The organism is Parafrigoribacterium soli (assembly GCF_040227235.1).
Lineage (GTDB): Bacteria > Actinomycetota > Actinomycetes > Actinomycetales > Microbacteriaceae > Parafrigoribacterium_A > Parafrigoribacterium_A soli.
Genome location: NZ_JBELNZ010000002.1, coordinates 1 through 115,343, shown reverse-complemented (window position 1 = coordinate 115,343; position 115,343 = coordinate 1). Strand labels below are relative to the sequence as shown.

The window sequence follows — 115,343 nt, the reverse complement described above, 5'->3', positions numbered from 1 at the left end:
CGACACGGAGCTTGGCGCGAGGCTCGCGGGCCTTCCGCGGGTCGGCCTCGGCACCGTTGTCGAGGAGCTGCTCGGAATCCACCTCGCCAAGGAGCACTCGGCGGCCGACTGGTCGACCAGACCGCTGCCGCAGACGTGGCTCGTCTACGCGGCGCTCGACGTGGAACTGCTCGTTGACCTCAGGGATGCCGTGCACGGCCTCCTGGAGGACTCGGGCAAGTCTGAGATCGCGAGACAGGAGTTTTCGGCCGAGCTCAGCCGGGGCACGAGGCCGCCCAAGGTCGAGGGCTGGCGCAGACTCTCCGGCGTGCACTCGATCAGGGGTGCGCGCAACCTCGCGGTCGCGCGCGAACTCTGGGAGGCCCGCGATCGCTACGCGAGGGAGATCGACACCGCTCCCGGTCGTCTCGTGCCGGACTCTTCGCTCGTCGCGGCCGCCAAGGCGCTCCCGGCGAGTAAGCGCGAGCTGTCGGCCCTCCGCGAGTTCAACGGTCGCGCCAGCCGTTCCGAACTCGATCGCTGGTGGACGGCGATCGAGGTGGGCAAGGCCGCCGAAGACGTGCCGGTACTCCGGATGCCCGGGGACGTCATTCCTCCCCCGAGGGCCTGGAGCGAGCGCAACCCCGAGGCCGATCGCCGCCTGAAGCTCGCTCGCGCAGCCGTGACGGAGCTCGCAAGCGAGAGGAACATCCCGGTCGAGAACCTGCTGACACCCGACACCCTGCGGCGCGTTGCCTGGGCTCCACCCCAGCCGTTCGACCTGCACGCCCTGCGTGAGGCCCTCGCCGATCAGGGAGCCCGCCCGTGGCAGCTCGACGAGACGGCCGAGACGATATTCCGCGCCTTTGTCGAAGCCGACCAACCCTCGGAGGACACGGCCGACGCCGCTTCGTAGGAAGCATCAACGGATTAATTGCGCCCAGACTGGCCACCTAGGATCGAACCGATTGGTGCAACCTAGGAGGCAGCGTGGTCGACAGGCATGAAGTCGTTTTCGTGGACGGGGTCAGGACCCCGTTCGGACGAGCAGGCGAAAAGGGGATGTTCTGGGGCACCAGGGCAGATGATCTGGCCGTCAAGGCGATGATCGGTCTCCTTGAGCGCAACCCCTCGGTTCCCAAGGAGCGCATCGACGACGTCGCCATCGCCGCAACAACGCAGCAGGGCGATCAGGGACTCACGCTCGGCCGAACGACGGCACTGCTCGCCGGTCTGCCGCGCTCGGTTCCCGGCTTCGCGATCGACCGGATGTGCGCAGGCGCGATGACCTCGGTCACCACGCTCTCGGGAGGCATCGCGTTCGGCGCGTACGACCTCGTCATCGCCGGCGGTGTCGAGCACATGGGGCGGCATCCGATGGGTTCAGGAGTCGACCCCAACCCGCGCTTTGTCGCGGAGAAGCTCGTCGGCGAGGACGCCCTCAACATGGGCTCGACGGCGGAGCGCATCCACGACCGCTTCCCGCACCTGACCAAGGAGCGCGCGGATCACTTCGCCATGCGCAGCCAGCAGAAGCTTGCCGCGGCGTACGAGGCGGGCAAGATCCAGCCGGACCTTATTCCGGTCGCCGTGCGCAGCGAGAACGGATGGGGACTCGCCACTCGCGACGAGGCGCCCCGCCCCGAGACCACCATGGAGGGCCTCGCCACTCTCAAGACGCCGTTCCGCCCGCACGGTCGCGTGACCGCCGGCAACTCCTCCGGCCTCAACGACGGAGCCACGGTCAGCCTGCTGGCGAGCGAAGCCGCCGCGAAAGAACTCGGTCTGCAGCCCAAGATGAAGCTCGTGAGCTTCGCCTTCGCCGGCGTCGAGCCCGAGATCATGGGCATCGGCCCCGTTCCCTCCACAGAGAAGGCCCTCAAGAAGGCCGGACTCACGATCGACGACATCGGCCTGTTCGAACTGAACGAGGCCTTCGCCATCCAGGTGCTGTCGCTGCTCGACCACTTCGGCATCGACGACGACGACCCCCGGGTCAATCTCTGGGGTGGCGCGATCGCGGTCGGACATCCGCTCGCCTCATCGGGCGTGCGCCTCATGATCCAGCTCGCGGCGCAGTTCAGGGAGCACCCGGAGGTGCGCTACGGCCTCACGGCGATGTGCGTCGGCCTCGGCCAGGGCGGCTCGGTCATCTGGGAGAACCCCTACTTCGACGGAAGGCGCAAGTGATGGCAACGCAGACGCAGTTCGCCGAACTCAAGGCCATGTCAACAGATGAAGTGGTCACCCACAGCTACGTTCGTGATGTCGTCCTCGGCAGCGGTAAGACGCTCGCGCTCCTGACCCTCGACAACGGTCGCGACCACACGCGTCCGAGCACGCTCGGTCCGATCACGATGCTTGAGCTCTCGGACGCCCTCGACGCGCAGAGGGAACGGGCGTCCAGGGGCGAGATCGCGGCCCTCGCGATCACGGGCAAGCCGTTCATCCTCGCGGCCGGTGCAGACCTCAGCAAGGTCGGCGACATCCCGAGCAAGGCCATCGCCAAGCAGATGGCGCAGCTCGGCCACCAGACGCTCGGCAAGCTGTCGGAGCTCGGAGTTCCCTCCTTCGTCTTCATCAACGGCCTCGCACTAGGCGGCGGGCTGGAAATCGGTCTCAACGCCGACTACCGCACCGTCGACCGCAACGCGCCGGCGATCGCGCTGCCCGAGGTCTTCCTCGGCATCATCCCCGGCTGGGGCGGCGCGTACCTGCTGCCGAACCTCATCGGCATCGAGAACGCCCTCAAGGTCGTCATCGAGAACCCGCTCAAGAACAACCGGATGCTCAAAGCCAAGGAGGCGTTCGACCTCGGCATCGCAGACGCGATTTTCGATTCGGCAAGCTTCCTCGAGGACTCGCTGAAGTGGGCCGATGGTGTCATCGCCGGCAACATCAAGGTCAAGCGGCCGAACGAGCCGGGCAAGATCGAGCGCGCGGTCAAGTGGGACGCGGCCATTGGCATCGCGCGCAAGATGCTCGAGACCCGCATCGGCACCGTAGCGAAGTCGCCCTACGCCGCGCTCGAGCTGCTCAAGGCCGCGAAGAGCAGCGACAAGGAGACGGCCTTCGCCGCCGAGGATGAGACGCTCTCCGCGCTCATCTCGGGCGACCAGTTCCGCGCGAGCATCTACGCCTTCAATCTCGTGCAGAAGCGTGCGAAGCGGCCCGCTGGAGCACCGGACAAGGCGATCGCGAAGCCCGTCACCAAGGTCGGCGTCATCGGCGCAGGTCTCATGGCGAGCCAGTTCGCGCTACTGTTCGTCCGCCGCCTGAGAGTGCCGGTGGTCATCACCGACCTCGACCAGGCTCGCGTGGACAAGGGACTCGACTACATCCGGGGCGAGATCGATGCGCTGCTCGGAAAGGGGCGCATCTCCCCCGACGAGTCGAACCGCCTCAAGGCGCTCGTCTCGGGCACGACGAACAAGGCGGACTTCGCCGATTGCGACTGGGTGATCGAGGCCGTCTTCGAGGAACTCGGCGTGAAGCAGGACGTCTTTGCGGATGTGGAGCAGTACATCTCCGAGACCGCGGTCCTGGCGACCAACACCTCCTCGCTCTCGGTCGAGCAGATCGGTGCGAAGCTCAAGCACCCGGAGCGCGTGGTCGGCTTCCACTTCTTCAATCCGGTGGCGGTCATGCCACTCGTCGAGGTGGTCAAGACTCCGAAGACCGACGATGAGACCCTGAGCACCGCGATGGTGACGGCGGCGAAGCTCCGCAAGAACGCCGTCATCACCGCCGACACTCCCGGGTTCGTCGTCAACCGCATCCTCGCCAAGCTGCTCGGTGAAGCCATGCACGCAGTCGACACCGGCACGCCGTTCGCGGTGGTCGACGCGTCGATCAAGCCCTTTGGGCTGCCGATGACGCCGTTCGAGCTTCTGGAGCTCGTGGGCCTCAAGGTTGGTGCGCACGTGCTCGACACACACCACGCCGCGTTCCCCGATCGCTTCTTCGAGAGCCCCAACCTGCACCGACTGGCCGAGCACGGAAAGATCTTCGACCGCGACGCGAAGGGCAAGATCAAGGGCTACGACAAGAAGGCCGTGGAGATCGTCGCCGGTGGCACCTCGCCGATGACCGGTGAACAGCTCCTGCGCCGCATCGAAGATGGACTGGCGGACGAGGTGCACCGGATGCTCGAGAAGCCCGTCGTCGCCGCCCCGGAGGACATTGACCTGTGCCTGATCCTGGGTGCCGGCTACCCCTTCCAGATGGGCGGCGTCACGCCGTATCTCGATCGAGTCGGAGCGTCTGAGCGGGTCTTCGGAGATACCTTCCACCACCCGCCGATTCGCGGCACCGAATAGCAAAGACTGCCAGCCACCCGCGGGTGGCTGGCAGATTCTTTTGGGCGCGCTTCTAGGCTTGGCGCTCGGCGACGTCTTCGGGCAGCGGACGCGCGATGGGCTGCTTGCTTCCGACCACCTGCGCGATGAGGTCTCGGGCAATCTGCTGCGGCGTCAGGCCGATCCGCTCGAAGATCTGGGCGCGACTGCCGTGGTCGAGGAACTCGTCGGGCAGGCCGATCTCGGTGAGAGCGGTATCGACGTCCGCAGCGCGCAGGTCCTGACGGATGCGCGTGCCGATGCCTCCGACGCGCACACCGTCTTCCATGACGGCAACGAGGCGATGGTCCGCGGCGAGGTCGATCACTCCGTATGGCACGGGCACGACCCAGCGCGGGTCGACGACGGTCGCGCCGATCCCCTGGGCGCCAAGCCGTTCGGCGACCTGCAGCGCGAGCTCCGCCATAGTGCCGACCGCGACGATGAGAACGTCCCTGTGAGGTGCCTCGACCAGGATGTCGACGCCGTCCGCCGTGCGCCGCACCGCCTCGACCTCTTGCCCGACGTAGCCCTTGGAGAACCTGACGACAGTCGGTGCATCGTCAACAGCCACGGCTTCGCCGAGTTCCTCCCGGAGCCTGGGTGCGTCGCGAGGGGCGCTCAGACGGATGTTCGGAACGACCTGGAGTATCGCGAGATCCCACATCCCATGGTGACTCGGCCCATCGGGCCCCGTGACGCCCGCGCGATCCAGTACGAAAGTGACTCCGGCGCGGTGCAGCGCGACATCCATGAGCACCTGGTCGAACGCGCGGTTGATGAAGGTGGCGTACAGCGCGACCACGGGGTGCAGCCCCCCGAAGGCGAGGCCCGCGGCCGAGGCGACGGCGTGCTGCTCCGCGATGCCGACGTCGAACACTCGCTCGGGGTACTTTGCCGCGAGCCGGTGCAGCCCAACCGGCTTGAGCATGGCCGCGGTCAACCCGACGATCCGCGGATTGGCGTCGGCGAGGTTGACGATCTCGTCGGCGAAGACCGAGGTCCAGGATGCCCGGTCGGACACCTCGATGGATTCCCCGGTTTCCGGGTCGATCTGCCCGACCGCGTGGAAGCGATCGCTCACGTCGTGCAGCGCGGGTTCGTATCCGCGGCCCTTCTGAGTGATCACGTGAACGATCGCCGGCGCGCCATAGTTCTTCGCCTGCCGCAACGCCTCCTCGATCGCACCGATGTCGTGTCCGTGGATCGGCCCGATGTACTTGATGTCGAGGTTGGAATACAGCGCCTCGTTATTGGTGAAACGGCTGAGAAACCCGTGCAGCCCGCCCCTCAGGCCCCGATAGAGCGCGCGTGCCGGCGCGCCGAGCCGTCCGACCAGCCGCTCGCTCGAGCGGTGCAAGTCGCGATAGCTGCGTCGGGTGCGCACCCCGTTGAGGAAGCGTGCCATTCCGCCGATCGTGGGTGCGTAGGAGCGACCGTTGTCGTTGACGACGATCACCAGGTTGCGGTTGTTGTCGTCGCTGATGTTGTTGAGCGCCTCCCAGGTCATGCCGCCGGTCAGGGCCCCATCCCCCACCACGGCGACGACGCAGCGCTCATCCTGCCCCGAGAGGGTGAAGGCGCGGGAGATGCCGTCGGCCCAGCTCAGCGAACTGGAGGCGTGGGAACTCTCCACCACGTCGTGCTCCGACTCCGAACGCTGAGGATAGCCGGCGAGGCCACCCTGCTGGCGGAGACCGCTGAAGTCCTGCCTCCCGGTGAGGAGCTTGTGCACGTAGCTCTGGTGCCCGGTGTCGAAGACGATCGGATCGCGCGGCGAATCGAAGACCCTGTGCAGCGCGACGGTCAGTTCCACGACGCCGAGGTTCGGCCCCAGATGCCCGCCGGTCTTGGAGACGTTCGCGATCAGAAAGTCGCGGATTTCTCCGGAGAGCTGGATCAGTTCGTCCTGCGACAGCGAGTCAAGGTCGCGCGGACCGTGCACCGCTTCGAGCAAAGTCATACCTCAGAGTAAGCGACGCAGGCCGTCCGTCGGCTGAGACCATGCGGTCTCGCCGACGGACGAAGCGACTCAGACGAGCGAACGCAGCACGTACTGCAGGATGCCGCCGTTTCGGTAATAGTCGGCCTCACCTGGCGTGTCGATGCGAACAACGGCATCGAATTCGACCGTTGCCTTGCCCGCGGCCGAGTGTTCGCTCGGCTCGGCGACAACGCGCACCGTCTTCGGCGTGCGGCCCTCGTTCAGCTCCGTGAGGCCGATGACGCTGATGAGTTCCGTGCCGTCGAGGCCGAGCGTCTCCCAGGTCTCGCCCGCGGGGAACTGCAGCGGGACAACGCCCATCCCGATGAGGTTGGAGCGGTGAATGCGCTCGAAGCTCTCCGTGATGACGGCCTTCACGCCGAGGAGCGCGGTGCCCTTCGCTGCCCAGTCACGAGACGAGCCCGAGCCGTACTCCTTACCAGCGAGCACCACGAGCGGGATGTCTGCGGCCTGGTAGTTCTCCGAGGCGTCGTAGATGAACGACTGCGGCGCATCCGGCTTGGTGAAGTCGCGGGTGTATCCGCCCTCGACGCCGGCGCCGCCGTTCTCGTCGGCGAGCAACAGGTTCCTGAGGCGGATATTCGCGAAGGTTCCGCGGATCATCACCTCGTGGTTGCCGCGACGCGAGCCATAGGAGTTGAAGTCCTTGCGGTCGATGCCGTGCTCGCGCAGGTAGTTCCCCGCGGGGCTGTCGGACTTGATGCTGCCGGCGGGGCTGATGTGATCGGTCGTGACCGAGTCGCCGAGCTTGGCCAGCACGCGAGCACCCGTGATGTCGGCGACCGGCGTCAACTCCATGGTCATGCCGTCGAAGTACGGGGGCTTGCGAACGTAGGTGGATGCCTCGTTCCACTCGAACACGTCGCCGGCCGGGGTCGGGAGCGAACGCCACCGATCGTCGCCATCGAACACGCCCGCATACTGCTTGGTGAACATGCCGCTGTCGATCGACGAGTCGATGGTCTTCTGCACCTCGGCGGAGTCTGGCCAGATGTCGCGGAGGTACACCTCCTGCCCGTCGAGTCCCGTGCCGAGCGAATCGGTCTCAAAGTCGAAGTCCATCGAGCCGGCCAGCGCGTAGGCGATCACGAGGGGCGGGCTCGCGAGGTAGTTCATCTTCACGTCGGGGTTGATGCGACCCTCGAAGTTGCGGTTGCCGGAGAGCACCGCGGTGACCGCGAGATCGTTCTCGTTGACCGCGGCCGAGATCTCGTCCTCCAGCGGGCCGGAGTTGCCGATGCAGGTCGTGCAGCCGTATCCGACGAGGTAGAAGCCGAGGTCCTCGAGATAGCCGTTGAGTCCAGCCTTCTCGTAGTAGTCGGTCACGACCTTCGATCCGGGTGCGAGCGTGGTCTTGACCCACGGCTTCGACTTCAGGCCCTTCTTGCTTGCGTTGCGAGCGAGAAGCCCGGCGGCGAGCATGACCGAGGGGTTCGACGTATTCGTGCAGGAGGTGATCGCCGCGATGGCGACCGCTCCGTGGTCGATCACGAACTCGCGCCCGTCGGGCATCGAGACGTCCGCAGGGTTCGAGTGGTTCGACGGCTTCTTGCTGGCGAACTTTGAGCTCGCTGCGGAGTGGGAGAACTCGTGTGCGGTCTCTTCATCCTGCGGCGTCAGACCGATCGGGTCGGAGGCCGGGAAGGTGGCCTCGACGGCAGCATCCACCTTCGAGAGATCGGGCTTCGCGTAGGTCTCCAGGTCCTTCTCGAACTGGCTCTTCGCCACGCTGAGCTCGACGCGGTCCTGCGGACGCTTCGGTCCGGCGATCGACGGCACGACGGTGGCGAGATCGAGCTCGAGGTACTCGCTGAAGCTCGGCTCGACGGAGGCGTCGTGCCAGAGTCCCTGCAGCTTCGAGTAGGCCTCGACGAGAGCGATCTGCTCCTCGCTGCGGCCGGTGAGTCGCATGTAGTCGAGCGTGACATCGTCGATCGGGAAGATCGCGGCGGTGGAGCCGAACTCCGGGCTCATGTTGCCGATAGTCGCGCGGTTGGCCAGCGGCACCTCCGCAACACCCTCTCCGTAGAATTCGACGAACTTGCCGACCACGCCGTGCCTGCGCAGCATCTGCGTGATGGTGAGCACGACATCCGTCGCCGTCACACCCGTCGGTATGGAACCGTTCAGCTTGAAGCCGACGACCTTGGGGATGAGCATCGAAACCGGCTGGCCCAACATCGCGGCCTCGGCCTCGATTCCGCCGACGCCCCAGCCAAGCACACCCAGCCCATTGACCATGGTCGTGTGGGAGTCCGTGCCGACGAGGGTGTCAGGGTACGCCTGCAGTACGGGCGCCGCGTGCCCTGAGCCTGTCGAAGGGTCAACGGTGCGCGTCATCGTGACCCTCGCCAGATACTCGATGTTGACCTGGTGCACGATTCCCGTTCCCGGCGGCACCACCTTGAAGTCATCGAAGGCGGTCTGGCCCCAGCGCAGGAACTGGTAGCGCTCACCGTTGCGCTCGTACTCGATCTCGACGTTGCGCTCGAAGGCGTTGGCGCTGCCGAAGAGGTCGGCGATGACGGAGTGGTCGATGACCATCTCGGCCGGCGCGAGCGGGTTGATCTTCTTCGGGTCGCCGCCGAGCTCGGCGACAGCCTCGCGCATGGTCGCGAGGTCGACGATGCAGGGGACGCCGGTGAAGTCCTGCATGATGACGCGGGCCGGCGTGAACTGGATTTCGGTGTCCGGCTCGGCATCCGGCTGCCACGAGCCGAGCGCGGTGATCTGGCTCGCGGTGACGTTCTTGCCGTCTTCGGTGCGCAGCTGGTTCTCGAGCAGCACCTTGAGGCTGAACGGCAGCTTCTCGTGACCGGGAACCTTATCTATCCGGTACACCTCGTAGTCGGTCGCACCAACTTTCAGTGTGTCCTTCGAACCAAAGCTGTTCACGTGCGACATTGCGCTGTCTCCTCAAAAGTATCTTGACGTCGAGATAAATATACCATCGGGTGCTGACCGCTACCGCGGAGCCGCGCCGGCCAGGGCCCGAGCGTAGACCGCGCGCACGAGTAACCAGGTGACCCAGAGCACTGCCGCGTAGAGCGGCACACCGAGCAACAGTTTCGTGCCCGCAAGCCATTCGGTCTCGTGGGCGAGATAGAGCGGCACTTCGACGATCAGGCGGAGCGCGAACAGACCAACCCAGAGCCACGTCGCGATCACGAGCACCCGACGCTTGGCCCTGTCCTTTCGCCACTCGACTCCCTCATTGGTGAGTACGCCCACGATGAGGCCGATCAGCGGCCAGCGAATGATGAGGCTCAGCAGCAGCACCGTGAGCGAGACGCAGTTGATGATGATGCCGGGCAGGAAGTTATCCTCCGGCTTGCCGGTGATGAGAGCCAGTGCGGCGGAGATGGCAATCCCGAACACGCCGGCGAACGCCTGGGAGGGCCCGCTGCGGAGCGCGAGCCGAATGATGACGAAGACAACGGCCAGGGCGAGCGGAATCAGCACAGACAGCAGCAGGTTTCGCGTCAGGCTGTAGATCACCAGGAAGCCGAGGCCGGGCACGATCGACTCAATCAGACCGCGGATGCCGCCGATGGCCGCAAGAAGCGCCCCGGCCGTGGGCACCTCACCGGGCGACACCTGGCCGATTCCGGTCTTGCGCACGGCAGCACCGAAGCTCTCCCTGAACGTCGGGACGACGTCAGCGGCTTCGTCCTGCTGTTCGGGGCCGCTCACAGTTCGGAGGTGGGAGAAGCACCGTCCTGAGCGGCGGCCGACTTCGGCATGTGAAGCGGGATGAGGTCGCGCGGCGGCATGGGCGTTGTGCCTCGCACAACGACGACGCTGCGGAAGAGGTCCTCGATCTTCGCTGCTGCCTCCTCGTTCACCGCACCATCGCCGGCGATCACGCCACGCAAGAACCACCTCGGCCCGTCGACCCCGATGAACCTCGCAAGCCTCGTGGAGCCCGGCTGGCCCGGTGCCGTCGCGGGAATCTCCGCAAGTAGCTCGGGACCGAATGGGCCCTCCTTGAGGGTCGTCGTGCCACCCTGCCTCGCGATCTGTTCGGTGATCTGGCCACGAATCTCGTGCCAGAGCCCGCTCGATCGAGGTGCCGCAAACGGCTGCACCTGCAGCGATGAACCGGCGTAGTCGAGACCAACCGCAACCACTCGCTGGCTGCCCTCCTCGACCTCGAGCCGCAGCTGGAGTCCCTCGCGCGGCAAGATCTTCACCCCACCGAGATCGACGTACGGGCGGACGGCGTTCGCCTCGGCTTCGTCGAGCGGGCCGGCTGTACCGCGGTCCTCGGGCGCCGACTTGGACTGCTCCGCGGCTGTCTCATCGTCGTTCGGTTGTGTGGAAGTGATGTCGCTCACGAGCGATCTCCTAGCTTTGCGTCTCGATACCCCGTTGAGCCGAAACCGGCTTCGCCACGCTGGCTCCCCGGGAGGACTTCTACGGGTACGAATCTCGCCCGGCTCACCGGCATGACGATGAGTTGGGCGATTCGATCTCCGACTGCGACAGAATACGGCACCGAACTGTCCGTATTCAGAAGGGTGACCCGGATCTCGCCCCGGTAGCCGGCGTCCACGGTGCCCGGGCTGTTCACAATGGTGATTCCGTGGGAGGAGGCGAGCCCGCTGCGCGGAACCACGAAGGCCACGTACCCGTCGGGAAGCGCGATGGCCGTGCCCGTGCCCACGGTCGCCCGCTGGCCAGGAGCGAGCTCGACTGCCGTCGCCGCGGTCAGATCCGCGCCGGCGTCGCCGGGATGGGAATAGCGGGGAATCTGGTCCCCGAGGTGCAGTACTTCAACGCTTTCGGCCACGTGACGAGGGTAGTGCAGAACGATCTGTCGCCTGAAAAGCGAGCTCCGTCGTCGTGCTCGTCAAAAGTCTGATGCAATGGTGACATGACGACGTACCGCGAACGCCTCTGGGCCGCACCCTGGGTCTTCCTCGCCACCGCTCTCGTGATTCCTGCGGCACTCCTGGTGTTCCTGCCGATCAACGCGCTCGTCGGCGTGATCACGGCAATCGTGCTCTACGCGGTTTGCGTTGTTCTACTCATCCTCGCATCGCCCGTGGTCGCGGTAGCCGACGGTCAACTGCTCGCCGGTGGCGCGCGGCTACCGCTCGAGCTCGTCTCCGGCACGTCGGCGTATCGACGGGACCAGGCCACGCTGGAACGCGGGCAACGACTGGATGCCCGCGCCTGGCTGTTGCTTCGCGGCTGGGTCGACCCCGTCCTCAAAGTCGAACTCAACGACCCCGAGGATCCGGCGCCCTACTGGCTCATCTCGACGAGGCAGCCGGAGCGCCTCGCCGAGGTCATAGCCACGGCTCGCGCAACCCAGTTCTAGGCTGCGCACTCCTGGCAGATCGCACCGAGCTTCTCCTCGTGGTCGATCTGTGACCGGTGCTTCACGAGGAAGCAGCTGATGCAGGTGAACTCGTCAGCCTGCGGCGGCAGCACGACGACATCCAGCTCGAGGTCCGAGAGATCCGCGCCGGGAAGCTCGAATCCACCGGGGTTGTCGGCGTCGTCGACGTCTACAACACCAGACATCTTGTCTGGAACGCGTTCCTTCAGAGCCTCGATCGAATCAGAGTCGTCGTCGGTCTTACGGGGTGCGTCGTAGTCGGTTGCCATGCCCATCCACTTCTCATATTGGGTCAATAAATCTCAATCGGCGGGCATAGTTTGCATCATCTGATTCCGAATAGCAAACCACTTGCCGATCTCGCTTAAGTAGTCGCCGTATCAACTTTCGGCACGCCCGGGTTATTCCCGCGATTCCCGCCCTCGGCGTGACACTCTTGATGAGATTCGTGACGGCCGGAGAGGCGATTCAGCATGCAGGACCTGAGAGTCATCGGGGTGGAGAACGGGGCGCTACTCGTGGCGTCTGACGACGGCACCCGATACCGTATCGCAATCGACGAGGTACTTCAGTCGAAGCTTCGCAAAGCCATTCCCGACCCGGGCGCCGGCAGGAAGCTCGCACCCAGGGAGATCCAGGCGCACATCCGGTCCGGGATGTCCGCGCAGGATGTCGCCTCCATCACGGGCGTGCCGCTGGAGTACATCCAGAAGTTTGAGGGACCGGTTCTCGCCGAGCGCGAGTTCGTCGTCGAATCCGCGCTGGGTGTTCCGGTTCATACCGCGCTTGAGTCTGACCCGATGAACCAGGGCACGACCTTCGGTGCCGCGATCCGCGAGCGACTCTATGACCTCGGTGCGATCAACGAGCGCTGGGCCAGCTGGAAGGAGATCGGCGGCGGTTGGATCGTGAAACTCGCGTTCACCGCCGAGCAGATCGACCACGACGCACGCTGGCGCTTCGACCCCAAGAAGGCGGCCCTCGCCCCGCTCAACAACGAGGCGATCACCCTCTCCCAGCAGGGCGATATGAGCGGTGCGCTCATCCCACGACTGCGTGCGGTCGGCGGCGAAGAACGGGTTCCCGACTCCACCCGCTTCGACAGCGGTGCCTTTTCGCAGGAAGACCTGGCAGAGCACTCGAGCGGCGCCGGCGCCGAAGTGACGCCGTTCTCGCGCGGCGAGGCGTCATCGGCCGCCGCATCTGCCGCTGCCATCAACCGTGAGCCCGCAGAGGGTGCAGCCAACTCCAACGAGACCGCCGACCTGCTTGAGGCGCTCAGGAGGCGACGTGGCGAGCGCGAGAGCGCAACATTCGACGACGACCTGGCGACGAACGCGCACCCCTCGGTGGGCGGCATCCGGCTTGTGGATGTGCCGCTTGAGGGATATCCCGACTCCGAGCCGTCGGATGACGACGATGTGCAGGGCAACACGGCACCCCAGCCGACGATGCTGCAGTCCCGCTCGCGCAAGGGTCGCGCGGCCATGCCCAGTTGGGACGACATCGTCTTCGGTGCACGACCCGACGACGAGGGCTGATCGGCGGTAGCCGCCTTACTGCCTCCAGGCACCGAGCCGCAGCAGCGGCACCTCTGTCTCGTCCTGGGACCACGAGCCGTGCTGGCCGACCATCGATCGACCCGCGCGCGACGTCAGTCGCGAGTCGTAGTACGCGATTCGCTTTCTGGCGGCGATGAGCAGGTCCCCGATCCTGGGCACCACCTCGGGATCCACCGAGGGGCCGAACCATCCCGAACTGATCGCCTCCTCGCGATCGACGACCCACGCCCGCTCGGACTCCGAGGTTCGCCACCGTTCCAGCACGGTTGCGCGGTGGGCGGCAGTCGCGTCCGGCTCGAAGTGTAGCTGCAGGCAGCGAGGCTCCCCCGCGACGAAACGGATGCCGTCGATCAGTTCCGGATCGGTGTCGAACAGGATGTGTGCGCTCTCCGGCACGTCGAGCACGCCGTGGTCGGCCGTGACGAGTAAGCCCTCGTCCCGCCGCAGCGTCTGCGCGAACCCACCGACCGCGCTGTCGGCCACTTCCAGGTCCTGCGTCCATCGCGAAGACTGCCAACCGTGCGAGTGGGCGGTCTTGTCGAGTTCGGGTGCGTAGACGTAGACGATGCAACGATCGCCACCGTCGAGGATCTCTCTGGCGCGTTCGAGACGATCGGCCAGGGATCGACCGCCGTGGAAGTCCGCACCCCGCAGCACCGCCGCGGTGAATCCGGAGTGCCGATACTGCTCGGCCGCGACCACCGCGCTCCGAACGCCGAGCTCCCCCGCGCGCTCGAAGACGGTGCGTGACCGCTGCCAGGTGGCCGGATCGAGGCGATCGTCCCATCCGCTCAGCTGGTTGACCACTCGATCGTGCGCAGGGTCGAGCGCGGTGTAGCCGACGAGACCGTGCACGCCGGGGTGCTCCCCCGTGGTGATCGTGGTGAGGGCCGCGGCCGTCGTGGTGGGGAATCCCGCGGTGAGCGTGGATCGAGCGCTGAGCAATGGTGCCAGGGTGCGCGCGTGGCCGGCTCTGGCGCGAAGTGCCGCGGCGCCGAGTCCGTCGATCACGACGACGACCGCCTTGCTCACGGGAGCGAGGGACAGGGTGTTCGCGTCACCGGAGACCGCGTCGAGGCAACTTGGCAGAACGTCGGCAAGGCTAAACCGGTGTGATTTCGTGGCCGGTAGCATGGTCGCAATCCTATGACTACTCCCCAGACCCCTGCCCTTCCCGAACCGATCGAGGACGCATCAGGCGAACGCATCGACACCGTCGACGTCGCTTCCGAGATGGAAGATTCCTACCTCGAGTACGCGTATTCGGTGATCTATTCGCGCGCGCTGCCGGACGCACGAGACGGGCTGAAGCCCGTTCAGCGTCGCATCCTCTACATGATGACCGAGATGGGTCTGCGGCCCGACCGCGGCCACGTGAAGTCGGCCAGGGTCACCGGCGAGGTCATGGGAAAGCTGCACCCGCACGGTGACTCCTCGATCTACGACGCGATGGTGCGACTCACCCAGGCGTTCATCATGCGCGTGCCGCTCATCGACGGCCACGGTAATTTCGGTTCGCTCGACGACGGCGCGGCCGCCGCTCGATACACGGAGGCCCGCCTTGCGGCCGCCGCGATGGCACTCACCGAGAACCTCGACGAGGACGTCGTGGACTTCGTGCCGAACTACGACAACCAGCTGACCCAACCCGACGTGCTCCCGGCGGCGTTCCCGAACCTTCTCGTGAATGGTGCGAGCGGCATCGCCGTGGGCATGGCGACGAACATGCCGCCGCACAACCTCGTCGAGGTGATCGGCGCCGCCCGCCACCTGATCGAGAACCCGGATGCCTCGCTCGACGACCTCATGGCCTACGTGCCCGGGCCGGACCTCCCGACGGGTGGAACCATCAGCGGGCTCGCCGGCATCCGGGACGCCTACGAAACCGGCCGCGGCGCATTTCGCACTCGTGCGCGCGTCTCGATCGAGCCGATCACGGCTCGCAAGACCGGCCTCGTGTTCACGGAGCTGCCGTTCATGGTTGGCACCGAAAAGGTCATCGAGAAGATCAAGGACGGCGTCGGCTCCAAGAAGCTCAGCGGCATCACGGATGTCACGGATCTCACGGACCGCAAGCACGGCGTGCGCCTTGTCGTCGGCATCAAGACCGGGTTCAGCCCGGAGGCCGTGCTGGAACAGCTGTACCGTTACACGCCGCTCGAAGAGTCGTTCAACATCAACAACGTCGCGCTCGTCGACGGCCGACCGAAGACCCTGGGACTGCGCGAGCTGCTTCAGGTCTACGTCGATCACCGCATCTCGGTCGTCACTCGTCGCAGCAGGTACCGGCTGGCGCGCAGGCAGGAGAGGCTGCACCTCGTCGAGGGCTTGCTCATTGCGATCCTCGACATCGACGAAGTCATCCAGGTCATTCGCTCGAGCGACGACTCTGAGCAGGCACGCACCCGCCTGCGCGAGGTCTTCGATCTCAGCGAACTGCAGGCGGAGTACATCCTCGAACTGCGACTGCGCAGGCTCACGAAGTTCAGCCGCATCGAACTCGAGACCGAGCGTGACGAGTTGCGCGCGGAGATCGCCACCCTGGAAGCACTCCTCGCCGACCCGGCAAGACTGCGCCGACTCGTCTCCGAGGAGCTCGACGATGTGGCCGAACGGTTCGGCACGCCCCGGCGCACGCTGCTCACCGAGGCCCGGCCGTCGCTCGCCACGACATCCGCATCGTCGAGCCGCAAGGCCGCCCCGGTGCTCGAAATCGCGGATACGCCGTGTCGGGTCTACCTGTCGACCACCGGCCGCGCCATCAGGGTCGAGATCACGGACGATGAGACTCCTGCGGTTGCGCGTCGGCGAACCAAACACGACGCGATTCGATCGAGCATCGACACGACGAGCCGCACCGAGATCGGAGCGATCACGAATCGCGGGCGCCTGATCCGATTCACCGCTGTCGACCTGCCGGCTGTTCCGAGCAATTCCATCCAGCTCGCGGCCGGGGCACGTATTTCGGACTACCTCGCCGTGACAGACAAGAAGGAGCGGGTGCTCGGATTCGTGGCGCTCGACTCGGAACTGCCGATCGCTCTCGGCACCGCGCAGGGCGTGGTCAAGCGCGTCTCCCCCGGTTTCCCCGCGAAGCCCGAGTTCGACGTGATCTCGCTCAAGCCCGGCGACGAGGTGATCGGCGTGGCCCAGAGCGGCGACGACGACGAGTTGGTCTTCGTCACCTCGGATGCTCAGTTGCTCAGGTTCGGCGCGTCCTCGGTGCGCCCGCAGGGGGCGGCCGCTGGCGGCATGGCGGGCATCAAGCTCGGCGCCTCGGCATCCGTCATCTTCTTCGCGGCGGTATCGCCCGCCCCGGATACCGTCGTCGCGACCGTGTCGTCGTCGAGCGCAACCATCGCCGGCACGGATCCGGGTCGTGCCAAGGTGTCGAATCTGTCTGAGTTCCCGGCGAAGGGTCGCGCAACCGGTGGCGTTCGCGCGCACGCCTTCCTCAAGGGAGAAGACGTGCTCACGCTCGCCTGGGTTGGCGAGCCGCCGGCCCTCGCGGTGGGCAGCGATGGGTCGACCCGACAACTGCCCGAGACGAGTGCGAAGCGCGATGCCTCCGGTACGCCGCTTGACTCCGTGATCGGATCGATCGGTCGCTCCGTCTAGACGTCGATGCGCTCGCGGCTGAGTCCGTCCGAGCCGGCCACAATGAACTCCTTGCGCGGGGCGACGTCGTTCCCCATGAGTAGTTCGAAGACCGTGTCGGCCTTGGCGGCATCCTTGATCTGCACACGTCGGAGCGTGCGATGCCGACGGTCCATCGTCGTCGTCGCGAGCTGATCGGCGTCCATTTCCCCGAGGCCCTTGTAGCGCTGGATGGGGTCCTGATAGCGCCTGCCCGACTTCTTCAACGCCGCGAGCACACCCTGCAACTCCGCCTCGGAGTAGGTGTACAGCGTCTCGTTCGGCTTCGTGCCGGGGTTCATGATGACCACGCGGTGCAGCGGCGGCACCGCGGCATAAATGCGCCCGTCGGCGATCATGTCCGGCATATAACGGAAGAACAGCGTGAGCAGAAGCGTGCGAATGTGTGCACCGTCGACATCCGCGTCGCTCATGATGATGACCTTGCCGTAGCGCGCGACCGAGAGGTCAAAGCTTCGACCGGAGCCGGCACCGATTACCTGGATGATCGAGGCGCACTCCGCGTTTGAGAGCATGTCGGAGACGGATGCCTTCTGGACGTTCAGAATCTTGCCGCGGATGGGCAGCAGGGCCTGATATTCGCTGTCGCGTGCGAGCTTCGCCGTTCCGAGCGCGGAATCGCCCTCGACGATGAAGAGCTCGCTGTTCGCGACATCGTTGCTGCGGCAGTCGACGAGCTTCGCGGGCAGCGACGAGTTCTCGAGCGCATTCTTGCGGCGCTGGGTCTCCTTGTGGGCACGCGCGGAGACGCGGGACTTCATCTCGGCGACGATCTTGTCGAGCACGAGAGACGCCTGCGTCTTGTCGTCGCGCTTGCTCGACGCGAATCGCTCGCCCATGCTCTTGGCGACCACGTTCGCGACGATGTTGCGCACGGCCGGCGTTCCGAGAATCTCCTTCGTCTGCCCCTCGAACTGAGGCTCCGGGAGGCGAACGGTCAGCACGGCCGTGAGACCGGCGAGGATGTCATCCTTCTCGAGCTTGTCGTTGCCGGCCTTGAGTCTGCGGGCGTTCTGCTCCACCTGGGCGCGCAAGAACTTGATCATGCCCTGCTCGAATCCGGTCTGATGCGTGCCGCCCTTGGGCGTCGCGATGATGTTCACGTAGCTGCGGAAGACGGTGTCGTACCCGGTCCCCCAGCGCAGCGCGATCTCGACCTGGCACTCCCGGCTGAGCTCGGTCGGCACCATGGTGCCGGAATCCGAGAGCACGGGAACGGTCTCGGTGAAGGTGCCGGATCCGGTCATGTGCCAGGTGTCGGTGAGCGCGGTATCCGGAGCCAGGAAGTCGACGTACTCGGCGATTCCGCCGTCGAAACGGAAGGTCTCGCGGGTGGGTTCCTCCGGTCGATCGTCTGCGATATCGATCGCGAGGCCGCGCACGAGGAACGCCGTCTGCCGCACTCGAGCAGTCAGTTCATCCGTCTGGAAGGACGCACCGCGGGTGAAGATCTGCGGGTCTGCCCAATAGCGCACACGGGTTCCCGTGACGCCCTTCCCTACCTTGCCGACGACCCGCAGTTCACTTCCATTCTCGAACGGAGTGAAGGGGGCGTCGGGTCGTGGCTCTCCCTTGTCGGCAAAGATGCCGGGCTCGCCGCGGTGGAACGACATGGCCCAGGTCTTACCGTCGCGGTCAACCTCGACATCGAGCCGCTCCGAGAGCGCATTGACCACGGATGCGCCGACGCCGTGCAGGCCGCCCGAAGCTGCATAGGAGCCACTGCCGAACTTGCCGCCCGCGTGCAGCTTGGTGAAGACGACCTCGACACCGGACAGTCCGGTCTTCGGCTCGATATCGACCGGGACGCCGCGCGCTCGGTCGCGCACCTCAACGCTGCTGTCGGCGTGCAGGATGACGCTGATCTCGGTTCCGTAGCCGCCGAGCGCCTCGTCAACCGAGTTGTCGATGATCTCCCACAGGCAGTGCATGAGACCGCGCGAGTCTGTCGACCCGATGTACATGCCCGGTCGCTTTCGCACCGCCTCGAGGCCCTCGAGCACCGAAAGATGTCTGGCCGAATAGTCCGAGCTGGCCAATGCTGTCTCCATTCATGCGCCCCCGTGTCGTGCTGCGGAAGTGCTGTGACGAAGGCCGCGCTCCAGCCTAACGAGGGCTCCCGCTCCCCCCGCACTTCGACACCCCCGCGCACGGAGCCGTACGCGTTCAGCGAAATACGCGTCATTTGCCAGCGGCACGGCCCGCGGGCATGTTTGGATAGAGGCATCGGGCCAAGCACCATCACGAACCGTAGGGAGCAGCGGATGTCTGAGATCGCATCAGGAACAGTGGTTGATTCTCGACCACACGAGTTGACTGCTGCCGATCGCTGCGACAGCTGCGGCGCCCAGGCGTACATCCGCGTGTCAATCGGCAGCAGCGAGTTGCTCTTCTGCGCGCACCATGGCAAGAAGTACCAGGAGAAGCTGACTGCGCTGGCCACGGAGTGGCACGACGAGTCGAGCAGGCTTCTCGAACAGGACCAGGCCTAGACCTCACTCTTCAGTTGATGCCCGCCATCGCGAGATGGCGGGCATCGCTGTGTCTAGCGCGACTCACTCTCGATACTCCCGCGGGATGGCGCTCACGAGCCGCGTCACGATCTCCTCACCGATCGTTCCGGTCGCGTCGGCCCACTGCTGCAGGGTCCATTCGCCCTGCTTGCCCGCACCGAACAGGATGACCTCGGCGTCGGCCCGCACAGCGCGGGACAGAATCATCCGGTCGGATTCGACCCGCGCCACGTCGACCAGTTCGCCCTCGACGCAGAGTTGCACTCGGCCGTCGGCGAGACTCGAGATCCCATCGCCGTAGCCGACTGGGACTACGACCGACCCGTCGGCATCCACAACTGTCGTGCTGACCAGAGTGAGAACCGGCTCGAGGCCCAGTTCCGCTGCGGTGATGCCGTCTCCCGGTGAGATGCCGTAGCCGAAGGCGCCGAATCGCACGAGCCCGAAGCGGCTGTCCTGCCTCGAGAGCCCAGCGGCACTCGCGGCGAGGTGCAGCAGGCTGAATCGTGCTCCGAGTGCCTCGGCCTCCGCGACGGCGTCCTCAAAGAGCGCAATCGCCGCGCTGTCCTCGTCGTACGAAGCTTCGGCGATGTGGGTCCAGGCCCCGTACAGCTCTGCAACACCCGATTGTTCGAGTTCACGTGCGCGGCGCACGAGCGCTGGCCAGTCGGCGCGCAATGCTCCGTTGCGATGGAGGCCGGTATCGATCTTGAGATGCAGTCGTGCCGCGCGCTGCGCCCCGGCGGCGGCAATCTGCTCGAGCTGGGCGATCGTGGAGATGCCGAGGTCGATTCGTGCGTCGATCACGGGCCGGCAGTTCTCCTCCGGGGCGAGGTGCCAGGCGAAGATGTTCGTCCCGGGATCGATGTCGGCCGACCTCAACTCAAGCGCCGTCTGCGTATCGAGAGCGCCAAGCCACTCGACGCCCTCGCCCACCGCCGCTCTCGCGATCGGCACGAGGCCGTGCCCGTAGGCATCCGCCTTGACCACGGCCATCACTTTCGACGGACTCACGCTGCGGATGAGCCGGGACAGGTTGCGGCGATACGCCCCAAGATCTACCTGGGCCGTGACCCGCGGCGTCGGTGTCGCTGTCATCGATAGCTCCTCGTCAACCGCTGACCGAACACCGTGACGACCTCGTCCGCCGTGATATCCAGAGACTGCGCCCAGCTGTCCGCGGAGGGTTCGCCGCTGCCGCCGAACACCACGGCTTCTTCACCGGGAGCGCTCTCGTCGGCACCGAGATCCAGAACCGCCGCGTTCATAGCAACGCGGCCGACGATCCTCCGCGGGCGTCCGCCGAGCATGACGGACGCGGTGTTCCCGGCCCTGCGGTCAAGCCCGTCCGCGTAGCCGATCGCGATCATGGCCAGGTTAGTGACCTTCTCGGCACGGAACGTGTAGCCGTACGAGACGCCATCCCCGGGCTGAATCGTCTTGGTTGTGAGCACCGTGGCGCTGACGCGCATCGCTGGCCTGAGTCGGAGCCGCGAGAGCTCGGGACCAACTCCATAGAGAGAGACACCAGCGGCGAACAGTTCTGGCACGGCCGGGTCACCTCGCAGGAACACGTCGGGCACCTCGGCGCGGCAGTGCATGGCGAACGAAGTCAGGATGGGCACCCGAATGCCCGACTCGCGCAGTGCAACGGCATCCGCCACCGTGCTGACCGAGAGCCACTGTGCACCACCCTCGAGCGCGGCCATGACGGTCTCGATTGCGCCGTGACCGTGCCCGTCGGCCGAGACGTCCACGAGCAGGGATTGAGCACCTGCCGCTCCACGAAGGACACGCGCGTTGTCACGGAGCGCGCCCGTGTCGACGCGTGCCTCGCACAGCCGGGAATCAGTCAGCGTCAACACCTCGCAGTGGTCGGGCGGGAGCACGAGCCGAGCGGCCCGGCGTTCTCGGCGACTAAATGCGCGAAAACACGTGCTTCACGTTATCAACGATCACGGCGCGAGCCCCGGTAGCGAGACGATCGAGTTCGGCATGCGCGGCGCCCGGCTCATACGAAAAGCCCTTGCGCCGCGCGATGGCGCGGAGCAGAGAATCGGTCAGCGCCGGGTTGAGCGGCAGAACGGGGCCGCCCACCTGCGTGGCGATGGACTCAGCGAGCCGCACGCCCTCGCTCTTGCCGTCGCCATTGCCGCTGCCGGCGACGAGCGCTCCGAACGCATCCGCGCCAGGCGAGAGTCGCCACTGTGAGGCGTTGTCTTCGAAACCTGCGACCTGACCCACCGAAGACTCGACGAGCACGTAGCCGACGTTGCGCGTCTGGGTGCGCGCTGCGCGAAACGGGAAGATGCCGAGCCCAGCGATCACCGAACCGTCGACGAGAGTGATGCCCTCGCCGAGGAGTTCCGCGCCGGCGCCGTACGCGAAGATCGGCACGCCCGCCGATGCCCACGACCTCAACTGCTCCGCGTGCGACTGCAGGTCGGCGTAGATGTTGCGGATGGCCGAGAGGGGTCCGTTGCCCACGATCACCAGATCCGGGTCGTCGGGAAGGCTCAACCCCGCACGATGGTGCGACACTGAGGCCTCAATGCCTGCGCGCTCGAGGCGCGCCGTGAGCGCCATGACATTGCCGCGGTCCCCCGCGACGCCGAGCTCGTCCGGGTAGAGCTGGAGCAGGTGCACCGTCGTCATCGCTGATTCTCCAGTTCCAGGAAGCCGATCTGCTTGCGCGCGAGCATCATGATCTCGTAGTTCACGATCCACGTCTTCATGCCGCTCGACGGGCGTGGCAACGCCCGCATCAACTCGATGGCCTTGCGCAGGTCCGGCTCGACCACTCCGATGCGCATGCCCTCGTGTTCCAATCGCGTGGCGAGCTGCCACGCCTTGGCGCCGGTGATGACGTCGACGTGATCGATGGCCGAGAAGTCGATGTCATAGATCCAGGAGATGTCGGGGGTGCCCTCGTCGATGGCGAGAAGCACCTGCTCCGGTGGCTCGGGGATGGCGTCGAGGTTCAGCTGCAGGCTCGCGGCGTTCTTGAACATGACGAACTCGACCTTTTCGTCGCCGAAATCGAGGAGTTCGCCTCGACCGTACGCCGGCTTCATCGCCGCGAAGGCGGCAACGGCAGACGGCGGCGAGAACTGGTCGCCGAGGATGATCGCCGCCGTGGCGACCGCCGCCGCGGCATCGATGCCGTAGTGCAGGCCCTTCGCGGGAAGCACGACGTCGATCAGCTCGCCGGCAACGGCGATCTTCGCGCCGGTGCGATCGGTGTCGACCAGCTCGGCGAGGGCCTCATGGTGCACCTCCACGGCGTTCGCATCCCGGTAATCCGCCGCGTTGAAGAGGCCGTGCGGCGCCTTCGCGATGAGCTCGTCGGTCGCGCCGAAGTATGTGATGTCCGGATTCTGCGAGGCGTCACCGTCGGCGTAGCGCGCGGCGACCTTACTGAGGTACGGGTCCTCACGATTGGTGACGATGTGCAGCTTCGCGCGCTCCGCCGTATCGAGCATCATGTCGGCGACGCGTTCCGTCTCATAGAAGCGGTACAGCTGATCGACCTGGGTGTTGAGCACCAGCACGGTCGAGGGCGGCACGGTGTCGGCGAACTCCAGCGCGAAGGCCTCGTCGACCTCGAGAACGCCGATGTCGGCATCGAGCTTTCCCAGCAGGCTCGACTCGCCGAGGATCGACGAGGCAATACCCTGCGGGAGGTTGGCGCCTGAGGGGTTCGTGAAGACCTTCAGCCCGTGAGCGCGAAGCACCCCGGTGAGCATGTGCGTCGTGGTCGACTTGCCGTTCGAGCCGAGGACATAGACGATGCCGTGCCGAAACTGGCCCGTGACCTCCTCGAGAAAGCGCGGCGCGAGCCTGGTGGTGACATAGCCGGGAAAGGCCGAGCCACCACCACGCAGGCGCGCGAGCCCCCGCACCAGTTTGCCCAGGGCAACCGGCAGCAGGTACTTCAAGCCGACAGGCTTACTCAAGGTAATCGCGCAGCGACTGGGACCGCGACGGGTGGCGAAGCTTCGCCATCGTCTTGGACTCAATCTGGCGGATGCGTTCGCGGGTGACTCCGAAGGTGTCGCCGATCTGGTCGAGCGTCTTCGGCATGCCGTCACCGAGGCCGAAGCGCATGCGGATGACGCCCGCCTCGCGCTCGGAGAGCGAGTCGAGCAGCGACTCCAGCTGCTTCTGCAGCATCGTGAAGCCCACCGCGTCGGCCGGGACGACGGCCTCGGTGTCCTCGATGAGGTCACCGAACTCGCTGTCGCCGTCTTCACCCAGGGGCGTGTGCAGGGAGATCGGTTCGCGACCGTACTTCTGCACCTCCACGACCTTCTCGGGAGTCATGTCGAGCTCGCGGCTCAACTCCTCGGGAGTCGGTTCACGGCCGAGGTCCTGCAGCATCTGGCGCTGCACCCTGGCGAGCTTGTTGATGACCTCCACCATGTGGACCGGAATGCGGATGGTCCGGGCTTGGTCGGCCATGGCGCGGGTGATCGCCTGACGAATCCACCAGGTGGCGTAGGTCGAGAACTTGAAGCCCTTCGTGTAGTCGAACTTCTCGACGGCACGAATGAGGCCCAGGTTTCCCTCCTGAATCAGGTCGAGGAACTGCATCCCGCGCCCGGTGTAACGCTTCGCGAGCGAGACGACGAGTCGCAGGTTCGCGCCGAGAAGGTGGCTCTTGGCGCGCTGACCGTCCTTGGCGACCCAGCGCAGTTCACGCTCGGCCTCTTTGGAGAGATTGGTCGCGGTGGCGAGCTTGTCCTCAGCGAACAGCCCAGCCTCGATGCGCATCGCGAGCTCGACCTCTTCGGCCGCGTTCAGCAGTGCGACCTTACCGATCTGCTTCAGGTAGTCCTTGACCGGATCGGCCGTCGCGCCGGTGATCGCCGACGAATAGACCGGAACCTCGTCTTCGTCATCGACGAGCGAGAGAACGAGCGCGCCACTCGGCAGCGCCTCATCCTTCTTCGCGTTCTTGCCGTCTTCCGAATCGTCGGCGTCGTCGGATGCGGACTCGTCGGCGTCGTCCTTGGCGCCGGCCACTTCCGCGTCGTCTTCGATCGGTTCCACGACGTCTTCGGCGTCGTCTTCGACCTCGTCGGCGTCGTCAGCAACCTTGGAGGCGCGCTTGGTCGCGGGCTTCTTGGTCGCCGTCTTCTTGGCGGCGGCCTTCTCGGTCACGGCCTTCTCGGGGGCGTCGGCCTTCTTCGCCGGAGCCTTCTTCGCGGCGGGTGACTTCGCTGCCGTCGACTTTGCGGCCGACTTGGTCTTACCTGCGGGCGCGAGGTCTTCGTCGACCGCTGCGTCAGTGGGCGATGCGACCGAAGCGGATGCTTCGACCGGTGCTGCCTTAGTTCGGGTAGCCATTGGGCACCTTTCGATTGTGAGCTCGCTGCCCGATCGGTCTGAATGCCGTCCGGTTCGTCGGAACGAGATCCGGAGTAGGCCATTTCGGGCAGCACTAAGACCCATGTCAAGTCCTGAGTCATCGCGCACCTGAGGTGTGCAAGGTACCCGTGGAATCGAAAGGGTCTTGGGATCAATTATTGCATGCTTTCGCCCGGCCTCTTGCCAGCGGCCGGTCGCACTGCTATATATTGCGACGCTTGCGTGCTCTGGAGAGTGCAACCCAGATCGGGGCCACTTCTATTCCCTCGTCCTCGTGCAGGCGCCGCCTCGTTCGCCGTCGCGCGCGCACCAGGAAGACGACCCCTATACCGATCACGATGTACTGCACGGCGAAGGCGATCCGGAACGAATCCAGCGCGAAGACTTCGCTCCCACCACCGCCCGCCATCCGCACCTGGTTCGTCACATCCAGCACGACGCCGATCAGGTACATCATGACGAAGCTCGCGAGGAACCCGCCGACGTTGACCACACCGTTCGCCGAACCGAGGCTGCGCAATGGGTTGAAGCTCCGGGCGAAGTCGAAGCCGATCAATGAGCCAGGACCGCCGACACCCATGGCCACGATGAGCAGGAGGATGAGCCAGAGGGGCGGCATGCCGGGCCACAGGAGCACGACGGTCCACACCACTCCCATCGTGGCGACGATGCCGAGAACGAGATTCGACCGCCTCAGCGGAAAGCGCGCGGTGAGGATGCCGAGCACCGGCCCGCTCACCGCACCGACGACCACAAAAGATGCCAGCAGCGTCGAGGCCAGTTCGGGACTGTAGCCGAGCGCACCCACCATGAACGGAAAGCCCCAGAGTAGGCTGAAGACGGTGCCGGACGACTGGCTGACGAAGTGCGACCAGAACCCCAGCTGGGTGCCGGGTCGCCCGAGGCTCTCCCGAAGTTGTCGCATGGCTCCGCGCCAACTCGTGGCCGCCCCGGATCGAGCGAGCGGGTCACCACCGTTCGACATCAGCGCGACGACCAACACGAAGGCGAAAGCAGACACCGCGGCCACGCCGAGGAACGCCGGAGTCCAGCCGAAGTCGCGCAGCACGAAGGAGAACGGGATGGCCGAGAGCACCTGACCGAGCGCGCCGATGTTGCCCGTCCACTGCGACACCTGGGGCAGCATCCGGCCGCCGAACCACGATGCCAGCAGTCGGATGACAGAGATGAAGGTCATCGCGTCGCCCGCGCCGAGCAGCATCCGCCCCCCGATCGCCATGCCGATGGACGGTGCAAAGGCGAGCGTGACCTGCCCGAGCATCATGAGCAGGGCGCCCGTGGCGATCAGTCGCTTCGGGCCGACCCGATCAAGGATGACACCGACGGGAATTTGCAGCGCGGCGTAGACGATCAGCTGAATGACCGTGAGGCTCGACAACACCGACGCGGATACGTCGAAGCGATGGGCGGCATCCACACCCGCGACGCCGAGCGAGGTGCGCTGCAGCACCGCCGTGATGTACGCGACCATGGCCACGGCCCACATCAGCCACGATCGACCCGAGTTCACGCCTTCACTTCTCCTGCCACCGCTACGAGCACCTGTCAGGACAGCGTGTCATCTTCTCCGTTTCGGCGGATGGCAAGGAAGTTCTCGAGCTCTGCGGCGATCTCGTCGGCGCTCGGCAGACCGCCGTCTTCGTCGGTGAGCGGCGACCGGAGCGGGTTGCCCTGCATATAGGAGTCATGCCGCTCCTCGAGCGCACCGACGAGGCGAGCGAGCTCCTGGTTCGTCTCCACTTGGGCGTCTATCTTGGCGAGGAACTCCCGGCCCTCTTCGCGCAGGCTGTCGGTCGGGAAGATCAGACCGGTGGCGACGCTGATGACCTCGAGTGCCTTGACCGCAGCATCCGGATGTTCGGTGTCTGCCAGGTAGTGAGGTATCAGCAGAACGAATCCCGTGATCGGATGGCCGAGCGCCGACAGGCGGTATTCGATCAGGTGCAGCACGTTGGCCGGCACCTGGGTGTTCGGCTTCCAGATCGACATGGAGTCGATGAGCTCTGAGCGGTTGCCGCTGACCGTCACGCCGATAGGCCGCGTGTGCGGTACCGGCATCGGGATCGCGTGCACCCAGGTGGTAGTGCGCACCTTGAAGGTGTCGATGAGCTGAAGCACGGCGGCGGAGAACCGCTCCCACTGGAAATCGGGCTCGAAGCCGGTGAGGAGCAGAAACTGCTGACCGATCTCATCCGTGGCGAGGTAGAGCGCGAGCGTGGCCGGCTTGTAGTCGCTCAGGTGGTCCTGGTCGAAGTAGACGAGCGGCCGACGAGCCCGGTAATCGAATAGTTCGTCGGTGTCGAACGTGGCCACGACCCGGTGATCGAGGGTCTCGAGAAGGTAGTCGGTGAACTGTGTGACGGCGGCCCCCGAGTCGGCGAATCCGGTGAGACCGGCGACGAGATTCAGGCCCTCCGGAACATCGGCGGCATCGGCAGCGAACTCGTACAAAGCGGCGGGATCTTGCATCAATCCACTCTAATCGGCGCGCAACTTGCAGACCGGGCACGCGGGGGTGCATCCGTAATGCCCAGAGCGAACAGAGCTGCGCAGGGGCGCGGATAGCATGGCGGGATGACCGTTTCCGAGCTTCACCTCTCCCCAGAATCGCCCACGACCCTCGCTACCGATGCGCTTGTGCTGGGGGTGGCGCAGACCGATCAGGGTCCGAGGCTGCTGACGGATCTCGCAGAGTTCGACGGCATTCGGGCGAGTCTCGGCGCCATCGGCGTGACGGGTTCGGTCGACGAGGTGCGCAGAATGGCCCCCGTCGCCGGGGTCTCGGCGAGAAGCATTGCCGTGGTGGGCCTGGGTCGGGCACCGATCTCAGCGGACACCCTCCGGTACGCCTCAGGCACGGCCGCTCGGCAGCTCAGGGGCCTCGACTCGCTCCTCCTCGCGCTGCCCGCCTCGAGCGATGCGGACGTGCTCGCGATACTCGAGGGCGCCGCCATCGGCGCCTACGAATTCACGGACTACAGGGTGAAGTCGGCCGACTCGGCCAAGCGCTCGGCCAGAGACATCACGGTGTCGTCAAAGTCACAGGATGCGGCGGCTCTTGTCGATCGAGCTCGCATCGTCGCCAGCGCCGTGCACTCGGTGCGCGACCTCGTCAGCACTCCCGCGTCCGACCTGTATCCCGAGAGCTTCGCGGCGGCGGTGCAGCGCCTTGCCGCCAATGCGCCGGTGGACGTCACGGTGTTCGGGCACGACGAACTAGTCGCAGGCGGCTTCGGCGGCATCCTCGGGGTCGGCCAGGGTTCGACTCGCGGGCCGCGTCTCGTGAAGCTCAGCTACCACCCAGCGGGCGCGACGCGCCACGTCGCGCTTGTCGGCAAGGGCATCACGTTCGACACGGGCGGCCTCTCCCTTAAGCAGCCCGCGGGCATGGTGGGCATGAAGTACGACATGACCGGCGCCGCAACGGTGATGGCGTCGCTGCTCGCCGCCGCGCGACTGAACGTGGGCGTGCGCCTCACGGCATGGCTCTGCATTGCCGAGAACATGCCATCCGGTTCGGCGACTCGCCCGAGCGACGTGTTGCACATGCACGGCGGCCGGACGGTGGAGGTGCTGAACACCGACGCCGAGGGACGCCTGGTCATGGCCGACGGGCTCGATGCCGCGAGCGAGGAGTATCCCGACGCCATCATCGACGTCGCCACTCTCACGGGCGCAGCGCGAGTTGCTCTCGGCACCCGCTACACGGCCGTCATGGGCGATCACGACTTCGTTGGCCAGGTCGTGGGGGCCGCCGAGAGCTCCGGTGAGCTCTTCTGGCCGATGCCGCTGCCGGGTGAGCTTCGCGCCCTTCTCAACTCGGATGTCGCAGACATCGCCAACGCCAAGATCGGCAGCACCGCGGGCGGCATGCTGCTGGCCGGCGTGTTCCTTCAGGAGTTCATCGGCACAAAGAAGGACGACCCCGCCACCCGCATCCCGTGGGCGCATCTCGACATCGCAGGAACGGCCGACAATGGCGGTGCCGGCTACGGCTTCACGGGCAAGGGGCCGACCGGAGTCGCGGTGCGGACACTGCTTCGTCTGGCAGAGGATATTTCCCTCGCGTAGTAAGGTCGTTGTGGCAAGAAAAACCTCTCGCCACGCAGCCTTTCGCCGATCGAGTGAACGGGCCATCACACAAATCCTGAGAACCTAGGGAGCAACCTGGTGTCTGAACAGAACTTTGACATTGTGATTCTCGGAGCCGGAAGCGGTGGCTATGCGGCCGCCCTCCGGGCGAGCCAGTTGGGCTTCTCCGTGGCACTCGTGGAGAAGGGCAAGCTCGGTGGCACCTGCCTTCACGTTGGGTGCATCCCGACCAAGGCGCTGCTGCATTCCGCCGAGGTCGCTGACGTCACTCGCGAGTCGGCCACGTACGGCGTCACCTCGAGCTTCGATGGCATCGACATCTCGGCGGTCACCACGTATCGCGAGGGCATCGTCTCGAGCAAGTTCAAGGGTCTCGTGGGGCTCATCAAGTCGCGCGGCATCACGGTGATCGAAGGAGAGGGCCGTCTCGTCTCCCCCACCACCGTGCAGGTCGGCAACGACACCTACGTCGGGAAGAACGTCGTCCTCGCGACGGGTTCATATTCACGCTCGCTCCCCGGTCTCGAGATCGGCGGCCGCGTCATCACGTCCGAGCAGGCACTCCAGCTCGACTTCGTGCCGAAGAAGGTCGCCGTGCTCGGCGGTGGCGTCATCGGCGTCGAATTCTCGAGCGTCTGGAAGTCCTGGGGCGCAGACGTGCAGATCATCGAGGCCCTTCCGCACCTCGTGCCCAACGAGGATGAGGCGATCAGCAAGCAGTTCGAACGCGCCTTCCGCAAGCGGGGCATCAACTTCAGCCTGGGCGTGCGCTTCAAGAGCGTGACCCAGAACGACGAGGGCGTCGTCGTCACCCTCGAAGACGGGCAGACCTTCGAGGCGGAACTCCTTCTCGTCGCGGTTGGCCGCGGCCCGTCCACCGCTGGTCTGGGCTTCGAAGAGGTCGGCGTCGCCATGGACCGCGGCTTCGTGCTCACCAATGAGCGACTCGCCACCAACGTTCCCGGCGTCTACGCCGTCGGCGACATCGTTCCAGGACTGCAGCTCGCGCACCGTGGCTTCCAGCAGGGCATCTTCGTCGCCGAGGAGATCGCGGGCCTCAACCCGCAGGTGATCGCGGACTCGAACATCCCGAAGGTCACCTACTCCGACCCGGAGGTCGCATCCGTCGGTCTCAGCGAGGCGAAGGCCAAGGAGCAGTACGGCGCGGACCAGGTCACGAGCTATGACTACAACCTCGCCGGCAATGGCAAGAGCCACATCATCGGAACCTCCGGACTGGTCAAGGTCGTGCGCGTGAACGACGGGCCGGTCGTCGGAGTGCACATGATCGGTGCTCGTGTGGGCGAACTCATCGGCGAGGCACAGCTCGCCGTGAACTGGGAGGCCTACCCGGAGGACATCGCGCCGCTCATCCACGCGCACCCGACCCAGAACGAAGCCCTTGGCGAGGCGTTCCTGGCACTCGCCGGCAAGCCGCTTCACGCCGCTTAAACCAGCCGGTCGAACTAAGCTAGAACCACACGCAAGTCTGCTGTAAGGAGCACCACTGATGAGCGAATCCGTCAACCTCCCGGCACTCGGCGAGAGTGTCACAGAGGGCACGGTCACCCGCTGGTTGAAAAAGGTCGGGGACCGCGTCGAGGTTGACGAGCCCCTGCTCGAGGTATCGACGGACAAGGTCGACACCGAGATCCCCTCCCCGATCGCGGGAGTGGTCGAGGCGATCCTGGTCGCCGAGGATGAGACCGTCGAGGTGGGAACCGCGCTCGTGACCATCGGCGACGGCTCTGCTCCGGCCGAAGCGCCCGAAGCACCCGCTGCAGAGGCTCCCGCAGCGGAGGCCGCGCCTCAGCAGGAGGCCCCTGCTGAGCAGGAAGCGCCCGCTCAGCAGGAGGCACCGGCACAGCAGGAAGCTCCGGCACAGCAGGAGGCACCAGCCCAGCAGGAAGCACCCGCTCAGCAAGAGGCACCCGCTCAGCAGGAAGCCCCCGCCCAGCAAGAGGCACCCGCTCAGCAGGAAGCCCCCGCCCAGCAGGAAGCCCCCGCTCAGCAAGAGGCACCAGCCCAGCAAGAGGCACCCGCTCAACAGGAAGCTCCGGTTCAGCAGGAAGCAGCTCCCGCTCCGACTTCAGCCGTCGGCACGCCGTCGTCCTCGAACGCCGGTTACGTGACTCCGCTCGTCCGCAAGCTTGCGAACGAGAAGGGCATCGACCTTGGATCGGTGTCGGGCACGGGCGTCGGCGGACGCATCCGCAAGCAGGATCTGCTGAGCGCCGCGGCCCCGGCGGCCGAGGCACCGGCGGCGGCAGCCCCCGCTCCCCTGGAGATCTCCGCACTTCGCGGGACGACGGTTCCGATGTCCCGGCTGCGCAAGGTCGTCGCCGAGCGCGCGGTGATCTCGATGCAGACGTCTGCGCAGTTGACCTCGGTTGTCGAGGTCGACGTCACTCTGGTCGCCAACTACCGCGACTCGGTCAAGAACGACTTCCAGGCGAAGACGGGCCTCAAGCTCAGCTTCCTTCCGTTCTTCGCCCTCGCGGCCGCCGAGGCTCTCAAGGCATACCCGATCATCAACGCGATGATCGAGGGTGACTCCATCGTCTACCCGCCGCAGGAAAACATCAGCATCGCGGTGGACACGGAGCGCGGACTGCTCACACCGGTCATCCGTGATGCCGGATCGCTCGACATTGCCGGGCTCGCGAAGCAGATTGCCGACCTCGCGGAGCGCACTCGCGACAACAAGCTGAAGCCCGATGAGCTCGCCGGCGGTACGTTCACGCTGACGAACACCGGCTCGCGCGGGGCTCTCTTCGACACTCCGATCGTGTTCCTGCCGCAGTCGGCGATTCTCGGCACGGGCATTGTCACGAAGAAGCCGGTGGTGGTCTCCAACGACGGCCTCGACGCGATCGCGATCCGGTCGACCCTGTACCTCGCCCTGTCCTACGATCACCGCATCGTCGACGGTGCGGATGCCGCGCGCTTCCTGGTCGCCGTGAAGAACCGCCTTGAGGGTGGAGACTTCGCCGGCAACCTCGGCGTCTGACAACTGCCGCAAGACGAACTGTACTTCAACCAATCTCCCGCTTCACGCGGGCAGGAAGTCACGGATGCGCCATCCCGACTGCTGCTTGACCAGCAGTATCGAGAGCGCGGCCGTACCCGGTCGGTTGAGCGTCAGTAGCGCGGAGTCGCCCAGTCTCTGCGTGAGAGCGGCTTCGCTGCCGCCGAGCGGCTCGGAGTTCGCGGTGGCCGCGCCCTGCTGAAGCGAACGGATGAGGTGCGAGTCGCCGTCGAGCGCTGACGAACCCGGCTGGTCGACGGCATCCAGGCACGTTACGGACAGTCGCCGGATGCATCGGTCACGCGCCCGCAGCAATTGCTCGAGAGCGACGACGGGATCGTCGGTGCCGACGCCTGAAGGCGCCGATGATGGCGATGCTGTGGGCGATGCTGTTGTTGCCGCCCTAGTCGGCATCGGTGATGGCGTCCGGCCGGACTCCGAGCCGACGGCTTTACGAGCACGGTCGGGCGGGGAATCCGATTGCGCAGTCGAGGGAACCAGCAGAATCGCGAGGACGACCGCGAGCACTCCCGCGACGGCGACGATTCGAAACGCCTTTCGCGTCGACGCGACGGCGGCCCAGGCACGGATGATCGGGCGCACGAGCGCGGGCACCCGCAGCGACAGTGCCGCGATCCGTCGGCGCGCGATTGCTGCCACCCCGCGTGATCGCATGCTGGGGTGCGTCTCGGCCGGGGCATCCGTCGCGGTTCTCGGCGCGCCCGAGCCCACCGTCAGCCGCGTACCCCGCGTCGCCGGCGGAGCCTCGACAGCCCGCGCCGCAGGAGCAACGACACCTCCGAGATCGACCGGTTCCGCGGGAGCCAACGCGAACAGTCGCTCGCGCAATTGCTGCGCGAAGGTGTGTGGTTCATCGGCAGGCTCGACCTCGCGCAACCACGCCAGCACGTGTGCGATGCGGTCGGGGTGGTCGCCAGAGACGGCCCGCGAGAGCACGACACCGGCGAGGGCACCGAGACGCTGGAGGTCGTCGCCAACTCCCGGCTCCGCCGCGAGTTCCGCCGGGGTGACCGCGCGGTCGACCCGCGCATTTCCTGCATCGAAAACCGAGGCACCACCAAAGCAGGCGAGCACGGGTGCGCCTCTGTCGTCAAACAGCACTACGCCAGGACGAATCGTGCCGTGGCAGGACCGCGCCTGATGGAGCGCGCTGACCGCCTCGCAGAGCGGCGCCAGTATTGTCACGGCCTCCCCCGCGCCGACGCTGTCGCGCTCCGCCAGCAGTCGTGCGAGGCTTCCGTTCAGACGGGGAAGGACGAGACAAGGATTGCCGTCGGGTGCCGTCGCGACATCGATGAGGCGCAGGAGATGGGGCGAGTGCGTGCGCGCCAGGACCGTGATCTCGTCATCGGTGCTCGCGGCTGCTACCGAGGACCGGTAGACCTTGATCGCGGCGACGGGAGTCACCGGAGCGGTCTGTTCCATCGCGTGCCCAAGAAAGACCTCGGCACGCGCTCCCGCTCCAAGCCTGCGCACCAGCCGGTATCCGCCCATCGTGTCCACCCGCTGATTGTGGTGCGCAATCGCCGTCCAGTTTCGCGCGGTGGTCACCGTTGTGGACGAACTGTGACGACTCATTGCGAGGGGAGGAGAGGCTGGTCCCTAGACTGAGCGGGTGATCGACTCAGTCGTCGCGGGGCTAAGCGCCAACTCCGTGCCGTATCTGGACGCCCTCGAGCTCCAACGCGCAACCCATTCATCCGTCGTCTCCGGGGTCGCCCCCGACACGGTGATCTTCCTCGAGCACCCCTCGGTCTACACCGCGGGGAAACGCACGGAGGATCACGAGAGACCCACCGACGGTACGCCGGTGATCGACGTGGACCGGGGTGGCAAGATCACCTGGCACGGTCCGGGCCAGCTGGTCGGCTACCCGATCCTCAGGCTCGCCGAGCCAATCGACGTGGTCGGCTACGTGCGCCGACTCGAGGCGATCCTCATCGACGTGCTCGCGGAGCTCGGTCTGCAGACGGGCCGCGTGGAAGGGCGCTCGGGCGTCTGGGTGCGTGGCACGGACAAGATCGCGGCCATCGGCATCCGCGTCGCCAGCGGCGTCACCATGCACGGCTTCGCCCTCAACTGCAGCAACTCCTTCGAGGCCTACGACAAGATCGTCGCGTGCGGGATCGCCGACGCGGGGGTCACCTCCATCTCGCAAGAGCTCGGCCGCGAGGTCACACCAGCAGACGTCGTGCCGCTCATCAGCGCACGACTGCACGAACTGCAGGCGGTGCCCGCGTGAGCGCGCCCGAGGGCCGCAGGATGCTGCGCCTCGAGGTTCGCAATGCTGAGACTCCGATCGAACGCAAACCCGAGTGGATCAAGACCCGGGCCACCATGGGACCCGAGTATCTCTCCCTGCAGGCCCTCGTCAAAGACGAAAACCTGCACACGGTCTGCCAGGAGGCGGGTTGCCCGAACATCTACGAATGTTGGGAAGACCGGGAGGCCACCTTCCTGATCGGCGGCTCGCAGTGCACCCGTCGCTGCGACTTCTGTCAGATCGATACCGGCAAACCGGCCCAGTACGACACGGATGAGCCGCGAAGAGTCGCCGAGTCCGTGGTCGCCATGCAATTGCGCTACGCGACGGTCACGGGGGTCGCCAGGGACGATCTCCCGGACGAGGGCGCCTGGCTCCACGCCGAGACCGTGCGGCAGATCCACGAGCAATCACCCGGCACCGGGGTCGAGATCCTCGCGACCGATTTCTCAGGCAACCCCGAGCTTCTCGGCGAGGTGTTCTCGGCGCGACCGGAGGTCTTCGCGCACAATGTCGAGACGGTGCCGCGACTGTTCAAGCGCATCCGGCCCGCCTTCCGCTACGAGCGCTCGCTCGACGTGCTGAGCCAGGCTCGCGCCGCCGGCCTCATCACCAAGTCGAACCTGATCCTCGGGATGGGCGAGGAACGCCACGAGATCAGCCAGGCGCTTCACGACCTCCACTCCGCCGGTGCCGACATCATCACGATCACCCAATACCTTCGACCCAGCCCGCGGCACCTGCCGGTGGACAGGTGGGTGAGGCCCGAAGAGTTCGTCGAGTTCAAAGAGGAGGCCGAGCAGATCGGATTCCTCGGTGTGCTGGCCGGGCCGCTCGTGCGCTCCTCCTACCGCGCGGGCAGGCTCTGGGCGCAGTCGATGGCGAGCAAGGGGCGCGAGGTTCCCGAACAGCTGCGCCACCTCACGGATGCGTCGCTCGGGTTTGCGCAGGCCGTATCCTAGGTACCATGGCACGCGAGAAAACCCCCGCAACGAAGTCCGCGAAGGAACCCGGTCGTCTGAAGCAGATGTACCAGGTCTTCCAGATGACCAGGCGCAACGATTCGACGGCGATCTGGTGGATGGCACTCGGCTTCCTCGGGCCGATCGCCGTCGCGCTCATCCTGGGTTTCATCCTTTCGGGCGCCAACCCCCTGAGCTTCGCGCTCTGGATCGTCACGGGTGTGCTCGCGGGCGTGCTGGTGTTCCTCATCGTGCTCGGCCGCCGCGCCGAGAAGGCCGCATACTCGCAGATCGCGGGCCAGCCCGGGGCTGTCGGGGCGGTGCTGAAGAGCTCGCTCAGGCGCGGCTGGACGGCCAGCGAGATGCCCGTCGCGGTGAGTCCCCGCACCCAGGACGCGGTCTACCGCGCCGTCGGCCCCGGCGGAGTCGTCCTCATCGGTGAGGGTCCACAGTCGCGCACCCACAAGATGCTCGACGAGGAGCGCCGCCGCATCGCCCGCGTCCTGCCAAACGTCGTCATCACCCTGCAGCACGTGGGGCCCGATCCCGACTCGATTCCGCTGCACAAGCTCGCCGCCCGCATGGCGCGCGCGAAGCGCACGCTCTCGAAAGCCGAAATCTACACCGTGAGCAACCGGCTCAACTCGCTCACGAGCAGCAAGCTGCCCATCCCCAAGGGAATCGACCCCACCAAGGCTCGCGCCCAGCGCCGCGCCTGAGCGACTCAGCGGCGCACGAGAACTGTTCCGCTGAGCCGGTCGTGCATTCCGCGCTGGTCGTGATCCCAGATCACGGCCGGAATGACGATGCAGAGAAGCAACGTCCTCATGACGGGACGCAGCACGCCGACCCAGCCGCCCGAGACCGGCACGACGCGCATCCCGAACACCAGGTGCCCGATGCTGCCGCTTGCCAGCGCGATGAAGATCACCTGAAGCGCCGCGAACAGCGCCAGGGTCACCCAGACGTTGCCATCGAAGAAGGCGTACGAGACCAGGTACGCGGGCAGCCAATCCACGATGAGTGCGCCGATTCTGCGGCCAAGACGGGCGACGGAGCGCGGTCCCGAGGGCGGCAGTCCAAGGCGACGCCCCGGCCAGTCATCGCTCACTGTCGTCGACCGGGTTGCGGGGCTGCCATGCGACAATCCTATGAGGCGTGTGCTGCGCGCGGAGCCGGCCCGGTCATCCGTCGTGGTACCGCGACCTCGCCACGCGTAACATCCTCGAAACAATAGCGACACCGTCGCGAAATCCCGCGAGCCTAGCATCGCGGTGGTTGCATTCTGCAGTCGTCCCCGTAGCAAACCCCTTGGAGTTCATTCCATGTTCAGCGATTCATCAGAGGTGCTCAAGTTCATCAAGGACACGGATGTCAAGTTCCTCGACATCCGCTTCACCGACCTTCCCGGTGTGCAGCAGCACTTCAACATCCCCGCCTCGACCGTCGACGAGGAGTTCTTCTCCGTCGGCCAGTTGTTCGACGGCTCATCCATCCGCGGCTTCGCCTCGATCCACGAGTCCGACATGCAGCTGATTCCGGATGTCTCCACCGCCTACGTCGACCCCTTCCGCGTCGAGCGCACGCTGATCATGATCTTCGACATCTACAACCCGCGTAACGGCGAGATCTACGCCCGCGACCCGCGCCAGGTCGCCAGGAAGGCCGAGAAGTACCTCGCGTCGACCGGCATCGCCGACACCGCATTCTTCGCGCCAGAGGCCGAGTTCTACATCTTCGATGACGTTCGCTACGACGTGCGCCAGAACGAGAGCTTCTACGCCGTCGACTCCGACGAGGGTGCCTGGAACTCCGGGCGCAAGGAAGAGGGCGGCAACCTCGGCAACAAGACGCCGTTCAAGGGTGGCTACTTTCCCGTGAGCCCCGTCGACAAGCAGGCCGACCTGCGCGACGACATGAGCCTCAAGCTCATCGACGCCGGCCTCATCCTCGAGCGCGCACACCACGAGGTCGGAACCGGCGGCCAGGCCGAGATCAACTATCGCTTCGACACCATGGTGCACGCCGCGGATGACCTGCTGAAGTTCAAGTACATCATCAAGAACACGGCCACCGAGTGGGGCAAGACGGCGACGTTCATGCCGAAGCCGTTGTTCGGGGACAACGGATCGGGCATGCACACCCACCAGTCGCTGTGGAGCGACGGTAAGCCGCTGTTCTACGACGAGTCCGGCTACGGCGGACTCAGCGACATCGCGCGCTGGTACATCGGTGGACTGCTCAAGCACGCTCCGGCGGTGCTCGCGTTCACGAACCCGACCCTCAACTCGTATCGCCGGCTCATCCCCGGGTTCGAGGCGCCGGTCAACCTCGTCTACTCGGCTGGTAACCGCTCCGCGAGCATCCGCATCCCGATCACGGGCACCAACCCGAAGGCCAAGCGCATCGAGTTCAGGGCACCGGATGCCTCGGGCAACCCGTATCTCGCCTTCGCCGCGCAGCTGATGGCCGGCATCGACGGCATCAAGAACCGCATCGAGCCGCACGAGCCCGTCGACAAGGACCTGTACGAGCTGCCGCCGGAGGAAGCGAAGAACATCCCCCAGGTTCCCGCGTCGCTCGACGAGGCACTGAGGGCCCTCGAGGAGGACCACGAGTTCCTCACCGCGGGCAACGTCTTCACGCCCGACCTGATCCAGACCTGGATCGCATACAAGCGCGAGAAGGAGATCATCCCGGCCGCGCAGCGCCCGCACCCCTTCGAGTACGAGCTCTACTTCAGCGTCTGATTCACCCGAGCGAAGGCCGCGTCCGATCTTCGGGCGCGGCCTTCGTGCGTTCGCGGCTCAGACCGAACCGTAGAAGCGCTTCTCGAAGACCGCTCTGGCGAGGCGCGTCACCCTGAGGTAGTCGTCGTCGAGTTCGGTGGCCGACCCCGGCGGGTATCCCATGATCCTCGCTATGCCGTCGAGCTGCTGGCGGTCGGTCGGCAGCACATCCAGGGTCTTCGCCGTCCAGAGGGTGACCGCGGAGCGAGCCCTCGAGGCGAAGATCCAGGCGTCGCGCAGGCGGCGCTCCTCGGCATCCGGAATGAAGCCCTCGGCAACGGCGACCTCGAGCGCTGCCAGCGTCGACGTCGTGCGCAGGGCCGGAACGGCGTGACCGTGTTGGAGCTCGGTGAGCTGCACGAACCACTCGACGTCGCTCAGCGAACCCCGCCCGAGCTTGAGGTGTCTCGCGGGATCCGCACCCTGCGGCAGGCGCTCGGACTCCACCCTCGCCTTGATGCGCTTGACCTCGCGCACGTCCTTCTCCGGGATTTCCGCGGGGAATCTCACCTCGTCGGCGAGGGCCTCGAAGTCCCGGATGAGTGGCTCCTCCCCCACGACTCCCCGCGCTCTCAGCAGCGCCTGCGCCTCCCAGGTGAGTGACCAGCGCTGGTAGTAGGCGCGATAGGAATCGAGCGAGCGCACAACGGCGCCGTTCTTCCCCTCCGGTCTGAGATTGATGTCGAGGTCGAGCGGCAGGCGGAGGTCCTCGGTCAGCCGAAGGATGTCCGAGACGATCGCCTCGGCCCGCGACTGGGCCTCCTCGCCGCTCAGCGAGGTCGCGCGATAGACGTAGACGACGTCGGCGTCCGAGCCGAAGCCCAGTTCCTGTCCGCCGTACCGACCCATCGCGATGATGGCGAACTCGAGTCCGTCATCGACGTGGTGCACGGCGGCGAGAGTGCCGGTGAGAAGCGCCGTGGTCACGTCGGAGAGGGCGCGACCCAGCGTCTGCACGTCGATGAGTCCGAGTACCGACGCGATCGCGAGCCGCAGCACCTCGCGGCGGCGGGCCGTGCGCAGAGCCGGGGCGGCGGCATCCGCAGTGCCGTGCCTACCCACAGTGGCGAGAGCCTCATCCCGCAGCGCCTCGAAGCTGCGCGGCTGCAGTTCCTCTTCGTTCTCGAACCAGGCCGCCGACTCCGGGATGACCTCCAGCAGCGAGCCGACGAACCTCGAGCCCGCGAGCACGTTCGTGAGCCGCTTTGCCGCGCCCGAGGAATCGCGGAGCATGCGCAGGAACCAGTACGACTCCCCCAGTTCGTCGCTCAGGCGGCGAAAGGCCAGCAGTCCGTAGTCGGGGTCGGCGCCGTCGGCGAACCACTCGAGCATGACGGGCAAGAGGTGGCGCTGGATCTCGGCGCGTCGGGAGACACCCGAACTGAGGGCCGCAATGTGCCGCAGCGCGCCAGAAGCATCGCGAAAGCCGATCGCCGAGAGGCGCGCCGCGGCCTGTTCGTTCGTGAGCGCGAATCCCTCCTCGGGCAGCGCAGCCACCGCCGACAGCAACGGTCGGTAGAACAGCCGCTCGTGCAGGCTGCGCACCGCGAGCTTCACGCGCGCCCAGCTCTCGGTGAGTTCCTTGGCGCTCGACGTGAGGCCGGTCGAGCGCGCGAGTGCGCGCAGGGCATCCGGGTCGCTGGGCATCAGGTGCGTGCGCTGGAGCCTGGAGAGCTGAAGCCGGTGCTCGAGCAGCCGGAGGAAGCGGTAGTCGCGCGCAAACTCGGCGGATTCGACGCGGCCGATGTAGCCGTGGTCCGCGAGCGCACTGAGCGCCGGCAGGGTTCCCGCCTGCCGCACATCGGGGTCGGTCTGACCGTGCACGAGTTGCAGGAGTTGCACCGTGAATTCGACGTCGCGCAGCCCGCCTGGGCCGAGCTTCAGCTGGAAGTCGAGTTCCTCACGCGGGATGTTCGCGGTCACGCGCTCCCGCATTCGCTGCACGCCCTCGACGAAGTTCTCCCTGGATGCGCTGCTCCAGACGAGCGGGGCCACCGCTGCGCAGTACCGCCGGCCGAGTTCGAGGTCGCCGGCCATCGGTCTGGCTTTGAGCAGAGCCTGGAACTCCCAGCTCTTCGCCCAGCGGTCGTAATAGGCCAGGTGCGACTCCAGGGTGCGCACGAGCGCTCCGTCCTTGCCCTCGGGGCGGAGATTCGCGTCGACCTCCCAGAGCGCCGGTTCTCGTGCGAAGTCGTGGATGACGCGCATCGTCATCATCGCCAGCCTCGTGGCGATCTCCACCGTCCGTGCCGTGTCGAGCGACTCCACCCCGTCCGGAGTCGCCGCCGCCTCGGCGACGAAGATGACGTCGACGTCGCTCACGTAGTTGAGCTCGCTGGCGCCTGCCTTTCCCATGCCGATGATCGCGAGCCTCGTCGCGGCGACCTCCGCCTCCGAATAGGGCACTACCGAGCGAGCCACGACGAGCGCAGCGTCGAGCGCAGCGGCCGCGAGATCGGCCAGCGCGGTTGTGACCGTATCGATTGCGGCCAGCGGATCATCCTGCTCGAGATCAAACGAGGTGAGGCGTGCCAGGTGGTGGCGGTAACACACCCTGAGCGCTATCCAGGCGGCATCCTCTGATGCGTCCTCGGTCCCGGAAACCGCCGCGAGCAGCTTGGCGCGGTACTCGTCCCTGCTGAGCGGCGCGCTCAGTCCCGTGCGCAGAGAGTCGAGTTCATCCGGATGCCGATGAAAGAATTCACCGAACCCCGATGACGCCCCCAGCAAGCGAATGAGCCTTTGTCCCCCGCCCTCGGCGACGAACAGCGAGACGACCGGCTTCGGGGAGTCGCGCAGCAGTGCCACGAGCAGTCGTAGCGCCTGGTCGGGGTCCGCACTCTCGGCGAAGAAGGGCAGCAGATCGTCGGCGGTCAGATGCTCGTCCAGCTCAGAGAGCAGTTCGGCGGCGGCGCTCAGTTGGGCGAATCCGATCCGCGCGAGCTCCGTGAGAGTGCTGTGATGCCGCGACATGAATCTCCTCAGTCCGCGATCAGAGCATCTCCAGGTTGCTCTTGAGCTCGTAGGGAGTGACCTGCGCCCGGTATTCCTTCCACTCCTGCCGCTTGTTCAGCAGCACGTAGTTGAAGACCTGTTCGCCGAGAGTCGAGGCCACGAGCTCGGAGCCCTCCATGAGCGACACGGCGTGGTCGAGGCTCGACGGGAGCGAGCTGTACCCGAGCGCACGGCGCTCCGCGTCGCTGAGTCCCCAGACGTTGTCCTCCGCCTCGGGCGGGAGTTCATATCCCTCCTCGATGCCCTTGAGACCCGCGGCGAGCATGAGCGAGAACGCGAGGTACGGGTTCGCCGCAGAATCTATCGCGCGATATTCGACGCGCGCGCTCTGGCCCTTGTTCGGCTTGTAGAGCGGCACCCGGATGAGCGCCGAACGATTGTTGTGCCCCCAGGTGATGAAGCTCGGAGCCTCGTCGCCGCCCCACAGCCGCTTGTACGAGTTCACGAACTGGTTCGTCACAGCCGTGATCTCGGGAGCGTGCTTGAGGAGGCCGGCGATGAACTGCCTGCCGATCTTCGAGACCTGGTACTGCGCTCCCGCCTCGAAGAAGGCGTTCGAGTCACCCTCGAACAGCGACATGTGGGTGTGCATGCCGGAACCCGGATGCGCGGACAGTGGCTTCGGCATGAACGTCGCGTACACGCCCTGCTCGATCGCCACCTCCTTGACCACGGTGCGGAAGGTCATGATGTTGTCCGCGGTCGTGAGAGCGTCCGCGTAGCGAAGATCGATCTCGTTCTGCCCGGGTCCACCCTCGTGGTGGCTGAACTCGACCGAGATGCCGAGGTCCTCGAGCATGCGCACCGAGCGGCGCCTGAAGTCGTGGGCGGTGCCGCCGGGAACGTTGTCGAAGTATCCGGCCGAATCGACGGGCTTCGGGCCCTTCGGCCCGTATTTCGAGCTCTTCAGCAGGTAGAACTCCACCTCGGGGTGCGTGTAGAAGGTGAAGCCTCGCTCCGCCGCCTTGGCCAGCGTGCGTTTGAGCACGTTGCGCGGATCGGCCACCGCGGGCTGGCCATCCGGGGTCGTGATGTCGCAGAACATTCGCGCCGTCGGGTCGACCTCGTTGCGCCACGGGAGGATCTGGAACGTCGTCGGGTCCGGGTGGGCCAGAACGTCCGCCTCATAGGAGCGCGTGAGCCCTTCGATCGCCGATCCGTCGAAACCGAGGCCCTCAGAGAACGCTCCCTCGACCTCCGCCGGGGCGATGGCAACGGACTTCAGGGTGCCGATGACATCCGTGAACCAGAGCCTGATGAACTTGATCCCGCGCTCTTCGATAGTGCGAAGAACGAAGTCACGCTGCTTGTCCATTGGCTCCTCAATTTCACGTGTCGCGGGCGCGGTCAATGCGGGCCCAAAGCCCGCTATTAGGCTAGTGGCTATGCCCCGACTTCGCTTGGCGCTCGCGCAGACAAACCCCGTCGTCGGAGACCTTTCCGGCAACTCCCAACAGCTCATCGCCGCGGCTCGCCGCGCGCGCGACGCGGGTGCCGACCTGCTCGCCTGTGGCGAGATGGCGCTCAGCGGGTACCCGATCGAAGACCTCGCTGCCAGGCCCGAGTTTCTCGCCGCGTGCTCCACGGCGGTGCAGCGCCTGGCGAAGGAGCTGCAGGATGCCGGACTCGGCGACCTTCCCGTGATCGTCGGTCACCCCGACGGCCCGTTCACACCCCGGCTGATCGGCACGAGCCATGCACCGACGGCGATAGCCGAGAACCGCGCGAGCGTGCTGCATCACGGTCACGTCAAGGCGAGCTACACGAAGCACCACCTTCCCAACTACTCGGTGTTCGACGAGTACCGCAACTTCATCCCGGGCGACGACCTCCTCGTCCTCAGGATCAAGGGCGTGGATGTCGCCGTGATCATCTGCGAAGACCTGTGGCGCGACGGGGGCCCGATCGCGCGGGTGCTCGAGGCCGACGCCGGGCTTCTCGTCGTGATCAACGCATCGCCGTTCGAACGCGACAAGAACGAGGTGCGGCTCCCCCTTGTCACCCGGCGCGCCGTGGAGACCGACACCATCGTCGCCTACGTGAACATCGTGGGCGGGCAGGACGACCTCGTCTTCGATGGCGACAGCGTCGTCGTCGACGGCAAGGGCACGATCCTCGCTCGTGCCCCGCAGTTCGAGGAGCACCTCCTCGTGGTCGACCTCGACCCGGAGCCCGCAGGCGAGGGCGAACTGCCCGAGCACGTGCGACGCCTCGAGCTTCCTTCCTCGAACCCCGCACGGCAGCCCGTCCCCGTCGACATCGCCACGCTGCCGGACCCGCTCGAACAACTGTGGAACGTGCTCGTCCTCGGCCTGCGCGACTACGTGCGCAAGAACGGCTTTCGCTCGGTCGTGTTCGGGCTCTCCGGCGGCATCGATTCGGCCGTGTGCGCCGCGCTGGCCGTCGACGCGCTGGGTGCGGCATCCGTCTACTGCGTCTCGCTGCCGAGTCGCTACTCCTCGGGTCACTCCCGCTCGGACGCGGATGAGCTCGCGGAGCGCACGGGCGTGAACTACAGCGTCGAGCCGATCGCCGACCTCGTGCTGCCGTTCGAGAACCAGTTGCACCTCGACGGGCTCGCCGCCGAGAACCTGCAGGCGCGGGTGCGGGCCGTGATCCTCATGGGCCTCTCGAACCAGCACGGACACCTCGTGCTCACCACGGGCAACAAGACCGAGATCTCGGTCGGGTACTCCACCATCTACGGCGACTCCGCCGGCGGTTTTGCCCCGATCAAGGACGTTCCGAAGACCCTGGTGTGGCAGCTCGCACGATGGCGCAACGAATTCGCGACCAGCCGCGGCGAGACACCCCCGATCCCCGAGAACTCCATCTCGAAGCCGCCGAGCGCAGAACTGCGGCCCGACCAGACCGATCAGGATTCGTTGCCGCCCTACGAGGTGCTCGACGGCATCCTGGATGCCTACATCACCAAGGCGCTCGGACCCGCCGACGTCGTGGCGCTGGGCTTCGATGCCGAGACCGTCGACTTCGTCATCCGCCTCGTCGACCGCTCGGAGTGGAAGCGCAGGCAGGGCGCGATCGGGCCGAAGATCAGCGGCATCGCCTTCGGGCGTGATCGCAGGCTGCCGATCACCTACCGGCCGACAACCCTGCCGTAGCTAGACTCGACCCATGACTGATCCCGCCGCAGCGGCAGCACAGGCAAATCTCAAACGGGTTCGCACGAGGCATTTCCGCTCGGCCAAAGAGAGCGGCATCAAGATCACCGGCCTCACGAGCTACGACCAGCTCAGCGCGGCGATCTTCGACCAGGCCGGCATCGACTTCCTGCTGGTGGGTGACTCGGCGGGCAACAACGTGCTCGGCTTCGACACCACGCTGCCGGTCACCGTCGACGAACTGATCCCCCTCGCGCGGGCCGTCGCAGGCGCTGCCACTCGGGCGCTCGTCGTCGCAGACATGCCGTTCGGTTCCTACGAGTCCAGCCCAGAAGAGGCGCTCCACACGGCATTCCGCTTCATGAAGGAGACCCACGCGCACGCGGTGAAGCTCGAGGGCGGGGTGCGCAGCGCCGAGCAGATCCGCAGGGTCGTCTCCGCCGGCATTCCGGTGATGGGACACATCGGGTTCACCCCGCAGAGCGAGCACGGACTGGGCGGACACATCATCCAGGGCCGCGGCGAGGGGGCAGAACAGCTCCTCGCCGACGCGCACGCCGTTGAGGACGCCGGCGCATTCGCCGTGGTGCTCGAGATGGTGCCGTCGGACGTCGCCGCTCGCGTCACCGCCGAACTGGCGATCCCCACGATCGGGGTGGGAGCCGGTCCCCACGTGGACGGCCAGCTGCTCGTCTGGACCGACTGGGCGGGCTTCACGACGGGACGTATCCCGAAGTTCGTCAAGCAGTACGCGAATCTCAGCGCCGTTCTGACGGATGCGACCAAGGCCTTCCGCGCGGACGTCGAGGCCGGTAACTATCCCGCACCAGAACACGAGTACGAGTAGTCTCTTGAACTGCGCCCTCCCCACGGGGAGCCGGTGCCTCCTCGCTCCCGAGTATGAAAGTTCTCCATGCATCCTGCGCTTCCGTCCGAAATCCGTGCTGTCTACGAACGTGCGCTGGCCCGCAACGCCGGTGAGGCGGAGTTTCACCAGGCGCTGCTCGAAGTGCTCGAATCGATCGCACCGGTTGTAGCGCGCCATCCCGAATACACGGAGAGCGGCGTTCTCGAGCGCCTCGTGGAGCCAGAGCGCCAGATCATGTTCAGGGTTCCCTGGGTGGATGACGCCGGCACCGTGCGCGTCAACCGCGGCTTCAGGGTGCAGTTCAATTCCGCGCTCGGCCCGTACAAGGGCGGCCTCCGCTTCCACCCGAGCGTGAACCTCGGCATCATCAAGTTCCTCGGCTTCGAACAGATCCTGAAGAACGCGCTCACTGGCCAGGGCATCGGCGGTGCAAAGGGTGGATCCGACTTCGATCCCCACGGCAAGTCGGGCAGCGAGATCATGCGTTTCTGCCAGAGCTTCATGAGCGAGCTCTACCGTCACCTCGGCGAGCACACCGATGTGCCCGCCGGTGACATTGGCGTTGGCGGACGCGAGATCGGCTTCCTGTTCGGTCAGTACCGCCGCCTCACCAACCGCCACGAATCGGGAATGTTCACCGGTAAGGGCGTGCAGTGGGGTGGTGCGGAGGTTCGCACCGAGGCAACGGGTTACGGCGCGGTGTTCTTCACCGAGGAGATGCTCGCGACCAAGGGCGAAGGCGTCGAGGGCAAGACGGCGATCGTGTCGGGATCCGGCAACGTCGCGATCTACGCGATCGAGAAGGTGCAGCAGCTCGGCGGCAAGGCGATCACCGCCTCCGACTCCTCCGGCTACATCGTCGACGAGGCCGGCATCGACGTGGAGCTGCTCAAGCAGGTCAAGGAGGTCGAGCGCCTGCGCATCTCGGAGTACGCGGCGCGCAGACCCGGCGCTCGCTTCATCAACTCGGGAAGCGTGTGGGACGTGCCCGGAGAAATCGTGCTGCCCTCAGCGACCCAGAACGAGCTCGACGTGGATCACGCGCGCACGCTCGTGAAGAACGGCGCCGTGGCCGTGGCCGAAGGCGCCAACATGCCCTGTACTCCCACGGCGGTCGAGGTCTTCCATGAGGCCGGCGTGCTCTTCGGACCTGGCAAGGCCGCCAACGCGGGCGGCGTCGCGACCTCGGCGCTCGAGATGAGCCAGAACGCCGCTCGCCAGCGTTGGGACTTCGACGCGAGCGAAGAGAAACTGCGCGCCATCATGCGCAACGTTCACCGCTCCGCCTACGAAGCCGCGGAGACCTACGGGCACCCGGGAGACTACGTTGTCGGCGCGAACGCGGCCGGCTTCATCCGAGTCGCGGACGCCATGATCGCTCAGGGGCTGATCTAGCTCCGACCGGTGCCGATCTACGGCCGAGGGACTAGTCGTTCCTCGCGTCTTCCTCGGCCCACGCCTTGGAACGCGCCGCAATGATCTCGGGCGCCCGCTCAGCCTCTTCGCGTGTCTTGAACGGCCCGTCGAGGTCCGCCGGAAGGGACTGCTTGCCCTCTTCGACGGTGCCGGTGCGGATGTTGTAGTACCACTCAGTCATGGGACGTGCCTCCTCGAACTAGTATCGATCCTATGCCCCGGGATTCAGCAGGACACCTCACCCCGGGCAGGATCTCCCCGCCGCGCGCCGTGCCAAAGCACATCACAAGGCCCGAGTACGTGGGGCACGCCGAGCCCGCGCCATTCACGGGATCGGACGTCTACGACGCCGAGGCGGTGGAGCGCATCAGGGAGTCCGGCAGCATCGCCGCGCAGGCCATCGAACTCGTCGGCGCCAGCATCCGGCCCGGAGTGACGACCGACGAACTGGATGCGATCGGCCACGACTTCATCGTCGCCCACGATGCCTACCCCTCGACGCTCGGCTACCGCGGCTTTCCCAAGTCGCTGTGCAGCTCCGTCAACGAGGTCATCTGCCACGGTATCCCCGACGACACGGTGATCGAAGAAGGCGACATCGTCAACATCGATATCACCGCCTTCAAGAACGGCGTGCACGGGGACAGCAATCGCACTTTCATCGCGGGAGCGGCGAGCGAGGAGGCGGTCGCACTCGTGGAGCGCACGCGCGAGGCGATGAACCGCGGGATCAAGGCCGTCGCACCGGGCAGACGCGTGAACGTCATCGGCCGGGCCATCGAATCGTATGCCCGCCGCTTCGACTACGGCGTCGTGCGCGACTTCACCGGACACGGCGTCGGTGAGGCGTTCCACTCCGGCCTCATCATTCCCCACTACGACTCCCCCGCTTTCGACACCGAGATCGTCGCAGGCATGGTCTTCACGATCGAGCCGATGCTGACTCTGGGCAGTCAGGACTGGGAGATGTGGGAGGACGGTTGGACGGTCGTCACTCGGGACCGCAGCCTCACCGCCCAGTTCGAGCACACGCTCGTGGTGACCGACCGCGGCGCCGAGGTCCTCACTCTTCCCTGAACACCCATCGGGCGTTGCCCGAGACCAGAATGGATGGCATGAGCAAGCACAAGGCACTCGGTATCGACATCGGAGGCACCGGCATCAAGGGCGCGGTGGTCGACGTCTCCACGGGCGAACTGCTCAGCGATCGAATCAAGATTCCCACGCCAGAGGGTGGCGAGCCCGACGCGATCGTCGAGACCGTCTACACACTCGTCGATCAGCTCGGCCGGCTCGGCAAGAAGGAGCCGATCGGGGTCTGCTTTCCCGCCGTCGTGATCAAGGGCAAGACCCTCTCGGCCGCGAACGTGTCTGATAAGTGGATCGGCCTCAAGGCCGAGAAACTCTTCGAGGAGCGCCTCGAACGCGACATCCACTTCGTCAACGATGCGGATGCCGCGGGCTTCGCCGAGAACCGCTTCGGCGCGGCGAAAGACAGCAAGGGTCTCACGATTGTGACGACGCTCGGCACGGGAATCGGCACCGCGCTGATCTACAACGGCGTGCTGATTCCGAACGCGGAGATCGGACACCTCGAGATCGACGGTGTCGACTACGAGACGATGGCGTCCTTTGCAGCGAAGGAACGCGACGACCTCGACTGGGAGGCCTGGGCCGAGCGACTGCAGCGGTACTACTCGAAGCTCGAGGACTACTTCTCGCCGGAGCTGTTCGTCGTGGGCGGCGGCGTGTCCAAGGAGTACAAGGACTTCCTGCCCCTGCTCGACCTCAAGACGGAGATCGTGCCCGCGAAGCTCCGCAACAACGCCGGGATCATGGGCGCCGCAACACTGGCGGCGGAGGGCTAGCGGCGGAGCGAATGGGCCGGCTGCTACGCCGGGTTCTGTCCCCACCTTGCGGTGCTGGACGGTCATCTATCTACGATGTACGTTGCCGCACACCTCTAGCGGTCTACCCGGAAACTGGACGAGCAGCCCGTTTGCTTCCTGTTGACCTTGCTCCGGACGAGGTTTACCCAGCCGACCCGATCGCTCGGGCCGCTGGTGGTCTCTTACACCACCGTTTCACCCTTACCCCCGTGTGCCTCCTTGCGGAGGACGCACGATGGCGGTCTGCTTTCTGTTGCACTTTCTCGCGGATTGCTCCGGGTGGGTGTTACCCACCGCCCTGCTCTGCGGAGCCCGGACGTTCCTCGGCACGCACTGCTGCGTGACGCGACCGTCTTGCCGACCCATTCCCGATAAGTGTATCGGGCCGCTCAGATGCCGGATTCGTTGGTGCGCACGAGGATTGCGTTGCTGTCCGGGCACATCAGCACGTCATCCGGTGCTGCCGAGCGAATCACGGCCATGTCGTTCTCGTTGAGGCGCACGCCGCTCGCGCTCGAGACGCCGCCGCGAAGTAGGGACGCCCCGAAGCCGTAGCGCTCGCGCTGCCGCTCGTACAGCGCCAGGAGATCCGCCGGCAGCTTGCTCGCGATAGTCGAGCGATTGGCGGCCGCGTGGGTGCGCTCGCCCGCGAGCGAGCCCAGCGCGGCGTCACGCTCTGCCTCGACGCTGGCGATCTTCGCCTGTGCCTCGTCGAATCCGGCACGCGCCTGGGCGGCTGCAGCCTCCAGCGCCTCTACGCGCTCCATCACGCCGAGCTCGAGCTCCTCGAGTTCGAGCTGGCGTCTGCGGAGGCCGGCCAGCTCCGCCTCGAATCCCGCGACATCCTTGACCGACGAGGTCGACTGCATCCGCTCGGTGTCGCGGGCGATGCGGTTCTCCACGACCGTCACGTCCGCTTCGATTCTCGACAGTTCGAGCTGGGCATCTTCGAGTGCGCCGTTCGCACTCAGCAGCTCATGGCGAAGTGCTGAGGCCTCGCTCGTCAGCGTGACGAGTGTCGCCAGTTCCGGCAGCGTCTTCGCCCTGTGGTCGAGCTGCTGCAGCAGGGTGTCGATCGACTGCACCTGCAGGAGCTGCGCCTGGTCGTCCGGGCTGGCTTTCAATGGCATGTCGCCCTCACTTGGTCGTTAGCGAATCGATGGATGTCTGCGCGGATGGTCACTGCACGATGCTGAAGTCCCAGGGGTCGGTACGCGTCTCACTCACCGTGACCGACACCCCCGGCAGCGCGTCTCGGAGTTCCGCAGCCGCGGTGTCGAGCCACAGCCATTCGCTCGCCCAGTGAGAGACGTCGATGAGCGCCGGGCCGCCGACGAGTTTCGCGTTCTCGCGAGCCTCGGAGGCGGGGTGATGCCGCAGGTCAGAGGTGATGTAGACGTCCGCCGCGAGCACGGCGGGCTCCGACAGCAGCGAATCGCCCGCGCCGCCACAGAGCGCCACAGACTGCACCTCACGGTCGAAGTCTCCGCTGACGCGGACACCGGATGCCGTGGGCGGCAGCAGGTCTGCGAGCATACGTGCCAGGCGTCCCAGCGTCACCGGTGCGGTCAGTCGCCCGGTGCGACCGATCCCCCGGCTCGGGCTCTCGCCCGTCGTGATCGGGGCGATGTCCAGCAGTCCCAGCCGGTTCGCCAGGACGGCGGACGTGCCGGTCTCCACGACATCCGCGTTCGTGTGCGCCGCAATCAGCGCGCACCCTCCGCGAATGAGGGAGGCGAGCACCGCGCCCTTGTAGCGGTCCTCGGCGATCGAGGTCACGCCGCGCAGGAGCAGGGGATGGTGTGCGATCAGGAGCTGCGCGCCGAGCTCAAGCGCCTCGTCCACGACCTCCGTGACGGCATCGACGGTGAGCAGGATGCTCGATACACCGGCGGCGGGGTCGCCCGAGAGCAGGCCAGGAGCGTCCCATGCCTCAGCGCCCGAGAGCGGCCACAGGCGATCCACGACGGCGCGCACGTCGGCAAGGGTGTGAGGCATCTGCACATTCTACTTTCCCGCGGTGCGCGGGTTGGGGCGCCCATCCGGTCTCTCGATCGGACGACGCTAGAGGTCGGTTCGCTCCTGGCGGCGCACGGCGGGGATGCCGACGGCGAGCGGTGTCGCGAGGCCGATCGCGAGGGCGAGGAGCACCCCGAGGTCGCTCGCGGCCACCACACCGTCTGCCGGCACACCGAGCAGGGTGAAGCCGTAGCCCTGCCAGGAGAGCCAGCCGACGGTAGCCGAGGTGAAGGCGAAGCCGATAGCGGATGCCACAAACAGCATGACGAGATTCACCCAGTTGACCGCCGGGTAGACCCCGCCGGGCGTCAGCAGCGACTGCTCGTGGAAGCGCCTGCGCCTGATCATGACCTCGGCGGCGAAAATGCCCGCCCAGGCCGCGACCGGAACGGCGAGACTCGTCGCGAAGTCTCGGAAGACCCCGGAGATGCCACTTCCCGAGAGCACGATGAGGATCGTGAGGGCGAAGAGCACGATGCCGACGACGACCACGCTCCACTGCCGCTTCAACCGCATCCCGATGGCCTGAAGCGCGAATGCGCCCGAGTACAGGCTGAGGGCGACTCCCGACAGCAGGCTCAGCACCGTCGCCGCGAGCAGCGGAATCGGGTACCAAGCCGGGATCATGAGTGCGATCGCGTCGAGCGGCGCCTTCAGGAGGTCACCGGAAATGTCGGGATTGGACGCGGCCAGCAGCGCGCCGTACGCGATCAGCAGGAATGCGGGCAGGGTGGCGCCGAACGACGCCCACAGCGAGGCCGCCGCCCCGGACCCCGAGGCGCGCTGGTACCGCGCGACGTCGCCGCTGCTGTTGGCCCAGACCAGGCCGACGAAGCTGAAGACGAGCACGACGCCGGTCACGACAAGGATCCACGGCCCGTCGCCGACGGTAAGGGCGGTGCGGATGTCGACCGCGTGCCAGGTCACCACGAGGAGCCCCACGATGAGCACGGCCGAGACGATGGTGAGCACGAGCTGCACCCTCGCCAACAGCGGATAGCCGAAGAAGGCGATGAGGAAGGCGATCACGAGACCGAGAGCCGCCGCGATGAGCGTGAGCAGTTGCTCGCCGAGCGCACCACCGAGCGAAGCACCCACGAGGATGTGTGCCGTTGACGCGGCGACCAGCCAGAGCAGCACCGCGCCCCAGAACAACCTCGTGACGAAGGCGAGGATGGCGGGAACGATGTTGCCAACCAGTCCGAAGGTCGCGCGCGAGACCACAATTGTCGGCTGCCCGCTCCACTTGCCCGCGAGGGTGCCGAGGCCGAGCGGCAGGAACGAGATCGCGACACCGATGAACGCGGCGAGAATGGCCTGGCGCAGGCTCATGCCCAGGCCGAACAGCGCGGCGCCGAAGGCCACGCTGACGACCGAGGAGTTGGTGGCGAACCAGAGCCAGAACATGCGGGCTGCGCGACCGGTTCTGTGCTCCTCAGGCGTCGCTTCCTCGCCGCTCAACTCGATGCTGAACACGCGCGTGGTCACCGGCAGGCGCGCGACACCCTGGTCCTCGACCGCACCCTGCTCCTCGACTGCGCCATGCTCCTCGACTGCTTCGGGCGGCGTGGTCGGCAGCACCACCACGCCCTCCGAGGTCACCGGGAATGGCCCGACGAGTTCGCCCATCGCACGATCCGTCTCATCGATGTCGTCGTCATCCGAATCGGTGTCGAGTGTGCGCCCGTCCATGTCGGGTGCATTCAGGGTCGGCGCGTCGCCGGCCGGAGCCTCGGCGACCGGAACATCGATGGCGGGCGCCGCGGCCTCCAAGGCCGGCAGGATCGGCGGTTCGGTGTGCACGAGCGAAAACGGTCGCGTGCCCTCAGTGGCGAGCGGAGCTTCGATGTCACCGATGAGAAGCGCATCAAAGTGTGGATTCGCTGGTCGCACGGTGGCCCGCACCGTGGGTGCATTGGGATCGACGAGTTCGTAGAGAACCGGTGCTTCGGGGACGTTCGGCTCGTCCACCGGAGCCTCCGGAAGCTCCGCAGCGGCGTTCTCCGGTGCGAAGCGGGCCGCATCCGCCAGCTCGGGTCGCAGAGCTTCAGTCGGTACGGTGTCGCCCGACCCTGATCCACGCGGCGCCTCATCGGGCGGCCCAGCGCTGTCGTCGACAGACGACTCATCGGGGTGGTCAGCGAGCTGTTCGCCGGCCGCGTCGCGCGCCTGCTCCACGGGAGGCCTCAGCCACGGTGGGCGAAGCACGATGTCGTCGCTGAGGTTCGGCTCAGCGAGCATGCCTACCTCGACGCGCTCTTCCAGGCGCGGCGGCGGAAATTGCTCCGGGTGGAGGAACGGCGCGGGACCCGGGGCGGGCGGGTCGGTCGGAGGTGCGAAAGATTCGTACTCCGCGGGTGGTACGGGAGCGTCCTCCGGAGCCGAAACGTCGCGACCCCCCTCGGTCTCCGGTGCAGCTTCTGCTTCCGCCGGGGCGGCCCCCACATCTGTCGCGGCGATCGTCGGCGCAAATCGCGTGACCGGCGGCTCGTGCGGCTCGGCAGGCGGTTCGGTTCCGATGCCGCGGTCCCCTTCGGTTTGTACCGTCGGTTCGGTTGCCACAGTCGGTTCGGTTGCCACGATCGGTGCGGGTGCTGCAGGAGCTTCCGGCTGTGCGGAAGGCTCGACTTGCACGGACGATTCGGCTTGCACGGACGGCCCGGGAGGCGGCACGATCAGCGAACCGGCCGGCGGCGTGAACGGGGCCGCATCCGCATCCGGCGCTGGCGGCGTCCAGCTGGCTCGATCGGCGGCACCGTCCGACGACTCCGTGTGTTCGACCTGGGTCGGCGGTGGCACCACCGGCACCGCCTGGGTCGTGATGATGGGTATCACGCCGGTGAACTGGGGAACGACTTCGGCAATGGTCTCGAGAGCCTCGGGCGTGCCGATGGCCCGCATCCGGCCTTCCCATGCCGTGAACTCGGCAGCTTCCTGCTGGCGAAGCTCCAGCTCCGCCTGCAGTTGCTCGATCGCATCGAGGGTGTTCGCCGGCTTCTCCACCTCGGGAGAGAGGGTGCGCAGCAGTTCGTCGTCCTCCAGCGACCTGCGTCGCGGGGGCTCGGGAAGTTCGTCGGCGGTTGACGTGGAAGGCGGAGCCGACGGTGACGTTGGGCTCTCGGGCGCCCGGGCTCCGGACTCTACTTCGGCGTTCCGCACAGACTCGGGGGAAGCATCCGCGTCGTCAACTCGCGTGTCCTGTGCGCGTTCGCTCTGCTCGCGGTCGCCGTCGGACTGCTCCCCCAGCGGCTCCTCCCACTGGAGAAACGCGGGTGGAAATGTGCCTGTGGGCGGCGTGTAGGTCGAGCGTCGCGGTCCCGCCGGTACATATGGCGTGCCAGCGACGTCGCTACCGCTCACCTCGTCGTTCTCAGCCATGCCCAAATGATATGTGGATGCGGGGCCGATCCCCCGCTGACGGGCCGCAATCTCGGCGTCTGGCGCCCAGGTCAGGCCGGTGACGACACGATCCCGAATTTGTTCGGATGCTTTACTAAAGATTGGGGCAGCGGTAATAATACGGAGTATCAAAACGGACTCCATGAAAGGCGATGTTGTGGGCACCCCGAATACCGAACCTGTGTTGACCAACCTCATGCACGAGCAGCGACGCTTCCCGCCGACACCCGAGTTCACGGCGCAGGCGAACGTGAAGCACACCGCGTACGAGGAGGCACGCGCAGATCGACTGGCGTTCTGGGAGCAGCAGGCGGAGCGCCTCGACTGGGACCGCCGCTGGGACGAGGTGCTCGACTGGAGCAACCCACCCTTCGCGAAGTGGTTCGTCGGCGGAAAGCTCAACGTTGCCGTGAACTGCCTCGACCGCCATGTTGCCGCGGGCCGCGGCGACAAGGTCGCCTATTACTTCGAGGGTGAGCCCGGCGACAGCAGGGAGATCACCTACTCCCAGCTGACCGAGATGGTCTGCCAGGCAGCCAACACGCTCGTCGACCTCGGAGTGAAGGCGGGTGATCGTGTCGCCATCTACATGCCGATGATTCCCGAGACCATCGTCGCGATGCTCGCCTGCGCGCGGATCGGCGCCCCGCACACCGTGGTGTTCGGCGGATTCTCGTCCGAGGCGCTGCGCAGCCGGATCGATGACTGCCAGGCCAAGGTCGTCATCACCGCGGATGGCGGCTACCGCAAGGGCAAGGCGTCGGCACTGAAGCCCGCGGTCGACGAGGCCCTGCTCGAATGCCCGGATGTGCACACCGTGCTGGTCGTGCGCCGCACCGGCCAGGAGGTCGACTGGACCGACGGCCGCGACCGCTGGTGGCACGACACCGTAGACAAGGCGAGCACGACGCACGAGGCGGAGTATTTCGACTCCGAACATCCGCTCTACGTCATGTACACCTCGGGAACCACGGGCAAGCCGAAGGGCATCCTGCACACCTCGGCCGGCTACCTCACGCAGTGTGCCTACACGCAGTGGGCGGTGTTCGACCTGAAGCCCGAGACGGATGTCTACTGGACCGCCGCGGACATCGGCTGGGTCACCGGCCACAGCTACATCGTCTACGGTCCGCTCACGAACGGGACTACCTCGGTGATCTACGAGGGAACCCCAGACACCCCGCACACCGGACGCTGGTGGGAGATCGTGGACAAGTACAAGGTCTCGATCCTGTACTGCGCGCCCACGGCCATCCGCACCTACATGAAGTGGGGTCACCAGATCCCGGCCAGGTACGACCTCTCGACCCTGCGCGTGATCGGTTCCGTCGGCGAACCGATCAACCCCGAAGCCTACGTCTGGTACCGGCGCCACATCGGCCACGACACGACGCCCGTGGTCGACACCTGGTGGCAGACCGAGACGGGCGCCATCATGGTCAGCTCGCTGCCCGGAGTGACCCACGCGAAGCCCGGCGCCGCGATGACTCCGCTGCCCGGTATCTCTGCCGAGGTGGTCGACGAATCGGGCAACCCGGTTCCGAACGGCTCGGGCGGCTATCTCGTGATCACGGAACCGTGGCCGTCGATGTTGCGCACGGTGTGGGGCGACGACCAGCGGTTCATCGACACCTACTGGTCGAAGTTCCCCGGCCAGTACTTCGCCGGCGATGGTGCGAAGAAGGACGAGGATGGCGACATCTGGCTGCTCGGCCGCGTGGACGACGTGATGAACGTCTCCGGTCACCGGTTGTCGACGACGGAGATCGAGTCGGCACTGGTCTCGAACGAAAAGGTCGCCGAGGCGGCCGTCGTGGGCGCCTCCGACCCCGTCTCCGGCCAGGCGGTCGTGGCGTTCGTGATCCTGCGCAGCGAGGCGGGCGATGGCGGCGAGCACGTCGTCCGCGAGCTGCGCGAGCATGTCGCGAACCAGATCGGCAAGATCGCCCAGCCGCGCCAGATCATGGTCGTCGCCGAACTGCCGAAGACCCGCTCGGGCAAGATCATGCGCAGGCTGCTGCGCGACGTCGCAGAGGATCGTCCGGATGGCGACGTCACGACGCTCGCGGACTCCGGTGTGATGGAGCTGATCCGAAGCGGGATGGCCGCGAGCGCCGCGAGGGAAGACTGAGCCAGCGGCCGGGGCGACGGCGAGCGGCGCTACCGCGTGTTACGCCGAATTGCTTCGCCGCCGCGACGACGTAATCGCCCGGGTTACCGTGGAGCGTGCCTAGGATCGACGCTCAGCCCACCATCCTGAACCTGCTGAACGAGACCAGGCGGTATCCGGCGCCCGCCGAGTTCGCCGCGCTCGCCAACGTGGATGGCAGCCTGTGGGAACGGGCCGCGGCGGATCCGGTGGGTTTCTGGGCGGAACAGGCCGACAGGCTTGACTGGCGTGAGCCCTGGCGAGAGACGCACAGCTGGGAGCCGGCCGCCCCAACTGATTCTGGCGAGCTCTCGATCCCCCGTGCGGAGTGGTTTTCTGGGGGCACTCTCAACGTCGCGGTGAACTGCGTCGACAGGCACGTCGCCGCCGGCAACGGCGACCGAATCGCGTTCCACTTCGAAGGAGAACCCGGCGATCGTCGCTCCCTCAGCTACGCCGAGCTGCAGCGGGAGGTCGCGCGGGCGGCGAATGCGCTCATCGGACTCGGCATCACCCAGGGTGACCGCGTGGTCGTCTACCTTCCGGTCATCCTTGAAACCATCATCGTCACGCTCGCCATCGCGCGCATCGGCGCGATCCACTCGCTCGTGTTCGGTGGCTTCTCGGCTGAGGCACTGCGGTTCAGGATCGAGGACACTGGAGCCAAGCTGCTCGTCACGAGCGACGGCCAATACCGCCGAGGCAAGGCCACAGCGGTGAAAGCCGCAGCGGATGCCGCCGTCGCCGGCGTCGACAGCGTCGAACACGTGCTCGTCGTGCGCCGCACCGGCGAGGAGACCCCGAACATCCCGTGGACCGCCGGGCGCGACGTCTGGTGGCACGACGTCGTGGACACGGCGTCCGACGTGCATGAGGCGGAGTACTTCGACGCGGAGACTCCCCTGTTCATCATGTACACCTCGGGCACGACGGGCACGCCCAAGGGGCTCGTGCACACGAGCGGCGGCTACCTCACGCACGCATCGTGGAGCCACTGGGCGGTGTTCGACGCCAAGGAGAGCGACGTGTACTGGTGCACCGCCGATCTCGCCTGGGTCACCGCCCACAGCTACGTGCTCTATGGTCCGCTCTCCAACGGTGCGACCTCCGTGCTGTACGAGGGGACCGCAAACAGCCCGCACAACGCTCGGCACTTCGAGATCATCGAGCGTTACGGCGTGACCACCTACTACACCGCCCCCACGCTCATCCGCACCCTGATGACCTGGTTCCCGGATGGCGTGCCCGCCGAGTACGACCTGTCCAGCATCCGCCTGCTTGGTTCGGTGGGCGAACCGATCAACCCCGAGGCCTGGGTCTGGTTCCACGAGCAGATCGGCGGCTCCCGCGCTCCCATCGTTGACACCTGGTGGCAGTCGGAGACGGGGGCCGCCGTGATGGCGCCGCTTCCGGGAGCCTCGACGCTCAAGCCCGGCTCGGCGCTGCGTGCGCTCCCCGGCATGCGCACGCTCGTCGTGGATGAGGACGGCGTCGAGGTGCCCCGCGGGTCCGGCGGCTATCTCGTGATCGACGGCACCTATCCGGGCATGGCGCGCACGGTGTGGGGAAACCCGACGCGCTATCGCGACTCCTACTGGGCTCGCTTCGCCGACCAGGGCTATTACTTCTCCGGCGACGGCGCGAAATACGACGAGGACGGCGACATCTGGATGCTGGGCCGCGTGGACGACGTCATCAACGTCTCCGGTCACCGCCTGTCGACCATCGAGATCGAGTCCGCCCTGTTGGAGCATCCGGCGGTGGGCGAGGCGGCCGCCGTCGGCATCGCCGATGCGACCACGGGTCAGGCGGTGGCCGTCTTCGTCATTCCCGCGCGTGCGGAGGATCTGAACGCGGGACCGGCCCTGGCCGAGGAACTCCGCGCGCACGTCACCAGGGCGATCGGCGCCATTGCCAAGCCACGGGATGTCGTGCTCGTGCCAGAACTGCCGAAGACGCGCTCCGGCAAGATCATGCGACGACTGCTGTGCGATGTGGCCGAGGGTCGCCCCGACGGCGACGTGACCACGCTGGCGGACTCCGGAGTGATGGAGTTGATTCGCACGGGAATGGCCAGCGCTGTCGGGGGTGCAAACTAACCGGGAGACCGGATCCTCAGTGCCGTTTCAGGCTGCTCTGATATTCTCGCTGCCGATCCGTACCGTGCGCGTCGGGCCAAACCACCGGCGCACCCCACACTGTGACCACCATCCTTCGCCTGCTCTCCGCCCTTCGCCTCGCGATGCAAAGTTCGGGTGCGCCTCGAGCGCGCAGGCGCATTACGGTGCTCGCGGCGAGCGGCGCGTTCATGCTGGTCACCCTCTTCGCCATTGCACCGCCGGCCCCTCCGACGGCCGCGGAGCAGCTGCAGGCCGAACTCACGGCGCACGCGCAATCACTGACGGTGTCGGGTACCGCGGCCGTGAAGAAGGTCTCGCGCGACGACTATTCACTCACTGCTGGCCCCGCAACACTCGCCGCGAGCGGCACCAACTACGACTGGGCCAAACTCGTTCTCATCTCCGGCCACTGGCCGACCAGCGAGGCGAACATCACCGTCTTCGTGCGCTGGATGCGGCAGGAGAACGGCCCCAACAGCTGGTGGAACCGCAACAACCCCATGAACAACGGCTACGGTTCCGGTGGTGGTGGCGGCACTGGCAGCTATGCCAATCTCACCATTGCGGCACAGAAGGCGGCCGAGAACCTCCATCGCAATCCGAGCTTCAGCGGGATCGTCGCCGCCCTCGCCGCCTCGGCCCCCATGGAGGTGACCGAACAGGCGATCTGGGCATCCCCCTGGGCCAGCAGCCACTACGGCAACGGCTCCCGCTGGCACCGCTCGCCGGTACCCATGGTCAAGGCTCCCGCCAGCGCCTGGTGATCAAAGCACGGAAGCCCCGGCCAGACGGCCGGGGCTTCCTGCATCATCTCCTGGCTATCAGGCCTCGCTCATAGCGGCCTTCTCGGCCTGGCCCTTCGCCGCGTAATAGGCGGCACGGGCCGCGATGCGGCGCTCCTGCTCTACCTGACCGGCGTCGAGCAGATCCTGCGGAACCTCGACGTTGGGGACGCGGCTCTTGCCGTTGTACTTCGCGATGTACGCGTCGAGCTCGGGACCGGACTCCCACGACGTGATGAGGCAGTAGCGGGGCTCCGGGCTGTTGAGCGTCGTCGCGTGCCACAGACGCTGCGTGTCCACGATCAGCTGCGCCCCCGCCGGCAGCGCAATGCGGTACTCGACGCTCGGGTCCGTGCGGTTGTCGCGCAACACGAAGTAGCTGTCCGCGTCATCCGTGAGGTTGAAGAAGCCGCGCACGACCCAGCCGGTGCCATCCGGGTTGAGCCGGTTGTTATCGTCCTGGTGCAGGTTGTACAGGCAGTCTGCGTAGCTGTTCGGCTGCAGTTCGATCACGCGGCAGCGACCGACGTTGGCGCCCGGCTCCTGCGCACGACGAGTGAGATTCGGCGCCTTCTCGACCTGTGACGGGATCCACACGCCGTCCTTATCCGTGCGCGGCGGCTTGTGGTTCCAGAAGCCGTTTACTTCGATCTCACCCTTGGCGCTGGCGAGCGGCGCGAAGCGGGTCTCGCCGGATGACTTCCAGTCGACGTACTCGAGGTCGAGCCATTCCTTGGGGTCGAGCTCCTGGTTGTAGCGATCGAGCACGACGTAGCCGGTCTCTTCGAGAGCGGCGGATTTGATGTAACCCATGAGGCGGATTATTACCTTTCCTTGGGGGCCAGCACGTTTTAACAGGCCCAACTTAGGTCAGCCTAACAGCCGACCTCCGCCTAAACTGGGATGGCCCGAGGCCAAGGAGACACACATACAGATGAGCGCAGCCACGAACGTCGACGCCACCGCCGTCAACACGATTCGCTGGCTTTCCGCCGCTGAAACGAGCATCGTGGTGCCGGTGTACCAGCGCCAGTACCGCTGGGACATCGGGGGTTGCGAGAAGCTGCTGGCAGACATCCGGGCCGTTGCAGACGCTGGCGAGCGCCAGACGCATTTCATCGGCTCGATCCTCTCGACCGCGAATTCGGATGCCGCGCACGACGGCGCAGGCGAGCTCGTGCTCATCGACGGCCAGCAGCGCGTCACCACGATCATGCTGCTGATTGCGGCGCTGCAGCACAGCGTGCAGCAAGCGAATCCCGACCTCGCCGCAGAGCTGCGGAAGGTGCTCGTTCGTGCAGCCGAGCCCTCACGCACCAAGCTGCTCCCCCACCGCGAGTGGGCTCAGGTGTACGAGAGTGTCGTGCTCGATCAGCGTCCGGCGGATGTCGAGTCGCGCGAGTCCCGATTTGACGACAACTACGCGTTCTTCCGCAGCCAGGTTCCCGCCGATGAGGTGCCTCGCATCTGGCAGGGACTGCAGCGACTGGAGCACGTGTCAATCACCCTCGGCGCCGACGCGAACGCGCAGCAGACCTTCGAGAGCCTGAACTCCACCGGCGAGCCCCTGCGCGACCACGAGCTCATCCACAATTACGTGCTGATGGGCCTGTCGCACGCGGAGCAGCTCGAGATCGAAGACGCGTTCTGGCTCCCGATCGAGGAGAACACGGGCGAATCGATCGCGACGTTCTGGCGGCACTACATGGTCATGACGACGGGCCGCGAAATCGACACGGGCGATGGCCGCGGCGTCTACGACACCTTCCGCAACCGGTTCCCGAGGCTCGACTTCGACATCCTTCGGCAGCACGCCACAGAGTGGCGCGAGTTCTCGGAGGTGTACCGGGCGCTGCTCGATCCATCGACGGTCGCTGACGAGCAGGTGGCTCGCCAGCTCGGGTATGTCAACACCTTCGGCCGCGCAATGTATCCGCTGATCATGCGGGCATACCACGATTACGTACGCGCAAACACGGACAAGAACACGTTCATCGCGACCCTGGAGAACGTCCAGTCGCTGCTTATCCGTCGCACCGCCGTCGGGCTCACGACAAACCGGCTGGTGGCCAGGCTCTGCCGTGCGCGACAGCACGGTGCAGACCGGCTCGCGAACGCCATCGCGCGGATCACGCCGTCAGACGATCGCGTGCGCGTGGCGCTCAAGTACGGCGCTCTCCCCCACCCGGCCTACGTTCTCGGCCGCCTCGCGGAGGTCGACACGCTCGAAGGCTTCGACGTCGAACACGTCTTCCCGCTCGCGCCTGCCAACGATTGGACCGGCGACGGTGAGCAGCAGTGGTCCGAGTACAGCGAAGATGAGCAGAACAGTCATCGGGCGCTGGCAGAGACCCTCGGTAACCTGACCCTGCTCGAAGAGCCACTGGCCGAGCGGGTGCTGGACTCTTCGTTCCCCGAAAAGCGCACGTCGGCGTATGCGAAGAGTGCTCTTGCGGCAACGCGAGAGCTCACCGAGACGGATGCCTGGGGCACCGCCGCGATCGCAGACCGCACCGCACGCCTCACCATCCAGTTCTTGAAAGTGTGGGCGAAACCGGCCACGGTCGACATCGACGACGACGGACTAACGCCCATCCTCGACGCACAGCGCAGACGCGGCTGGCCGCTCGGTTGGGAGCGGGAGTTCGAGTACGTCGAGTACCGCGGTGAGCACTGGGAGGTATACGACGTCAAGTACCTCTTCAACCGCATCTTCAAGCGGCTCTGGGCCGACTCACGAGACGCCGTCGTCGCCTTCAGTGCCCGTCGCGGTGGCCCCATCTTCGAGGCGATGTCGTGGAAGGGCCACTGGGACGAACTCGACGAGAGCCACTTCCTCTACATGGGATGGGACTCGCGGTACATGCTGACCGCGGTGCAGGGTGTGCTCGAGGAAGCGGGCATCGCATCCGAGGTGTTCGTCAAGTACTCCTACATCGGCGCCGCGATGTAGCTTGCTGCCGCCTCGGTGAGACGGGCGACAACGGCACGCCGTTCTCGTAGGCTGGCGACACAGGCTACAAAGGGAGGCTGCCGTGGCTCAGCTGACGACGCCCGAGATGACAGTGGCAGCGGTTCTCGAGGAGCTGGCCGCTCTCGACGACCCGAAGGTGCGCGCGGTCAATGCGAGGCACGGCGATGACCACGGGGTGAACCTCAGCCAGCTGCGCGCGCTCGCCAAGCGACTCGGCACGCAGCACGAACTCGCACGAGAACTCTGGACGACCGGCAACACTCCGGCGCGGCTTGTGGCGATCCTCATCTGTCGGCCAAAGGCCTTCGATGCGTCAGAACTCGACGCGATGCTGCGAGAAGCGCGGATTCCGAAGGTGCTCGACTGGCTCGTGAACTACGTGATCAAGAAGAGCCCTCATTCGGAGGAACTGCGTGTGCACTGGTTCGCCGATGCCGATCCGATAGTCGCGAGCGCGGGCTGGGCGCTGACCTCCGAGCGCGTGACGAAGGCTCCGGGTGGTCTCGACCTGCCCGGACTGCTCGACACGATCGAGGCAGAGATGAAGGATGCACCCGATCGACTGCAGTGGGCGATGAATACCTGCCTGGCGACAATCGGCATTCAGCACGCCGAATACCGGGACCGCGCGATGGCGATCGGTGAACGCCTCGAGGTGCTCAAGGACTATCCGACGCCACCAAACTGCACGTCGCCGTACGCACCGATCTGGATCGCCGAGATGGTGCGTCGCCAGACCGCATGAGGTGGGCCCTACCGGGATCGAACCGATGACATCCACGGTGTAAACGTGGCGCTCTACCAGCTGAGCTAAAGGCCCGCGTTTTCGAACGCGAAGCGTCCAAAAGGCGTCCCCATAGCTTACAGGGACATGCGCGGTGCGAACCGCCGCGGCTAGACCTTGGCGGGTGCGAGCTCGGCCAGCGCGGCCCGGTAGGCCTCGATCGAACGGGGTTCGCCCGGAGCGGTGATGAAGCTCGCGCGGATGATTCCGTGCACGTCGATGAGGAAGCTCGCGCGGTTCGCGAAGCCCTTGTGCTCGAGGAACACGCCGTACTCCTTGGCGACGGCGCCGTGCGGCCAGAAATCGGCGAGCAGGGTGAAGTCGTAACCCTCCTTCTCCGCGAAGGCGCGAAGGGTCGCCTTGGAGTCGACGGAGACGGCGAGCAGCTCGGCGTCGCTGCCGGAGAACAGGGAGAGGTTGTCGCGCAGCTCACACAGTTCGCCCGTGCAGGTGCTCGAGAAGGCGAGGGGGAAGAAGACCAGTGCGACCGGCTTCCTGCCTCGGAAATCACTCAACCGCACATGCTCACCGAACTGGTTCGCCAGTTCGAAGTCGGGTGCCTGGGTGTCGTTTTCCAGAGCCATGATGTCGCTTCCTTTCGGCCACGATGACCGTTCACACCGGGTTAACCGCCCGGCAAACACGATTGGCTATGTTACGCCCGCTCGCGCTCTACCGCTGGAGGGAAATCTCCAGGGTCAGTTCGCGCGATTCTCCGGGCTCCAGCGCCAGCTGTCCCGGCTTCTGACTGAAGTCCGCATCGAACCCGATCGGCGACGTCATACCGAACCAGGGTTCGATGCAGACGAACTCACCAGGGGCCTTGCTCCACACGCCGAGAATCGGGAAATCCGGGAAGCTGACCGTGATTACCGGGGCGCCCGGCGCCGTGTAGCGCACCGAGCGGCTCTCGACGCGGTCGAAGATGACCGCGTCGGCGTCGAACAGCGACTCCTGAAGGGCCAGGGTGTTCCCGGCGACCGGTGTCGAAAAGTCCTGCGGCAGCAGCAAGCCGCCCACCAGTCGCCTGATCGGCGCGGGCTCGTCACGCTCGAACTCGATGGTGTGTGAGTTTCGCGACTCTGCCCCGGGCAGAGGCCAGCGAAACCCCGGATGCGCGCCAAGCGACGCGTGCAGCGTCGCCTCCCCCGGGTTCTCCAGCCTGTAGCTCACGCGCAGCGTGGACCCGCTGAGCGAGTACCGGAGCTGCAGCACGAACGGGAAGGGAAACTGCTCCCTCGTGCGCTCATCGTCCACGAGCGTGAAGGTCAGGCTGGCGTCGTGCGGGCGCTCGACGGTAAAGGGAAGGTCGCGCGCGAAGCCGTGCTGCGTCATCGTGTACTGCTGCCCGTCGACGGTGAGTCGATCATCCGGGAGTCGCCCGACAATGGGGAACAGCACCGGCGCGCGCCTCCCCCACGCCTCGCCGCCCTGCCAGAGCAGCTCGCGGCCCTCCGAGTCGCGCAGCGAGCTGAGTTCAGCGCCGAGTTCATTGACGGAAACACCGAGGAGGTCGTTCTCGAGTTCATAAAAGGCCATGAATCGAGGCTAGCTGCACTGACCTACAACGCCACTGCACCCGACTCGACGTCGCGAGCGGCGCACCCCGCGTTCACGTGACAACTAGAATTGGGCGGGCTTTGCACTGAGAGCGTCGATCGAAACCCGATTTCCGCGCTGGCGAAGCACTTCTCCGTCCGCCAACAAGAGCGAGGTCAAGGATGACGGTCAACGACCAGGACCCATATTCGGCGAATCACATCGATCAGGATCCAGAGGAAACCGCCGAATGGCAGGAGTCGCTCGACGCTCTCGTCGCGGCCCACGGCCGCCAGCGCGGTCGCGAGATCATGCTCAGCCTCCTGAAGCGCTCCAAGGACCTGCAGCTCGGTGTGCCGATGGTGCCCACCACCGACTACATCAACACGATCGCTCCGGAGAACGAACCGAACTTCCCCGGCGACGAAGAGATCGAGCGGCGCTACCGCGCCTGGCTGCGCTGGAACGCGGCCATCATGGTGCACCGCGCGCAGCGACCCGGCATCGGAGTCGGCGGTCACATCTCCACCTATGCGGGCTCCGCAACCCTCTACGAGGTCGGCAGCAACCACTTCTTCCGCGGGCAGGATCATCCGAGCGGCGGCGACCAGGTGTTCTACCAGGGGCACGCCTCCCCCGGCATGTACGCCCGCGCCTTCCTCGAGGGCCGCCTCGACGAGGACCAGCTCGACGGATTCCGCCAGGAGAAGTCGCACCTGAGCGGCGGACTCTCGTCCTACCCGCATCCGCACCTCATGCCCGAGTTCTGGCAGTTCCCCACCGTGTCGATGGGCATCGGGCCGATCAACGCGATCTACCAGGCACAGGCGAACCGCTACCTCACCAACCGCGGAATCAAGGATGTCTCCGACAGCCACGTCTGGGCCTTCCTCGGTGACGGCGAGATGGACGAGGTCGAAAGCCGCGGCGCCCTGCAGTGGGCGGCCAACGACAACCTCGACAACCTCACCTTCGTCATCAACTGCAACCTGCAGCGCCTCGACGGTCCGGTGCGCGGCAACGGCAAGATCATCCAGGAGCTCGAGAGCTTCTTCCGCGGTGCAGGCTGGAACGTCATCAAGGTCATCTGGGGCCGCGAGTGGGACAGCCTGCTCTCCCGCGACACCGAGGGTGCGCTCGTGAACCTCATGAACGTCACTCCGGATGGCGACTACCAGACCTACAAGGCCGAGAGCGGCGCCTACGTGCGCGAGAACTTCTTTGGTCGCGACCCGCGCGTCGCAGAAATGGTGAAGGACTACACCGACGACCAACTGTGGAGCCTCAAGCGCGGCGGTCACGACTACCGCAAGGTCTATGCCGCGTTCAAGGCCGCGACGGAGCACAAGGGCCAGCCCACCGTCATCCTCACCAAGACCGTCAAGGGCTACGGCCTCGGCCCGTCGTTCGAGGGCCGCAACGCCACCCACCAGATGAAGAAGCTGACGCTCGACAACCTCAAGCAGTTCCGCGACGTCATGCACATTCCGATCACGGATGCCGTGCTCGAGGCGGACCCGTACCGCCCGCCGTTCTACCACCCGGGGCAGAACGACGAGGCGATCCAGTACCTGCAGGAGCGCCGCCGCGCTCTCGGCGGCTACCTGCCGGAGCGTCGCTCGAAGTACACGCAGCTCTCCCTACCTGAGGAGAGCGCCTACGAGGTGGCGCGCCGCGGCTCGGGCAAGCAGGAGATCGCCACCACGATGGCCTTCGCCCGCCTCCTCAAGGACCTGCTGCGGTCGAAGGAGTTCGGCAACCGCATCGTGCCGATCATTCCGGATGAGGCACGCACCTTCGGAATGGATGCGTACTTCCCCACTGCGAAGATCTACAACCCCAACGGGCAGCACTACACCTCGGTGGACCGCGAGCTCCTGCTCGCGTACCAGGAGAGCGCACAGGGGCAGATCGTTCACGTCGGCATCAACGAGGCCGGCGCGTTCTCGGCCTTCACCGCCGCGGGCACCTCCTACTCCACGCACGGCGAGCCGCTCATCCCGGTCTATATCTTCTACTCGATGTTCGGCTTCCAGCGCACGGGCGACGCGATGTGGGCGGCGGGCGACCAGATGGCGCGCGGTTTCATCATGGGTGCCACGGCCGGTCGCACCACGCTCACCGGCGAGGGGCTCCAGCACGCCGACGGCCAGTCACCGCTGCTCGCATCGACAAACCCCTCGGTCGTCTCCTACGACCCGGCCTATGGTTACGAGCTCGGTCAGATCGTCAAGGCGGGCCTCGAACGGATGTATGGCGGCAGCCATCCGCATCCGGACGTCATGTACTACATCACCGTCTACAACGAGCCGATGAAGCAGCCCGCCGAGCCCGAAAACCTCGACCTCGACGGCCTACTCCGGGGCATCTACCTGCTCAAAAAGGCCGAGTCCCTGCGAGAGACCGAGGGGCCGACCGGTCCGAAGGCGCAGCTGTTGGCCTCCGGTGTGGCGGTTCCGTGGGCGCTCGAGGCGCAGCAACTGCTCGCGGATGACTGGAACGTCGCAGCGGACGTGTGGTCGGTCACCTCGTGGGGCGAACTGCGCCGCGACGGCCTCGCCGCACAGGAGCACAACTTCCTGAACCCGAACGAACAACCGCGGGAGGCCTACCTCACCCGCAAGCTCGGCGAGGCTCAGGGCCCGTTCCTCGCGGTGAGCGACTACATGCACGCCGTGCCCGACCAGATCCGCCAGTTCGTGCCGGGTGACTACCTCACCCTCGGTGCCGACGACTATGGCTTCTCCGACACGCGCGCGGCCGCCCGCCGGTTCTTCAAGATCGACGGCCCGTCGCTCGTGGTACGCACGCTCGAGGCGCTCGTCGCCCGGGGCAAGATGGATCCCGGCGTCCCGCAGCAGGCGATCGAACGCTACCGCCTGCACGACGTGACGGCTGGCACCACCGGTTCGACCGGCGGCGAGAGCTAGACGGGGGGGGTTCGCGAAGTAGATGACACCGGTCGCGCGCACTAAGGAGCAGACGCTCGCTTGGCTGAAGACCGTTTCGGGTGAACTGGCAACGGCCACCCTCAAGCGGCTCGATGACACCCTCCCCTGGTACGGCGACATGCCTCCGGGGCGCCGTTCGGCCGTCGGACTCGTGGCCCAGGCGGGTATTACCTCCTTTATCCACTGGTTCGACGACCCCAACTCGACACCGTGGATCGCGGCCGACGTATTCGGTGCGGCGCCACGGGAACTGCTGCGCTCGGTGAGCCTCACCCAGACGCTGCAGCTCATCAAGGTGACGGTCGAGGTCGTCGAAGACCGGGTCAAGGGCCGGGACGAGTCGCTGCGCGAGGCCATCCTGCTGTATTCGCGGGAAATCGCCTTCGCCGCCGCGGATGTCTATGCCCGAGCGGCCGAAGCCAGAGGCCTCTGGGACGCGAGGCTCGAAGCGCTCGTGGTGGATTCCATCCTGAGCGGCGAGTACGACGACGAGCTGCCGTCGCGCATCGCTGCGCTCGGCTGGCACGGTCACGGCGAGGTGTGCGTGCTCGTCGGCACCGCGCCCAAGATGCTCGATGTCGACATGCTGCGTCGCACCGCGCGCCACCTCGACGCAGACGTACTCATCGGCGTGCAGGGCAGCCGCCTCGTGCTCGTGATCGGCCGCGCGACACCCTACGGGAGTGAACCGACAGAGTCGGCCGCGGATGCGCAGGTGCCGTTCCTGGAGATCGCCAACGCGCTCGAACCCGGCTTCGGTGACGGCTACCTCGTGCTCGGCCACGAGGTGCCGAGCCTCGTGGATGCGTCCAGGAGCGCCAAGGCCGCGCTCGCCGGTTTCGCCGTCGCCCGGTCGTGGCGAAACGCGCCAAGGCCGATGCTCGCCGACGACCTGCTGCCGGAACGCGCGCTCGCTGGCGACGCGCTCGCGCGCTCCACACTCGTCAACCGCATCTATCGGCCCCTCCAGGCGCACTCGACCGAACTGCTCGCCACCCTCTGGTGCTACCTCGACAACGGCCGCTCGCTCGAGGCGACGGCGCGCGAGCTTTTTGTGCACCCGAACACCGTGCGGTACCGACTCAAGCGCGTATCCGAGGTCATCGGTTGGGACGCGACGGGGGCACGCGAGTCGCTCATCCTGCAGGCCGCGCTCATCCTCGGCTCCATCGCCGAACCGGACGGGCCGCTGCGCCGTCGCTGACTCGCGCTTGAGGAAACCGCCAAAGCTCGGCGCGTTCATTAGGCTGAATCCACCGCCACCGCCACCACGTCAGCAGAGGAGACTTGATCAGTGATCGTTGTCGTATGCCCCGGCCAGGGCTCGCAGACCCCGGGGTTCCTCGAACCGTGGCTCGCCGTGCCGCGCTACAGGGAGCACCTCAAGGCGCTCTCCGACGGTGCAGGCCTCGATCTGGTCAAGCACGGCACCGTGGCGGATGCCGACACCATCCGTGACACGGCCGTGGCACAGCCTCTCATCGTCGCCGCCGGGCTGCTGACGCTCGGCGCGCTCCTCGAGGGTCGCACCGCGGCGATCGGCGGCGTCGCCGGTCACTCGGTCGGTGAGCTGACCGCGGCAGCGGCGGCGGGCATCCTGAGCGAGGTGGATGCCATGACGCTCGTGCGCGAGCGTGGACTCGCCATGGCCGAGGCCGCCGCGCTCGACGAGACCGGCATGAGTGCCGTGCTCGGTGCCGATGAGAGCGAACTTCTCACACGCCTCGAAGAGCTCGGGCTCGAACCCGCGAACTACAACGGGGGCGGACAGGTCGTCGTCGCCGGCACGATCGGCGCGCTCGCTCAGCTCAAAGACAACCCGCCGAGCGGCGCCCGCGTTATTCCACTGCAGGTGGCCGGCGCCTTCCACACGCGCTACATGCGGCCCGCCGTCGATCACCTTCGCACCGTGGCCGGTGCCCTCGAACGCCACGACCCGGTCCTCCCGATCTGGACCAACCACGACGGTAGCCGGGTCGAGTCGGGCACGGCCTTCGTCGACCTCCTCGTGGGTCAGGTCTCATCGCCGGTACGGTGGGATAGAACAATGGATGCCCTCGCCGCCGACGGAGTCAGCGGTGTCATCGAGCTCGCACCGGCAGGAGCCCTGGTTGGACTCGCCAAGCGTGGACTCAAGGGCGTCCCCACCGTGGCCATCAAGACCCCGGACGACCTGGCTGCGGCCCACGAACTGATGGACAGCGAACGATGACCCACCCCACCCTCCAGCAGTCCAGCGGCCCGCAGTTCACCCGCATCTACAGCTACGGCGCCGCCCGCGGCGACCTCGTGGTGCCGAACGACGACCTCGTCGGGCCGATCAACTCCAGCGACGAGTGGATCCAGCAGCGCACAGGGATCATCACCCGCACGCGCGCCTCGCACGACGTGCTCGCCGTCGACCTCGCGACCGATGCGGCCAGGGAGGCCATCGAGAAGTCGGGGGTCGCCCCATCCGACATCGACCTCGTCATCATCGCCACCATCAGCAACGCCAGGCAGACGCCGTCGATGGCAGCGGTCGTCGCGGACCGGGTCGGCGCCAATCCCGCGGCCGCCTACGACACGAACGCCGCCTGCGCCGGCTTCAGCTACGCGGTCACGCAGGCAGACGCGCTCATTCGCACCGGAGCGGCGCACTACGCCCTCGTCATCGGTGCCGAGAAGCTCTCCGACGTCGTCGACCCGAACGAGCGCTCGATCTCCTTCCTGCTCGGGGACGGCGCGGGCGCCGCGGTAATCGGCCCGAGCGACACGCCCGGCATCGCCGCAGCGGTCTGGGGTTCAGACGGTTCGAAAGCGGATGCCGTGGGCATGAACGCCACGCTCGTCGACTTCCGAGACGGCGTCGCTCCATGGCCGACCCTCCGCCAGGAGGGGCAGACCGTGTTCCGCTGGGCCGTGTGGGACATGGCGAAGGTGGCCAAGCGCGCGCTTGAGGTGGCCGGTGTCACGGCAGACGACCTCGCCGCCTTCATCCCGCACCAGGCGAACATGCGCATCATCGACGAATTCGCCAAGCAGCTGCACCTGCCAGAGACCGTTGCCATCGCGAGAGACATCGCCACGACGGGCAACACCTCGGCCGCCTCGATTCCGCTGGCGGCCCACCGGCTGCTCGCCGAGCATCCGGAACTCAGCGGCGGACTGGCGCTGCAGATCGGCTTCGGCGCCGGACTCGTCTTCGGCGCTCAGGTCGTCGTGCTGCCGTAATGGCGGGCCACGGCAGCTCGCTGCCCTAAACTAATTCACGGTCAAACGACACCCCAAGGAGAATCACAATGGCATTGTCCACCGAAGAAGTTCTGGCCGGCCTGGCCGAGCTCATCAATGACGAAACCGGCATCGCGACCGACACCGTCGAGCTCAACAAGTCGTTCACGGACGACCTGGACATCGACTCGATCTCGATGATGACCATTGTCGTCAACGCAGAAGAGAAGTTCGACGTGAAGATCCCCGACGACGAGGTCAAGAACCTCAAGACCGTCGGAGACGCCGTCAGCTTCATCACCGCAGCACAGGCGTAACGGCGGCTGGGGTCGGCACTCGAACGGAATCCGGCCCCTCCCCGCACGACCTCCGTGACCGTGCAGCCCGAATCTACGAGAGAGATGCAATGACCCCCAAGAAGATCGTCGTCACCGGGCTGGGAGCATCGTCCCCCCTCGGCGGAAACGTCGAAGACACTTGGCGCGCACTGCTCGCTGGTGAGTCAGGCGTGCACTCGTTGACCCACGACTGGGTCGAGCAGTATGAACTGCCCGTCACCTTTGCGGCCGAGGCGCGCGTGCGACCCGAAGAGGTGCTCGAGCGCCCGGAGGCCAAGCGTCTCGACCCCTCGTCACAGTTCGCCGTGATCTCGGCGCAGGAGGCTTGGCTTGATGCCGGTGCTCCGGATGTCGCCCCAGAGCGACTCGGCGTCGACTACGCGACCGGCATCGGTGGCCTGTGGAGTCTCCTCAACGCCTGGGACACCCTGCGTGAGAAGGGACCGCGCCGCGTTCTCCCGATGACCGTGCCGATGCTGATGCCTAACGCCGCATCCGCCGCGATCTCGATGAAGTTCCACGCGCGCGCCTTTGCCCGCACCGTGGCGTCCGCCTGCGCATCCAGCACCGAGTCGATCGCCAACGCGTACGAGCACCTTCAGCTCGGACTCGCCGACGTCATCATTGCGGGTGGCACCGAGTCAGCGATTCACCCCATCACGCTCGCCGCCTTCTCCTCCATGCAGGCGCTGTCCAAGCGCAATGATTCGCCCGAGACCGCGTCCAGGCCCTACAACGTCGACCGTGACGGCTTCGTCATGGGCGAGGGTGCGGGCACGCTCGTGCTCGAGACCGAGGAGCACGCGCTCGCTCGCGGCGCACGCATCTACGCAGAACTCGCCGGTGGTGGCGTCACCGCAGACTCGTACCACATCACGGCCAACGACCCCGAGGGCCAGGGCGCCTCGCGGGCGATCGCGCTTGCGCTCGACCACGCGGGCGCTTCACCGGATGACGTGGCCCACATCAACGCGCACGCCACCAGCACCCCGGTCGGCGACATCGCGGAGTATGCGGCGCTCAAGGTCGCCTTCGGTGAGCGACTGCATGACATCCCGGTGTCGGCCACGAAGGGCGCAACCGGCCACTTGCTCGGCGGCACCGGCGCGCTCGAGGCGATCTTCACGATCCTCGCCCTGCGTGAGCGCACGGCGCCTCCCACGATCAACCTCACCGAGCAGGATCCCGCCATCCCGCTGGATGTGGTGACTTCGCCGCGGGCGCTCGGCGACGGACCGCTGCTCGCGATCAGCAACTCGTTCGGATTCGGCGGCCACAACGCCGTCGTGGCGTTCAGGAGCGTCTAGGCCGGATCGCGCCGGCTGCTCCTTATGCGTATCGCGATCGTCAGTGACTACTTCCTCGACTATGTCGGGGGTGCCCAGACCTCGATGCGGCAGCAGCAGCTCGCTCTCGAGGCGGCCGGGCACACCGTGGTCATGGTCTCGGCGGCACGGGGGCTCTGGTTCACCGGTGTGCGCGAGGTAGCCGACGGCATCCGGATTCACCCCAACTTCACGATCCCGGGGTTGCAGTTGCCGATCATGCCCAACAATCGCCGCAACCGGGCCGCGCTCGAGGCCTACTTTCGCGAGCAGGCGATCGATGTCGTGCACCTGCAGACGGAGTTCGCGCTCGCGCACGCGGCGACCGCCGTCGCGCGAAAGCTCGGAATCCGCGTCGTGCACACCGTGCACACCTTCTACTGGGCGAGCGAGGGCGGACCGCAGGCCTCCGTCGCGTGGTTTCTCCGCTGGGGCCTCGAGCTCGTCTCCAAGGCGAAAATTCCGCGACTGAGCTTGACTCCGCGGGCCGCGGACAATCTCCTGCGAAACCTCACGCTCGGAATGGCGCTGCTGGTCGATCGGGTCGTGTCGCCGTCCGCCCATCAGGCGCAGGATCTCGCGGACGCCGGTGTGCCCGGAGAGATAGCGCTGGTGCCCAACCCGATCGCGACCTCGCCGAGACCGTCGGCGCCGCTGCCCGGCACCGGCGTGCCGAGCTTTCTCTGGGTGGCGCGGTGCGAGGCGGTCAAGCGCCCGCTCGTCTTCGCGCGTGCCGCGGTCGAGGCGCTTGAACGCACGGGCAACGCGTTCACCGTTGACTTCGTGGGCGAGGGTGCAGAGCTCGCCGAACTGAAGGCGATCGTGGCCGGACATCCGCAGATCAGGGTGCGCGGCTCGCTGCCGCACGAAGCCGTGCTCGACCTGATGGATGCCTCATCCGCGATCGTGCTCACCTCGCTCGGCTTCGACAACCAGCCGATGACGATCGCGGAGGCCGTGAGCCGTGAGCGAGGCGTTCTGTACTGCGATCCGAAACTGCGCGAGGGACTCCAGCACGCGGGCTTCCTCGCTGAGACACCGGATGCGGCCGGCCTCGCCGACGCGCTCGTCACCCTGGTCAGCGACCAAACGCTCCTGCCCGCGCTTTCGCAGGGGGCGCTGATCGACCGCGCCGCGTTCGCGCCGCAGGCATACGTGGACCGAATCCTCCCGGTCTATCGCAGCTGAACTTCGCCTCAGTTCCCTGAGCTCGCCCGCCCTGAGCAGGTCGCCCTGCGACGTCTCGAAGGGCTCTCTAGCCGACCTTGTGCAGCCAGATCACCTGGCTGTCGTCGCTCGCGTGCCTGAAGGCCTCGAGTTCGTCGTCCCAGGCCTGGCCCAGCGCCAGCCGAAGTTCGCGGTGCAGCTCGAAAGCGTCTGAGCCCGCGAGCTCCATGGCGTAGCGCACGCGATCCTCCGGGATCACGACGTTGCCCGCCGTGTCGAGCTGGGCGAAGAAGATGCCGAGGTCGGGGGTGTGCATCCAGCGGCCGCCGTCGCTGCCAGGCGTCGGATCCTCGGTCACCTCGTAGCGCAGGTGTTCCCAACCGCGCAGCGCCGAGGCGAGCGCCGCTCCGGTGCCTTGGCTGCCCTCCCAGTAGAACTCCGTGCGCATGGAACCCTTGAGCACGGGCTGATCTGCCCAGGTGAAGTTCACGGCGCGCTCAAGAGCTCGCCCTGCTGCCCACTCGATGTGCGGGCAGAGTGCACGAGGCGAGGAGTGCACGTACAGCACTCCCCGAGCGGTTGCTGCAGCCACAATAACTCCATTCGGTTGAGGTGCGACTTCCCCATCGACCTCTGAATGGTGTGCTGCTTCGTGTTCAGTTGAGCGGCATCCGAGTGAATCGGAGCCGTTGCTTGAATTATCCCCGATAACACCCCCAAATAACAACTGTGTGATTCCTCTTTCCGGTCTGCCGCTTCGCCTAGCTATATACTCCGTATGGCTTTAGTGATTCCAGGGCGGAGCGTCGATGTCGGTTCGAGACGGAGCTCTGGCGATCCTCACGCTCGGTCCGGCGTACGGACTGCAGTTGCATGCCGAGCTTGCCGAGCGCGCACCGCATCGCAAACCGGTGAACGTGGGACAGATCTACGGCACGCTCGAACGCCTGGCCAAGCAGGGACTTGTTGTTGCCGCGGGCACCACAGACGATGGACTTCCTCTGTATGCGCTCACCGAGGGCGGCGACCGTGAGTCGCGCACCTGGATGACGGAGCCGGCGACCGCCAGCCTGCCCGAGTGGACGGAGATGCTCGACCAGGTGCTCATCACGAGTTCTATTGATCCCGCGTCGGCGATGACGCTCGCGAGGTCATTCCGCGGATGGTGGGACGCCGATCTTGCCGCGACGCGACTGGCGCTGCAGACCGCTGCAGCAGAACCTACGGATGAGTTGCGGCAGGACCAGCGTCTTGCTCTCGTCGCGCGGGAGGCACTTGCCGTCGCAGCGCTCGCCTGGATCGGGGCTGCGACCGCGGCCATCGCCGAGAACGATTCCGCCCGCGGATACTCGAGGTCGCGACCCAGGCGCGGTCGGCGCCCCGGCGCGTAATCACTTCGCCTGCGCGTAGTTGTCTACCGTGGCGACGCTGAGCGGAAACTCCACGGGCAGGGCCCCGAACAGGAGCCGACCGGCCTCTGCTGCCGACTCCCTCGCAGCCTGCTCGACCGCGGGAGCGGCATCCGCCGGGCAGTGGATCACGAGTTCGTCATGCATGAAGAAGACGAGGTGTGGGCCGCGGGTGAGCCAGGCGCCACCGGAGAGTTCCTGAAGCGACTGCCGCAGGGTGGCCATCCAGCAGAGCGCCCACTCCGCGGCGCTGCCCTGCACGACGAAGTTGCGAGTGAAGCGCCCCCAACTGCGGGCCTGGCCACGTGCGCGTCGCTGTTCGGCATCCGTCACATGGTCGCCGTAGGCCGTCGCCTGAATCTCGCGCCACTCCTCGCTCGGTGCCGGCGAGCTGCGGCCGAGTCTGGTCGTGACGATTTCACCGCGTTCACCGGCTCGCGCAGCATCTTCGACAAGGGCGATCGCGCGTGGGTAGGCGCGGCTGAGCCGCGGCATGAGTCGGCCGCTCTCGCCCGTGGTCGCGCCGTACATCGCGCCGAGCATCGCGACCTTCGCCTGGGCGCGGCTCGTCACCGCGCCGCTCGCGACAATCCCGGCGTACATGTCTCTGGAACGGCCCGCCTCGGCCATCGCGCGATCACTGGACAGGGCGGCGAGGATTCGCGGTTCGAGCTGCGATGCGTCGGCGACCACGAGCTTCCATCCCGGGTCCGCCACCACGGCCTCGCGAATCTGCTTGGGCAATTGCAGCGCACCCCCGCCGCCCTTGCTCGCCCAGCGGCCCGTGACCACCCCGCCGGGAACGTAGTCGGGATGAAAGCGGCCGTTTTGAACGTTCGTGTCGAGCCAGTGCCAGCCGTTGGCGGTCAGTAGACGGGCGAGTTTCTTGTACTCGAGCAGCGGGGCGATCGCCGGGTGGTCGATTTTCTTGAGTTCCCACGAGCGCGTGGATGTCACGGTGATTCCCGCGCGCGCGAGTGCCCGAAGCAGGTCGGCTGGTGAGTCCGGGTTGAGCTCTGGCGCGCCAAGCTCCTCGCGCACTCGCTCCAGAACCGCCGCGAGGCCCGCGGGCCTCTGGCCCGGCTGCGGCCGAGAACCGAGGTGGCGGGCGAGCAGGTCTTCGTGCAACTCAGCCCGCCATGGAAGCCCGGCGTGCCTGATCTCCGCGGCGACGAGCGCGCCGGCGGACTCCGCCGCGAGCAGTAAGCGAAGCCTCCCGGACTCGGTGGCGGAGTCAATCGCCTGCCGCTGCAGCCGGAACTCCGCGATCGGGTCGTGCTCGTGACGCGGCGCCGGGGCGTCAAACTCGAAGAGTGCTTCGTCAGCCCTGCGCTCCAGCGGCTCGCCCGGGCTGCTATCCCAGGAGTTCACTGGAGCGCGTGCCAGCTCTGAGCCGGCACTGAGCGCCGAGTTACGCAGGATGGCGTGCGACAGGCGCAGGTCCACGCAGCGCTCCACTCGCACGCCGTCGTCGAGCAGTTTCGCGTACCAGCGGCTCGTGTCGTCCCACACCCAGCGTGGCCGCGAGGCCTCGAGCCGTGCCACCGTCGCGGGCAGGAACTCGCGGTCCACGACATCCGTCGTGACAACCGCTGCCGCGTCATCGAGCGTGTTCAGCACCACCCGATCGCCGCCACCAGGCGCTGAACTCAAGACGACGTGCACCCCTCCAGTCTGCCGCTGCGAGCCGACATCCCGGCGCACCTCTCCCGTTGCCGCCGCCAGTCTTTCGGAAATTCAGGACATTGGCGCGCTCATGCCGCAGGTGCCCGCGACGTCACGGGCGAGCGCATGAGGTCCCGCGACCAGAGTCCTGAATTTCCGAAAGGCACGGAGTGACGCAGAAGCCGGGTGTGCGTCAGGCGTGGAGGAGAGCGCCTGAGCTGTTGAGGACGTTCTTCTCGCCTGCCTCGATGGGAACCTGGAAACGGTTCTGCCGTGGCGGCATCGGGCAGTTGAACGCGTAGGAGAACGCGCACGGCGGGACTACCGCGCGGTTGAAGTCGAGCGTGATCGTGCCATCGGCATTCGGCGCCACGAAGAGGAACCGGCCGACGCTGTACGTCGAGTCGCCGTTCGTGCTGTCCGCGAAGACGAGCTGCAGCGCGCGACCCGACTTGAACGCGGCGAGGTTGTAGTCGACCCCGTCCTTGCTGAAGGTGATCTCCCCCGGGATGGCAAGCTCGCGCGTCTTGCCGTCGTCTTTCAGATGTTCGAAGCCCACCGTTGCCCCGCCGGGGATCTCGGTGAACTTGGCCGTGATCACCCATTCCGGGTTGTACGGGAAGACGTCGATACCGCCGAAGTCACGGATGCCCTCGGACTGCGAATCCCACACCCGCAGCGCATAGCTGCCGGCCTCGCTTGCGATGACGAATCCGGTGACCGTGTCGCTGAACGCGATCTCGCCGGGGGCATCGGAGTCCTTGCCCGCCACGACGGCGGAGCCATCCACGAGTTCCCCGTTCACACGAATGCCGTCGGACGCGGTGGCCGTGACGCGCAGGCCCGACTCGCCCTCCGGCAGCGGAGCCCACACCCCGGGAACGCCGTAGATCGTCTGTTCCGAGTCGATCCACTGCGTGTTCACCAGCGCCAGATTGCCCTTCGGCTGCACCACCGCGAGCTCCCGCCGCTCGTGAAAGAGGGCGAACTGTTCCTCCGGGGTGGCCGGGGTGGCGGTGTTCTGGGCGTTGTCGGTCATGAAGTCCGTCCTTATCGTGGTCACCGGATGCAACGAGCGGCGACGCGAAAATATTGCCGGTGTTGTTGGGCTAGGGCTTCCAGACCATGAGCACGACGACGAGCAGAAGCAGGAGCGAGACGACGCCCGATCCGGCGGCGATCTGTGGATAGCGGGCCTCCTTGCCGCTGCCGTCTTTGGCGACCTCGGCACCGGCCTTGCGCAGCGCGGGGACGACGAGAAAGAGGTTCAGGAGCAGCGCCACCAGGTAGGCAACAGTGGAGAGCCATATCCAGGTGGTGCCGAAGGAGAGGTGGTACTTCGGATCGCTCATGCCGAGCAGCCCGAACCCGAACACCACAACAACGAGCGAGATGAGACTGAACACGAACACCGACGTTGCCAGCGTCTTGACCTGCGCACCGTTGCCCGCCCTGATTGCCCTCAGCCCGGTCATCGGCAGAATCGCCATCGGCCCCACGATGAACACGGCCGTCACCACGTGCAACACGTTGAAGAGAGTTTCCATGCCTACAGGCTAGATGCACCCGGCCAGCCACGGAAGGAGGCTCGGCGGTGCGGGTGAAGCCGGTCGCAACGATCCCGCAGCGGGCAAAGAGAAAGCCGGTCCCCGCTGAGCGGGGACCGGCTTTCTTCCAGCTAATGAGCTGCTGTTAAGCGAGCTATTAAAGCGGGCGGATGTTCTCCGCCTGCGGGCCCTTGGGGCCCTGCGCCAGGTCGAATTCGACCTTCTGGTTCTCGTCCAGGGACTTGTATCCACTGGTCGCGATAGCCGAGTAGTGCGCAAACACGTCGGGGCTACCGTCCTCGGGGGCAATGAAGCCAAAGCCCTTCTCTGCGTTAAACCACTTTACGGTTCCAACTGCCATTTCATTCTCCTTCAGGAGGTCTTCGCGTAACCCCGACTGCCGGGGCCACTCGTCGCGGTGTTCATCGTCCGCTCCCGAAAGAAACATGCGCCGGAAGGCGACAAGCATTCAAGATCTGCGAGGTACAGCAACTGCATGAGCAAGCGTAGCCCATTGACACGCATATGGGGGATATTTCCTTGCATTACGATTCGGCAACTCTCGCGGCGCTTCAGGACTCCGGGACAACATCCGCCGGCGACGTGTCTGGGCGCCACCCGCGCCAGGATGGCTGACGCAGGTGACCGCCGGCCGTCCATTCGGCAAAGGCCACTTCCCCGACGCGGCTGGGCGACACCCAGCGAGCATCCGCGGCTTCAGCCCTCGGAACGTCCGTGAAGGGGCTCGTCTTGCGCGCGAGTTTGCCGAGCGTGACCTCAAGCTCCTCGAGCTGTCGATCGCCGAAGCCCGTGCCGACTCGGCCGACGTAGTGGAGGCCGTGCGCATCCGGAATTCCCAGCAGGAGCGAGCCGATCGTGCCGGACCGCCGTCCCTTGCCCGGCCGCCATCCACCCACCACGACCTCCTGCGTGAGGTGGTGCTTGATCTTGATCCAGGCGGCCGACCGGCGACCCTTCGCATAGGTGCTGCCCCGCTTCTTGGCCATGACGCCCTCGAGGCCGAGCTTGAGGCTGCTCGACATAGCCTCATCGACATCGCCTTCGAAGGCGGGCGGCACCTGGATGGGACCGGCGGAACGCACGACATCCTCCAGCATCCGCCGCCGCTCGTCGTAGGGAAGTGCGGTGAGCGACTCACCGTCCAGTTGCAGGATGTCGAAGAGCAGCAGTTGCACCGGCGTGCGGCCCACCGCCTTCTCCACATCCGCCTTTCTGGTGAGCTTCATGCGTGACTGCAGCAACCCGAAGTCGGGGCGGCCCTTCCTGTTGATCGCGACGATCTCGCCGTCGAGAACCGCGGATCGGCCGTCGAGATTCTCGGTCATCCGCTCGGCCACGTCGGGATAGCTCACGGTGACATCGTTCTCGTTGCGACTGTAGAGGCGCGTGTCTGCCCCATCGACGGCGACGATGGCGCGGATGCCGTCCCACTTCATCTCGAAGGCCCAGTCCTCGTCGCCGTCAAGGCTGGATTCCGTGCCGAGCGTCGCGAGCATGGGGGCGATGAACGCGGCGCGCTTCCCCGCAGCGGTCTTGTCACGAGTTGTCTTCGCTGACCCGGACGGCGCCTTGCTGCGAGTGGCCGCCTTCGTCGTCGGCGCTTCCGTCGCAGAATCGACGCCGGGTGAGTCCTTCATGAGGTGGATGAGCCAGGTGTTCTCTGCGCGCCCGTCGTCGCCCGTGTGGATGAGGGCGTACTTGCGCGGACCCCCCAGTCCGCCGCCCGGGCGTCCGTGCAGGGTCGCAATGACCTCCTTGCCGTCGCGCCACTTCTCGAGCTCGTACTCCCCCGCATCCCAGATCGTTACATCACCCGCGCCGTATTCCCCCTTCGGAATGGAACCCTGGAAGCTGCCGTATTCGAGAGGGTGGTCCTCCGTCTGCACGGCGAGATGGTTCTGTTTCGGCTCCGTCGGCGGGCCCTTCGGTAGGGCCCACGACACGAGCACCCCGTCGTGCTCCAGCCGGAAGTCCCAGTGCAGCCTGCTCGCGTGATGCTCCTGGATGACGAAGGAATTCCCCGCGCTCGCGGCCGGCTTCCCCTCGGGCACCGGCTCCGGCGTCTTCGATGCATCGCGCATGGAGCGATACTTTCCGAGCCGGTCTGCCCCGCCAGACTCGCCCGGAGGGTCCTCGGCGTGCCCTGCAGAGAGGGCGGCCAAGGGATCGGCGCGGTGCTTCATCCGCTTCAGCACCTGCAGGTAGTCAAGATGCTCGAGGTCGGCGCTGTCGAGCTCCTTCCAGGTGCGCGGCGCGGCCACCGTCGGGCGAAACCGCCCGCGCAGCGAGTACGGCGCAACGGTGGTCTTGGCCGCGTTGTTCTGGCTCCAGTCGACGAGTATCTTGCCGCGCCGCAGCGACTTCTTCATGTCGCTCACCACGAGATCCGGGTGGTCGGCCTCCAGCGCCCGCGCCAACTCGTGCGCCACCTCGGAGATGCGGTCGGAGCTCTGGCTTCCATCGAGTGCGGCATAGAGATGGATGCCCTTGCTGCCGCTCGTGACCGGCATCGGGTCAAGACCCATGTCGCTCAGGATGCTGCGCGCCAGCTTCGCGACCTCAACGCAATCGGCGAGTCCCATCCCTTCACCCGGGTCGAGGTCGAGGACGAGTCGGTCGGGGTTCTTCGCTCCCCCGCCGCGCGCGAATTGCCACTGCGGCACGTGGATCTCGAGCGCCGCGATCTGCCCGAGCCAGGTGAGCGTGGCGAGGTCGTTGACCATCGGGTACTCGTTGACGTGGTCCTTGTGCTCGATCGTGCCGCGCTTCACCCAGGATGGCGCCGAGTCCTCGAGGTTCTTCTGGAAGAACACCGCACCCGGCTTCTCCGGGGTGCCGACCCCGTTCACCCAGCGCTTGCGCGTGACCGGCCGGTTCGCCGCATGCGGAATGAGGAATTCGGCGATGGCCGCGTAGTACGAGAGCACGTCGCCTTTCGTCGTTCCAGTCTCGGGATACAGCACCTTATCGAGGTTGGTCAGGGTGATGCGGTGCCCGTCAACGGTCACGGTCTGCTGTTTCTGCGCCATCACTCCAGCATGCTTTCGTCGCCTGTCAACCTCTACCCCTTGCCAAACCCAGGGTGTGTACTGGATGAATGAGACCGATCTGGAAAGGCTCCATCGCGTTCGGCCTGGTGAACGTGCCGATCAAGGTGTACAGCGCGACAGAGGACCACGACGTCAGCCTTCATCAGGTGCACGACAAGGACGGCGGCCGCATCAAGTACCAGCGGCGCTGCGAGGTGTGCGGGCGCATCGTGGACTACGAGCACATCGACAAGGCCTACGCGGAGGGCGATCGCACGGTCATCCTGAGCGATGAGGACCTGAAGACGCTGCCGGCCGGTCGCAGCAAGGAGATCGAGGTCGTCGAGTTTGTGCCGAGCGATCAGATCGACCCGATCATGCTCGACCGCAGCTACTTTCTCGAACCGGATTCGCGCTCGCCGAAGGCGTACGCGCTGTTGCGCCGCACGCTCGAAGAGACCGACCGCACCGCGATCGTGCATTTCTCCCTACGCGACAAGACGCGACTGGGCGCGCTACGTGTGCGCGGCGACGTGCTCATGCTGCAGTCGCTGCTCTGGGATGACGAGGTGCGCGAGGCGAATTTTCCTTCCCTCGAGGACGACGTGCGGATCTCGGCCAAGGAGCTCAAGATGTCCGAGTCGCTCGTCGACTCCTTCGCGAGCGACTTCGAACCGGAGAACTTCAGCGACGAGTATCAGGAGCAGCTGCGCAAGCTCATCGACGCCAAGCTCGAACAGGGTGATGCCCTCGACACCGACGCGACCTTCGGTGAGGAGCCCGAGGAGCCGCAGGGCGGCGAGGTCATCGACCTCATGGATGCCCTCCGCCGCAGCGTCGCCAAGAACCGCAAGAAGCCTGCCGCGGCCTCCAAGCCCGCGCGCAAGACTGCTCCGAAGAAGGGTCGCGCAAGCTCCACCAAGACATCGGCGAAGTCGAGCGCCGCGAAGTCGAGTGGCACGAAGTCGAGTGGCAGCAAGTCGAGTGGCGCCAAGCCGACCCGCGCCACGTCGACCCGTGCGAAGACCGCGAAGCCTGCCGCGAGGGGCAAGGCCTCCTGATGGCCGGCCGCTGAGGAGCTAGTCGCTCAAGAGCAGCGTCCGCAATTCCGACTCGGCCGAGGTGAGTCGCGCCGGATCGATCGTCTCACCCGCGAGGAAGTGGTCCACCACGCGCGGATCGACGTAGCTCTTCTTCGCGATCGCCGGGGTGTTGCCGAGCACGGCAGCCGCATCCTTCACCGCTTCGACGATCGCGCTGGTTCTGCGCCTGCCGCTCGGCTGCGCCCCCGACTTCGCGAGGCTCACGGCGGCCGCGATGGTGCCACGCAGGGTGCGGAAGTCCTTGGCACTGAAGTCCGAGCCGGTGCGCTGTTTGACGTCCGCATTGATCTCCGCGGCCGACAGCGAATGCCACACATCCTCGTCGTCGAGCCAGGCGAGCAGTGGGTCGTCTGCGGCACCGCCTCGATCGCGCACGAAGGCCGCGAGGTCGGGATCCGTGATGTCACTCTCCCAGAGCTGGCCGCTCTTGGCTGGAAAGCTCAGCGTCACCGTGTCGCCGTTGAGGGCGGCGTGGGAACACAGCAGGGTGGAGAGGCCGTGGCTGCCGTTCGCGTCGGCATAGCGCTCGCTGCCGATCCGCAGCGAACCGGTGTCGAGCATCCGAAATGCTGCCGCGAGAGCGCGTTCCCTCGTGAGACCCTCTGCGCGCAGCGCGCGGGTCACGCGTCCACGTGCCGCTGGCAGGTGCTCGGCCAATTGCAGGGCCCGATCAAACTTGATGCGGTCCTTCTGTTCGCGCCACACCGGGTGATAGAGGTACTGGCGGCGACCGGCCGCGTCGACGCCCGTCGCCTGGATGTGGCCGTTGACGTAGGGAGAAATCCAGACGTCGGTCCACGCCGGAGGAATCGCGAGCGCCTCGAAACGTTCCTTCAGCTGCGGATCGTTGACCGTTTCGCCCGACGGGTCGCGATATGTGAAGCCGCGGCCGTGTCGAACCCGCGCGTAACCTCGGCCGGAGGAATTGCTGTGTCGTAGTCGCATGACGCTCTACCCACCCGCCAGGGTGTACCAGACGCCGTAGACGCCGGCCACGCACATGATGCCCGTGGTCGCCCAGCCCAGCGTCGCCGCGAGCCGGCCATTGCGGTACTTCCCCATGATCTCCCGATCGCGGGAAATCAGCATGAGCACGATGAGGAACGGACCTGCCGCGATGCCGTTGACGATCGCGCTCAGCACGAGCAGGCCAATCGGACCGTGGCTGAAGACGCTGAGGATCGTTCCGGCCACGATGCCGAAGGCGAGCAGGCCGTAGAACACGGGCGCCTTGCGCGGGCTGCGTTCGAGGCCCCACTTCTTGTCGAGCAGTCCGGCGAGACCGGCGGCCCCTGATGCCGCGAGAACGGGTACCGCGAGCACTCCGGAACCGATGAATCCGATCGCGAAGAGATAGCCCGAAAAGTTTCCGGCGATGGGTTCGAGGGCCTTCGCCGCCTCGGCGGCGCTGCTCACCGTCTTGCCGTGCGCACCGAGCGTGGCTGCGGAGGCAGCGATGATCGCGAACATGATGAAGACCGAGAAGGCCATGCCGGTGAAGACATCCACCCGCCCGTTGTGCAGCGTGCGCCGAGCGCCCGGAGCGGGGCGGTCCGTGAGTGCCGGTGCCTTCGAACCGCCGAGCTTCCCCGCGCGCAGCTCTTCGACGCGCTGGGCACTCTGCCAGAAGAACATGTACGGCGAGACGGTGGTTCCGAGCACCGCGACGATCAGGCCCAGGTAAGCGGGTGAGAAAGTGAAGTGCAGTCCCACAGTGCCCCGCAGCACATCGGCCCAGTCGACCTTCGCGGCAAACAGCACGGCGACGTAGACGAGCAGCACGAGGCACAACCACTTGAAAACTTTGGCAATGAGACCGAATGAACCGGCAATGAGCGCGATGACGATGCCAACGCCCGCGATCGCGCTCCAGAGCGGGGGCGGGCCGGCGTGCAGCAAGTGCATGCCCTCGCCGATCGCCATGAGATCGGCTGCGAGATTCAGACAGTTTGCCGCGATCAGGGCTACGAGCAGTATGCCGATGACGACGCGGATGCGGTGCGGAAACTTCCGGCGGGCGAGACGCCCGAGGCTCTCCCCGGTCGCCAGTGCCGTGCGGTCACAGATCTCCTGGGCTGCCATCATGAGCGGCAGGGTCAGCGGTACCGTCCAGAGCAGCCCGTTGGAGTAGGTGGCGCCCGCCTGCGAGTAGGTCGCCACACCGGAGGGGTCGTCGTCGGCGGCGCCGGTGACGAGGCCCGGCCCGAGCACCGAGAGAAAGCGGACGAGGGGCGAACGCTTCCGCTCGGCGGAGGCTGTCTGCTCGGCCACGGCGCTTAGGAGACGGGGTATGAGCTGATGCGCAGCGCGGATGCAAGGTGGGCGGCGTTGGCAGCCAGGGTCTTGGTGGCGGCGGCCACGGCATCCGGGGTCTTGGGCAGGTCTTTGTAGTCGACCTTCTGCATTGCCTCACCATTCCAGTACGTGACGCCCTGGGCGGGAATCGTGTAGCCGACGTCGTTGAGCGCCTGGAACGCACTCGCGGTGATCTGGTGCGCGCCGTCTTCGTTGCCGACGATTGCCGCAACCGCAACCCTGTCGAAGAGGATCGGGCGACCCTGGTCATCCGTCTCGGAGAGTTCGGCGTCGAGGCGCTCGAGCACGCCTTGGGCGACGCTCGACATGTGACCCATCCAGGTTGGCGTGGCGAACACGAGGATGTCTGCGGCAAGCACCTGTTTGCGGATCGCCGGCCAGCCGTCGCCCTCCCCCATGTCTTTGGAGACGCCGGGCTTGACGTTGTGGTCGACGATGCGCACGGTCGATCCTTCTACGCCGTGCGTGGCGAGTGCGTCGAGGACCTGACTGGCAAGCAACTCCGTACTGCTGGGGGCGGGCGAGGGGCTGAGGGTGCAGACGAGGGCGACCGCGGTCAAGGGAGTGTCCATTTCCCCAGTGTCGCTCGGCATCAGATCTGTCGACACCCCTTGATATTTCAGCCGCGTGATGGCGTGCGTCGCGCCGACTCCGGTAGCACGATGAGGGTGACGACGAGGATGGCGCCGATCACAAGACCAGCGATGATCCCCGCCCACAGGGTGAGGACGACGTCGAAGATGAACAGCACGACTCCGGCGGCGAGAACGGAGACCACCCACAGCGTGGCGACCAGGAGCCTGCTGCCGATGGCCACCATCCGTGTCTTCTCGTGGTGGCGGAACAGGGTGCGGTGCAGTCCGACGGGGGCCAGTCCGAGCGCGGTGCTCGTCGCGGCGAGCAGCACGAGCACGAGATAGATGACGACCTGGTAGGGCTGCAGCTCGGTGAACCGCTGCTGGAAGGCGAGGGTCAGCAGGAAGCCGCTGATGATCTGCGTTCCCGTCTGAGTGACGCGCAGCTCCTGCGGCAGTTCGGTCCAGTTGCGGTCGGCACGCTCGTTAGGGGTCTCCTCCCGCCCATCGCTCGACTCCGCCTCGCTGTTCGGCTTCGAGTCACTGTCACCTGCCATAGCCACCCCTGTCGCGCGTCGGGCCAGTTTTCCTGGTGACTATTCTGCCCCGACACTCCGGGATGTGGCCGCTCGCGCCACGCTCAACCGAAGGCGAAGATCAGTGGCAACAGCAGCACGACCACGCCAGCCCAGGCGCCGAAGACCGGCAGGTATCCGGTCTGCCACTTCTCCAGTGGTGCACCGGATGTGCGCCGCACGAGCATGCGCACCGACAGCCGGGCGGTCGTCGCGAGATTGATGACGAGGATGAGGTTGAGGCCGAGCGCGGCGATGCGGTTGGCCGTGAAGCCGAACTCGGCGACGCGAGTGAGCATCGAGACCAGCACGAGCACGTCGAGGATGAGCGCCGCCGCGATCGCGACGAGCCGCAAGACATCGAGCGCTCCCGCCGGCTTCGTCGACTCGCGCGCCGACAGCGCGTAGAGGACGAGCCCGAAGACGACGAGCAGGAGCGCGTCGAAGACGGTGATGAGATCGCGGTCGAACTCGCGACCGATGCCACCGACCGCGTAGACCACGACCGCGACGAGCAGCATCACGGCGAACAGTGGTGTGAACACGGCCGCGAGCACGGGCGCGAGGTTCTCGATCACGCTCTTCTTCGCCTCGACGAGCCAGGCTGCCACGATGACCGCGGCGGCGGCGCCCGAGGGGAGAACCCACAGCATCACTTGGCCGATGGCGTCTGGTGCAATGGGCGAGAGGATCAGGGTCGTGAGACCGACAAGTACACCGCCGCCGAGGGCGAGCAGCACCCAGTAGATCACCCACTCCCCCGTGAACCTGACGAAGTCCATGCGTCTGCGCCAGGTGCCGCCAGCGTCGCTCAGGTAGGCGATGCCGACCACGAACCAGAGCAGCACCGGGAAGTGGATGGCGACCAGCGCATCCGTCTGGCTGTTCTGGGTGAAGGGATAGACGTTCACGATGACCGTGACCACCGCGACGAACGCGGCGATGGCGAGGATCCTGCGTCTGGGCATGCGGCGCTGCCAGGCGAAGTAGGCGATGAGCACCGGTAGTACGAAGAGGCTCGCGTCGCGCACGAACCAGGCGGGGAACGCATCCGTCGACTGGGCGACGAGTCGACCGATCTGGATGGACACGGCCGCGATGAGCGCGAACACGATCATCTCGACGACGGGCCGGCTTCGAGTCGCTGGCTCATCCGGCGCGGGCGGAGTGAACTGTTTCCACAGCCGCTCGCCGTGTTCGCGAGCAAATTCCGCGGTCACCCGGTCCACCCGGCCCATGCGCTGCACGGCGATCTGAAAGGCCTCGGATGTCGTCAGCCCGGCTGCCTCAAGTTCCGTCGCCTGCTCGCGCAGGTGCTCTTCAAGCTCGTCGGCATCGGACGCGTCGATCGCGGGATTTCTGGTGATGGCCGCACGCCACTCGGCGATGTCGGCATCCAGCTGCGCTGTGCCGTCGCCGCCTGTGCCGTTGCCGTCTGTGCCCTTGCCGCCCGCGCTCATGCGCCCGCTCCTGCCACGATCGCGGTCGCCTTCCACAGGCCGCCGAGGGTGCGGGTGGCGGTCTCCCACTGCTTGCGTTGGTTCACGAGCTCTGCCTTTCCCGTCGGGGTGATCTCGTAGTAGCGGCGCCGGCGGCCCTCGGGCGATGTGCCCCAGTCGGCGTGCACGTAGCCGAGTCGGTCGAGGCGGTGGAGCAGCGGATAGAGCATGCCGTCGGTCCACTCAAGGTCGCCGCCGGAAAGCTCGCGCACGCGCTTGTGGATCGCATAGCCGTAACTGCGGCCCTCCGCGAGAATCGCGAGCACGAGCGGCGTCGCCATTGCCGCGACCAGGTCCTTGTCGATGTTCATCGCGCCTCCATACCTGACACCACTATACATTGCAGTACAATGTATGAGGAAGCGGAAGAGAACGCCTATCGCCCCCGAACTCAGGTCACCCGCATCGCCGCACCACCGGTAATCCGGACGAGTTCGTCAAACGTCGTCGCGAACACGGCGCGCGGATGACCCGCCGACGCCCACACCTCGCCGTAGTCCGCGAGCGAAACATCGATGATCGTACGAATGGCCTGCGGATGTCCGAGCGGCGCCACACCCCCGATCGATTGTCCGGTGCGCTCCTTGACCAGATTCGCCGAGGCACGCGTCAGCGTCCCGCCGAGTTGCGCCCCGAGCAACTCGGTGTCGACCCGATGAGCGCCTGACGAGAGAATGAGGATGAGCTGGTCATCCAGCATGAACAGCAGCGATTTCACTATCGCGCCGAGTTCGACGCCCAGCGCGCTCGCGGCTTCACTCGCTGTCCCGGTCGACTCCTCGAACCACCGCGTGCGGGGCGTACTGCCCCGGGCGGCGAGCGCGGATTCCACAGCGGCGACGGCCGCGTGCGTCGGGGTGTCGGCGGGAACGTTCATGCGGTGATTCTTTCATCAACCGGACGCCCACGCCGCGTCTCGGCAAGCTCGACGACCAAAGGGTAGGGCGGACGGGACTTGAACCCGTGACCGACGGATTATGAGTCCGCTGCTCTAACCAGCTGAGCTACCGCCCCGCGTCGCCGCCGAAGCGGAATTCCGGCCGGAGACCGGTCAGGAAGCCTGCTCGTCGAGCGACACGTCGGTGACGGGATCCGTCACCGGTTCACCACGATACAGGCTCTCGAAGATGCTGATGGTGCGCTGGATATCGTGAGCCTCGATGTATTTGAGACTCCACTTCTGCATCCGCTTGTAGTCCTCGTCGGAGGCGGTGAGCACATCCGTCAGCTTCGCCGCCAGATCGCTCACCCTACCGGGCTCGAAGAGGTAGCCGTTCTCGCCGTCGTGCACGAGGTGCGGCAGCGCCATCGCGTTTGCGGCGACGACCGGCAGTGCGGATGCCATGGCCTCCATGGTCGCGATGGACTGGAGTTCGGCGATCGACGGCATGGCGAAGACGCTCGCGCGGGTCAGCGTGGCGCGCAGCTGCTCATCCGACACGTAGCCGAGGAAGTTCACCCGCTCGGCGATGCCGAGATCCTTCGCCAACTGCTTGAGCTGGTTCATGAGGTCGCCGCCGCCGACGATGTCGAGCTTCGCGTCGAGCGAGGGGTCGAGCGCCGCCATCGCCTTGAGAAGCACGTCGAGATGCTTCTCGCCCGTGACGCGACCGACGAAGACCACCCGGTTCTCCGTGCGCTTCTCGAGGCTCGGTGTGTAGAGGCTCGCGTCGATGCCGCAGGAGATCGCGTGCACATCGCGCACGTTCGTCTCGGCCTCGAGGAAGTCCGCCGCCTTGCGACTGGGCGAGGTCACCGCCTCACAGAACGCGAAGGTCTTCGCCGCATCGTTCCAGGCGATCTGAATCGCCTTGCGGCGCAAGAACTTCGGCAGCAGGGTGTGCTCGATCATGTTCTCGGGCATGAAGTGGTTCGTGGCGATGATGCGGATGCCGCGCTTGGCGGCCTGCCGCGCGAGGCCGCGGCCGACGACGATGTGGGACTGGATGTGCACGACATCCGGCTTGATCGCATCGAGGAGCCTCGCGGCATGGGCCTGACTGCGCCACGGTAGCACGAACCGCAGCCAGTCGTGCGGGTACCAACGCCACGAGTAGATGCGATGCACCGTGAAGGTGGCACCGTCGTGCTCCTCCTGGAAGTCACCGTGCTTGCTGTTGAACGCGGGCGCCTCGACGTGCACCTCGTGACCGCGCTCGACCAGTCCGGCAGCGAGTCGAGACGCAAAATTCGCCGCTCCGTTGACGTCGGGCGGGAAGGTGTCGGCACCAATCAGTACGCGCAGGGGCTTCGACGGGGTCGAAGCTGCACTATGCGGGGCGTCAGGCAAATTCTCGGGGTTCCCTTGCAGTGTCGATTGCTGTGCAGTGTTCGTGAGGTTCGGGCGTGACGCGCGGTCGAAACGCAACCGGCGCTGCCAGTTTAGCCGCGGGACTGCGGATGATGCTTAGCCAATTGGAACACTCCGTAAACGGCGACCACGCCGGAGACGAGGAAGGCCAGGATCGCCCAGGGCGAGGCTCCCGCCGCCTCCTGCAGCACGACGACGCCGATGCACACCGCCACGATGGGGTCGATCACGGTGAGCCCCGCGATCACGAGGTCGGGAGGCCCGGAGGAATAGGCGCTCTGCACGAAGTAGCCGCCGAGCGCCGTCGCGGCGAGCAGCGCCACCACGCAGATCACGGTGAGCCATTCAAATCCGCCGGTGTCCGATCCGTACAGCACGAGCGTCTTGATGCGGTCGATGACGACCTTGGCGAGAGTCGCGACGAAGCCGTAGAGCACGCCGGCGCCGACGATGTAGATGATCGCCTTGAAGCGATTGCGCAGGTAGGCGAAAAAGATGGCGAACGCAACGGTGACGACCCCGAGGATCACGAGAATGATCACGAGCTGGCTCTCGCTGATCGGACTCGACGTCGCCGTGAAGGCCGCGATCGTGACGAACAGCGCGACGCCGACCACGCAGAAGGCGATAGCCCGGATGGCCGCCCAGGTCAGCGGCATCTTCGAGACCCTCGCATTCACGACCGCGGTGATCACGAGCGCCACCGCGCCCAGAGGCTGCACCACGATGAGCGGCGCCAGGTACAGACTCGTCAGCTGGAACAGGATCGCGAGGCCCAGAAACAGGGTGCCGACCACCCACGACGGCCTCCGAAGCAGGAGCAGGAGCTGGCCGAGGCTGAGAGCCGTCGAATCCTTCGTCGCCGTCGCCGCTCCGACCTTGCCCACACCCCGATGCTGGAACTGGGCGCCGAGCGACAGCAGCACCGCACCGACCAGAGCAATCGGAATCCCGAGAGCCTTGTCTGGGGTGAGCGTGATCGCGTGGGTCAGCTCGAGGAGGTCGGGTGGCACGCCACGACCCTACCCGCTGTGGCCACGATATTCTTGGCGAATGGCCGTTCTTCCGATCGTTATCACCGGTGATCCGGTGCTCCATTCGCCTGCGGCCCGCGTGACCGACTTCGGCACGAGTCTCGTCACGCTGATCTCCGACATGTACCAGACCATGGCCGCCGCGCCAGGCGTCGGCGTAGCCGCACCGCAGGTCGGAGTGCCGCTGCGGGCCTTCGTCTATGACTGGACCGACGACAACGACGTGCGCTGGCGAGGGGCCGCAATCAACCCCGAACTCTGGGTGAACCAGCCCACGATAGACGAGTTGGATGAAGAGACCGAGTCCGAGGGCTGCCTCTCGATCCCCGGCGAACGCTTTCCCCTGCGCCGGTCTGACCTCGCGATCCTGCGCGCCGTCGACCTCGACCAGAATCCCTTCGAGATCGAGGCCAGCGGATGGCTCGCGCGCATCTTCCAGCACGAGTTCGACCACCTCGACGGCCTGCTCTACGCCGACCGGCTCGCTCCGCCGCACGCGAAGGCCGCGGCCAAGGTCATCCGCAAGAACGGCTGGGGCACCCCGGGGCTCAACTGGCTGCCCGGCGTGGACCACCCCGAGGGCTAGCGCCTAGAAGAAAGCCCGGATGAGCGCCGCCGTCACCGCCGCCGCTATCACCACCAGAATGAACGGCACCCGCAGCGCGAACAGCCCGGCCGCCACGAGCAACGCCGGCAGTCGCGCATCGACAGCGAGCCCCTGGCCCTCGCCGAAGCTCTGCACTCCGATGAGCGCGGCGAGCAGCGCCACGGTCAGCAGGTTGGCGACGCGCGCGGTCACGGGCTTGTCGAGCACCGTCTTCGGAACGAGGTAGCCGCTCACCTTGAGGGCGAGGCAGGCGAGCGAGGCGATGATCACGATCTGCCAGAGCGTCATGCGTGATCACCCCCGGCGTGACTCGCCGGTGCTGGCGGCAGGTGCGGCGGATCGAACTGCGGTTCGTCGGTGGGCGCCGCCGACCCGCCGAACCAGTTGAAGACGCCGACGAGAATCGCGACCACTCCGGCCACGAGAACCGGAAGCCCCGGGATCAGGACGGGCGTGAGCACGACGGCCACCACCGCTGCAGCCGCGGCAACGGCCACCGGCTGAAGCTGGCGGAGTCTCGGCCACAGGAGGCCGAGGAAGGCGGCCGCGGCAGCGGCATCCAGCCCGTATTGGCGCGGATCACCGAGTGCGTCGCCGATGAGGCCGCCGATCAGGGACGTGAGATTCCAGCCGATGAAGGTCGCCGCGGCGGTGACCCAGAAGCCGATGCGCTGCGCGCGCAGGGTGGACTGCGTGCTCGCCACCGCCGTCGACTCGTCGATCGTGACCCACGCCGCCGCGAGCCTGCGCCACCAGCGACCGCCGATGATCGGGGCCATCCGGATTCCGTAGATGCCGTTGCGGATGCCGAGGATCGCCGCACTGGCAATGGCCGCCGGTCCCGCCGCCACGCCTCCGGTCGCGATGACGCCGACGAGCGCGAACTGCGAGCCGCCGGTGAACATCAGGAGGCTCATGACGCAGGTCTGCCAGATGTCGAGGCCGGCACCGAGGGCGAGGGCGCCGTAGGAGACACCGTAGGCGGCCGCGGCGAGTCCGACGGCGAGTCCGGCACGAATCGCCGCAGAGTCTTCTTTAGTTCGAGGCATGCGTCACGACCTAGGCAACCGCGGAAGGGCCACCGCGGCGCACTCAGCGCTCCAGCTTGACGCCGTGCACGCCATTGTCGTACCTCAGGGCGGGGAACACGGCGGACACCGAGAACCCGACGCCCGGAACGGCGTAGGCGTTGAAGATGCCGCCGAAGAGTTCCGCGCGCTCGCGCATTTCCGTCATGCCCGGACCTGTGATGACATCGGTGAGCGCGTTCAGGTCTTCCTCGAAGGTGTAGCTGCGCTTCTGGGCAACCGCGTTCGGGTCGAGTCCCTGGCGTCTCGCCTCGGCACGAACACCGTCGTCGTCCACGAGCAGCTGCAGGCCCTCCTCGGTCCAGGTGAATGAGACCTTGACCTCCGTGCCCTCTCCCCCGTACTTGAGGGCGTTCGAGAGAGCCTCCTGAAGGATGCGGTACACGGCCAATTCGGCACCGCGCTGCAGCTCGAAGCGATCGCCGCTCTCCACGAAGGTGAGTACGAGGCCGGCGTCGCGCATGGCCTTGAACAGTTCGCGCGCGGACTTGAGACGCGGCTGCGGCGACGCGTCGGCCTCGCCTTCCCGCACCACGGTCATCACCCTGCGAAGGTCGGCGAGGGTGGCGCGAGCGGTCTCCGCTATCGTCGCGGCGGAGCGTGCCGCAGCGCTCGGATCCGCTGAGGCGGTGTAGCGGGCGCCATCCGCCTGACTGATGATGACGGAGACGGAGTGCACGGCCACCTCGTGCAGCTCGCGCACGATGCGCAGGCGACTGAGCTGTTCCTGCAGCGCGATCTCGAGATCCGTGACCTCGTCTTCTGCGTCGATCCGGTCGAAGTCGAGGTTCCGGCGACGCCTGCTGGAACGCAGCCACAGCACCAGAAAGAGCAGGGTCAGAACGAGGAGTACTCCCGCGACGACTGCGAGGGTGACGGCGAGGAACAGCGAGTTGTCGCGCAACCAGGTGTCCATGCTCGCTCCCTCATCCGGCGCCGTCGAGGTGCGGACGCAGGTTCGAGGGTATCGCGAAACGGTGGCGCTGGACGATCCAGCGCCACCGTCGATCGCGGCGTGAAAGCCGCGATTCAGTTCGCGTGCGGCGGCTGCGGGTTGTTGGCCCTCAGCACCTCGAGCCTGGCGCGGTATTCCTTCTCGTCGATGTCGCCCTGGGCGAAACGCTCGGCGAGGGTGGTCTCCGCGGCTCGGGACGGTGCGCCCCAGGGACCGTGGCCAAAGCCATAGCCGGCCTGCCAGTGCGCGCGCCGCCAACGGCGACCGAACACACCGAAGATCAGGAACAGGACGGTCAGCCAGAACAGCGGCACGAGCAGCCAGAGGAAGCCGAAGCCGCCGGCCCACGGGCCACCCCAGTGGGCTGCTGCGATGGCGGGTAGAGCGAGTGTCGAGAGCACGATGAATCCTTTCTTCGCGGTTCCGGCGGAACCTGCATACACAGCCTCCTCGGGATGCCGAAGCGGGGAATCTGCCGACGGGAGCGATCTGTGTACTGCGGGAGGAGCATCCGCGACGCTCGGACTACTCCCTGAAGCCTGCGCGCACGAGCCCGGTCTCGTAGGCCACGACCACGAGTTGAACGCGGTCGCGGGCGGCGAGCTTCGACATGATGCGCGAGACGTGCGTCTTCGCCGTCAGCGGGCTGAGGAACAGCGCCCTGCCGATCTCCTCGTTGGTCAGGCCGCGCCCCACGAGCCCGAGCACCTCGCGCTCCCGCTCGGTGAGCACCGTGAGCGCGCTCGTATCGGGAGCCTCATTGAGCGAGCCCGAAACGCGTTCCAGCAGGCGACGCGTGACGCTCGGCGAGAGCAACGCATCACCGGCGGCGACCACGCGCACGGCATGGATCAGCTCCACCGGTTCCGTGTCCTTGACGAGGAACCCGCTGGCCCCGGCCCGGATCGCCTGCGCGACGTACTCGTCGAGTTCGAACGTGGTCACGATCACGATGTGCGTCGAGACGAGAGCCGGGTTGGCGACGATCTGGCCCGTCGCCCACAGGCCGTCGCCGTCAGGCATGCGGATGTCCATCAGTACGACATCCGGCTTCTCCCGCGTCACGAGCGCCACGGCCTCCGCTCCCGTGCCGGCCTCTCCGACGACCTCGAAGTCGGGCTCGGCCTCGAGCAGCGACCGGAATCCGGCGCGGATGAGCTGCTGGTCGTCGGCGATCGCCACTCTGATCATTCGAGGGAGCCTTTCCTGGGGATGGGAATGCGAGCCACGACACGGAAGCCGCCGGCCTCAGCGGTGCCGGCGTCAAGCGTTCCGCCGAGCAGTTGCGCACGCTCGCGCATGCCGAGGAGGCCACGACCGCCGGAGTCCTGTTCGTGCTTCGTCGGCGCCTGCCCCGTGCCGTTGTCGAGCACGGAGAGCTCGAAGAAGCCGTCGATCTCGCGAAGCGTGAGAGTGACACTCGTGGCGCCCGAGTGCCTGAGCACGTTGGTGAGCGACTCCTGCGCGATGCGATACAGGGCGAGTTGGACCGCCGCCGGAGGCTCGATCGCGAGCTCGTTCCGCACCTCGACGTGTGTGCCCTGCGCGGTCACGGATGCCGCGAGACCGGCGAGCCTCGACAGGTCGGGCTCCGGCACGAGCGGGGCGCTCGGGTCGGCGCCGCCCTCCGCGCGCAACACGCCGAGCACCGACCGCACCTCGTCAAGCGCGGTCTTGCTCGACTCCTTGATGCTCGCGAGGGCCTCGGCGGCCTTCTCCGGGTGCTGGTTCATCAGGTGCAGGCCGACGGCGGCCTGCACGTTGATCTGGCTGAGCGAGTGGGCGAGCACGTCGTGCAGTTCGCGAGCGATCCGCACCCTCTCGGCTTGCACCTCGGTCTGCTTGCGCTGTGCCAGCCTGCGCGAGAACTCCTCGTGACGCTCGCGTCTCGTGCGCACAGCCTCACCGATCCCCATCACGAGCAGCAGTCCGAGTGTGATGCCGACCATGCGGATCGGCTGCCAGGCCAGGCCCCGCCCCAGACCGAACGGATGCCATCCCGCGCTGAAGACGAAACCGAGAAGCAGTGCTGTTACGCCGGCGACGGTCACCGAGATCCACGCCCAGATGCGCGCGCCGCGCACGATCGCCGAGACGATGGCGAAGGCTAGCGCGATGTACGGCGGGCCGTCCACCCCCCGGTGCAGCAGCAGATCAGCGGATGCCGCGACCGTGACGATCGCAACGACCGGCCCGGGAAAGCGGCGCGCCCCGATCAGCGCGAGCGGCCCGACCAGGGCGACGAGCAGCGCGAGGAGCAGCTCGCCCCCGCCGGGCCGGGCAAGAACGAGGTGCCGAACCGCGGGATGCCAGACGAAGAAGACCGCGGGAACCTGCACGAGGAACGAGACGATGACGGGCATCCACAGTCGCGCGACCGGGGGAAAGCGACTCGCCGACTGGCGCCTGGCGAGGTAGTGCTCGATCCAGGGATCGTGATCGAACCTGCTCCACCGACCGCCGTCGTGAGGGTCGGCCGGGAATCGCATGTGTTGATCGTAGCCGTGGGGCTTCCGGCCGGCATCCGCTGTTCGGGGTGACCGTCGTACTCCGTGGGGAGTAGGACTCAGCCCTTAAACAAACATCGCCCGGGAGGGTGGAGCCCCCACAGGCGATGAGCTCCCCGACTTGGACTCGAACCAAGAACCTGCCGGTTAACAGCCGGCTGCTCTGCCAATTGAGCTATCGAGGATTGCTGAAACAGCTTTGCTACTTTACCAAAGGTTGTGACACTCCCAAACCGCAGCGCCGATCAGTTCGCCGGCAGCAGATAGGTGGGGGTGGGCACCGCCTCGGGCGAGCCTACCGGAGTCGGGATGCCCGTGCCCGGGTCGACACGGAAACTCGTCACCGTGCTCGAGCGTTCGTTCGCGACGTAGAGCAGCTCGCCCGCGAGCCACAGGTTGCGCGGCCAGTCACCCCCGCAGGAGATCGCCGTGACCGGACTGAGCGTTGCGACATCCACAACCGCAACGCGATTAGTACCGCGGATGCCCGTGTAGAGATAGCGCCCGGCCTGGTCCACGGCGAGCCCGGCCCAGTGGTCGCCGTCGACGGGATCGACGACGCTCGTACCCGAGCGCAGCACCGTGCCGTCCTGGTCGAGCTCGAAGACGCCGCCGCTCAGTTCACCGACGAGATAGATGCGTCCGTCGGGCGCCACGGCGAAGTCCCGCGGACCGGTGCCGGGTGGCAGCGAGACCGAGGCCGTGCGCTCGAGCGCTCCCCCGCTCCAGCGCTGCACGTGCACCTGATCGGTGCCGAGGTCCGCGCTCAGCACCGAGGATGCCGTGACGAGCGTCGAGTGGGCGTGCGGCCCATTCTGATCGGGCTTCGGTCCGTGGCCGCTGCCCGCGAGCGTCTGGTGGATCGGCCCTATTGTGCCGTCGTCGGCGAGGGGGAAGACATCCACGGTGCCGCTGAAGTAGTTCGCCACGTAGAGCCACTGCGAGGTGACGCTGATGTGGCAGGGCAGCCTGCCGCTCGTGGGCTGGCCGCCGAGCGCGACGAGCTCATCGCCGTCGCGACGGAACGCCTCCACCCGGCCGTCGGCCTCGTCCGTGGCGTAGACGATGCCGGGAACGACACCGTTAGCGACAAACGAAGGGCACGTCGTGGCGGCTGCGAGACCGAGGTACTCGAGGCTGCCGTCGCTCGCGCGCGGCCGCAGCCTGCCGATGCCCTCGCTCGAGCCGTCCATGCTCGCCGTGTATGACCCGGCCCAGAACAGGCCGTCGTGTGGTGCCGACATCAGTAACCCGCTCCAGGATCGACCACGCCGACGAACCGCCCATCGCCGAGAAACGCCTCCACATTGATGCGGATGCGTTCGGCCAGCAGCGGCGCCGTCATGGCTGGGGTATCCGCGCTGTGCGGGGTGATGATGAGATTCGGCGCGTTCCAGAGCGGGTGTCCGTCGGGCAGCGGCTCCGGCTCAGTGACATCGAGGCCGGCGCCCGCGATCGTGCCGTCGTTGAGGGCGGTGACCAGCGCATCCGTGTCGACGAGGCCGCCGCGCGCGATGTTCACGAGCACGGCCGTCGGTTTCATGGCGGCGAACTGCGCGGCGCCGATGAGCTTTGTCGTGCCCTCGGTGAACGCTGCGGCGACCACCACGACATCCGCTTCGGGCAGCACCTCGAGCAGGTGATCACTGGTGAGCGTGCGCTCGGCGCCGGGCATCGGCTCCTCGCTGCGGCGGAGGACGGTCACGTGCACGCCGAAGGGCTCGAGCAGGCGGATGAGCTCAACGGCGATGCCGCCCGCGCCGATGATCACCACGTTCAAACCGAAGAGCGAGGTGCCCTCCTTCTCGGTGGCCCAACTGGTGGCAACAACCCGCTTGGGGAACACGCGCAGCAGCGCGAGAGCCAGCGCCAGGGCGTGCTCGGCAACCGGCTGCGAGTAGGCACCCTTGGCGCTCGTCCAGAGCGGGGTGGTGCTGCCCGCGTAAGGCGCCAGCACGTGTGCGAAGGCATCGACGCCCGCCCAAGGCAGCTGAACCCAGCCGATACCGGGATGCGTGTGGAGAATCTCGACCAGATCGGAGGCGTTCTTCGAGGAGAGCCAAACGACGCCCCTCGTGGCCTCGGTGAGCTCGGCCACCTCTCCGCCGCCGGCGTGCACGGCGTCGACGAACACGTCCTTCGGGTTCGGGAGAACGGCGATCGGGCCCGGCGCCGGCCTACGATCGGCCGGCAGCGCTTCGACGGTGCCGTTCATGACGGCCTGGTGTTGCGGGCTAATCGTCACGTTCTTCTTCCTCGTCGGTCGTGGTGGGACGCTGTGCCGCGAGGCTCTTCAGGTACGGATGATGCGGACCCTCGAGCACCTCGTCGGGCGTGCCCAATCCCACGATAACCCCATGCTGCATGACAGCGAGCCGTGTGGCGTTGCCGTTCAGATCGGCGAGCGAACTGCTCACGATGAGCGCCGCCATCCCACGTTGTTCGCGCAGCTCCGCCAGCGATTCGAGCACGCTCGAACGCAGCGTGGCATCGACTCCGCGGGCGGGCTCGTCGGCCACGAGCAGCCGCGGCTCCAGCACGAGAGAGCGGGCCAGGGCGACGCGTTGGCGCTGTCCGCTGCTCAGTTCGTACGGCATCCGGTGCATGAGGCTGAGCGGCAGGCGCACGGCGTCAACGACCGCCGCGACCGCCTCCGTGGCCTCGCGATTCGAGAAGTGACGGTCGCGCGAATAGATCGGCTCGGCAACGTTCTCGGCCACGGAGAGCTCGGGGCTCAACCGTTCGGCGGCGTCCTGGGCGAGGTAGCCGATGCCGATCGTCACTCGATCCCGCCTGCGCCTGCCCACCCGCCGCATCGAGGTGCCGAGCACGGTGAGCGAACCACCGCAGATCTCCGGAACGCCCTCTTCGATCGCGCCGCGTCGCACGAGCCCGACGAAGGCGCGGCCCAGGGTCGACTTTCCCGCCCCGGATTCGCCGACGAGCCAGAGGAACTCCCCCTGGTTGATCTCCAGGCTGACCCCGCGCACGGCGACGAAGAGCGACGAGACGCCATTGGAGCGGTAGCGAACGGACAGGTCACGTGCCGAGACCGCCACGTCGCTTCGCGCGGGAGTCATCCCTCGCCGGCTTCGCGCAGCCTGCGAAGCTCCTCGCGCCGCTTCGCCTGTTCTCGCGGATTCGGCACGGGTAGCGAGGCGAGCAGCCGCTTGGTGTATGGATGCTGCGGAGCACCGAGCACGTCGGCCCCGGTCCCCTCCTCCACCAGTTCGCCGTGGTAGAGCACCGCGATGCGGTCGGCGAGCAGGTCGACGACGGCAAGGTCGTGGCTGATGAAGAGCGCGGCGAAGCCGAGCTCCTTCTGCAACTCGGCAAACAGCTCGAGCACCTTCGCCTGCACGGATACATCGAGCGCGCTCGTGGGCTCATCGGCGATGAGGAGTTTCGGCCGCAGGGCGAGAGCTCGTGCGAGCGATGCGCGCTGGCGCTGTCCGCCGCTCAGCTCATGCGGGTACCTGTCGCCGAAGCTGCGCGGAAGCTGCACGGCCTCGAGCAGTTCGTCAACCTTCGCTCGGGCCGAACGCGAGTCGGAGGCGCCGCCGTGCACGATGAGCGGCTCCGCCACGCACTCGGCGATCGTGAGCAGCGGGTTGAAGCTCGTCGCCGGGTCCTGGAAGACGAATCCGATCTCGCTGCGCAGCGGCGTGAAGCTTCGCTCCTTGAAGCCGAGCATCTCGTGGCCGAGAACCGTGAGCGAACCGCCGGTGACCCTGGTGAGCCCCGCGATCGCGCGACCGATGGTGGTCTTGCCCGAGCCGCTCTCGCCGACGAGCCCGAGTACCTCGCGCGCACCGATCTCGAAGTTGACCCCGTTCACCGCACGGAAGCCGCCGCGACCGAGGCGACCGGGGTATTCGATCACGAGGTCCCGCGCCACGACGAGGGGCTCGGATGCGGTCAGCGCTCGTTCGGCCGCACGCTCCTGTGTGCGGGCGGTGCCTGCTCCGAGATACGGAACCGCGGCAAGCAAGGCCTTGGTGTACTCGTGTTGGGGCGCGGTGAAGAGGCTGTCGGCATCCGCCTCTTCGACGACCTTGCCGTGGTACATGACGGCCACACGGTCGGCGAGGTCGGCGACGACGCCCATGTTGTGGGTGATGAGCACGATCGCCGTGTCGAATTCGTCGCGACAGCGGCGCAGCAGGTCGAGGATTTCGGCCTGCACCGTCACGTCGAGTGCGGTGGTCGGTTCGTCCGCGACGATCAGCTCGGGGTCGAGCACGAGCGCCATCGCGATGACGACGCGCTGCTTCTGACCGCCGGAGAACTGGTGCGGATAGTAGTCGACTCGGGTCGCGGCATCCGGAACACCGACCTTCTCGAGAATGTCGATCGCCTTCGCCCTGGCCTCCGCGCGGCTGTACTTGCCGTGCGCGCGAAGACCCTCCGCGATCTGCCAACCCACCGTGTAGACCGGGTTGAGCGCGGTCGATGGTTCCTGGAACACCATCGCGACGCCGGTGCCCCGGATCTCGCGCAGGCGGTGCCTGCTGACCGAGACGACGTTGTCGGGGCCGAGGAACACCGCGCCCGATGCCGTGGCCGTCTCGGGCAGAAGGCCCAGGATGGTCTTCGCCGTGACCGTCTTGCCGCTGCCGCTCTCGCCGACGATGGCGAGCACTTCGCCCGCGCGCACGCTCAGGCTCACGCCATCCACGGCGCGCACGTCTCCCCCGTCCGTAGCGAAGGTAACCGAGAGGTCATCGATGTCGACGGCGACGTCTCCCTTTGCGAGGCTGCTCATGGTCGCGCCTCCAACTCGTCGATGTCGACTTCCGCGTCGAGACTGCCTCCAGGCACCGTGGTCGTCTTGGCCGTTGTGGCCACAGCGGATGCGCGACGCCTCGTGCGCAGTCGCGGATCGGCGAGGTCGTTGAGGCTCTCACCGACGAGCGTCATGCCGAGCACAACGAGCACGATCGCGACGCCGGGGAAGATCGAGGTCCACCAGATTCCCGCGGTCACGTCGGAGATGGACTTGTTTAGGTCGAAGCCCCACTCCGCGGCCGAGGTCGGCTCGATGCCGAAGCCGAGGAAGCCGAGCCCGGCGAGGGTGAGTATCGCCTCAGATGCGTTGAGCGTGAAGATCAGCGGCAGCGTCCTGATCGAGTTGCGCAGCACGTGCTTGAACATGATGCGGCCGGAACTGGCGCCGATGACCTTCGCCGACTCTACGAAGGCCTCCGACTTGATCCGCACGACCTCGGAGCGCACAACCCTGAAGTACTGCGGGATGAACACCACGGTGATCGAGATCGCGGCGGCCAGGATGCCGAAGAACAGGCTGGACTTGCCGCCCGACAGCACGATCGACATGACGATCGCCAGCAGGAGGGACGGGAAGGCGTAGATCGCGTCGCAGACGACCACGAGCACCCGGTCGAGCCAACCGCCGATGTAGCCGGAGACGAGCCCGAGAAGCACGCCGGCGAAGATCGAGAGCAGCACGGCGATCACGATCACGAGAATCGCCGTCTGCGATCCCCAGATCACTCGGGACAGCACGTCGTAGCCGCCCACAGTGGTGCCAAGCGGGTGGGCCGAGGATGGCGGCACCTGCGCGCCGAACTGGCCGTGGGCATCCGCCAGCTGGGAGAAGCCGTATGGCGCAAGCCACGGGGCGAAGATCGCGGTGAGCAGAAAGATGCCGCAGATCACGAGGCCCACGACGAGCATGCCGCGCTGCAGGCCAACGCTCTGCTGCAACTGATGCACGACGGGCAGCCTCGACCAGAGGCTTCTCTTGGGAGTCAGAGTCGGTGTGCTCATCTCAGTACCTCACCCTCGGGTCGACGAGCGCGGCTATGACATCGACGATGAAGTTGGTCACCGCGACGATCACCGCCAGGAGCGTCACGATGCCCTGCACCGCAACGAAGTCTCGAGCGCTCAGATACTGCACCAGCATGAAGCCAAGGCCCTTCCACTCGAACACGGTCTCGGTGAGCACCGCGCCGCCGAGCAGCAGCGCGATCTGCAGGCCGATGACGGTGATGATCGGCACCAGCGCCGGCTTGTAGGCATGCTTGCGCACGAGCCTCAACTCTCCGACGCCACGTGAGCGGGCGGCATCCACGTAGTCCATGGAGAGCGTTCCGATCATGTTCAGGCGCACGAGGCGCAAGAACACGCCGGCGGTGAGGAGCCCCAGCGCGATGCCGGGCAGGATCGCGTGCTGCAGCACGTCACCGACGTCCTCCATGTTGCCCGAGGCGATGGCATCGATGATGTGGATGCCGGTGGCATTGGGCAGGAGTTGCAGGTTGAGCTCGGTGCCCGTCGATGCCCGGCCGGCGACCGGGAGCCAGTCGAGCCAGACCGCGAAGACCAGCTTCAGCAGGAGTCCGGCGAAGAACACGGGCGTGGCATAGAACAGGATGGCCATCACGCGGAGCACCGCATCCGGCCACTTGTCGCGGAGGTACGCCGCGAGCATACCGAGCGGGATGCCCACGATGAACGCGACGATGAGCGCGTAGAACGCGAGCTCGAGGGTGGCACCGCCGTAAGTGAAGAGGATCTGCGTGACCGGGCGGTTGTCGCTCAGCGTCGTACCGAAGTTGCCGGTGAACGTCTTGCCCAGATACTCGACGTACTGCACGAGGATGGGCCGGTCGTAGCCTGCTGCGTGGATGCGAGCCTGCAGCTGATCGGGGCTGAGCCGGCCGCCGAGCGCCGCGGTGATCGGGTCGCCGATGAGGTGCATCAGCAGAAACACCATCGACACGAGGATGAAGACGGTGGGGATGATCAGCAGCAACCGCACCAGGATGTAGCGGCCGAGCCTGCTACCGCCGGCCCCCGACTTCTTTGTCTTGATCCTGGGCTTAACCGCGGACGGGGGCTCCTCGATCACGGGTGCAGTCATCATCGCCAATCTTCAGGTAGGAGGGCTCGAACGAGGAAGGGGCGATCCGCGTTTCCGTGGACCGCCCCTCCCTTGCAACGGCCACAGTGATTGTAGCCGGTGCTCATCGAACGGTTACTTGCTCAGAACTCCGAAACGGAACTTGAAGGAAGCGTCGAGCGTGGAGTCCACGCCCTTCACGTCCTTGCCGGACACCGAGACCTGCGCGCCCTGCAGCATCGGCAGCGTGGACAGGTCCTTCGCCACGAGCTCCTGGATCTGCTTGAGCTCATCCATGCGCTTCGACTTGTCGGTCTCGACAGCCTCCTGCTTGATCAGCTTCTCGACGGCGGGGTTGTCGTAGTGGTTCTTCAGGAAGTTGTCCTTCAGGAAGAACGGCGACAGGTAGTTGTCGGCGTCGGAGTAGTCCGGGAACCAACCGAGCTGGTACAGCGGGTAGACATCCGCAGAGCGGTCCTTGGAGTACTGCACCCACTCGGTGGACTGCAGGTTCACCGTGAACAGCTTGCTCTTCTCCAGCTGCGACTTGATCTGCGCGTACTCGTCACCCGAGGAGGCACCGTAGTGGTCCGGGTTGTACTGCAGGTTCAGCGCGACGGGGGTCGCAACGCCGGCAGCCTTCAGCGCAGCGGTTGCCTTATCGACATCCGGAGCGCCGTTGCCGTCGCCATACATCGACTTGAGCGGCTCGGTCGCGCCGGGAAGACCCTGCGGAACGTAGGAGTACAGCGGCAGGTAGGTGTCCTTGTAGACCTGCTTGGCAATCGCATCGCGGTCGATCAGGTCGGCCATCGCCTTGCGCACGGCAAGTGCCTTGGCCGGGTCGGCATCCGCTGTGGTTGCGCCGTACGGCATCGTGTTGAGGTTGAACACGATGTAGCGGATCTCTCCACCTGGGCCCGTGTGCACCTTCACCTTGTTGTTCTTGCTCAGGCTCTCGATGTCCGTTGCCGAAAGGCTGCGTGTGGCGACGTCGATGCCGCCCTGCTGCACTTCGAGCTTCATGTTGGACTGGTCCTGGAAGTACTTCAGGTTGATCGTGCCGGTCTTCGGCGTGCCGAGCACGCCCTTATAACCGTCGAAGGCCTTGAACTGCACAAGTTCATTGAACTTGTAGCTCGAGATCGTGTACGGGCCGGCGAAAGCCTTGTCCTTGACGATGTCGGCATCGCTCGTCACCGAGTCGGCAGAGAACGACTGCTCGTCCACGATCGGGCCGGCCGGGCTCGACAGAATCTGGGGCCAGATCTGGTCGTTCGCGTTCTTGAGGTGGAAGACGACCGTGGTGTCATCCGGAGCCTCAGTGCTGTCGAGGTTGCCGAGCAGGCTCGACGGTCCGTTGTCTGCCGCGATCTTGAGCTGGCGGTCGAAGCTGAACTTCACGTCAGAGGACGTGAGCTTGTGGCCGTTCGCGAAGGTCAGGCCCTTCTTGAGCTTGACGGTGTACTCGTTCGGGGAGGTGTACTTCGCCGAGGTGGCGATGTCGGGCTCGACCTCTGCGCCGCCGGGCTTCGAGTTCATGAGGAACGGGAAGACGTTGTTCATGATGAAGAACGAGCCGTTGTCGTAGGAACCGGCGGGGTCGAGCGTTGTCACCTTGTCGGTGGTGCCGACGACGAGCGAACCGCTCGACGTTGAACCGTTCCCGGAGTTACCGCCCGCCGAGCAACCGGACAGGGCGAGCGTCGCGACCGCGACGCCTCCCAGCACGGCAAGCGAACGCTTGCGGAACGTGGATGCGGATGTCATATCTGCCTCTCTGATGAATGCGAAGAACATCACGGCTCGCGAACGATCGCGAGCCGGGCCTTGCTGTATGAATCTTTGGTAACACACAAACGACGGGTTGGACTAATCCCACGCGATACCGTTGTGCAATGTTTACGAGCGTCGCGCGGCGCTGGCGTGAAACTTTGCTGCACTCCGGCGGGCATTGACGCGGGGAATCGCCGCGCGTTCGGGACGGGAACCGGTTAGTCGACCGGTTACTCGGAGCGCAGCGCGCGGCGCTCCGTCTCGATGCGAACGAGCTCGCGCTGGATCTCGCGATATTTCTCCGGCTCCGCAGCGGCATCCGTTCGCTGCAGCCTCCCCAGCATCTCGGCCTTGCTGCGCAGCAGATCGCGACTGATGAGGTCGATGGTGACCGCCTGACAGTAGCTGTCGAGTTCGCGACCCTCGCGCTCGGGTAGCGGGGCCACGCCGAGTTCCTTAACGAGGTTGGCGAAGGGGCCGGGCACCTCGTCGATCACGCGTTCTAGCCAGCCGTGGCCGTCGAGTGCGTCCATGCTTGCCGTGATGGCGTCGCGCACGACGGCGAGCGAGGCGTTCGCGTAGGAGACGCGATTGGCCCTGTCGATGAGTTCGCGACCGACAGCGGTCGGCTGCTGAAGTATCGCCATGATTGCGTCGCGCTCGAGTCTGGTCGCCGGATCAGTCGGCAGATGAACGAGAGACGGGCCCGTCTCGACCTGCCGCTCGGGCTCCTGCGGCGACTGCTGACCGGCCCAGGAGTCCGAGGTGTTGTAGCTGTCTGGGCGCTGACCGCTCTGTGCATGATCGCCGTTGCGTTCTGATCTCGGAGGGCCTCCCCGCTCCGGGCCACGCTCGGCCGCGCGTGCGGGACTCGCCGCGCGAGCGGAGGCGACAGCGCGACCTACCTCCGTTGGATCCATTCCGAGCCACCCGGCCAGGTTGCGCACGTAGCCGATATTGAGCGCCTGATCGCGGATGCCCGCGACCACGGGCGCGGCCGCACGCAGCGCGGCGACGCGTCCCTCGACCGTGTCGAGATTGTGTTCGGCTAGAACGCGGCGCACCATGAACTCGAACATCGGTCTCTTGCTGCGCACGAGCCGGCGCACCGCGTCGTCACCCTTCTCCAGCCTGAGATCGCAGGGGTCGAGTCCGCCGGGTGCGATCGCGACGTAGGTCTGCGCGGCGAAGCGCTGCTCCTCGCTGAACGCGCGGCTGGCCGCCTTCTGGCCAGCCTCATCCGGGTCGAAGGTGAAGATGACGTCACCGGTGCCCGTCGTGTCGGCGTTCGCGACATCGCCGAGCACGCGGCGGATGATCTTGATGTGGTCCACCCCGAACGCGGTGCCGCAGGTGGCTACCGCGGTCGTGACGCCCGCGAGGTGGCAGGCCATGACATCCGTGTAGCCCTCGACCACGACGACCTGGCGGCCGCGGGAAATGTCGCGCTTGGCGAGATCGAGGCCGTAGAGCACCTGCGACTTGTGGTAGATCGCCGTCTCCGGAGTGTTGAGGTACTTGGGGCCCTGGTCGTCATCCAGAAGCTTGCGCGCGCCGAAGCCGAGTGTCTGACCGGTGACGTCTCGGATGGGCCAGACGAGCCTGCCGCGGAAGCGGTCGTATGGACCGCGATCGCCCTCGCCGGTGAGGCCAGCCGCGAGGAGCTCCGCGTCCTTGAAGCCGAGCGTGCGCAGGTGCTTGCTGAGCGCGTCGTAGCTCTTCGGGGCGAATCCGATGCCGAAGCGCTCGGCGGCGGCCGGGTCGAAGCCGCGCTCGCCCAGGAAGCGGCGACCGGGCTCGGCCTCTGGCGTGCTGAGTTGCGAGACGAAGAACTCCGCCGCGGCCTGATTCGCGGCGAGGAGCCGGGCGCGGTTGCCGTGGTCTGCGTTCGCCTGGCCACCGTCTTCGTAGTGCAGCTCGAAGCCGATGCGAGCGGCCATGCGCTCCACCGACTCGGTGAAGCTCATGTGGTCCATCTTCTGCAGGAAGGTGAAGACGTCGCCGTCTTCGCCGCATCCGAAGCAGTGGTAGCGGCCGACCTGCGGCCGCACGTGGAAGCTCGGGCTGCGCTCGTCGTGGAACGGGCAGAGCCCCTTGAGCGAACCGACCCCGGCACCCTTGAGCGTCACGTAGTCGCCGACGATGTCGACGATGTTGACGCGAGCCCGCACCTCGTCAATATCGTTTCGTCGTATCAGGCCGGGCATGCACTGATTCTAAGTTGCGCGCTGGCTGGCCGCTCGCGCCTCTGCACAGCGGCTCGGCCGCCCGCTCCTGCGCCTCCTCGGGGCTCCCCGTCCCGCTCCTTTCGGAAATTCAGGACAATGGCGCGCAGCACCACCCGCGCGGGCCGAACTCACGCGGCAGAGAGTCGGTTCGGCGGGCCATTGTCCTGAATTTCCGTAAGCACGAGCCTGGAGATGAGGTGCGATCAGGCGAGTCAGGAGACGAGGCGCTCGTGCCAGGTCGTGGCGGACTGGTCGGTGAGGCTCGCGACCTGGTCGACGACGGCCCGCTTGCGCCCGGCGTCCGTCGCGGCGTCGCGCCAATCGGCGGCGAATCCGGGGTCGAGTGCGTCCGGGCCGCGTTCGAGCAGCACGTCCGCAAGCTCGGTGAGCGTGTCACGCTGCTTCGCATAGATCGGCTGCCTCGTGTTGCGCGACATGACGAAGGCGGCCACGATGCCCTTGAGCACCGCGATCTCCGCACGGATCTCGCGCGGTACGACGATGGCCGCGCCGAAACGGATGAATGGACCGCTTGCGAAGGCGGCGTGTGTCGCCTGCACGGCCGCGCCGGAGAACCGGCCGATCAGCTGGCTGGTGAGGTTCTTCAATCGTCCCTGGGCCTGTCGGCTGCCGTCCCAGTCATCGATCCAGACGGCGAGCGAATCGAGCCGGTCGAATGCCGCGATCAGTTCGCTCTTGTCGAGCTCACCGCCGATCCACTCGAACATCGACGCGACGAGCTCCTCGTGATCGACGCGGGCACCGAGAGCCGCGACATCGATGTAGCCGGTGGCGATCGCATCCTCGAAGTCGTGCACCGAATAAGCGATGTCGTCGGAGAGATCCATGACCTGAGCCTCGACGCACAGCGTGCGATCGGGAGCGCCGTCGCGCAGCCAGCGAAACGCGTCGATGTCGTCGTCGTAGAACCCGAACTTGGCACGCCCACTCGGATCGTCGACGGACTCGCTCGCGGGCCACGGATACTTGCAGCTAGCGTCGAGACTCGCGCGCGTGAGGTTGAGTCCGTACGGTCTACCATCCGCGCCGAACACCTTCGGCTCGATGCGGGTCAGCAGGCGCAGCGTCTGGGCGTTGCCCTCGAAGCCGCCGATGTCCCCCGCCCACGCGCTGAGCGCCCGCTCGCCGTTGTGACCGAAGGGCGGATGTCCGAGGTCGTGGGCGAGGCAGGCGGTGTCGACGACATCCGGGTCTAGTCCCAATCGCGTGGCCAGTTCGCGGCCGACCTGCGCGACCTCGAGGGAGTGCGTCAGCCGGTTGCGGGCGAAATCGAACCCGGCCGTCGGGCTGAGAACCTGGGTCTTCGCGGCAAGCCGGCGTAATGCACTGGAGTGCAGCAGCCGCGCCCGGTCACGGGCAAAGTCGCTGCGCCGATTCGAATGCTCCTCGGGAAACCACCTGGCGAGGTCGTGCTCGCCATAGCCTTCTTCGATCGGCTCAGCCACCGCTGTTCTCGATCTCGGCTCCGGCGAGTTCGGCACGATGAGCGTCGCCGAGCTCGTGGTTGTCGAGCCAGTTCTCCGGCAGGGCGGTGCGCTTCGGCGTGCCGGCGCGGCCGCGCGGACCTTCCGCCGCCTCACCCGGGTACTCCTGGGTCCAATCCAGTTGGGCGAGCAGTTCGTCCATCTGCTCAAGACTCTCGACCGTCGCGAGGCTGGCACGCAGGTCGCCGCCCACCGGGTAACCCTTGAAATACCAGGACACGTGCTTGCGGATGTCCCGGCAGGCGTGGTCCTCGTCGCCGCCGAAGAACTCGACCAGTAGCTCCGTGTGCCTGCGCAGGGTTGCCGCGACGGTGCCGAGGGTCGGGCGGGCGATGTGCGTCTCGCCGCGGAAGGCAGCCGCCAGGTCACCGAAAAGCCAGGGGCGACCGAGGCAACCGCGCCCGACGACGACCCCGTCGCATCCGGTCTCTTCGACCATGCGCACGCCGTCGGCACCAGACCAGATGTCGCCGTTGCCGAGCACGGGAACCGAGGTGATCGTCTCCTTGAGCTTCGCGATCGCCGACCAGTCGGAGTGGCCGCTGTAGAACTCGGATGCGGTGCGAGCATGGAGGGCGATGGCCGCCACGCCTGCACCCTCGGCGGCCTTCGCGGCCTCGAGGTAGGTGAGGTGATCGGAGTCGATGCCCTTGCGCATCTTGATCGTCAGGGGCAGGGGGCCTGCGGCCTGCACGGCGCGTTCGACGATCTCGCGGAACAGTCCGAGCTTCCACGGAAGCGCGGCGCCGCCACCCTTGCGCGTGACCTTGGGGACCGGGCATCCGAAATTCAGGTCGATGTGATCGGCGCGGTCTTCGGCGACGAGCATGGTGACCGCTTCGGCAAGCGTCTTCGGGTCGACCCCGTAGAGCTGGATGCTGCGCGGCGTCTCAGATTCGTGGTGCCCGATAAGGCGCATCGAGCCCTCGGTGCGCTCGACGAGCGCGCGGCTGGTGATCATTTCGCTCACGTAGAGTCCGGCACCGAATTCGCGGCACAGGCGGCGGAATGCCGTGTTCGTGATGCCTGCCATCGGCGCGAGAACGACCGGCGCATCGAGGGTGATGGGCCCGATCTGTAATCTGTTGTCAGTGGCAGTGAGAGTGGTCACTCCTCAATTCTCCCAGAAAGCGAGAGTCAGCATGACGAACGCGGGCTCGGACGCTCCTCAGGGCGGAGCGATGGCGGGTGACGCGACGTCTCCCGGCGCGGCTGAGTCCGACGGCCGGGTACGGGTTCGCGCCGATGCTGCGGCGCGCGGAATCGACGTGGACTTCGTGGCACGTCCGGCGGCCGGTTCGCTCGAGGAAGCGGCCCAGCTGCTCGGCATCAGCCCGGTGGACATCCTCAAATCACTCGTCGTCAAACGACACGACGGCACCTTTCTCTTCGCGCTCGTGCCCGGCGACAGGCAGATCTCCTGGCCGAAGCTTCGTGCGGTGGTGGGCGTCAACAAGCTCCGTCTGCCCTCCCCCGAGCAGGCGCTCGAGGTCACCGGCTATGAGCGCGGAACGATCACGCCCCTCGGCAGCGCTGGCGCGTGGCCGGTCTTCGCAGATTCGCACATCGTCGGTCGCCGGGTCGCCATGGGCGCCGGCGCACACGGTTGGAGCGCCTTCGTCGAGGCGGACGCACTCATCGCCGGCTTCGACGCGACGGTCGCCGACATCAGCGACTGAGTCACTCGGCCGCGGTCACACCTGTTCCGGCTCGTGGCGCGGCGCCGCACCCGTCGGTTCTTTCGGAAATTCAGGACATTGGTTTTTGCGGGTCGCGGCAGGCTGCGAATTCATGGGCGACGCCGTGCCGCTGCGCGACCACCTTCCTGAATTTCCGAAGGTGCGCCGCGAGCGAGCTAGTCCTCGGGGCTCTTCGCGGCCGAGTCGGCCACACTCGGGATCAGGCAGGCGTCGCCCTCGCAGACGACTGCCCCTGGATCGCCCAGCATCGTGAACGGCGCGGGCGCGGCATCCGTCACTGCGCCACGGCCTTCTCGTCGCGCACCTGAGCCAGCACGTTCGCGAACGTCTCGGCCTCCTGAGCGCCCGAAACTCCGTACTTGCCGTCGATGACGAAGAACGGCACACCCTGGATGCCATATTCATTCGCCAGCGCAACATCGGCCTTGACGTCGGCGAGGTACTGGTTGGAGTTGAGTGCACGCACCACGTCATCACGGTCGAAGCCGATTTCCGCGGCGAGATCGGCGAGGTCCTCGATGCGTCCAACGTGGCGGCCGTCGATGAAGTAGGCCTTGAGCAGGCGCTCCTTCATGTCGAGCTGGCGGCCCTTCGCCTTCGCGTAGTGGATGAGCTCGTGCGCCTTCACCGTGTTGGTCTGGTGCACGTGGTCGTAGTCGTAGTCGAGGCCGACGCTCGCCGCGATGCCACTGACACGCGCGATCATCTGCTCGGCCTGCTCGAGCGGAACGCCCTTGTGCCGGCTGAGGTAGTCGATGGGAGTGCCGTCGAAATCCACCGGAGTGTCCGGCGCCAACTCGAAGGAGTGGTACTCGATCTCGACGTCGCCGCCGAATTCGCGCGCACCCGCCTCGAACTTTCGCTTACCGATGTAGCACCAGGGGCACTGCACGTCGGACCAGATGTCTACCTTGATGGGATCGCTCACACCAGGTTCAACGTCGCGTGCCCCTTCCTATTCCCGCCTCATAGCGCTTCGGCTTCGTAAATTCAGGATGGCGGCGCCGTGACCTCCGTCTTCGCAGCGCCGCACCGGGGACCGTCGGGCGTGGCGCCGTGCCGAGTCCTGAATGTGCAAACCGCGGCGCGCGGACGTGCATCGAAATCGCGGACTCGACCGCCAGCATCACGGTCTCCCACTCGTAGAAGACCATGCGGGCACTCGGGCGGACGGAGAAGTTCATGCCTATGAGGATGTGGGCATCCTTACGCCTGTCTCGCTCGAACCGCGTGAGGTGGAATTCCTCCCCGTCCACGTCGACACCGACGCAGCCGTCGACGAGTAGATCGATGATCTCTCCGCTTTCGATGGGCACCTGGGACACCACGGAGTGTCCACCCAGCCTGAAGCGCGTGCGGGAGAAACTCTCAGGCAGACTGTCGCATTGGCGGTCGGCCCAGTCTCCGATGGCTTGGAAATCCGCCGGAAGTCGGCGAATCAGGCGCTCGAGGTCGACGTCGTCCAGCGCTCCCATTCTGAGCGCCCAGTCGAGTGCGGCGACGGCCGTTTCAAGGTCCTCCTCCAGAATGACCCGGTAGAGCGCATCACTCAGTCCCACGGATGCCACGGTCCCCCGTTCGCCCAGCTCCGCCGAATCCCAGTGGACTCTCACCCCGCCCGGAGCTCTCGCGTCAAATCGAACGTGACGGTTGTGCTGCGACCGCAATCGGGCCGCGTTATCAGGGACCGAGACATGCAGAGCGTGATCCCCGAGTACCCATCCCCCAGCCTGAATGATCGCGGAGATACCGGTCAGCCGTCCACCGACTCGTACCGCGCGGACCCTGAGGTCGGTGTCGGGGAGGGTGGTGTACCAGCCCTGACGCGCTCTGCTCACGCTGCCTTTTCTCACGGCGCGGGTGAGGTCGAGATCACGCGCACCGCGGGCGACAAGTTGTTGCTTCTGGGCTATGCCACCCAGCGAGTGCACGATGGCGGCGATGTCTGGCATGCGGCGAGCCTGCCGCGCCCAAACCGCTCGAAGGCGCGTACATGAGCCATCCGTGGATGCCGCGCCTAGATCGGCAGTTGTGGAGGAGCCCGTCCTCCCCCGTCTTACGGAAATTCAGGACAATGGCGCGAGGTCGAGGCACCGACAACCGTGTGTGCGGTCGTCAGCCCTGCCCCCGCGCTCCAGAGTCCTGAATTTCCGAACAGAACCGGGCGCGGGCGGCGGGGAGACCGAGCGGCGTCAGGCGCCGATCAGCCGCTCCGCAAGGTAGCCCCGCACGCGATCGAGCGATACGCGCTCCTGCGCCATGGAGTCGCGCTCGCGCACGGTCACCGCATTGTCGTCGAGCGTGTCGAAGTCAACCGTGATCGCAAACGGGGTGCCGACCTCGTCCTGACGGCGATAACGGCGACCAATCGCGCCTGCATCATCGAAGTCGATGCTCCAGTACTTGCGGAGATCCGCCGCGAGCGATCGCGCCACCGGCGAGAGCTGCTCGTTGCGCGACAAGGGCAGCACCGCTGCCTTCACGGGCGCAAGCCTGCGATCGAGGCGCAGCACCGTGCGCTTGTCGACGCCGCCCTTCGTGTTCGGCGCCTCGTCCTCGTGATACGCGTCGACCAGGAACGCCATGAGCGCGCGAGTCAGGCCGAATGCGGGCTCGATGACGTACGGCACCCACCGCTCGTTCTTCGACTGGTCGAAGTACGACAGGTCGACACCGGATGCCGCGGAGTGCGTCTTCAGGTCGAAGTCCGTGCGGTTCGCGATGCCCATGAGCTCACCCCACTGGCTGCCCTGGAATCCGAAGCGGTACTCGATGTCCACCGTACGGGTGGAGTAGTGCGAAAGCTTTTCGGCGGGGTGCTCGTAGAGGCGCAGGTTCTCGGGGTCGATGCCGAGATCGGTGTACCAGGCGAGCGACGCGTCGATCCAGTACTGGTGCCATTCGGCATCCGTGCCCGGCTCAACGAAGAACTCCATCTCCATCTGCTCGAACTCGCGGGTGCGGAAGATGAAGTTTCCCGGCGTGATCTCATTGCGGAAGCTCTTGCCGACCTGCGCAATACCGAACGGAGGCTTCATGCGCGACGACCCGAGCACGTTCGCGAAGTTCACGAAGATGCCCTGCGCAGTCTCCGGCCGGAGGTAGTTCATGCCCTCCTCGTTGTCGACCGGACCGAGGAAAGTCTTGAGGAGTCCGGAGAAGTTCTGCGGCTCGGTCCACGATCCGGGCTGGCCGGTTTCGGGATCCCGGATGTCGGCGAGGCCGTTCACCGGCGGGTGACCGTGCTTCTCCTCGTAGGCCTCGAGCAGGTGGTCGGCACGATAGCGCTTGTGCGTGTGGAGCGACTCGACGAGCGGGTCGCTGAAGACCTCGACGTGGCCGGATGCCTCCCACACCTTGCGGGGCAGGATCACGGAGGAGTCGATGCCGACGACGTCATCGCGTCCCTGCACCATGAACTGCCACCACTGGCGCTTGATGTTCTCTTTCAGCGCGGTGCCGAGGGGGCCGTAGTCCCACGCGGAGCGCGAACCACCGTAGATCTCACCGGCCTGGAAGACGAAGCCGCGACGCTTCGCGAGGTTGATGACGGGGTCGAGCGAGGACGGCGTGCTGGCCACAGAAACTCCAAAATTCAGCCGCGCTGGATGTGCGGTCGATACGTAGGTTGCAAGCTTATCGGCGCGCAGCCCTTCGGAAATTCAGGACAATGGCCGCTGAAGGACGTCCAACAGGCGTTGAACGGCGCTTCGCCGCGCCAAAGTCCTGAATTTCCAAAAGCACCCGGCGAGGAAGAGCGGACGAACGAAGGCGTTAGCGGAGGGACGGGGTCAGCGGAGAGCAGCCACGACCGCGTCGACGTCGGACTCGTCGTTCCAGAGGTGGAACGAGGCGCGGAGGCGGCCCGCGCGACCGGAGACCCGGATTCCCGCGGCGGTGAGCTTCTGCAGGTCGCTGCCGTCGGCATCCGGCCAGGTGACGATCGCCTGGTCCTGTCGCGGCACGCCGAGCGCGTCGCAGAGCTGCGCGCCGAGACCCGACACGCGCGCCCAGACCTCGGCGATGTCGAGCTCCGAGAACATCTTCATCGCCGGCTCCGCTCCCACCCATGCGGGCCAGGCTGGCGACACATCGAATTGGCGGGCGGTCGCGGCCAGGTGCATGTTCGGCACGTAGCACGACGCCCACACGTCGTCCCCTGCGTACCACCCCGCCTGCAGCGGAGTGAGTTCGCTCTGGAAGCGCTCGCTCACCGTCAGGAACGCGACCCCACGCGGACTGCACAGCCACTTGTACGCGTGGCACACCGTGGCGTCGAAGAGCGATGCGTCCACCGGATGCGCTCCCGCGGACTGCGTGAGATCGCAGAACGTATAGGCGGCGTGACGCGCGGCGGCCTCGACGATCGCATCGAGATCGGCGACGACACCCGACGAGGACTGCACGTGGGAGAAGGCGACGAGCCAGGTGTCGTCGGTGATCGCATCCGCGAGTTCGGCCACATCGACGTAACGGATGCGGATTCCCGGCCGCTGCAGGAACGGAAAGACGACCGAGCTGAACTCTCCATTCACGCAGAGCACTTCCGCGCCATCCGGAACCGTCGCAGCCACGAGACTGACGATGACGGACGTCTGCGACCCGGTCGCGACGCGATCGGCCGCCACGCCAACGAGCTTCGCGTAGTAGCCCCGCGTGCGTTCGAGGATGCCGTCGTAGTCCATGGGGTCGCGATTGGCGGAGGACCACAGGTCGAGATCGTGCTTCTGTGCGGCGATCGTTTCGGCGATGGGCAGGCCGATCGAGGCGACCGCGAGGTAGCCGCGGGGTGCCTCGTAGCTGTCGATCGCGCGCTGGAGCGAGGGCGAAATGGCGCGACTTGTGGTCGCTGCTGCGGTGTTCATCCATCCAGCATGATCGCGCTTCACACATGCAACAAGGGCATCATTAGGATGCAATCCATAGCCTCCGGTTATGCTTCCGAGATGAGCTCAGACAACGACGCCATGCTCGATCTGCACTCGATCCGCATTGTGCGCGCGATCGCAGAGACCGGCACCATCACGGGGGCGGCCAAGGCGCTCGGCTACAGCCAACCCGCGATCAGCCAACACCTCCAGCGTGCCGAAGCCCGACTCTCGCTCCCTTTGGTGACGCGCGTCGGCAGGTCCGTGCGCCTCACCGAGGCCGGACAGGTGCTCGCGCGGCACGCACTCGCCATCACCTCCGCGCTGGATGCGGCATCCGGCGACCTCGCGGATCTGGCCGGTCTCCGCTCGGGGACGGTGCGGCTCGCGGCCTTCCCGACCGCGTCGTCGACGATTGTGCCGCGGTTGATCGCGGCGATGGCGCGCACGCATCCGGGCATCCTGGTGAGCTACGTCGAGGCGGAGCCGCCCGAGGCCGTCGCACTGTTGCGCGAGGGCGCGATCGACCTTGCGATCACGTTCAGCTACCTCGGCGATCGCACCGACCCGCACCGCGACAGCGCCAACGGACTCGCCGTCGAAACACTCTTCAATGAGGAGATGGTCGCCGTGATCCCGGCCGATAGTCCGCTCGTCGATCTCGCCGTGCTCGACGTGGCCGCGCTCTCGAACGAGCGCTGGATTGCCGGATGCCCGCGGTGCCGAGGACACCTCCTCGCAGTCTGCGAGGTGGCGGGATTCGAGCCCACGATCACCTTCGAGACGGATAACGCCAGTGCCGTGCTGAACATCGTCGCCAATGGGCTCGGCGTCGCCATGCTGCCGCGCCTCGCCCTCGCGACGACGGTGATTCCGGCCGGGGCTGTGACGCGTCCGCACGCTCCGAAGAGCACAAGGAGCATGCACGTCGTGAGCAATCAGGGCGCCAAACGGGTTCCGAGCATCGCCGCGACGCTCGCGAAACTCCGTACCCTCGACGGCGCCGATTGGGGACTCACCGCGGCCGGAGCGGTCGCCTAGATGTACTCGGTCAGCAGGTTGGTGGCACTTTTCGGGTCGTGAGATAGCGAAGACCTCCTAGGTTGTGAGTAATCACACACCACGTTCTAGGAGGTCTCCT

Annotated in this window: 98 protein-coding genes, 3 tRNA genes and 1 other RNA gene (1 of these 102 running past the window's edge); 36 read left to right on the top strand and 66 right to left on the bottom strand. The window is 66.4% G+C overall.

The window, feature by feature from the left end; genetic code table 11:
• The 3 genes from ABUA37_RS04740 to ABUA37_RS04730 form a co-directional block, all read left to right on the top strand.
• Positions 1–895 carry the 3' portion of a ribonuclease D gene (locus ABUA37_RS04740; RefSeq protein ID WP_349897983.1) on the top strand. Its footprint begins 329 nt before the window's first position, so only the last 895 of its 1,224 coding nucleotides appear in the window; its start codon lies beyond the left edge, outside the window; its stop codon occupies positions 893–895.
• 74 nt (positions 896–969) lie between these two features.
• A complete protein-coding gene (locus ABUA37_RS04735; RefSeq protein WP_349897982.1) occupies positions 970–2,169 on the top strand; it encodes a thiolase family protein in 1,200 nt (399 codons plus the stop codon).
• Positions 2,169–4,298 carry a 3-hydroxyacyl-CoA dehydrogenase NAD-binding domain-containing protein gene (locus ABUA37_RS04730; protein WP_349897981.1) on the top strand — a complete coding sequence of 710 codons (2,130 nt, stop codon included), beginning with the start codon at positions 2,169–2,171 and terminating at the stop codon, positions 4,296–4,298. The genes ABUA37_RS04735 and ABUA37_RS04730 overlap by 1 nt, the downstream gene beginning before the upstream one ends.
• A gap of 52 nt (positions 4,299–4,350) precedes the next feature.
• Here the strand turns inward: ABUA37_RS04730 and dxs are convergent, their stop codons facing one another.
• The 5 genes from dxs to dut all read right to left on the bottom strand — a co-directional run bounded on the left by dxs (position 4,351) and on the right by dut (position 11,113).
• On the bottom strand, positions 4,351–6,279 hold the full coding sequence (gene dxs, locus ABUA37_RS04725; RefSeq protein ID WP_349897980.1) for a 1-deoxy-D-xylulose-5-phosphate synthase: 1,929 nt from the start codon (positions 6,277–6,279) through the stop codon (positions 4,351–4,353).
• 69 nt (positions 6,280–6,348) lie between these two features.
• Positions 6,349–9,225 (bottom strand): aconitate hydratase, encoded by a 2,877-nt coding sequence (locus ABUA37_RS04720; protein ID WP_349897979.1) that lies wholly within the window; start codon positions 9,223–9,225, stop codon positions 6,349–6,351.
• Between the two features lie 60 nt (positions 9,226–9,285).
• Positions 9,286–10,014, bottom strand: a complete 729-nt coding sequence (locus tag ABUA37_RS04715; protein WP_349897978.1) for a DUF3159 domain-containing protein — start codon at positions 10,012–10,014, stop codon at positions 9,286–9,288.
• Positions 10,011–10,658 carry a DUF3710 domain-containing protein gene (locus ABUA37_RS04710; protein ID WP_349897977.1) on the bottom strand — a complete coding sequence of 216 codons (648 nt, stop codon included), beginning with the start codon at positions 10,656–10,658 and terminating at the stop codon, positions 10,011–10,013. The genes ABUA37_RS04715 and ABUA37_RS04710 overlap by 4 nt, the downstream gene beginning before the upstream one ends.
• Positions 10,655–11,113, bottom strand: coding sequence for a dUTP diphosphatase (dut, locus tag ABUA37_RS04705; protein WP_349897976.1), 459 nt, complete (start codon positions 11,111–11,113; stop codon positions 10,655–10,657). The genes ABUA37_RS04710 and dut overlap by 4 nt, the downstream gene beginning before the upstream one ends.
• A gap of 84 nt (positions 11,114–11,197) precedes the next feature.
• On the opposite strand from dut, the gene ABUA37_RS04700 reads away from it, so the two are divergent.
• Entirely contained in the window at positions 11,198–11,647 is a 450-nt protein-coding gene (locus ABUA37_RS04700; RefSeq protein ID WP_349897975.1) for a DUF3093 domain-containing protein, read from the top strand.
• On the opposite strand, the gene ABUA37_RS04695 is transcribed toward ABUA37_RS04700, so the two are convergent.
• Complete coding sequence (locus tag ABUA37_RS04695; protein WP_325517882.1) at positions 11,644–11,937, bottom strand: DUF4193 domain-containing protein; 294 nt, start codon at positions 11,935–11,937, stop codon at positions 11,644–11,646. The genes ABUA37_RS04700 and ABUA37_RS04695 overlap by 4 nt on opposite strands.
• Before the next feature lie 204 nt (positions 11,938–12,141).
• Here ABUA37_RS04695 and sepH point away from each other — a divergent pair, with 204 nt between their 5' ends.
• Positions 12,142–13,209 (top strand): septation protein SepH, encoded by a 1,068-nt coding sequence (gene sepH, locus ABUA37_RS04690; protein WP_349897974.1) that lies wholly within the window; start codon positions 12,142–12,144, stop codon positions 13,207–13,209.
• Positions 13,210–13,224: 15 nt separating this feature from the next.
• Here the strand turns inward: sepH and ABUA37_RS04685 are convergent, their stop codons facing one another.
• On the bottom strand, positions 13,225–14,364 hold the full coding sequence (locus ABUA37_RS04685; protein ID WP_349897973.1) for an alkaline phosphatase family protein: 1,140 nt from the start codon (positions 14,362–14,364) through the stop codon (positions 13,225–13,227).
• 12 nt (positions 14,365–14,376) lie between these two features.
• On the opposite strand from ABUA37_RS04685, the gene ABUA37_RS04680 reads away from it, so the two are divergent.
• Entirely contained in the window at positions 14,377–16,848 is a 2,472-nt protein-coding gene (locus tag ABUA37_RS04680) for a DNA gyrase/topoisomerase IV subunit A (protein WP_349897972.1), read from the top strand.
• Here ABUA37_RS04680 and ABUA37_RS04675 read toward each other — a convergent pair.
• Positions 16,845–18,926 carry a DNA gyrase/topoisomerase IV subunit B gene (locus tag ABUA37_RS04675; RefSeq protein ID WP_349897971.1) on the bottom strand — a complete coding sequence of 694 codons (2,082 nt, stop codon included), beginning with the start codon at positions 18,924–18,926 and terminating at the stop codon, positions 16,845–16,847. The genes ABUA37_RS04680 and ABUA37_RS04675 overlap by 4 nt on opposite strands.
• A 225-nt stretch (positions 18,927–19,151) precedes the next feature.
• Here ABUA37_RS04675 and ABUA37_RS04670 point away from each other — a divergent pair, with 225 nt between their 5' ends.
• Positions 19,152–19,379 (top strand): DUF7455 domain-containing protein, encoded by a 228-nt coding sequence (locus ABUA37_RS04670; protein WP_349897970.1) that lies wholly within the window; start codon positions 19,152–19,154, stop codon positions 19,377–19,379.
• Between the two features lie 63 nt (positions 19,380–19,442).
• Here ABUA37_RS04670 and ABUA37_RS04665 read toward each other — a convergent pair whose 3' ends face one another.
• The 7 genes from ABUA37_RS04665 to ABUA37_RS04635 form a co-directional block, all read right to left on the bottom strand.
• The gene (locus ABUA37_RS04665; RefSeq protein ID WP_349897969.1) at positions 19,443–20,498 is read right to left on the bottom strand and encodes an alanine racemase; all 1,056 of its coding nucleotides are present in this window, start codon (positions 20,496–20,498) and stop codon (positions 19,443–19,445) included.
• Entirely contained in the window at positions 20,495–21,265 is a 771-nt protein-coding gene (locus tag ABUA37_RS04660) for an alanine racemase (protein WP_349897968.1), read from the bottom strand. The genes ABUA37_RS04665 and ABUA37_RS04660 overlap by 4 nt, the downstream gene beginning before the upstream one ends.
• A 52-nt stretch (positions 21,266–21,317) precedes the next feature.
• Positions 21,318–22,055 carry a type 1 glutamine amidotransferase gene (locus tag ABUA37_RS04655; protein WP_349897967.1) on the bottom strand — a complete coding sequence of 246 codons (738 nt, stop codon included), beginning with the start codon at positions 22,053–22,055 and terminating at the stop codon, positions 21,318–21,320.
• Positions 22,052–23,338, bottom strand: coding sequence for a MurT ligase domain-containing protein (locus ABUA37_RS04650; protein WP_349897966.1), 1,287 nt, complete (start codon positions 23,336–23,338; stop codon positions 22,052–22,054). The genes ABUA37_RS04655 and ABUA37_RS04650 overlap by 4 nt, the downstream gene beginning before the upstream one ends.
• Positions 23,339–23,348: 10 nt before the next feature.
• A complete protein-coding gene (locus ABUA37_RS04645; protein WP_407075346.1) occupies positions 23,349–24,749 on the bottom strand; it encodes an RNA polymerase sigma factor in 1,401 nt (466 codons plus the stop codon).
• Between the two features lie 223 nt (positions 24,750–24,972).
• Positions 24,973–26,301 carry an MFS transporter gene (locus tag ABUA37_RS04640; protein WP_349897964.1) on the bottom strand — a complete coding sequence of 443 codons (1,329 nt, stop codon included), beginning with the start codon at positions 26,299–26,301 and terminating at the stop codon, positions 24,973–24,975.
• A gap of 35 nt (positions 26,302–26,336) precedes the next feature.
• The gene (locus tag ABUA37_RS04635; RefSeq protein ID WP_349897963.1) at positions 26,337–27,260 is read right to left on the bottom strand and encodes a proteasome assembly chaperone family protein; all 924 of its coding nucleotides are present in this window, start codon (positions 27,258–27,260) and stop codon (positions 26,337–26,339) included.
• Positions 27,261–27,365: 105 nt separating this feature from the next.
• Here ABUA37_RS04635 and ABUA37_RS04630 point away from each other — a divergent pair, with 105 nt between their 5' ends.
• The 3 genes from ABUA37_RS04630 to sucB all read left to right on the top strand — a co-directional run bounded on the left by ABUA37_RS04630 (position 27,366) and on the right by sucB (position 31,893).
• Positions 27,366–28,862: a leucyl aminopeptidase gene (locus ABUA37_RS04630; RefSeq protein ID WP_349897962.1), complete on the top strand. Its 1,497-nt coding sequence runs from the start codon at positions 27,366–27,368 to the stop codon at positions 28,860–28,862.
• Between the two features lie 99 nt (positions 28,863–28,961).
• Complete coding sequence (gene lpdA, locus ABUA37_RS04625; protein WP_349897961.1) at positions 28,962–30,335, top strand: dihydrolipoyl dehydrogenase; 1,374 nt, start codon at positions 28,962–28,964, stop codon at positions 30,333–30,335.
• 58 nt (positions 30,336–30,393) lie between these two features.
• Positions 30,394–31,893 carry a 2-oxoglutarate dehydrogenase, E2 component, dihydrolipoamide succinyltransferase gene (gene sucB / locus ABUA37_RS04620; protein WP_349897960.1) on the top strand — a complete coding sequence of 500 codons (1,500 nt, stop codon included), beginning with the start codon at positions 30,394–30,396 and terminating at the stop codon, positions 31,891–31,893.
• 42 nt (positions 31,894–31,935) lie between these two features.
• Here the strand turns inward: sucB and ABUA37_RS04615 are convergent, their stop codons facing one another.
• Positions 31,936–33,510 (bottom strand): protein kinase domain-containing protein, encoded by a 1,575-nt coding sequence (locus tag ABUA37_RS04615; protein WP_349897959.1) that lies wholly within the window; start codon positions 33,508–33,510, stop codon positions 31,936–31,938.
• A gap of 37 nt (positions 33,511–33,547) precedes the next feature.
• Here ABUA37_RS04615 and lipB point away from each other — a divergent pair, with 37 nt between their 5' ends.
• The 3 genes from lipB to ABUA37_RS04600 are packed head-to-tail and all read left to right on the top strand — an operon-like array spanning position 33,548 to position 35,876.
• The gene (gene lipB / locus ABUA37_RS04610) at positions 33,548–34,174 is read left to right on the top strand and encodes a lipoyl(octanoyl) transferase LipB (protein WP_349897957.1); all 627 of its coding nucleotides are present in this window, start codon (positions 33,548–33,550) and stop codon (positions 34,172–34,174) included.
• A 20-nt stretch (positions 34,175–34,194) separates the two neighbouring features.
• Positions 34,195–35,157 carry a lipoyl synthase gene (gene lipA, locus ABUA37_RS04605; protein ID WP_349898629.1) on the top strand — a complete coding sequence of 321 codons (963 nt, stop codon included), beginning with the start codon at positions 34,195–34,197 and terminating at the stop codon, positions 35,155–35,157.
• 5 nt (positions 35,158–35,162) lie between these two features.
• Positions 35,163–35,876 carry a DUF4191 domain-containing protein gene (locus ABUA37_RS04600; RefSeq protein ID WP_349897956.1) on the top strand — a complete coding sequence of 238 codons (714 nt, stop codon included), beginning with the start codon at positions 35,163–35,165 and terminating at the stop codon, positions 35,874–35,876.
• A gap of 5 nt (positions 35,877–35,881) precedes the next feature.
• On the opposite strand, the gene ABUA37_RS04595 is transcribed toward ABUA37_RS04600, so the two are convergent.
• On the bottom strand, positions 35,882–36,268 hold the full coding sequence (locus ABUA37_RS04595) for an RDD family protein (protein WP_349897955.1): 387 nt from the start codon (positions 36,266–36,268) through the stop codon (positions 35,882–35,884).
• Positions 36,269–36,482: 214 nt separating this feature from the next.
• Here ABUA37_RS04595 and glnA point away from each other — a divergent pair, with 214 nt between their 5' ends.
• Complete coding sequence (gene glnA / locus ABUA37_RS04590) at positions 36,483–37,907, top strand: type I glutamate--ammonia ligase (RefSeq protein WP_349897954.1); 1,425 nt, start codon at positions 36,483–36,485, stop codon at positions 37,905–37,907.
• A 57-nt stretch (positions 37,908–37,964) separates the two neighbouring features.
• Here glnA and ABUA37_RS04585 read toward each other — a convergent pair whose 3' ends face one another.
• Positions 37,965–40,919 (bottom strand): bifunctional [glutamine synthetase] adenylyltransferase/[glutamine synthetase]-adenylyl-L-tyrosine phosphorylase, encoded by a 2,955-nt coding sequence (locus ABUA37_RS04585; RefSeq protein WP_349897953.1) that lies wholly within the window; start codon positions 40,917–40,919, stop codon positions 37,965–37,967.
• Between the two features lie 19 nt (positions 40,920–40,938).
• Positions 40,939–42,276: a glutamine synthetase family protein gene (locus tag ABUA37_RS04580; RefSeq protein WP_349897952.1), complete on the bottom strand. Its 1,338-nt coding sequence runs from the start codon at positions 42,274–42,276 to the stop codon at positions 40,939–40,941.
• Positions 42,277–42,346: 70 nt separating this feature from the next.
• Here ABUA37_RS04580 and ABUA37_RS04575 point away from each other — a divergent pair, with 70 nt between their 5' ends.
• From ABUA37_RS04575 to gdhA, 3 genes are all read left to right on the top strand, one after another.
• Positions 42,347–44,083, top strand: coding sequence for an NAD+ synthase (locus tag ABUA37_RS04575; RefSeq protein ID WP_349897951.1), 1,737 nt, complete (start codon positions 42,347–42,349; stop codon positions 44,081–44,083).
• 13 nt (positions 44,084–44,096) lie between these two features.
• Positions 44,097–44,930, top strand: coding sequence for a 3-methyl-2-oxobutanoate hydroxymethyltransferase (gene panB, locus ABUA37_RS04570; RefSeq protein WP_349897950.1), 834 nt, complete (start codon positions 44,097–44,099; stop codon positions 44,928–44,930).
• A gap of 66 nt (positions 44,931–44,996) precedes the next feature.
• Positions 44,997–46,346, top strand: coding sequence for an NADP-specific glutamate dehydrogenase (gene gdhA, locus ABUA37_RS04565; protein ID WP_349897949.1), 1,350 nt, complete (start codon positions 44,997–44,999; stop codon positions 46,344–46,346).
• Between the two features lie 31 nt (positions 46,347–46,377).
• Here the strand turns inward: gdhA and ABUA37_RS04560 are convergent, their stop codons facing one another.
• Entirely contained in the window at positions 46,378–46,548 is a 171-nt protein-coding gene (locus tag ABUA37_RS04560) for a methionine aminopeptidase (protein WP_349897948.1), read from the bottom strand.
• Between the two features lie 32 nt (positions 46,549–46,580).
• Between ABUA37_RS04560 and map the strand changes: the two genes are divergently transcribed.
• Both map and ppgK read left to right on the top strand, forming a co-directional pair.
• Positions 46,581–47,444, top strand: coding sequence for a type I methionyl aminopeptidase (map, locus tag ABUA37_RS04555; RefSeq protein WP_349897947.1), 864 nt, complete (start codon positions 46,581–46,583; stop codon positions 47,442–47,444).
• 38 nt (positions 47,445–47,482) lie between these two features.
• Entirely contained in the window at positions 47,483–48,235 is a 753-nt protein-coding gene (gene ppgK / locus ABUA37_RS04550) for a polyphosphate--glucose phosphotransferase (RefSeq protein ID WP_349897946.1), read from the top strand.
• Positions 48,236–48,243: 8 nt separating this feature from the next.
• On the opposite strand, the gene rnpB is transcribed toward ppgK, so the two are convergent.
• The 4 genes from rnpB to ABUA37_RS04530 all read right to left on the bottom strand — a co-directional run bounded on the left by rnpB (position 48,244) and on the right by ABUA37_RS04530 (position 53,653).
• Positions 48,244–48,621: RNase P RNA component class A (gene rnpB, locus ABUA37_RS04545), an RNA gene on the bottom strand.
• A gap of 24 nt (positions 48,622–48,645) precedes the next feature.
• Positions 48,646–49,386, bottom strand: coding sequence for a zinc ribbon domain-containing protein (locus tag ABUA37_RS04540; RefSeq protein WP_349897945.1), 741 nt, complete (start codon positions 49,384–49,386; stop codon positions 48,646–48,648).
• 49 nt (positions 49,387–49,435) lie between these two features.
• A complete protein-coding gene (locus tag ABUA37_RS04535; protein WP_349897944.1) occupies positions 49,436–50,254 on the bottom strand; it encodes a Nif3-like dinuclear metal center hexameric protein in 819 nt (272 codons plus the stop codon).
• 66 nt (positions 50,255–50,320) lie between these two features.
• Entirely contained in the window at positions 50,321–53,653 is a 3,333-nt protein-coding gene (locus tag ABUA37_RS04530; protein ID WP_349897943.1) for a purine-cytosine permease family protein, read from the bottom strand.
• 163 nt (positions 53,654–53,816) lie between these two features.
• Here ABUA37_RS04530 and acs (ABUA37_RS04525) point away from each other — a divergent pair, with 163 nt between their 5' ends.
• The 3 genes from acs (ABUA37_RS04525) (at position 53,817) to ABUA37_RS04515 (ending at position 58,707) form a co-directional block, all read left to right on the top strand.
• Positions 53,817–55,805 carry an acetate--CoA ligase gene (acs, locus tag ABUA37_RS04525; protein ID WP_349897942.1) on the top strand — a complete coding sequence of 663 codons (1,989 nt, stop codon included), beginning with the start codon at positions 53,817–53,819 and terminating at the stop codon, positions 55,803–55,805.
• 95 nt (positions 55,806–55,900) lie between these two features.
• A complete protein-coding gene (gene acs / locus ABUA37_RS04520; protein ID WP_407075345.1) occupies positions 55,901–57,922 on the top strand; it encodes an acetate--CoA ligase in 2,022 nt (673 codons plus the stop codon).
• Between the two features lie 101 nt (positions 57,923–58,023).
• Positions 58,024–58,707 carry a hypothetical protein gene (locus tag ABUA37_RS04515; RefSeq protein WP_349897941.1) on the top strand — a complete coding sequence of 228 codons (684 nt, stop codon included), beginning with the start codon at positions 58,024–58,026 and terminating at the stop codon, positions 58,705–58,707.
• Positions 58,708–58,764: 57 nt separating this feature from the next.
• Here ABUA37_RS04515 and ABUA37_RS04510 read toward each other — a convergent pair whose 3' ends face one another.
• Entirely contained in the window at positions 58,765–59,538 is a 774-nt protein-coding gene (locus ABUA37_RS04510) for a hypothetical protein (protein WP_349897940.1), read from the bottom strand.
• A gap of 121 nt (positions 59,539–59,659) precedes the next feature.
• Here ABUA37_RS04510 and ABUA37_RS04505 point away from each other — a divergent pair, with 121 nt between their 5' ends.
• The gene (locus ABUA37_RS04505) at positions 59,660–61,678 is read left to right on the top strand and encodes a DUF262 domain-containing protein (protein ID WP_349897939.1); all 2,019 of its coding nucleotides are present in this window, start codon (positions 59,660–59,662) and stop codon (positions 61,676–61,678) included.
• A 106-nt stretch (positions 61,679–61,784) separates the two neighbouring features.
• On the top strand, positions 61,785–62,444 hold the full coding sequence (locus tag ABUA37_RS04500) for a DNA alkylation repair protein (RefSeq protein WP_349898627.1): 660 nt from the start codon (positions 61,785–61,787) through the stop codon (positions 62,442–62,444).
• A 2-nt stretch (positions 62,445–62,446) separates the two neighbouring features.
• Here the strand turns inward: ABUA37_RS04500 and ABUA37_RS04495 are convergent.
• The 3 genes from ABUA37_RS04495 to ABUA37_RS04485 all read right to left on the bottom strand — a co-directional run bounded on the left by ABUA37_RS04495 (position 62,447) and on the right by ABUA37_RS04485 (position 64,022).
• Positions 62,447–62,519: transfer RNA gene (locus tag ABUA37_RS04495), tRNA-Val, on the bottom strand.
• A 74-nt stretch (positions 62,520–62,593) separates the two neighbouring features.
• Positions 62,594–63,067 carry a peroxiredoxin gene (locus ABUA37_RS04490; RefSeq protein ID WP_349897938.1) on the bottom strand — a complete coding sequence of 158 codons (474 nt, stop codon included), beginning with the start codon at positions 63,065–63,067 and terminating at the stop codon, positions 62,594–62,596.
• A gap of 88 nt (positions 63,068–63,155) precedes the next feature.
• The gene (locus tag ABUA37_RS04485) at positions 63,156–64,022 is read right to left on the bottom strand and encodes an aldose 1-epimerase family protein (protein ID WP_349897937.1); all 867 of its coding nucleotides are present in this window, start codon (positions 64,020–64,022) and stop codon (positions 63,156–63,158) included.
• Between the two features lie 182 nt (positions 64,023–64,204).
• Between ABUA37_RS04485 and aceE the strand changes: the two genes are divergently transcribed.
• From aceE to ABUA37_RS04450, 7 genes are all read left to right on the top strand, one after another.
• Entirely contained in the window at positions 64,205–66,952 is a 2,748-nt protein-coding gene (aceE, locus tag ABUA37_RS04480; protein ID WP_349897936.1) for a pyruvate dehydrogenase (acetyl-transferring), homodimeric type, read from the top strand.
• 22 nt (positions 66,953–66,974) lie between these two features.
• A complete protein-coding gene (locus ABUA37_RS04475; RefSeq protein ID WP_349897935.1) occupies positions 66,975–68,177 on the top strand; it encodes a PucR family transcriptional regulator in 1,203 nt (400 codons plus the stop codon).
• 90 nt (positions 68,178–68,267) lie between these two features.
• Complete coding sequence (locus tag ABUA37_RS04470) at positions 68,268–69,185, top strand: ACP S-malonyltransferase (RefSeq protein WP_349897934.1); 918 nt, start codon at positions 68,268–68,270, stop codon at positions 69,183–69,185.
• The gene (locus tag ABUA37_RS04465) at positions 69,182–70,186 is read left to right on the top strand and encodes a beta-ketoacyl-ACP synthase III (RefSeq protein ID WP_349897933.1); all 1,005 of its coding nucleotides are present in this window, start codon (positions 69,182–69,184) and stop codon (positions 70,184–70,186) included. The genes ABUA37_RS04470 and ABUA37_RS04465 overlap by 4 nt, the downstream gene beginning before the upstream one ends.
• Positions 70,187–70,254: 68 nt before the next feature.
• Positions 70,255–70,503, top strand: coding sequence for an acyl carrier protein (locus tag ABUA37_RS04460; RefSeq protein WP_349897932.1), 249 nt, complete (start codon positions 70,255–70,257; stop codon positions 70,501–70,503).
• A gap of 89 nt (positions 70,504–70,592) precedes the next feature.
• Entirely contained in the window at positions 70,593–71,831 is a 1,239-nt protein-coding gene (locus tag ABUA37_RS04455) for a beta-ketoacyl-[acyl-carrier-protein] synthase family protein (RefSeq protein ID WP_349897931.1), read from the top strand.
• 24 nt (positions 71,832–71,855) lie between these two features.
• On the top strand, positions 71,856–73,037 hold the full coding sequence (locus tag ABUA37_RS04450; RefSeq protein WP_349897930.1) for a glycosyltransferase family 4 protein: 1,182 nt from the start codon (positions 71,856–71,858) through the stop codon (positions 73,035–73,037).
• Positions 73,038–73,104: 67 nt separating this feature from the next.
• Here the strand turns inward: ABUA37_RS04450 and ABUA37_RS04445 are convergent, their stop codons facing one another.
• A complete protein-coding gene (locus ABUA37_RS04445; protein WP_349897929.1) occupies positions 73,105–73,608 on the bottom strand; it encodes a DUF3145 domain-containing protein in 504 nt (167 codons plus the stop codon).
• A gap of 217 nt (positions 73,609–73,825) precedes the next feature.
• Here ABUA37_RS04445 and ABUA37_RS04440 point away from each other — a divergent pair, with 217 nt between their 5' ends.
• Entirely contained in the window at positions 73,826–74,407 is a 582-nt protein-coding gene (locus ABUA37_RS04440) for a PadR family transcriptional regulator (RefSeq protein WP_349897928.1), read from the top strand.
• Here ABUA37_RS04440 and ABUA37_RS04435 read toward each other — a convergent pair whose 3' ends face one another.
• The 5 genes from ABUA37_RS04435 to ABUA37_RS04415 all read right to left on the bottom strand — a co-directional run bounded on the left by ABUA37_RS04435 (position 74,408) and on the right by ABUA37_RS04415 (position 80,687).
• Positions 74,408–76,090 (bottom strand): bifunctional 3'-5' exonuclease/DNA polymerase, encoded by a 1,683-nt coding sequence (locus ABUA37_RS04435; protein ID WP_407075344.1) that lies wholly within the window; start codon positions 76,088–76,090, stop codon positions 74,408–74,410. It abuts the gene before it with no gap.
• Between the two features lie 193 nt (positions 76,091–76,283).
• On the bottom strand, positions 76,284–77,129 hold the full coding sequence (locus ABUA37_RS04430) for a DUF1684 domain-containing protein (protein ID WP_349897926.1): 846 nt from the start codon (positions 77,127–77,129) through the stop codon (positions 76,284–76,286).
• Between the two features lie 70 nt (positions 77,130–77,199).
• Positions 77,200–77,637, bottom strand: a complete 438-nt coding sequence (locus ABUA37_RS04425; RefSeq protein WP_349897924.1) for a DUF2269 family protein — start codon at positions 77,635–77,637, stop codon at positions 77,200–77,202.
• A gap of 157 nt (positions 77,638–77,794) precedes the next feature.
• Positions 77,795–77,998 carry a cold-shock protein gene (locus ABUA37_RS04420; protein ID WP_325517862.1) on the bottom strand — a complete coding sequence of 68 codons (204 nt, stop codon included), beginning with the start codon at positions 77,996–77,998 and terminating at the stop codon, positions 77,795–77,797.
• Positions 77,999–78,209: 211 nt separating this feature from the next.
• Positions 78,210–80,687: an ATP-dependent DNA ligase gene (locus tag ABUA37_RS04415; protein ID WP_349897922.1), complete on the bottom strand. Its 2,478-nt coding sequence runs from the start codon at positions 80,685–80,687 to the stop codon at positions 78,210–78,212.
• A 68-nt stretch (positions 80,688–80,755) separates the two neighbouring features.
• Here ABUA37_RS04415 and ku point away from each other — a divergent pair, with 68 nt between their 5' ends.
• Complete coding sequence (ku, locus tag ABUA37_RS04410) at positions 80,756–81,748, top strand: non-homologous end joining protein Ku (RefSeq protein ID WP_349897921.1); 993 nt, start codon at positions 80,756–80,758, stop codon at positions 81,746–81,748.
• Between the two features lie 18 nt (positions 81,749–81,766).
• Here the strand turns inward: ku and ABUA37_RS04405 are convergent, their stop codons facing one another.
• From ABUA37_RS04405 to ABUA37_RS04360, 10 genes are all read right to left on the bottom strand, one after another.
• Positions 81,767–82,735: a DNA topoisomerase IB gene (locus tag ABUA37_RS04405; protein ID WP_349897920.1), complete on the bottom strand. Its 969-nt coding sequence runs from the start codon at positions 82,733–82,735 to the stop codon at positions 81,767–81,769.
• Between the two features lie 6 nt (positions 82,736–82,741).
• Positions 82,742–84,061: an Nramp family divalent metal transporter gene (locus ABUA37_RS04400; RefSeq protein ID WP_349897919.1), complete on the bottom strand. Its 1,320-nt coding sequence runs from the start codon at positions 84,059–84,061 to the stop codon at positions 82,742–82,744.
• A gap of 5 nt (positions 84,062–84,066) precedes the next feature.
• A complete protein-coding gene (locus ABUA37_RS04395; protein ID WP_349897918.1) occupies positions 84,067–84,678 on the bottom strand; it encodes a flavodoxin family protein in 612 nt (203 codons plus the stop codon).
• Positions 84,679–84,725: 47 nt separating this feature from the next.
• The gene (locus ABUA37_RS04390; RefSeq protein WP_349897917.1) at positions 84,726–85,238 is read right to left on the bottom strand and encodes a DUF6328 family protein; all 513 of its coding nucleotides are present in this window, start codon (positions 85,236–85,238) and stop codon (positions 84,726–84,728) included.
• Between the two features lie 83 nt (positions 85,239–85,321).
• Positions 85,322–86,716, bottom strand: coding sequence for a permease prefix domain 1-containing protein (locus ABUA37_RS04385; protein WP_349897916.1), 1,395 nt, complete (start codon positions 86,714–86,716; stop codon positions 85,322–85,324).
• A complete protein-coding gene (locus ABUA37_RS04380) occupies positions 86,713–87,066 on the bottom strand; it encodes a PadR family transcriptional regulator (protein WP_349897915.1) in 354 nt (117 codons plus the stop codon). Before ABUA37_RS04380 ends, ABUA37_RS04385 begins: the two co-directional genes overlap by 4 nt.
• Positions 87,067–87,146: 80 nt before the next feature.
• Positions 87,147–87,632 (bottom strand): YbaK/EbsC family protein, encoded by a 486-nt coding sequence (locus ABUA37_RS04375; RefSeq protein WP_349897914.1) that lies wholly within the window; start codon positions 87,630–87,632, stop codon positions 87,147–87,149.
• A 63-nt stretch (positions 87,633–87,695) separates the two neighbouring features.
• Positions 87,696–87,769: transfer RNA gene (locus ABUA37_RS04370), tRNA-Ile, on the bottom strand.
• A gap of 37 nt (positions 87,770–87,806) precedes the next feature.
• Positions 87,807–89,045: a glycosyltransferase gene (locus ABUA37_RS04365; RefSeq protein WP_349897913.1), complete on the bottom strand. Its 1,239-nt coding sequence runs from the start codon at positions 89,043–89,045 to the stop codon at positions 87,807–87,809.
• A gap of 92 nt (positions 89,046–89,137) precedes the next feature.
• Positions 89,138–90,079, bottom strand: coding sequence for a DMT family transporter (locus ABUA37_RS04360; RefSeq protein ID WP_349897912.1), 942 nt, complete (start codon positions 90,077–90,079; stop codon positions 89,138–89,140).
• Between the two features lie 40 nt (positions 90,080–90,119).
• Here ABUA37_RS04360 and def point away from each other — a divergent pair, with 40 nt between their 5' ends.
• Complete coding sequence (gene def, locus ABUA37_RS04355; RefSeq protein ID WP_349897911.1) at positions 90,120–90,686, top strand: peptide deformylase; 567 nt, start codon at positions 90,120–90,122, stop codon at positions 90,684–90,686.
• A gap of 3 nt (positions 90,687–90,689) precedes the next feature.
• Here def and ABUA37_RS04350 read toward each other — a convergent pair whose 3' ends face one another.
• The 17 genes from ABUA37_RS04350 to dusB form a co-directional block, all read right to left on the bottom strand.
• On the bottom strand, positions 90,690–90,995 hold the full coding sequence (locus tag ABUA37_RS04350; RefSeq protein WP_349897910.1) for an AzlD domain-containing protein: 306 nt from the start codon (positions 90,993–90,995) through the stop codon (positions 90,690–90,692).
• On the bottom strand, positions 90,992–91,756 hold the full coding sequence (locus ABUA37_RS04345; RefSeq protein WP_349897909.1) for an AzlC family ABC transporter permease: 765 nt from the start codon (positions 91,754–91,756) through the stop codon (positions 90,992–90,994). Before ABUA37_RS04345 ends, ABUA37_RS04350 begins: the two co-directional genes overlap by 4 nt.
• A 43-nt stretch (positions 91,757–91,799) precedes the next feature.
• Complete coding sequence (locus ABUA37_RS04340) at positions 91,800–92,711, bottom strand: sensor histidine kinase (protein WP_349897908.1); 912 nt, start codon at positions 92,709–92,711, stop codon at positions 91,800–91,802.
• Between the two features lie 113 nt (positions 92,712–92,824).
• Positions 92,825–93,151: an SHOCT domain-containing protein gene (locus tag ABUA37_RS04335; RefSeq protein ID WP_349897907.1), complete on the bottom strand. Its 327-nt coding sequence runs from the start codon at positions 93,149–93,151 to the stop codon at positions 92,825–92,827.
• 124 nt (positions 93,152–93,275) lie between these two features.
• Positions 93,276–93,941 (bottom strand): response regulator transcription factor, encoded by a 666-nt coding sequence (locus ABUA37_RS04330; RefSeq protein ID WP_349897906.1) that lies wholly within the window; start codon positions 93,939–93,941, stop codon positions 93,276–93,278.
• Entirely contained in the window at positions 93,938–95,239 is a 1,302-nt protein-coding gene (locus ABUA37_RS04325; RefSeq protein WP_349897905.1) for a sensor histidine kinase, read from the bottom strand. The genes ABUA37_RS04330 and ABUA37_RS04325 overlap by 4 nt, the downstream gene beginning before the upstream one ends.
• Positions 95,240–95,369: 130 nt before the next feature.
• A tRNA-Asn gene (locus ABUA37_RS04320) sits at positions 95,370–95,442 on the bottom strand.
• Between the two features lie 60 nt (positions 95,443–95,502).
• Positions 95,503–96,501 (bottom strand): lactonase family protein, encoded by a 999-nt coding sequence (locus tag ABUA37_RS04315; RefSeq protein ID WP_349897904.1) that lies wholly within the window; start codon positions 96,499–96,501, stop codon positions 95,503–95,505.
• The gene (locus tag ABUA37_RS04310) at positions 96,501–97,472 is read right to left on the bottom strand and encodes a D-isomer specific 2-hydroxyacid dehydrogenase family protein (protein WP_407075358.1); all 972 of its coding nucleotides are present in this window, start codon (positions 97,470–97,472) and stop codon (positions 96,501–96,503) included. Before ABUA37_RS04310 ends, ABUA37_RS04315 begins: the two co-directional genes overlap by 1 nt.
• Positions 97,473–97,491: 19 nt before the next feature.
• Positions 97,492–98,337, bottom strand: a complete 846-nt coding sequence (locus ABUA37_RS04305; protein WP_349897902.1) for an ATP-binding cassette domain-containing protein — start codon at positions 98,335–98,337, stop codon at positions 97,492–97,494.
• Complete coding sequence (locus ABUA37_RS04300; RefSeq protein ID WP_349897901.1) at positions 98,334–100,022, bottom strand: ABC transporter ATP-binding protein; 1,689 nt, start codon at positions 100,020–100,022, stop codon at positions 98,334–98,336. The genes ABUA37_RS04305 and ABUA37_RS04300 overlap by 4 nt, the downstream gene beginning before the upstream one ends.
• Positions 100,019–101,047, bottom strand: a complete 1,029-nt coding sequence (locus tag ABUA37_RS04295) for an ABC transporter permease (RefSeq protein ID WP_349897900.1) — start codon at positions 101,045–101,047, stop codon at positions 100,019–100,021. Before ABUA37_RS04295 ends, ABUA37_RS04300 begins: the two co-directional genes overlap by 4 nt.
• Position 101,048: 1 nt before the next feature.
• Positions 101,049–102,146 (bottom strand): ABC transporter permease, encoded by a 1,098-nt coding sequence (locus ABUA37_RS04290; protein WP_349898626.1) that lies wholly within the window; start codon positions 102,144–102,146, stop codon positions 101,049–101,051.
• Between the two features lie 114 nt (positions 102,147–102,260).
• Entirely contained in the window at positions 102,261–103,895 is a 1,635-nt protein-coding gene (locus ABUA37_RS04285) for an ABC transporter substrate-binding protein (RefSeq protein ID WP_349897899.1), read from the bottom strand.
• A gap of 236 nt (positions 103,896–104,131) precedes the next feature.
• On the bottom strand, positions 104,132–106,108 hold the full coding sequence (dnaG, locus tag ABUA37_RS04280) for a DNA primase (protein ID WP_349897898.1): 1,977 nt from the start codon (positions 106,106–106,108) through the stop codon (positions 104,132–104,134).
• A 233-nt stretch (positions 106,109–106,341) separates the two neighbouring features.
• Positions 106,342–107,595, bottom strand: a complete 1,254-nt coding sequence (locus tag ABUA37_RS04275) for a deoxyguanosinetriphosphate triphosphohydrolase (RefSeq protein ID WP_349897897.1) — start codon at positions 107,593–107,595, stop codon at positions 106,342–106,344.
• Positions 107,588–108,745: a tRNA dihydrouridine synthase DusB gene (gene dusB / locus ABUA37_RS04270; RefSeq protein WP_349897896.1), complete on the bottom strand. Its 1,158-nt coding sequence runs from the start codon at positions 108,743–108,745 to the stop codon at positions 107,588–107,590. Before dusB ends, ABUA37_RS04275 begins: the two co-directional genes overlap by 8 nt.
• Before the next feature lie 70 nt (positions 108,746–108,815).
• Between dusB and ABUA37_RS04265 the strand changes: the two genes are divergently transcribed.
• Positions 108,816–109,313 (top strand): aminoacyl-tRNA deacylase, encoded by a 498-nt coding sequence (locus ABUA37_RS04265; RefSeq protein WP_349898625.1) that lies wholly within the window; start codon positions 108,816–108,818, stop codon positions 109,311–109,313.
• A 176-nt stretch (positions 109,314–109,489) separates the two neighbouring features.
• On the opposite strand, the gene ABUA37_RS04260 is transcribed toward ABUA37_RS04265, so the two are convergent.
• The 5 genes from ABUA37_RS04260 to ABUA37_RS04240 all read right to left on the bottom strand — a co-directional run bounded on the left by ABUA37_RS04260 (position 109,490) and on the right by ABUA37_RS04240 (position 114,199).
• The gene (locus ABUA37_RS04260; RefSeq protein WP_349897894.1) at positions 109,490–109,612 is read right to left on the bottom strand and encodes a hypothetical protein; all 123 of its coding nucleotides are present in this window, start codon (positions 109,610–109,612) and stop codon (positions 109,490–109,492) included.
• The gene (locus ABUA37_RS04255; protein WP_349897893.1) at positions 109,609–110,262 is read right to left on the bottom strand and encodes a DsbA family oxidoreductase; all 654 of its coding nucleotides are present in this window, start codon (positions 110,260–110,262) and stop codon (positions 109,609–109,611) included. Before ABUA37_RS04255 ends, ABUA37_RS04260 begins: the two co-directional genes overlap by 4 nt.
• A 7-nt stretch (positions 110,263–110,269) precedes the next feature.
• Positions 110,270–111,286, bottom strand: coding sequence for a hypothetical protein (locus tag ABUA37_RS04250; RefSeq protein WP_349897892.1), 1,017 nt, complete (start codon positions 111,284–111,286; stop codon positions 110,270–110,272).
• Between the two features lie 240 nt (positions 111,287–111,526).
• On the bottom strand, positions 111,527–112,915 hold the full coding sequence (locus tag ABUA37_RS04245) for a glycine--tRNA ligase (RefSeq protein ID WP_349897891.1): 1,389 nt from the start codon (positions 112,913–112,915) through the stop codon (positions 111,527–111,529).
• A 210-nt stretch (positions 112,916–113,125) separates the two neighbouring features.
• Positions 113,126–114,199 carry an aminotransferase class V-fold PLP-dependent enzyme gene (locus ABUA37_RS04240; protein ID WP_349897890.1) on the bottom strand — a complete coding sequence of 358 codons (1,074 nt, stop codon included), beginning with the start codon at positions 114,197–114,199 and terminating at the stop codon, positions 113,126–113,128.
• 81 nt (positions 114,200–114,280) lie between these two features.
• Here ABUA37_RS04240 and ABUA37_RS04235 point away from each other — a divergent pair, with 81 nt between their 5' ends.
• Positions 114,281–115,243: a LysR family transcriptional regulator gene (locus ABUA37_RS04235; protein ID WP_349897889.1), complete on the top strand. Its 963-nt coding sequence runs from the start codon at positions 114,281–114,283 to the stop codon at positions 115,241–115,243.
• The last annotated feature ends 100 nt before the right edge of the window (positions 115,244–115,343 follow it).

Excerpts from the sequence above, each read along its gene's own strand:
- ABUA37_RS04730 (WP_349897981.1), top strand. The coding sequence starts at position 2,169 with ATGGCAACGCAGACGCAGTTCGCCGAACTCAAGGCCATGTCAACAGAT.
- dxs (WP_349897980.1), bottom strand. The coding sequence starts at position 6,279 with ATGACTTTGCTCGAAGCGGTGCACGGTCCGCGCGACCTTGACTCGCTG.
- ABUA37_RS04720 (WP_349897979.1), bottom strand. The coding sequence starts at position 9,225 with ATGTCGCACGTGAACAGCTTTGGTTCGAAGGACACACTGAAAGTTGGT.
- ABUA37_RS04700 (WP_349897975.1), top strand. The coding sequence starts at position 11,198 with ATGACGACGTACCGCGAACGCCTCTGGGCCGCACCCTGGGTCTTCCTC.
- ABUA37_RS04695 (WP_325517882.1), bottom strand. The coding sequence starts at position 11,937 with ATGGCAACCGACTACGACGCACCCCGTAAGACCGACGACGACTCTGAT.
- sepH (WP_349897974.1), top strand. The coding sequence starts at position 12,142 with ATGCAGGACCTGAGAGTCATCGGGGTGGAGAACGGGGCGCTACTCGTG.
- ABUA37_RS04685 (WP_349897973.1), bottom strand. The coding sequence starts at position 14,364 with ATGCTACCGGCCACGAAATCACACCGGTTTAGCCTTGCCGACGTTCTG.
- ABUA37_RS04680 (WP_349897972.1), top strand. The coding sequence starts at position 14,377 with ATGACTACTCCCCAGACCCCTGCCCTTCCCGAACCGATCGAGGACGCA.
- ABUA37_RS04670 (WP_349897970.1), top strand. The coding sequence starts at position 19,152 with ATGTCTGAGATCGCATCAGGAACAGTGGTTGATTCTCGACCACACGAG.
- ABUA37_RS04665 (WP_349897969.1), bottom strand. The coding sequence starts at position 20,498 with ATGACAGCGACACCGACGCCGCGGGTCACGGCCCAGGTAGATCTTGGG.
- ABUA37_RS04655 (WP_349897967.1), bottom strand. The coding sequence starts at position 22,055 with ATGACGACGGTGCACCTGCTCCAGCTCTACCCGGACGAGCTCGGCGTC.
- ABUA37_RS04645 (WP_407075346.1), bottom strand. The coding sequence starts at position 24,749 with ATGGCTACCCGAACTAAGGCAGCACCGGTCGAAGCATCCGCTTCGGTC.
- ABUA37_RS04635 (WP_349897963.1), bottom strand. The coding sequence starts at position 27,260 with ATGCAAGATCCCGCCGCTTTGTACGAGTTCGCTGCCGATGCCGCCGAT.
- ABUA37_RS04630 (WP_349897962.1), top strand. The coding sequence starts at position 27,366 with ATGACCGTTTCCGAGCTTCACCTCTCCCCAGAATCGCCCACGACCCTC.
- sucB (WP_349897960.1), top strand. The coding sequence starts at position 30,394 with ATGAGCGAATCCGTCAACCTCCCGGCACTCGGCGAGAGTGTCACAGAG.
- ABUA37_RS04615 (WP_349897959.1), bottom strand. The coding sequence starts at position 33,510 with ATGAGTCGTCACAGTTCGTCCACAACGGTGACCACCGCGCGAAACTGG.
- lipA (WP_349898629.1), top strand. The coding sequence starts at position 34,195 with ATGCTGCGCCTCGAGGTTCGCAATGCTGAGACTCCGATCGAACGCAAA.
- ABUA37_RS04600 (WP_349897956.1), top strand. The coding sequence starts at position 35,163 with ATGGCACGCGAGAAAACCCCCGCAACGAAGTCCGCGAAGGAACCCGGT.
- glnA (WP_349897954.1), top strand. The coding sequence starts at position 36,483 with ATGTTCAGCGATTCATCAGAGGTGCTCAAGTTCATCAAGGACACGGAT.
- ABUA37_RS04585 (WP_349897953.1), bottom strand. The coding sequence starts at position 40,919 with ATGTCGCGGCATCACAGCACTCTCACGGAGCTCGCGCGGATCGGATTC.
- ABUA37_RS04580 (WP_349897952.1), bottom strand. The coding sequence starts at position 42,276 with ATGGACAAGCAGCGTGACTTCGTTCTTCGCACTATCGAAGAGCGCGGG.
- ABUA37_RS04575 (WP_349897951.1), top strand. The coding sequence starts at position 42,347 with ATGCCCCGACTTCGCTTGGCGCTCGCGCAGACAAACCCCGTCGTCGGA.
- panB (WP_349897950.1), top strand. The coding sequence starts at position 44,097 with ATGACTGATCCCGCCGCAGCGGCAGCACAGGCAAATCTCAAACGGGTT.
- gdhA (WP_349897949.1), top strand. The coding sequence starts at position 44,997 with ATGCATCCTGCGCTTCCGTCCGAAATCCGTGCTGTCTACGAACGTGCG.
- ABUA37_RS04560 (WP_349897948.1), bottom strand. The coding sequence starts at position 46,548 with ATGACTGAGTGGTACTACAACATCCGCACCGGCACCGTCGAAGAGGGC.
- map (WP_349897947.1), top strand. The coding sequence starts at position 46,581 with ATGCCCCGGGATTCAGCAGGACACCTCACCCCGGGCAGGATCTCCCCG.
- ppgK (WP_349897946.1), top strand. The coding sequence starts at position 47,483 with ATGAGCAAGCACAAGGCACTCGGTATCGACATCGGAGGCACCGGCATC.
- ABUA37_RS04540 (WP_349897945.1), bottom strand. The coding sequence starts at position 49,386 with ATGCCATTGAAAGCCAGCCCGGACGACCAGGCGCAGCTCCTGCAGGTG.
- ABUA37_RS04535 (WP_349897944.1), bottom strand. The coding sequence starts at position 50,254 with ATGCCTCACACCCTTGCCGACGTGCGCGCCGTCGTGGATCGCCTGTGG.
- ABUA37_RS04530 (WP_349897943.1), bottom strand. The coding sequence starts at position 53,653 with ATGGCTGAGAACGACGAGGTGAGCGGTAGCGACGTCGCTGGCACGCCA.
- acs (WP_349897942.1), top strand. The coding sequence starts at position 53,817 with ATGAAAGGCGATGTTGTGGGCACCCCGAATACCGAACCTGTGTTGACC.
- ABUA37_RS04510 (WP_349897940.1), bottom strand. The coding sequence starts at position 59,538 with ATGGGTTACATCAAATCCGCCGCTCTCGAAGAGACCGGCTACGTCGTG.
- ABUA37_RS04505 (WP_349897939.1), top strand. The coding sequence starts at position 59,660 with ATGAGCGCAGCCACGAACGTCGACGCCACCGCCGTCAACACGATTCGC.
- ABUA37_RS04500 (WP_349898627.1), top strand. The coding sequence starts at position 61,785 with ATGACAGTGGCAGCGGTTCTCGAGGAGCTGGCCGCTCTCGACGACCCG.
- ABUA37_RS04490 (WP_349897938.1), bottom strand. The coding sequence starts at position 63,067 with ATGGCTCTGGAAAACGACACCCAGGCACCCGACTTCGAACTGGCGAAC.
- ABUA37_RS04485 (WP_349897937.1), bottom strand. The coding sequence starts at position 64,022 with ATGGCCTTTTATGAACTCGAGAACGACCTCCTCGGTGTTTCCGTCAAT.
- aceE (WP_349897936.1), top strand. The coding sequence starts at position 64,205 with ATGACGGTCAACGACCAGGACCCATATTCGGCGAATCACATCGATCAG.
- ABUA37_RS04475 (WP_349897935.1), top strand. The coding sequence starts at position 66,975 with ATGACACCGGTCGCGCGCACTAAGGAGCAGACGCTCGCTTGGCTGAAG.
- ABUA37_RS04465 (WP_349897933.1), top strand. The coding sequence starts at position 69,182 with ATGACCCACCCCACCCTCCAGCAGTCCAGCGGCCCGCAGTTCACCCGC.
- ABUA37_RS04460 (WP_349897932.1), top strand. The coding sequence starts at position 70,255 with ATGGCATTGTCCACCGAAGAAGTTCTGGCCGGCCTGGCCGAGCTCATC.
- ABUA37_RS04455 (WP_349897931.1), top strand. The coding sequence starts at position 70,593 with ATGACCCCCAAGAAGATCGTCGTCACCGGGCTGGGAGCATCGTCCCCC.
- ABUA37_RS04450 (WP_349897930.1), top strand. The coding sequence starts at position 71,856 with ATGCGTATCGCGATCGTCAGTGACTACTTCCTCGACTATGTCGGGGGT.
- ABUA37_RS04440 (WP_349897928.1), top strand. The coding sequence starts at position 73,826 with ATGTCGGTTCGAGACGGAGCTCTGGCGATCCTCACGCTCGGTCCGGCG.
- ABUA37_RS04430 (WP_349897926.1), bottom strand. The coding sequence starts at position 77,129 with ATGACCGACAACGCCCAGAACACCGCCACCCCGGCCACCCCGGAGGAA.
- ABUA37_RS04425 (WP_349897924.1), bottom strand. The coding sequence starts at position 77,637 with ATGGAAACTCTCTTCAACGTGTTGCACGTGGTGACGGCCGTGTTCATC.
- ABUA37_RS04420 (WP_325517862.1), bottom strand. The coding sequence starts at position 77,998 with ATGGCAGTTGGAACCGTAAAGTGGTTTAACGCAGAGAAGGGCTTTGGC.
- ABUA37_RS04415 (WP_349897922.1), bottom strand. The coding sequence starts at position 80,687 with ATGGCGCAGAAACAGCAGACCGTGACCGTTGACGGGCACCGCATCACC.
- ku (WP_349897921.1), top strand. The coding sequence starts at position 80,756 with ATGAGACCGATCTGGAAAGGCTCCATCGCGTTCGGCCTGGTGAACGTG.
- ABUA37_RS04405 (WP_349897920.1), bottom strand. The coding sequence starts at position 82,735 with ATGCGACTACGACACAGCAATTCCTCCGGCCGAGGTTACGCGCGGGTT.
- ABUA37_RS04395 (WP_349897918.1), bottom strand. The coding sequence starts at position 84,678 with ATGGACACTCCCTTGACCGCGGTCGCCCTCGTCTGCACCCTCAGCCCC.
- ABUA37_RS04390 (WP_349897917.1), bottom strand. The coding sequence starts at position 85,238 with ATGGCAGGTGACAGTGACTCGAAGCCGAACAGCGAGGCGGAGTCGAGC.
- ABUA37_RS04385 (WP_349897916.1), bottom strand. The coding sequence starts at position 86,716 with ATGAGCGCGGGCGGCAAGGGCACAGACGGCAACGGCACAGGCGGCGAC.
- ABUA37_RS04380 (WP_349897915.1), bottom strand. The coding sequence starts at position 87,066 with ATGAACATCGACAAGGACCTGGTCGCGGCAATGGCGACGCCGCTCGTG.
- ABUA37_RS04375 (WP_349897914.1), bottom strand. The coding sequence starts at position 87,632 with ATGAACGTTCCCGCCGACACCCCGACGCACGCGGCCGTCGCCGCTGTG.
- def (WP_349897911.1), top strand. The coding sequence starts at position 90,120 with ATGGCCGTTCTTCCGATCGTTATCACCGGTGATCCGGTGCTCCATTCG.
- ABUA37_RS04350 (WP_349897910.1), bottom strand. The coding sequence starts at position 90,995 with ATGACGCTCTGGCAGATCGTGATCATCGCCTCGCTCGCCTGCCTCGCC.
- ABUA37_RS04345 (WP_349897909.1), bottom strand. The coding sequence starts at position 91,756 with ATGCCTCGAACTAAAGAAGACTCTGCGGCGATTCGTGCCGGACTCGCC.
- ABUA37_RS04340 (WP_349897908.1), bottom strand. The coding sequence starts at position 92,711 with ATGGACACCTGGTTGCGCGACAACTCGCTGTTCCTCGCCGTCACCCTC.
- ABUA37_RS04330 (WP_349897906.1), bottom strand. The coding sequence starts at position 93,941 with ATGATCAGAGTGGCGATCGCCGACGACCAGCAGCTCATCCGCGCCGGA.
- ABUA37_RS04325 (WP_349897905.1), bottom strand. The coding sequence starts at position 95,239 with ATGCGATTCCCGGCCGACCCTCACGACGGCGGTCGGTGGAGCAGGTTC.
- ABUA37_RS04315 (WP_349897904.1), bottom strand. The coding sequence starts at position 96,501 with ATGTCGGCACCACACGACGGCCTGTTCTGGGCCGGGTCATACACGGCG.
- ABUA37_RS04310 (WP_407075358.1), bottom strand. The coding sequence starts at position 97,472 with ATGAACGGCACCGTCGAAGCGCTGCCGGCCGATCGTAGGCCGGCGCCG.
- ABUA37_RS04305 (WP_349897902.1), bottom strand. The coding sequence starts at position 98,337 with ATGACTCCCGCGCGAAGCGACGTGGCGGTCTCGGCACGTGACCTGTCC.
- ABUA37_RS04300 (WP_349897901.1), bottom strand. The coding sequence starts at position 100,022 with ATGAGCAGCCTCGCAAAGGGAGACGTCGCCGTCGACATCGATGACCTC.
- ABUA37_RS04295 (WP_349897900.1), bottom strand. The coding sequence starts at position 101,047 with ATGAGCACACCGACTCTGACTCCCAAGAGAAGCCTCTGGTCGAGGCTG.
- ABUA37_RS04290 (WP_349898626.1), bottom strand. The coding sequence starts at position 102,146 with ATGACTGCACCCGTGATCGAGGAGCCCCCGTCCGCGGTTAAGCCCAGG.
- ABUA37_RS04285 (WP_349897899.1), bottom strand. The coding sequence starts at position 103,895 with ATGACATCCGCATCCACGTTCCGCAAGCGTTCGCTTGCCGTGCTGGGA.
- dnaG (WP_349897898.1), bottom strand. The coding sequence starts at position 106,108 with ATGCCCGGCCTGATACGACGAAACGATATTGACGAGGTGCGGGCTCGC.
- ABUA37_RS04265 (WP_349898625.1), top strand. The coding sequence starts at position 108,816 with ATGGCGGGTGACGCGACGTCTCCCGGCGCGGCTGAGTCCGACGGCCGG.
- ABUA37_RS04250 (WP_349897892.1), bottom strand. The coding sequence starts at position 111,286 with ATGCCAGACATCGCCGCCATCGTGCACTCGCTGGGTGGCATAGCCCAG.
- ABUA37_RS04240 (WP_349897890.1), bottom strand. The coding sequence starts at position 114,199 with ATGAACACCGCAGCAGCGACCACAAGTCGCGCCATTTCGCCCTCGCTC.
- ABUA37_RS04235 (WP_349897889.1), top strand. The coding sequence starts at position 114,281 with ATGAGCTCAGACAACGACGCCATGCTCGATCTGCACTCGATCCGCATT.